Genomic DNA, 114,988 nt, shown 5'->3' with positions numbered 1-114,988 from the left:
TGCCTCACATGAGCACGATCTTCGTGGGGCGACGGCACGTCCGTGCGGTCCGCCAGACAGTCATCGTCGACTGAAGGGAGCGAGGACGGTGAACGCATACGCGCCCATCCTCGTACTGGGAGCCCTCGGGGCAGGTTTTGCGATCTTCTCGGTTTTCATGGCCGCGATCATCGGCCCCAAGCGCTACAACCGGGCCAGGCTCGAGGCCTACGAATGCGGTATCGAGCCGACTCCGCATCCGGCCGGCGGTGGGCGCTTCCCCATCAAGTACTACCTGACGGCGATGCTCTTCATCGTCTTCGACATCGAGATCGTCTTCCTCTACCCCTGGGCCGTTTCCTTCGACGCCCTGGGGCTGTTCGGGCTCGTGGAGATGCTCCTCTTCGTGCTCACCGTCTTCGTCGCCTACGCCTATGTGTGGCGGCGCGGCGGACTGGAGTGGGACTGAAGGGGCCAAGAGGAGATAGGGGAAACAGCGCATGGGTATCGAAGAGAAACTCCCGAGCGGCTTCCTGCTCACCACCGTGGAACAGGCCGCCGGACTGGCCCGCAAGTCCTCCGTGTTCCCGGCCACCTTCGGCCTGGCCTGCTGTGCCATCGAGATGATGACCACCGGTGCCGGCCGCTACGACCTCGCCCGCTTCGGCATGGAGGTCTTCCGGGGCTCGCCCCGCCAGGCCGACCTCATGATCGTCGCCGGTCGGGTCAGCCAGAAGATGGCGCCGGTGCTGCGGCAGGTCTATGACCAGATGCCGAACCCCAAGTGGGTCATCTCCATGGGCGTCTGCGCCTCCTCCGGAGGCATGTTCAACAACTACGCGATCGTGCAGGGCGTCGATCACATCGTCCCGGTCGACATCTATCTGCCCGGCTGTCCGCCGCGCCCCGAGATGCTCCTGGACGCGATCCTCAAGCTGCACCAGAAGATCCGCGAGGAGAAGCTCGGCGTGAACCGCGAGCGCGCGGCCCGGGAGGCGGAGGAAGCGGCGCTCAAGGCGCTCCCGACGATCGAGATGAAGGGGCTGCTCAGGTGAAGGCGAACGGGGTCAATCCCGACCAGGACCTCAACGCGGAGAACCTCCCCGGCAGGCGCGGTGACCACGGCGAGGCGATCCGGGTCCAGCACGGCATGTTCGGCGCCGACAACGGCGGTGACACCACCGGGTACGGCGGCCTGGTGCGCCCGGTGCGGCTGCCCGGCCAGGCCAGCCGCCCGTACGGGGGCTGGTTCGACGAGGTCGCCGATGAACTCGAGGGCGCGCTGGAGGAGCAGTCGCTGCTCCCTGAGAACGCGATCGAGAAGACCGTCGTGGACCGCGACGAGCTGACCTTCCACATCGCGCGCGAGCACCTGCCGCGGGTGGCCCGGACGCTGCGCGACGACCCGGCGCTCCGCTTCGAGCTGTGCACCGGGGTCAGCGGGGTGCACTTCCCCGGTGACAAGGGCCGGGAGCTGCACGCCGTCTACCACCTGCGCTCGATCACCCACAACCGGATGATCCGGCTGGAGGTGGGCGCTCCCGACGACGATCCGCACATCCCGTCGATCGTCGATGTGTACCCGACCAACGACTGGCACGAGCGCGAGACCTACGACTTCTTCGGCCTGGTCTTCGACGGCCATCCCGCGCTGACGCGGATCATGATGCCGGACGACTGGCAGGGCTTCCCGCAGCGCAAGGACTACCCCCTGGGCGGTATCCCCGTCGAGTACAAGGGCGCCCAGATCCCGGCTCCGGACCAGCGGAGGTCGTACAGCTGATGTCTGCCACCCCTGCCACTCCCTCCGCCTCCGCGCGCGAGACGACCGAGGGCACCGTCTACACCGTCACCGGCGGCGACTGGGACGAGGTCGTGGCCGCCGCGGCCAAGGCCGACGACGAGCGGATCATCGTCAACATGGGTCCGCAGCACCCCTCCACGCACGGGGTGCTCCGGCTGATCCTGGAGATCGACGGCGAGACGGTCACCGAGGCCCGCTGCGGAATCGGTTATCTGCACACCGGAATCGAGAAGAACCTCGAATTCCGGAACTGGACGCAGGGCACCACCTTCGTGACCCGCATGGATTACCTGACGCCCTTCTACAACGAGGCGGCGTACTGTCTGGGCGTCGAGAAGCTGCTGGGCATCGAGGACCAGGTGCCGGACCGGGCCACGGTCATCCGGGTGCTGCTGATGGAGCTCAACCGGCTCTCCTCCCATCTGGTGGCCATCGCCACCGGCGGTATGGAGCTGGGCGCGACCACCGTGATGATCTACGGCTTCCGCGACCGTGAGCTGATCCTCGACATCTTCGAGCTGATCACCGGGCTGCGGATGAACCACGCCTACATCCGGCCCGGCGGGCTGGCCCAGGATCTGCCGCCGGGAGCGGTCGACCAGATCCGCGCCTTCCTCATCCAGATGCGCAAGAACCTGCCCGAGTACGACAAGCTGGCGACCGGGAACCCCATCTTCAAGGCCCGGCTCCAGGACGTCGGCTACCTCGACCTGGCGGGCTGTATGGCCCTCGGCGCGACCGGCCCGATCCTGCGCGCCACCGGACTCCCGCACGACCTGCGCAAGTCCAACCCCTACTGCGGCTACGAGAACTACGACTTCGAGGTGCCGACCGCCGACACCTGCGATGCCTACGGCCGCTTCCTGATCCGGCTGGAGGAGATGCGCCAGTCGCTGCGGATCGTGGAGCAGTGCCTGGAGCGGCTGCAGCCCGGCCCGGTGATGGTCGAGGACAAGAAGATCGCCTGGCCCGCGCAGCTGGCGCTCGGCCCGGACGGTCTCGGCAACTCCCTGGACCACATCAAGAAGATCATGGGCACCTCGATGGAGGCCCTGATCCACCACTTCAAGCTGGTGACCGAGGGATTCCGGGTCCCGCCCGGACAGGCGTACATCGCGGTGGAGTCGCCCAAGGGCGAACTGGGCGCGCACATGGTCAGCGACGGCGGCACCCGTCCGTTCCGCGTCCACTTCCGGGATCCGTCGTTCACCAATCTGCAGGCCGTGGCGGCGATGTGCGAAGGCGGCCAGGTCGCCGACGTGATCGTCGCCGTGGCGTCCATCGACCCCGTGATGGGAGGCGTCGACAGGTGACTGACGCACGCGCGGCCGCCGGGCCGCAGTTGACGACGATGGGCGCGCCTCTGCGCCGCGTGGGCGGAGAAAGGAACGGTGGAGCACAGTGACCGATGTGTCTCTGGGGATGCCGCAGCTTCCCGCCCCCGACTATCCGGCCGAGGTGCGTGCCCGGCTGGAGGCGGACGCCCGGGAGGTGATCGCCCGCTACCCGGACAGCCGCAGCGCGCTGCTGCCGCTGCTGCACCTGGTGCAGTCCGAGGAGGGCCATGTCACCCGCACCGGGGTGCGGTTCTGCGCCGAGGTGCTGGACCTCACCACCGCCGAGGTCACCGCGGTCGTCACCTTCTACACCATGTACCGGCGCAAGCCCTCCGGTGACTACCAGGTGGGCGTGTGCACCAACACCCTGTGCGCGGTGATGGGCGGCGACGCGATCTTCGAGGAGCTCCAGCACCATCTGGAGGTGGGCAACGGGGAGACCACCGAGGACGGCAAGGTCACCCTGGAGCACATCGAGTGCAACGCGGCCTGCGACTTCGCCCCCGTGGTGATGGTCAACTGGGAGTTCTTCGACAACCAGACGGTGGAGTCCGCGAAGCGGCTGGTCGACGACCTCCGGGCGGGCCGGACCGTCGAGCCCACCCGCGGCGCCCCGCTGTGCACCTACAAGGAGACCGCGCGGATCCTCGCCGGCTTCCCCGACCCGCGGCCGGGCGCCGTCGAGGCCGGCGGCGCCGCCGGACCCGCCTCGCTGGTCGGACTGCGGCTGGCCAAGGGCGAGAGCGCACCTGGCCGGGTCGTCTCACCGAGGTCCTCCGGCGCTCCGTCGGACGAGCCGCCCGCGTCCCACCCGAGCTCGCACGACGCGCCGCAGCGGACCTCGGCCTCCGATCCGCAGCACCCGTCCGGTCCGGTCACCGAGGAGGGGGAGTGATGACTATGACGACCGAGCTCAACGAGCACAGCCCGGAGAAGCTGCTGGCTCCGGTGCTCTCCGCGTTCTGGGACCAGCCCAACGCGTGGACGCTGCGCACCTATCTGCGCCACGAGGGCTACGACGGTATGCGCAAGGCGCTCGCCATGGCTCCGGACGACGTGATCGCGCTGGTGAAGGACGCCGGGCTGCGCGGCCGCGGCGGCGCGGGCTTCCCCACCGGGATGAAGTGGCAGTTCATTCCGCAGGGCGACGGCAAACCGCACTACCTCGTGGTCAACGCCGATGAGTCGGAGCCGGGCACCTGCAAGGACATCCCCCTTCTCTACGCCAATCCGCACTCCCTCATCGAGGGCATGGTCATCGCCTGCCACGCCATCCGCTCCGAGCACGCCTTCATCTATCTGCGCGGTGAGGTCGTCCCCGTGCTGCGGCGGCTGCACGAGGCGGTGCGCGAGGCGTACGAGGCGGGCTACCTCGGCACGGCCGAGCGCCGCAGCCAGAAGCTGGGAGTGGCGGGACTGCCCGGTCTCGACATCACGGTGCACGCGGGCGCCGGCGCGTACATCTGCGGTGAGGAGACCGCGCTGCTGGACTCGCTGGAGGGGCGGCGCGGTCAGCCCCGGCTCCGGCCGCCATTCCCGGCGGTCGCGGGTCTGTACGCGTGCCCCACTGTGGTGAACAACGTCGAGTCCATCGCCTCGGTTCCCGCGATCCTCAACAAGGGCAAGGAATGGTTCCGTTCGATGGGCAGCGAGAAGTCCCCGGGCTTCACGCTCTACTCGCTGTCCGGCCATGTGGCCAACCCCGGGCAGTACGAGGGCCCGCTCGGCATCACCCTGCGCCAACTGCTCGATATGAGCGGCGGGATGCGCCCCGGCCACCGGCTGAAGTTCTGGACCCCGGGCGGGTCCTCCACCCCGCTGCTCACCGAGGAGCACCTCGACGTCCCGCTGGACTACGAGGGCGTGGGCGCGGCCGGGTCGATGCTGGGCACCAAGGCGCTCCAGTGCTTCGACGAGACCACCTGCGTGGTGCGGGCGGTCACCCGCTGGACCGAGTTCTACGCCCATGAGTCCTGCGGCAAGTGCACGCCCTGCCGCGAGGGCACGTACTGGCTGGTTCAGCTGCTGCGCGACCTGGAGGCCGGCAAGGGGCGGATGGACGACCTCGACAAGCTGGCGGACATCGCCGACAACATCAACGGCAAGTCCTTCTGCGCACTGGGCGACGGCGCGGCCAGCCCGATCTTCTCCTCCCTCAAGTACTTCCGCGAGGAGTACGAGCAGCACATCACCGGCGGCGGCTGTCCCTTCGATCCGGCGAGGTCCACGGTGTGGGCCGATGAGCCGCGCTCCACTCACCTGGGGGTGAACGCATGACCGTGACCACCAACGCACCCTCGGGAGGCGGGGAGGCGGCGGTGCCGCGAGAGGATCTGGTGTCCGTCACCATCGACGGGATCGAGATCTCCGTCCCCAAGGGGACCCTGGTCATCCGCGCCGCCGAGCTGCTCGGCATCGAGATCCCCCGGTTCTGCGACCATCCGCTGCTGGACCCCGCGGGTGCCTGCCGCCAGTGCATCGTCGAGGTCGAGGGCCAGCGCAAGCCGATGGCCTCGTGCACCATCACCTGCACCGACGGCATGGTCGTGAAGACCCAGCTCACCTCGCCGGTCGCCAAGAAGGCGCAGCGCGGGGTGATGGAGCTGCTGCTGATCAACCACCCGCTGGACTGCCCGGTCTGCGACAAGGGCGGGGAGTGCCCGCTGCAGAACCAGGCGATGTCCACCGGCTCGGCCGACAGCCGCTTCGAGGGCAGGAAGCGGACGTTCGAGAAGCCGGTGCCGATCTCCACGCAGGTGCTGCTGGACCGCGAGCGCTGTGTGCTGTGCGCGCGCTGCACCCGCTTCTCCAACCAGATCGCGGGGGACCCGATGATCGAGCTGCTGGAGCGGGGCGCGCTCCAGCAGGTGGGGACCGGTGAGGGCGACCCCTTCGAGTCGTACTTCTCCGGCAACACCATCCAGATCTGCCCGGTGGGAGCGCTCACTTCGGCGGCGTACCGCTTCCGTTCCCGCCCCTTCGACCTGGTCTCCTCGCCGAGCGTGTGCGAGCACTGCGCGGGTGGCTGCGCGACCCGCACCGACCACCGGCGCGGCAAGGTGCTGCGGCGGCTCGCCGCGGACGACCCCGAGGTCAACGAGGAGTGGATCTGCGACAAGGGCCGCTTCGGCTTCCGCTACGCCCAGCTCCCCGACCGGCTCACCACCCCCCTGGTGCGCAACCGGGAGACCGGTGAGCTGGAGACGGCGAGCTGGCCGGAGGCGCTGGAGGCGGCCGCGGCGGGGCTGGCCGCGGCGCGCGGCCGGACCGGGGTGCTGACCGGCGGCCGGCTCACGGTCGAGGACGCCTACGCCTACGCGAAGTTCGCGCGGCTGGCCCTGGAGACCAACGACATCGACTTCCGTGCCCGGGTGCACAGCCAGGAGGAAGCCGACTTCCTGGCCGCGCACGTCGCGGGCCGCGGCCGTGACCTGGACGGCACCGGGCTCACCTACACCACGCTGGAGAAGGCCCCGGCGGTGCTGCTGGTCGGCTTCGAGGCGGAGGAGGAGGCCCCCGGGGTCTTCCTGCGGCTGCGCAAGGCCCACCGCAAGCACGGCCAGCGCACCTTCTCGCTCGCCACCCATGTCACCCGGGGGCTGGAGAAGGCGGGCGGCACGCTGCTGCCCGCCGCCCCCGGCACCGAGACCGAGTGGCTGGACGCCATCGCGGGCCGCACCGGTCTGGATGAGACCGGGGAGTCCGCGGCCCAGGCGCTGCGCGCCGAGGGCGCGGTGATCCTGGTGGGCGAGCGGCTGGCGTCCGTGGCGGGCGCGCTGACCGCCGCGGTGCGGGCCGCCGCCGCCACCGGGGCCACGCTCGCGTGGATCCCGCGCCGGGCGGGGGAGCGGGGCGCGATCGAGGCGGGAGCCCTGCCCGGGCTGCTGCCCGGCGGCCGTCCCGCCACCGAGCCGCGCGCCCGCGAGGAGACCGCGGCCGTATGGGGCGTGTCCGGGCTGCCGCACCAGGAGGGCCGGGACACCGGCCGGATCATCGAGGCCGCGGCCACCGGGGCGCTCGGCGCGCTGCTGGTCGCCGGGGTCGAGGTGGGCGATCTGCCCGATCCGGCACGGGCGTTGGCCGCCCTGGAAGCGGTCGGCTTCACCGTCAGCCTGGAGCAGCGGCCCTCGGAGGTCACGGAGCGGGCGGATGTGGTGCTGCCGGTCGCGGCGGTGCCGGAGAAGCAGGGCACCTTCCTCACCTGGGAGGGGCGGGCCCGGCCGTTCGAGGCGGCGCTCAAACCCGACCAGATGACCCGCCGTCACACCCTCCCGGACACCCGGGTGCTGCACATGCTGGCCGACGCGCTGGACACCCCGCTGGACCTTCCGGACGTGGACGCGGCCCGTGCCGAGCTGTCCCGGCTGGGCGCCTGGCAGGGTCCGCACGCCACCGTTCCGCTGGTGACCGGGGGCCCGCTGCCGCGGCCCGCCGAGGGCGAGGCGGTCCTCGCCGGTCACCGGCTGCTGCTGGACCACGGACGGCTCCAGGAGGGCGATCCGGCGCTGGCGGGCACCCGCCACGCCGCCGTGGCCAGGCTCTCCGAGGCCACGGCCGAGGAGGCCGGGGTGGCGGACGGCCTGCCGCTGCGGATCACCGGCCCCGCCGGATCCGTCCAGCTGACCCTGGCCGTCACCGATATGCCCGACCGGGTCGTCTGGCTGCCGATGGCCTCCACCGGCGGCGGTATCCACCGCGATCTCGGGGCCCGCCCCGGTGATGTGGTCCGGATCGCCGCTCCCGCGACCGAGCCGGAGGTGACCGCATGAACGTCGCCGCTGAGGACCTGTCGATGTTCGGCCGCGACCCGTGGTGGCTGATCCTGATCAAGGTCGTCTTCTGCTTCGCCTTCCTGATGCTGACCGTGCTGATCTCCATCGTCATGGAGCGCAAGGTCGTCGGCTGGATGCAGCTGCGCGTCGGGCCCAACCGGCACGGCCCCTGGGGCATGCTGCAGTCCCTCGCGGACGGCGTGAAGCTCATGCTCAAGGAGGACGTGACGGTCAAGGGCGCGGACAAGGTGGTCTACGTCCTGGCGCCGATCGTCGCGGCCATCCCCGCCTTCATGGCGGTCGCGGTGATCCCGTTCGGTCCGGCCGGGAACGAGATCTCGGTCTTCGGCCACCGCACCACGATGCAGCTGACCGATCTGCCGATCGCCGTCCTCTACATCCTGGCCACCGCCTCGGTGGGCATCTACGGGATCGTGCTGGCGGGCTGGTCGTCGGGTTCGACCTATCCGCTGCTCGGCGGACTGCGCTCGTGCGCCCAGATGATCAGCTACGAGATCGCGATGGGGCTGTCGTTCGCGGCGGTGTTCCTCTACTCCGGGTCGATGTCGACCTCGCAGATCGTCGCCTCCCAGCAGGACCGCTGGTACGCGGTGCTGCTGCCGGTCTCGTTCCTGATCTACATCATCGCGATGATCGGTGAGACCAACCGGGCGCCGTTCGATATGCCGGAGTCCGAGGGCGACCTGGTCGGCGGCTTCAACACCGAGTACTCCTCGATCAAGTTCGCGCTCTTCATGCTCGCCGAGTACATCAACATGGTCACCGTCTCGATGGTGGCGGTCACCCTCTTCCTCGGCGGCTGGCGCGCGCCCTGGCCGATCAGCACTTTCTGGGAAGGCGCCAACCACGGCTGGTGGCCCCTGCTGTGGTTCCTCGGCAAGGTCGTGTCCTCGCTGTTCCTCTTCATCTGGATCCGCGCCTCGCTTCCGCGCGTGCGCTACGACCAGTTCATGAAGCTGGGCTGGAAGGTGCTCATCCCGATCTCGATGGTCTGGCTGATGCTGGTCGCCACCGTGCGCGCGCTGCGCAACGAGAACTACGACTACCAGGACATCGTGCTCTACGTCGGCGGCGGAGTGATCGCGCTGCTGCTGCTCTCCTTCGTCGTGGACATCTTCCGCGACCGCGAGACGGCCAAGGCCGCGGCCGCGGCGGCGGAGGCCCCCGAGCCCGCCTTCGACCCGATGGCGGGCGGCTTCCCGGTGCCGCCGCTGCCCGGACAGTCCCTGCCACCCGTACCCCGCCGACAGTCCCGCCAGGAACGCGAGTTGATTGTCAGTGGCGGCCCCGACACTGTCAGTGACGGAAAGGAGGCCGACGGTGTCTGACTTCCAGAACCCGGTGGCCGGCTTCGGCGTGACCTTCAAGGCCATGTTCAAGAAGCGGCTCACCGAGCAGTACCCCGAGGAGAAGAAGCCCACCGCGCCCCGCTTCCACGGACGCCACCAGCTCAACCGCCATCCGGACGGGCTGGAGAAGTGCATCGGCTGCGAGCTGTGCGCCTGGGCCTGCCCGGCGGACGCGATCTACGTCGAGGGCGCGGACAACACCGAGGAGGAGCGGTACTCCCCGGGGGAGCGCTACGGCCGCGTCTACCAGATCAACTACCTGCGCTGCATCCTGTGCGGCCTGTGCGTCGAGGCGTGCCCCACCCGGGCGCTGACCATGACGAACGAGTACGAACTGGCCGACCGCAGCCGTGAGTCGCTCATCTACACCAAGGAGGAGCTGCTCGCCGGTCTCGAGGAGGGCATGGTCGACAGCCCGCACGCCATCTACCCCGGGATGGACGAGCAGGACTACTACCGGGGCCTGGTCACCGAGGCGGCGCCCGGGGCCCGGCGCCAGGTGGCGGTCAGCAAGGGCGAGACCCCCTCCGACGGGCCCGCGGGGAACGAGGAGGTCCAGGCATGACCGGCGCGCTGGCCGCGGCGGCCTCCACCACCTCCACCGGTGAGGCCGTCCAGTTCTGGGTGCTCGGCACCGTCGCCGTGATCGGCGCGCTGTGCACCATCCTGATGCGCAAGGCCGTGCACAGTGCGCTGTGCCTGGCCGGGACCATGATCATCCTGGCGGTCTTCTACCTCGCCAACGGCGCGTACTTCCTGGGCGTCGTCCAGATCGTCGTCTACACCGGCGCGATCATGATGCTCTTCCTCTTCGTGGTGATGCTGGTCGGTGTCACCGCCGCCGATTCGCTCAAGGAGACCCTCAAGGGGCAGCGCTGGCTCGCCGTCCTGTGCGGGCTGGGCTTCGGCATCCTGCTCTGCGCCGGGATCGGCAACGCCTCGCTCACCAGCTGGAACGGCCTGGGCCAGGCCAACTCCGGCGGCAATGTCGAGGGGCTGGCGGCGCTGGTCTTCACCAAGTACGTCTTCGCCTTCGAGATCACCGGCGCGCTGCTGATCACCGCGGCCGTCGGCGCGATGGTCCTGACCCACCGCGAGCGGATCGAGCGGGCGCGCACCCAGCGCGAGCAGTCCGAGGCCCGGGTGCGCACCGGCCGGAACGTCCCGCCGCTGCCCGCCCCCGGTGTCTACGCCCGGCACAACGCGGTGGACATCCCCGGTCTGCTGCCCGACGGCACCACCTCCGAGCTCACGGTCAACGCCACGCTGCGCGGCCGTGGTCAGATCCGGGACGTCTCCGGGGAGGCGCTGGCCGAGCTGGCCGCCCTGGAGCAGCGCTCCGAGCGCTGGCTGGGCCGCGGCACCAAGGGCGGCGGGGCAGGCGGCAAGGGCGCGAACGGCACCTCGGCCAACGGTGCCGTCAACGGCGCCAACGGCAACGACGCGAACGGCAAGGGTGTCGACGAGCGGTCCCAGGACGCCGGCAGCCACAAGGGAGCCGCCAAGTGAATCCGGTCTACTACCTGTACCTGGCCGCCCTGTTGTTCACCATCGGTGCGGCCGGGGTGCTGATCAGGCGGAACGCCATCATCCTCTTCATGTGCGTCGAGCTGATGCTGAACGCGTGCAACCTCGCGTTCGTCGCTTTCTCCCGGCTGCACGGCAATCTCGACGGCCAGATCATCGCCTTCTTCACGATGGTGGTCGCCGCGGCCGAGGTCGTGGTCGGTCTCGCGATCATCGTGACCGTCTTCCGCTCCCGCCATTCGGCCTCGGTCGACGACGCCAGCCTGATGAAGCTCTAGAAGGGGTCGCGTTCAAGTGGAGAACCTCATCGGATTGCTTGTCGCGGTGCCGCTGTTGGGCGCGGCCCTGCTGCTGTGCGGAGGGCGGCGGCTGGACGGCAAGGGCCACTACATCGGCACGGTGCTCGCGGCGTCCTCCTTCGCGATCGGCGCGGTGCTCTTCGCCGACATGCTCGGCCGCGGTGAACACGACCGGGCCCTGCACAGCCACGTGTTCAGCTGGATCCCGGTGGGCGGCTTCCGCGCGGACGTCGCCTTCCAGCTCGACCAGCTGTCGATGACCTTCGTCCTGCTGATCACGGGTGTGGGCACGCTGATCCACGTCTATTCGATCGGCTACATGGAGCAAGACGAGCGGCGCCGCCGCTTCTTCGGCTACCTCAACCTCTTCCTCGCGGCGATGCTGCTGCTGGTCCTCGCCGACAACTACCTGCTGCTGTACGTCGGCTGGGAGGGCGTGGGCCTCGCCTCGTACCTGCTGATCGGCTTCTGGCAGCACAAGCCGAGCGCGGCCACGGCGGCGAAGAAGGCGTTCATCGTCAACCGCGTCGGCGATGTCGGCCTGTCCATCGCGATCATGCTGATGTTCACGACCTTCGGGTCGTTCGCCTTCGCCCCGGTGCTGGCCGAGGCGGACCGGGCGGGCGAGGGCAAGCTGACCGCCATCGGGCTGATGCTGCTGCTCGCCGCCTGCGGCAAATCGGCCCAGGTGCCGCTGCAGTCCTGGCTCGGGGACGCGATGGAGGGCCCGACCCCGGTCTCGGCCCTGATCCACGCGGCCACCATGGTGACCGCGGGCGTCTATCTGATCACCCGCTCCGGCGCGATCTTCAACGCGGCGCCGGACGCCCAGACCGCGGTGGTCACCGTCGGCGCCGTCACCCTCCTCTTCGGTGCGATCGTCGGTTGTGCCAAGGACGACATCAAGAAGGCCCTCGCCGGGTCCACCATGTCGCAGATCGGGTACATGATCCTGGCGGCCGGGCTCGGCCCGATCGGCTATGTCTTCGCGATCATGCACCTGGTGACCCACGGCTTCTTCAAGGCCGGGCTCTTCCTCGGCGCCGGATCGGTCATGCACTCCATGAACGACGAGGTCGACATGCGCAAGTACGGCGGCCTGCGGAAGTACATGCCGATCACCTTCATCACCTTCGGTCTCGGCTACCTCGCCATCATCGGCTTCCCCGGACTCTCCGGCTTCTGGTCCAAGGACAAGATCATCGAGGCCGCCTTCGCCAAGGGCGGCACCGAGGGCTGGATCCTCGGCGGGGCTGCCCTGCTGGGCGCGGCCATCACCGCGTACTACATGACCCGCGTGATGCTGATGACCTTCTTCGGCGAGAAGCGCTGGGTCGCGGATGAGAACGGCGATGAACCGCATCCGCACGAGTCGCCCGGTTCGATGACCTTCCCCATGATCGTCCTGGCCTTCGGATCGGTCTTCGCGGGCGGGCTGTTCAGCCTGAACGACGCGTTCGTGAAGTGGCTGGAGCCGGTCACCGGCCACAGCCACGGCGACTCACCGCTCAGTGCCGCCGCCGTCACCGGCGGCACCATGGTGGTGCTGGTGATCGGTGTCGCCCTCGCCTGGGCGCAGTACGGACGCCGCCCGGTGCCCCGCACCGCCCCGCGCGGCAGTCTGCTCACCCGGGCCGCCCGCCGGGACCTGCTCCAGGACGACTTCAACCACGTCGCCCTCGTCCAGCCCGGCCAGTACCTCACCCGCGGACTGGTCTACGTCGACCACAAGCTGGTCGACGGAGTGGTCAACGGCACCGCGGCCTCCGTCGGCGGGCTGTCCGGCCGGCTGCGCAAGCTCCAGAACGGCTACGCCCGCACGTACGCGGTCTCGATGTTCGGCGGTACGGCGGTGCTCATCGCCGCGACCCTGCTGATGAGGGCGGTCTGAGTCATGTCCTTTCCCCTGTTGACGGTCACGGCCGCGGTGCCCGCGCTCGGCGCGGTCGCCACCGCCGCCGTGCCCGCCGCCAAGCGCGCCGCCGCCAAGTGGGTTGCGCTGGCCTTCTCCCTGGCCACGCTCGTCCTCGCGGCGGTCGCCCTGGTCCGCTTCGACCCGGGGGGCACCCGCTTCCAGCTCACCGAGTCCCACGCCTGGATCGCGGACTTCGGCGTCCGCTACGAACTGGGCGTGGACGGGATCGCGGTGGTCCTGATCGCCCTCACCGCGGTGCTCATCCCCTTCGTCATCCTGGCGGGCTGGCATGACGCCGATCCGCTGGAGGGGGAGCGCCCCAACCGCCGGTGGCGGCCGACCCAGGGCTTCTTCGCGCTGATCCTGATGGTCGAGGCGATGGTGGTGATCTCCTTCGAGGCCACCGACGTCTTCCTCTTCTACATCTTCTTCGAGGCCATGCTCATCCCGATGTACTTCCTCATCGGCGGCTTCGGGGACCGGGCCGGGGAGCGGTCCGAGGAGGAGACGGCCACCCAGCGTTCCTACGCCGCGGTGAAGTTCCTGCTCTACAACCTCGCCGGCGGTCTGATCATGCTGGCCGCGGTGGTCGGTCTGTACGCGGTCACCGCGGACGACCTGGGCACCGGCACCTTCTCGCTCCAGCAGATCGTCCAGGCGCGGGCCAGCGGTGACCTCTCCATGGCGACCAGCACCGAACGGTGGCTGTTCCTCGGCTTCTTCTTCGCCTTCGCCGTGAAGGCGCCGCTGTGGCCGCTGCACACCTGGCTGCCCAACGCGATGGGGGAGTCCACCGCCCCGGTGGCCGTGCTGATCACCGCGGTCGTCGACAAGGTCGGCACCTTCGCGATGCTCCGCTTCTGCCTCCAGCTCTTCCCCGAGGCCAGCAAGTGGGCCACCCCGGTGATCCTGGTGCTGGCGCTGATCAGCATCATCTACGGCGCGCTGCTCGCGGTGGGCCAGCGGGACATCAAGCGGCTGATCGCCTATGCCTCGATCTCCCACTTCGGCTTCATCATCCTCGGCATCTTCGCCATGACCACGCAGGGCCAGGGCGGCGCCACCCTCTACATGGTCAACCACGGGATCTCGACCGCCGCGCTGATGCTGGTGGCCGGGTTCCTGATCACCCGGCGCGGTTCGCGGCTCATCGCCGACTACGGCGGGGTGCAGAAGGTCGCCCCGGTGCTCGCGGGCACCTTCCTGATCGGCGGTCTGGCCACCCTGTCGCTGCCCGGTCTCGCCCCGTTCATCAGCGAGTTCCTGGTCCTGGTCGGCACGTTCAGCCGCTATCCGGTGCTCGGGATCATCGCCACCGTCGGCATCGTGCTCGCCGCGCTCTACGTCCTGGTGCTCTACCAGCGCACCATGACCGGCCCGGTGAAGGACGAGGTGCGCGGGATGCCCGACCTCAAGGCGCGCGAGCTGCTGGTGGTCGGCCCGCTCATCGCGCTGCTGATCTTCCTCGGTGTCTATCCCAAACCGCTGGCCGACATCGTCAACCCGGCGGTGGACCACACGCTGTCGGTGGTGGACGAGAAGGACCCCAAGCCCGACCACCCCGTCGACGCGGGCTGGTTCAGCTACAGCCCGATGCACGACGGTGCTTCCGGAGGTGCCAAGTGACCCACGCGGTCCCTGTCCACAGCCTGTGGACAACAGCGGCGGCGGCGCCCGACAAGATCCCGGCGCCGCATATCGAGTACGGCCAGCTGTCCCCGACGCTGATCGTGCTCGGCGGGGCGATCCTCGGCGTCCTGGTCGAGGCGTTCCTGCCGCGCCGCCAGCGCTACGGCGCCCAGCTGTTCGTCTCCGTCCTCGCCCTGGCCGCCGCGTTCGCCGCGGTCGTCGGGTTGGCCGCCGGGGACTACGGCACCGGCAAGGCGCATGTCGCGGCCATGGGCGCCATCGCGGTGGACGGTCCGGCGCTCTTCCTCCAGGGCACCATCCTGCTGGTGGCGCTGGTCGCGGTGTTCACCTTCGCCGAGCGGCGGCTCGATCCGGTGGCCCACGGCAACCAGGTCGACTCCTTCGCCGCACAGGCGGCCGCCATCCCCGGCGGTGAGGCCGAGAAGGCCGCGGTGAAGGCCGGGTTCACCACCACCGAGGTCTTCCCGCTGGTGCTCTTCGCGGTCGGCGGGATGCTGGTCTTCCCGGCCGCCAATGACCTGCTGACGCTGTTCGTGGCGCTGGAGGTCTTCTCCCTGCCGCTGTACGTGCTGTGCGCGCTCGCCCGGCGCCACCGCATGCTCTCGCAGGAAGCGGCCGTGAAGTACTTCCTGCTGGGCGCCTTCTCCTCCGCCTTCCTGCTGTTCGGCATCGCCCTGCTCTACGGGTACGCGGGCACCGTCGGCTACGCGGGCATCGCGGACGTCGTCGACGGCCGGGTCCGGAACGTCACCCCGGCGCTCGCCGGGACCATGGGCAATGACGCGCTGCTGCTCATCGGCGGTGCCATGGTGCTGATGGGGCTGCTGTTCAAGATCGGCGCCGTACCGTTCCATATGTGGACCCCGGACGTCTACCAGGGCGCCCCGACCCCGGTCACCGGCTTCATGGCGGCGGCCACCAAGGTCGCGGCGTTCGGCGCGCTGCTGCGGCTGCTCTACGTGGTGCTGCCCGGACTGCGCTGGGACTGGCGGCCGGTGATGTGGGGCGTCGCGATCGTGACCATGCTGGGCGGCGCCATCGTCGCGGTCACCCAGACCGATGTGAAGCGGCTGCTGGCGTACTCCTCGATCGCGCACGCGGGGTTCATCCTCGCCGGTGTCATCGCCACCACGCCCGACGGCATCTCCTCCGTCCTCTTCTACCTCGCCGCGTACTCCTTCGTGACCCTGGGCGCCTTCGCGGTGGTCACCCTGGTGCGTGACGCGGGCGGCGAGGCCACCCATCTGTCCAAGTGGGCCGGGCTCGGGCGCCGTTCGCCGCTGGTGGCCGCGGTCTTCGCGGTCTTTCTGCTGGCCTTCGCCGGTATCCCGCTGACCAGCGGTTTCGCCGGGAAGTTCGCCGTCTTCAAGGCGGCGGCCGACGGCGGCGCGGGTGCGCTGGTGGTGGTCGGTGTGATCTCGTCGGCGATCGCGGCGTTCTTCTACATCCGGGTGATCGTGCTGATGTTCTTCAGCGAGCCGCGCACGGACGGCCCCTCGGTCGCCGTGCCGAGCGTGCTGACCTCCTCGGCGATCGCGATCGGGGTCGCGGTCACGCTGGTGCTCGGTGTCGCGCCGCAGTACTTCCTCGATCTGGCGGGCCAGGCCGGGGTGTTCGTGCGCTAGGCCGTGTCGTTCGGATCTCCGCGGGCCCGCGACGACGGCTACGGCACCTCGCTGCGTTGTCGCCGGACCCGAGTACGCCCAGTACGCGGGTCAGGTTCCGCCTTGCGATGTTCCCCCAGCTAACGCTGGGAGGTGCCCCTGCATCCGACGCCGCGGCCTGATCCACGAAGATCCGAACGACACGACCTAGTGGCCAGGGATCCGGACGCGCGGGGTGGACTCTCCCATCGTGGGAGGGTCCATCCTTCTGGTGTGCGAAACGATCTCCTCACCATCGGGCGGTTCGCCCGCCTCTGCCGGCTGAGCGTCAAACAGCTGCGGCACTACGACGAACTGGGCCTGCTGGCCGCCGTCCAGGTGGACGCCGCCTCGGGCTACCGCTACTACGCCCCCGACCAGGCACGCGACGCCCTGACCATCGGTCTGCTGCGCGAGATGGACCTCCCGCTGACCGTGATCGCCGAGATCCTGGCCGCCCCGCCCCCGTCCAGGGCGCGCATCCTGCGAGCCGAGCGGGACCGGCTGGCCGAGCGGGTCCGCCGGGACCGCACGCGGATGGACATGCTGGAGCGGCTGGCCGAGGGTGGACTGCCCGGCTACGAGGTGACCTGGGGCAGTGAACCCCCGCTGGAGCTGGCCGTGTCCCGGACGGTCTGCGCCCCCGCCGAGATCGGGCAGCGGGCCGGGGAGCGGGTGGGCCTGGTGCTGGCGGCGCTGCAGGCCGCGGACGTCGTCTGGGAGCCGCCCCTGTGGGGGCTGTACCCCGTGGAACTGGAGGACCGCGCGGAGATCGCCGTAGGAGCCCGGGTGCCGGAGGGGACGGAGCCGCCCGGTCTGGTCCGTACGGCGCTGCCCGGTGGGCCGGTGGCCGAGACGCTGCACACCGGCCCGTACGCCCAGCTGCCCCTCGCCTACAACGCGCTGTTCGCCGCCGTCCACGAGCGCGGGCTGCGTCCGAAGGCGCCGGTGCGCGAGGCGTATCTCGTGGGGCCGGGAGAGGCTCCCGAGGAAGAGCTGCTGACCCGGCTCGTCATCCCCGTCGAGGAGGACCCGGCATGACCATCGTGCGGGACGTCGACACCCGGGGGATGCGGCACTGCGAGACGACGGCGCTGGGGGTGCTGCTGCGGCACGAGGGCGTCACCTGGTCCGAGCCCATGCTGTTCGGTCTCGGTGCCGGACTGTCGTTCATCTACTGGGACAGCAAGGCGATGGGCTTCCCCTTCCTCGGGGGCCGCGTCAAACCGTTCGAACTGACCCGGAATCTGGCCGCCGGGCCGGGGCTCGAACTGCTGGTCCAGGAGACCACGTCCGCGCGTACGGCGTGGCGGCAGGTGGTGGCGTCCCTCGACGCCGGGCGTCCGGTCGGGTTGCAGCTGGACAGCTACCACCTGGAGTACTTCACCACCAAGGTGCACTTCGGCGCCCATGTCGTGGCCATGTACGGCTACGACGAGGAGAAGGCGTACCTGGTCGACACCGAACAGCAGGGCGGCGCGGTGTCCACCAGTCTGGAGAGCCTGGCCAGGGCGAGGGCCGAACGCGGCCCGATGACCGCCCGGCACCGCTCCTTCACCCTCTCCGTGCCCGGTGACCTTCCGCCGCCGCGCGAGCGGATCACCGCCGCGGTCACGGCGTGCGCGGCCGCCTTCCTCGACCCGCCGATCGCCAACCTGGGCCACCGGGGCATCGAGAAGGCGGCCGGCCGGGTGCCCAGGTGGCTGGAGCGCACCAGCGACCCGCGGCAGGACCTGACGCGGGCCGCCCGCCTCATGGAGCAGGCGGGCACCGGCGGGGCGCTCTTCCGGAACCTCTACCGCGACTTCCTCGGGGAGTGCGCCGATCTGCTCGGCGACGGCCGCCTGCGGACCGGCCACACCCTGTACGCCGAGGCCGCCGCCCTGTGGACCGAGGTGGCCGCCCTCATCGCGCGGGCGGGCGAGTCCGGTGAGTCGGCCCACCTCGAACGGGCCGGTGCCGCGCTCCACGACCTCGCGCGGATCGAGCGGAGCGCGATGGAGGAACTGCGCCTGCTGGAGCCGTGAGCCCGGCTGGACCGCGCCGGGGTGCGCCGGCCGATGACGAGCGGCCCCCGCCCAGCAGGGCGGGGGCCGCTCGCCGGTGGCCACGCGTCAGTTGGTGGGGAGGTCGGGCATCCCGGTCGGCAGCCCGGAGGGCAGCGAGGTGGGGATGTCGGACGGGAGGTCCTTCGGGGAGGCCGCCTTGGTGAAGGTGTCGTTCTCCGAGAGCGCCTCCCAGTCGACGGTGAGTGTCTTGCCGTCCTTGCTGGGGGCCACCTTGCCCATGGTGCGGTCGTTGTTGCCGTCGGCGCACTTGAGCATCAGGCTCTTCTCGCCGGTGTCGGTGTACTCGCCGGAGCAGGTGTGCTTGCCCGCGACCAGGGCCGCCTTCTCCCCGCTGATGGACAGCATCAGCGTCTCGTTGCCGCTCCTGGCCACGTAGGCGCCGGTCAGCTCGGCATCCGCGCCACCCTCGGCCGGGGCGCTCGACTGCGAGGCCGACGGGGTGTCCTTGGACGTGTCCTTCTTGCCGTCGTCGCTGTCGCTGCCACAGGCCGTCAGCAGAAGGGCGGCCGCGGCCACCGTTCCGGCAACGCTCGCTGCCTTGATCACGCACATCTCCTCGGTTGTCAGGGACAGGGGCACGACAACGTAGCAGCCGATCAGGGGGCGGCCGGAACGACGTGGCCGGTCACCTCACCCAGACCGATGCGGGCGCCGTGCGGGCCCGGTGCCCAGGCCGTGAGGGTCACCTCGTCGCCGTCCTCGAGGAAGGTGCGGGTGTCGTCGCCGAGGCGCACCTGATCCCGTCCGCCCCAGCTGAGTTCGAGCAGACAGCCGCGCTCGGTGGGGCGCGGACCGCTGACCGTGCCGGAGGCGAAGACGTCGCCGGTGCGCAGCGAGGCGCCGTTCACGGTCATATGGGCCAGCTGCTGGGCGGCGGTCCAGTACATGGCGGAGAACGGCGGGCGGGAGATGGTGTGGCCGTTGACGGCGACCTCGATGCGCAGATCGAAGCCGAAGGGTTCGGCGGCGGAGTCGTCGAGGTAGGGCAGCAGCGGGACATCACGGGCGGGCGGGGCGGTGCGGGCCGGGGCGAGGGCCTCCAGCGGAGTGATCCAGGCGGCCAGGGAGGTGGCGAAGGACTTGCCCAGGAAGGGGCCGAGCGGACGGTACTCCCAGCTCTGGATGTCGCGGGCGGACCAGTCGTTGAGCAGGCAGAGCCCGAAGACGTGATCGTGGAACCCGGAGAGCGGCACCGGTGTATTCAAAGGGGAAGGGGCACCGACGACGAAGGCCACCTCCGCTTCGAAGTCGAGGCGCAGGGAGGGGCCGAAGACCGGAGCGGGGGAGGACGTATGGGCCGGGGACGAGGAAGCGGCCGAGGGGCCGGGCGCGGGCGGCAGATGCTGGCCCTGGGGGCGCACGATCGGGGTGCCGGAGACCAGGACCGTACCGGCCCGGCCGTGGTAGCCGATCGGAAGGTGCTTCCAGTTGGGGGTGAGCGCGTCGCCGTCCGGGCGGAACATCCGCCCCACATTGGCGGCGTGGTGCTCGCTCGCATAGAAGTCGACGTAGTCGGCCACCTCGATCGGGAGGTGCAGGGCGAGGGTGGTGAGGGGGTGCATCAGGGGCTCGATGGTCGTCCGGTGCGCCGGGTTGGTCAGCCAGTCGAGCACCTCGGCACGGACGGCCTGCCAGGCCGGGCGGCCCGCGGCCATCAGCGGGTTGAGCGTGGCGGCGCCCAGCAGCTCGGCGTACGGCGAGGCGGTGGCGGCCGCCGCGGCTCCCGCGTCCAGCACATGACTCCCGTAGCGCACGCCGATCCTGCGCAGATGCGGCGCGTGCGGCGTGGTGAAGACGCCATAGGGGAGATTGTGCGGCCCGAAGGGGTCTCCTTCGGGCAGATCGAGCGGGCTTCGCTGCGGCATGGATGCTGCCTCGCCTTCTCCTCGTCACCGTGGTGGCCAGGCCACACCCTACGGCTCGTGGGGTGCGAGAGGAGGGGGTGTCGGGTGCTGCCTAAAGAGCTGGCAATGTCCGGATAGTTCTTGCTGGAGGCGGTAATTCCGAAGTAGCGTCCTTCATCGGGTCACACACAGTGGGGGGGCCACTGCGCTGAGGTGACCGAGGGGGACTCGTGGCGAGCAGTGCCATGCCGTGTGCGCTGGACCGTTCCGTACCCGGACTGATCGTGAAGATCGGTGACTATCCCCTGCACCATGGGGGTGTCGGCGCCATCCGGTCCCTGGGCCGTCTGGGTGTCCCCATGTACGCGGTCACCGAGGACCGTTGGACCCCGGCCGCCCTCTCGCGCTATCTCACCCGGGCCTTCGTCTGGCCGACCACCGGCAGCGAGCGGCCGGAGCGGCTGGTGGAGGGGCTGCTGCGGATCGGACGGACGATCGGCCGTCCGACGGTGCTGCTGCCCACGGACGAGGAAGCGGCGGTGCTGATCGCCGAGCACGCGGATGTGCTCGCCGCCGACGGCCGGTTCCTCTTCCCGCGGGCCGATCCGGAGCTGCCCCGGCGGCTGGCCAGCAAGCAGGGGCTGCATGAGCTCTGTGCCGAGCACGGGGTGCCCACCCCGGAGGCCGCGTTCCCCGCGACGTTCGCCGACGTCAAGGCGTTCGCGGTGAGCGGCCGGTTCCCCGTGGTCGCCAAGAACCGGGAGGCGTTCGAGCGGCGGGAGAAGCCCGCGGTGGGCGGCACCACCCGGATCGAGGGGCCTCGGGAGCTGCTGGCGCTGGCGCCGTCCTGGGGGCCGCGGCCGGGGGTGGTACTCCAGGAGTACCTGCCGCGCGAGCACGCCGAGGACTGGATCGTGCACGCCTATGTGGACTCCCGGAGCACACCGCTGGCGCTGTTCACCGGGGTCAAGGTGCGGTCCTGGCCGCCGCACGCGGGGATGACGGCGTGCGCGTACGCGGTGGAGAACAAGGAGCTGGCCCAGATGGCGGCCCAGTTCATCAAGCGGATCGGGTTCAGCGGCATCGTCGATCTGGACTGGCGCTTCGACCGGCGCGACGGCCGGTACAAGCTGCTGGACTTCAATCCGCGGATGGGAGCGCAGTTCCGGCTCTTCGAGAACCGGGCGGGGGTCGATGTCGTCCGGGCCCAGCACCTGGACCTGACCGGGCGTGAGGTCCCCGAGGCCGAGCAGATCGCCGACCGGCGCTTCCTGGTGGAGAACATCGATCCGCCCGCGCTGCTCGCCTACCGCCGGGGCGGTTACACCACACCGCACGCACCCGCCGGACCCAGCGGTACCGAGCTGGCCTGGGCCGCCCGCGACGACATGCGGCCGTTCTTCACCATGCTGGCCCGCTGTGTACGGCCCGGCACGGCACATCTGTACCAGCTGTGGCGCGCCAGAAAGAGGTAATGCCTTGGGGAGGGGTTCTGTGAACGATCCGGTAGCAGTCATCGGGGCCGGTCCATACGGCCTGTCGACCGCCGCCCACCTGCGCGCCCGCGGTCTGCCGGTCCGCGTCTTCGGGGAGCCGATGGTGAGCTGGCGCGCGCAGATGCCCGCGGGCATGCTGCTCAAGTCCACACCGGTGGCGTCCACCATCGACGCACCGCAGCCGGGGCACACCCTGCTCGACTACTGCCAGGCGTCGGGCGGTCCGCGCTATGAGTCCGACTGGGACATCATCCCGGTCGAGACCTTCTCGGAGTACGGACTGTGGTTCCAGCGGCGGCTGGTGCCGGAGCTGGAGCAGGTGCGGGTGGTCTCCATCGACCGGCGGGGCGGCCGGTTCGAGCTCAAGCTGGACTCGGGGGAGCAGTTCACCGCCCGCGCCGTCGTGGTCGCCAGCGGGCTGAGCGGACTGGCCCATCTGCCCCGGCCGCTCGCCGCGGCCGTCCCCGGCGGACCGTCCCCCGCCGGACCGGTCTCGCACAGCTCCCAGCACCATGACCTCGGGCGGTTCGCGGGGCAGCGGGTGGTGGTCGTCGGCGCCGGACAGTCCGCCCTGGAGAGCGCGGTGCTGCTGGCCGAGGCGGGCGCCGCCTCGGTGCGGGTGGTGGCGCGCGGTCCTCGCGCGGTCGGCTTCGGTGCCCCGCCGGACCGCCAGCCCCGGCTGCGGCCCGAGTCGCCCTTCGGCCGCGCCTGGTCGCTGTACGCGCTGTCGTACCACGCGGTGGGCTTCCGGAATCTGCCCGCGTCCACCCGGGAGTATCTGGTCCGCAGGGTGCTGGGCCCCAAGGGCGCCTGGTGGCTGCGGGACCGGTTCGCCGGGCGGGTGCAGGTCACCCAGGGCCAGCGGATCCACCGGGTCTCCGTGGAGGGTGACGGCCGGCCGGTGCTCTCGCTGCGCGGTGCGGGCGGCCGCGTCGGCGAGCTGGCCGCGGACCACATCATGGCCGCCACCGGCTACCGGATGGATCTGGCCGCGCTGGGCTTCCTCGGTCCCGAGCTGCGCGCCGAGGTGGTCACCTCCGCCGGTGGGCCCTGGCTGGACACGGGCTATCGCTCCTCGGTGCCGGGGCTGTACTTCACCGGGCTGCCCGCGGCGGCGAGTTTCGGCCCGGTGATGCGGTTCGTCTGCGGCACCGAATACGCCTCACCACGGCTGGCGAAGGCGGTGGCGGCCGCTCACGGATAGGGCGCGCGGGGGCCGTTCCCCGGCCGTTCGGCGAACGGCCGGGGCGCGGAAGGAATGATCTGCTGGTGATCGCGGTACGCGAGGGGATACCGGTCGCTCCGGGGCACGGACGCTGTGCGGCGCACAAGGCGGGAAGCCGCCCACAGTGATCGATACCCGACCGGATACGCTGCCTGTTGGTGAAGACAGCGACACATCGACATTCCGCGTGATCGTAGGCAGACAGGAGTACCCCGTGAGCGTCATCGGGCCCCTTGGGCTGAGCGTGCGGGACCAGACTCTGGAAGCCGACACCCAAGCCGGGCTGACGGCTGTCGAAGAGGGCCTGTTGGAGGCCACCAAGAGTGATGTGCCCTTCATCACCGAGGCCGCCCAGCATCTGGTGCGGGCGGGCGGGAAGCGGTTCCGCCCCCTGGTGGTGCTGCTCGCCGCGCAGTTCGGCGATCCGCACGCCCCCGGTGTGGTGCCCTCCGCCGTGGTCGTCGAGCTGACCCATCTGGCGACGCTCTACCACGACGACGTGATGGACGAGGCCGAGGTGCGGCGCGGGGTGTCCAGCGCCAACGCCCGCTGGGGGAACTCGGTGGCGGTGCTCACCGGCGACTTCCTCTTCGCCCGTGCCTCGCACATCCTGGCCGACCTCGGCCCGGAGGCGGTCCGGATCCAGGCCGAGGCGTTCGAGCGGCTGGTGACCGGCCAGATCCTGGAGACCGCGGGACCGCGCGACGGCCAGGACCCGATCGAGCACTATCTGGAGGTGCTGGCGGGCAAGACCGGATCGCTGATCGCCGTCTCCGGACGGTTCGGCGCGATGATGTCCGGTGCCGACGAGTCGGTCGTCAACATCCTGACCCAGTACGGCGAGCGGCTGGGCATGGCCTTCCAGCTGGCCGACGACGTCCTGGACATCGCCAGCGACAGCCATGAGTCAGGCAAGACCCCCGGCACCGACCTGCGCGAGGGCATCGCCACCCTCCCGGTGCTGCGGCTGCGGGCGCGGGCGGAGGCCAGCGGCTCGGCCGAGGACCGCGCGCTGTGCGAGCTGCTCGCCGGGGACCTCACCGACGACACCCGTCACGCCGAGGCGCTGCGGCTGCTGCGCGCCCACCCGGCGCTGGAGGAGGCCCGCCGGGACACCCTCCGCTACGCGGCGGAGGCCCGGGCCATGCTGGCGCCGCTGCCCGAGGGCCCGGCGAAGGCCGCCCTCGAAGGGCTGTGCGACGCGGTGGTGCACCGCGCGGGCTGACCCCCGCCCCGTACCCCCGTGCCCCGTACCCCTAGGGGGCGCCAGGACCCCGGGGTCTCCTGAGGACGTACGAGCTCACCCGTGCGGTGCCGGTTGTCATCCCCGAGCATGAGAGTGCACTTGATCCTGCGGGCTGACGCCCCGGGCCGGCGGATTTGGTGGGATGGACACACCACCACAGGGCGGGAACGGGCGACAATGGGCCCGAGAGGTGGACGAGTGCAGGCTGACAACCGCCGCCCACGACGGAGGTAGAGCACATATGGCACGGATCCGACCGACACAGGCCGAGGACGACGGCTTCTGGGACGAGGAGCGCCCGGCACGCCGGACCAAGGCCGCCCGGTACGCCGTCCCCGTCGCGGTCGCGGGAATAGCGGCGGCGACGATAGGGCTGGTCCCGGCGCTGGCCAGCAGCGGTGACCCCGATCTGCCGAAGATCTCGGCGGAGCGGCTGATCAGCAAGATGGCCGCCTCGGACACCGAGCGGCTCTCCGGTTCGGTGAAGATCACCACCGATCTGGGGCTGCCCTCGCTGCCCGGCGGCGGTTCGTTCTCCGACTTCGGCGGCGGTGCGGGCGGCGAAGGCGGCGACGGCTCCTCGGCCGCGCCCGAGAGCAAGCTGATGGAGCTGGCCTCCGGTTCGCACACCCTGCGGGTGGCCGCGGACGGCCCGGAGCGCCAGCGCGTATCGATCATCGAGAACGCCGCCGAGTACAGCCTGATCCACAACGGCGACGACACCTGGGCGTACGACAGCAAGTCCAACGCCGTCGTCCACTCCACCGCCCCCGAGGGCGCCGGGGCCAAGGACGGCCATCCGCGCGAGCTGCCCGAGGACCTGAAGGACATCACCCCGCAGCAGTTCGCCAAGCAGGTGCTCGCCTCCGTGGACGACACCACGGACGTCTCGGTCGACGGCACCACCCGGGTCGCCGGGCGGGACGCCTATGAGCTGCTGATCGAACCGAAGTCCGACGACACCACGGTCGGCTCGGTCCGGATCGCGGTGGACGCGGACAACGGCACCCCGCTGAAGTTCACCCTCACTCCCAAGAGCGGCGGCAAGGCCGTGGTCGATGTGGCCTTCACCAAGGTCGACTTCGGCAAGCCCGCGGCCGGCACCTTCGACTTCACCCCGCCCAAGGGCGCCAAGGTCACCGAGGAGGGCGACCACCGGCGCGGCGGCGAGGACGGGATGAAGGACAAGGACGCGCAGGAGGCCCTGTCCGGTCTGAACGTGATCGGCGAGGGCTGGGACAGCGTCGCCACGCTCGACGGCCCCGGCGGCGCGCCGGCCTCGCCCGGCAAGGGCGACGGCGGTCCCGGCCAGGACGCCGGAGGATTCCTGGACAGCCTCGGCAAGAAGGTCACGGGCGACTTCGGCTCCGGCCACGTCTTCAGCACCCGTCTGGTGAACGCGCTGCTCACCGATGACGGCAAGGTCTACGTCGGCGCGGTCGACAAGGACGCCCTGGTCGCGGCGGCCAACAAGGCCAAGTAGGCCGACACGGCCGACACGGCCGACCAGCACTCCGGCCGGAAGGCCGGAGTGCACCACGGCGGCAGGCACCAGAGCGGTACGGCGAAGGGGAGCCCGTGGAGGACACCGGGGCCGCGGTCGAGACCCGCGGGCTCACCAAGCGCTACCGCGGCGGTCAGCTCGCCGTCGCCGGACTCGATCTGACGGTGCCGCGGGGCAGTGTCTTCGGCTTCCTCGGACCCAACGGCTCGGGGAAGACGACGACCATCCGCATGCTCATGGGGCTGATCGAGCCGACCTCCGGAGCCGCCCGGCTGCTGGGCGAGCCCATGCCCCGCGCGGCCCGGAGCGTGCTGCCCAGGGTCGGGGCCCTCATCGAGGGCCCCGCGCTTTACTCCCATCTGACCGGCCGGGACAATCTGCTGCGCTACGACGCGGCCGATCCCACCGCCGATCCGCGCACCCGCCCCGCCCGTGTCGCCTCCGCCCTGGACCGGGTGGGCCTCGGCGCCGCGGCCGGGAAGAAGGCCCGCGCCTACTCGCTCGGGATGAAGCAGCGCCTCGGCCTGGCCGCCGCCCTGCTCCAGCCGCGTGAGCTGCTGGTCCTCGATGAGCCGACCAACGGTCTGGACCCCCAGGGCATGCGGGAGATCCGCGCTCTGGTGCGGGAACTGGCGGGGGAGGGCACCACCGTTTTCCTCTCCTCCCATCTCCTCGACGAGATCGAGCAGATCTGCACCCACGCGGCCGTGATGGCCCAGGGGAAGCTGATCACCCAGGGCACGGTGGCCGAACTGGCCGCGAGCAGCCGCGGCCGGCTCTCGGTCACCACCCCGGATCCGGTGGACGCGGTCCGGGTCCTGAAGGAGCACGGAGTGACGGATCTGGTGACGCTCGACGAGCGTGTCGTCGGCGAGCTGCCCCAGACGCCCCTGGAGCTGGCCGACCTCAACGCCGCGCTGGTGCGCGAAGGGGTGCGGGTCCGGGCCTTCGGCACCGAGCGCGCCTCATTGGAGGATGCCTTCGTGGCACTGACCGGGGAGGGCTTCGATGTCGCGGGCTGAGACCGGAGCGCCGGCGGCACCGGTCGCGGCCGTGCGGCCGTCCCGTCCGCTGTGGACACTGGCGCTCTTTCGCAGTGAGCTGACCACCACCTTCCGGCGCTGGCGGACCCTGGCCCTGCTCGGGGTGCTCGCGGCCGTCCCGGTCCTCATCGGCATCGCGGTGAAGATCGAGACCAGTGACGGCGGCACGGTCGGACAGGGCGGCGGCGGTGGCGAGGGCGAGGCCCCCGCGTTCTTCTCCCAGATCACCAACAACGGGATCTTCCTGGTCTTCGCCGCGCTGGCGGCCACCCTGCCGGTCTTCCTGCCGATGGCGATCGGTGTGATCGCCGGTGACTCGATCGCGGGCGAGGCGAGCTCGGGCACACTGCGCTATCTGCTGGTGGCGCCGGCGGGCCGGATCCGGCTGCTGCTGGCCAAGTTCACCGCCGTCATGGCCTTCTGCCTGGTGGCCACCCTGGCGGTGGCCGTCAGCGGACTGGCGACCGGGGCACTGCTCTTCCCGCTCGGGGACGTCACCCTGATCTCCGGCACCACCGTCTCCTTCGGTGACGGGCTGGTGCGGGCGCTGGGGGTGGCGGCCGTCGTGGCGCTGTCCCTGGTGGGCATCGCGACGCTGGGCGTGTTCATCTCGACCCTCACCAACAGCGGTATCGCGGCGATGGCCACCACGGTGGGGCTGGTGATCACCGCACAGATCCTGGACACCATCCCGCAGCTGCACGCGATCCACCCGTATCTCTTCCCGCACCACTGGCTGAGCTTCGCGGATCTGCTGCGGGCGCCGGTCTACTGGGACGACCTGGTCAAGAACCTGGAGTTGCAGGGGCTGTACGCGGCCGTGTTCGGCTCGGCGGCCTGGGCCCGGTTCACCGCGAAGGACATCACGGCCTGAGCCGACCGGGCCGAACACGGCGCGGTACGAACGAACGGTGGAACCGGTGGTCAGGCGCCGCTCAGGGTCCAGACCGCGTAGGCGATGGCGTCGCTGTTGCGGTCCAGTGCGGTGTCGTTGATGTTGCTCGTGGTGTCACAGGAGCGGTGGTAGCAGCGGTCGAACGCCTGCCCGGAAGTGCCGCCCCACTTCTGGGCCTGGGCCGCCGTCTTGCGGTAGTCGGCACCGCTGAACAGCCCGCCCACCGGGATGCCCACGTTCTTGAACGAGGCGTGGTCCGAGCGGCCGTCGCCCTCGGTCTCCGGCTCGGTGGCGATGTTCTGGCCGCTGAAGTACTGCTTGAACACCGACTCGATCGTCGGGTCGTCGTCGTAGACGAAGTAGCCCGGGTTGGGCGAGCCGATCATGTCGAAGTTGAGATAGGCGTCGATCCTGCCGCGGTCCGCGGAGGACAGCCGGTTGACGTAGTTCCGGGAGCCGACCATCCCCATCTCCTCGGCGCCCCACCAGCCGAACCGCAGGTGCTTGGTGGGCTGGGCCCCGGTACGGGCGACGGTCAGCGCGGTCTCCAGGATCGCGGCGGAGCCCGAGCCGTTGTCGTTGATACCGGGCCCTGCGGAGACGGAGTCCAGATGGGCTCCGCTGAACACCACGTTGTCGGTGTCACCACCGGGCCAGTCGGCGATGAGGTTGTAACCGGTGGTGCCGAAGTAGCTGAACTGCTGCACGGTGGTGGTGAATCCGGCGGCGTCCAGCTTGGCCTTGATGTAGTCGATGGACGCCTTGTAGCCGGGGCGGCCGTGGGCGCGGTTGCCGCCGTTGGCGGTGGCGATGGACTGGAGCTGGCTGAGGTGGGCCTTCACATTGGCCACCGGGACGTCCGGTGCGGCCAGGGTGCCGGGCGCCGCGCGGTGGGAGGCCGCGGCGGCGGTGCCGCCCGGTGCGGCGGCGGGCGCGGCCCCGACCAGGGCGGCGACCGCGGTGCCGACGGCCGCCGCGGTGGTGGCGCGGCGCAGCCAGGATCTTCGGGACGTGAGGGGGTGCCGATCTGCCGATGTCGACATGGGGGGCTCCGAATTCCGAACGAGGACAGGACGGAATGACGTGACGCTGTGGTGACACACGTGCCCGTGGGGGGCGATGGAGCGGTGAACCGGCGATGCGGTGGTGATGCGGCTGATGGTCCGGGTGGCCATGACTCCGCGTCAAGAGCGGAAACCGGACATCAGCCGCCGGATATCGAGCCGCCGTGCTTCCCGGGAGTGCCGGGGGTGATGTCCGTGGTGAGGTCGGCTACGGCGTCGGAGGCGGACTCGGGACCGGCGCCCGGGATGACATCGGGCACCACCCCGGCGGCGGCTTCCGCCAGGGCCACCGGGACCTCGTCCGCGGAACCGGAGCCGGCAGCGGAGCCAGCGCCGGAGCCGGAAACCGAGCCGGAAACCGAGCCGGAAACCGAGCCGGAAACCGAGCCGGAAGCGGAACCGGAAGTGGGAGCGGACGCGGAGCCGGCACCGGAGGCGGCGAGGGACCGCTCCGCCCGTGCGGCAGCCCGGGCGAGCTCCCGCCGCGCCCGATGTGCGGTGTGCAGCGCGTCCCAGGTCAGCAGGGCGAGGGCCAGCCAGACCAGTCCGAAGCCCGCCCACCGCTCGGGCGGCATCGACTCATGGAAGACCACCAGGCCCAGGGTGAACTGCAAGATGGGCGCGATGTACTGGAGCATCCCGATCGTCGACAGCGGCAGCCGCACCGCGGCCGCCCCGAAGCAGATCATCGGCAGCGCGGTGATCACACCGCAGCTCGCCAGCAGCGCCGAGTGGCCCGCACCCCCGCTGCCGAAGGTGGACTCACCGCGCGACCCGAGGAACAGCAGGAAGCCGAGCGCGGGCAGGAACTGCACGGCGGTCTCCGCGGCCAGCGACTCCAGTCCGCCCAGCCCGACCCGCTTCTTCACCAGCCCGTAGGTGGCGAAGGAGAACGCCAGGGTGAGCGCGATCCAGGGCAGTTTGCCGTAGCCGATGGAGAGCACCACCACGGCCAGCGCGCCGACGCCGACCGCCGCCCACTGCGCGGGCCGCAGCCGCTCCCGCAGCAGCAGCACCCCGAAGGCGATGCTGACCAGCGGGTTGATGAAGTAGCCGAGGGCGGTCTCGACGACGTGTCCGCTGTTCACGCCCCAGATGTACAGACCCCAGTTGACCGAGATCACACTCGCGGCGATCGCGATCAGGCCCAGCCGCCGGGGCTGCCGCAGCAGCGGCCGGATCCAGGCCCAGCGGCGCAGCGCGAGCAGGATCAGCCCGACGGCCGCCAGCGACCACACCATCCGGTGGGCGAGGATCTCCACCGCGTCCGCCGGCTCCAGCAGCGGCCAGAAGAGTGGTACCAGCCCCCACATGCCGTACGCGGCGAAGCCGTAGAGGAGCCCCGCGCGGTCCTGTTGCTGCGGCTGCACAACCCCTCCTCGACCTGGTGGATGTCCCTGGTGACGTCACGAAGGTAGCGCCCGGGAGGCCGCCTGTCATTCCCGTTCCATGGATACGGTGATGACAGGGGCGGGGGTGGCCGATGACACCCGTGGCGTCCGTGACGTCCGGCGGGCGGCTCGTCCGCGGCGGTCCTCAGCGCGACCGGTTCCGTGACCGGTTCCGCGTCCCCTTCCGGCGCCGCCCCATCGTCCGCACCGCCCGCCCCACATCGAACGGCAGGATCGTCACCGCCACCCCCGGCAGATGCTCCAGCGCCTTCGCCAGCGCCTCCGCCGTCCCCCGGTGCAGCAGTTTGCCCAGCGGTGAGGAGTAGGTGCGGCGCGGCACCAGCAGGGTCAGCGCGGTCCGGCCGTCCTCGGTGGTGCGGGCCGCCAGCTCCATGACCGTATGGCGCAGTCGCCGGTCCGGGCACTCCACGACCTCCAGCGCCACGGTCACCCCGGCGGTCCGCTCCCAGCGGGCCATCAGTCTGCGGGCATGGGTCTCGTCGACCATGACGTGCAGCGCCCGCACCTCGTCGGGCCGCAGCTCATGGGCGTAGCGCAGTGCCTCGACCGTCGCGAGGTCGATGCTGTCCGCCAGCACGTACACCACGTGCCGGCGCCAGCGCGAGGTGTCGTCGCCGAGGGTCGGGACCTCCTCCAGGGCCGCCGCCTCCGCCCGGTACTCGCGGTTGATCCGGATCAGCGCCCAGACCCCGAGCGGGAAGACCACCACGACCAGCCAGGCGCCCTCGGTGAACTTGGTGACCGCGAAGATCAGCACCACCGCCGCGGAGACGACCGCGGTGGTCAGGTTGACCGCGATCTTCCAGCGGCGGCCCCGCTCCCTGCGCCGCAGGTGATACACGGTCAGCCCGGTCCCGGCCATGGTGAACGCGGTGAACACCCCGATCGCGTACAGCGCCACCAGACGGTCCACATTGGCGTCCGTGACCACCAGCAGGGCGAGCGCCACCACCGCCAGCGAGATGATCCCGTTGGAGAACGCCAGCCGGTGACCGCGCCGGGTGAGCTGCCGGGGCAGGAAGCGGTCCTCGGCGACGAAACTGGCCAGGAAGGGGAAGCCGGTGAACGGGGTGTTGGCGCCGGTGTAGAGGATGAGCGCGGTCGAGAGCTGGACGAACGCCAGTCCCAGCGCGCCCAGCACCCCGTCGCCGAAGACCAGATGGGCCTCCTGGGCGAGCACGGTCGGGGTGCCGTCCCGATAGGGGATGGCATGGGTGAAGTGGGCCATCGCGGAGACGCCCAGCACCAGGGTGCCCAGGACACAGCTCATCACGACCAGCGTGCGGCGGGCGTTGATCCCTTGCGGCTCCCGGAAGACGGACACCCCGTTGGAGATCGCCTCCAGACCGGTGAGCGAGGAGCCGCCGTTGGCGAAGGAGCGCAGCACGATGAAGAGCGAGGCGCCGTAGAGCAGTCCGTCGCCCGGGTCCCCGAGCGGCACCGCGCCCGCGGCGTGCACATCGGCGTGCGGCAGCCGTCCGGTGAGGCCGCGGACCACCCCGACCACCAGCATCAGCCCGACGGCGAGCATGAACAGATAGGCGGGGACCGCGAAAACCCGTCCCGCCTCGCGCAGTCCGCGCAGATTGCCGTAGGCCAGGACCACGATCACCAGGACGCTCAGGGGCAGTTGGAGGTGGTCGAGACCGGTCCAGGAGCCGCCCAGCAGATGGGCGAAGGAGATGATCGCGTTGGTTCCGGCGGAGACCTGCACGGCGACGGTGACGATGTAGTCGACGAGCAGCGCGACCGAGGCGATCTGCGCGATGTCGGGGCCGAGGTTCTCCCGGGCCACGATGTACGAACCGCCCGCGCGGGTGTAGATCGTCACCACATCGCTGTAGCAGAGCGTCAGCAGGAGCAGCACCAGCAGGATCGACCCGGTGACCGGCAGGATCAGGGTGAACGCCGCGACCCCGATGACGGGCACCAGTACCCGCAGCATCTCCTCGCTGCCGTAGGCCGTGGAGGAGATGCAGTCCGAGGCGAGCACGCCCAGGGCGACGGGGTTGCGCAGCTTCTCCCGCCGGATGCGCTCGGTGACCAGGGGCGGGCCGAGCAGACGCCGTTTGACGCGGTAGCCGAGGCGGTCGGGCGGCTGGAGCGGGGCGGCGGTGTCGGACATGGGCTTATGAGAGCGGCTGCCCGGCCGGGCCGCGGGCCGACGCTCCGGCCGGGCGGTCGCCTGCGCCCGGACGTACGAACGCCCCCGCGGACGCCGGAGCGGCCGCGGGGGCGGAGGGAGCGAGGGGACCGGCTCAGCCGACGACGGTCCAGGTGTCGTTCCCGGCGAGCAGCGCGCCGAGATCGCCCTTGCCCTTCTGCTCGACGGCGGCGTCGAGTTGGGTGGCCATATCGGTGTCGTAGACCGGCCGCCCGACGGAGCGCAGCACCCCGATGGGGGTGTGGTGCAGGGTGTCGGGGTGGGCCAGCCGTGACAGCGCGAAGGCGGTGGTGGGGGAGTCGGCGTGGGCGTCGTGGACCAGGATCCGGTGCTCGTTCTCCGGGGTGACCGTGACCACCTCCAGATCGCCCGTGGCCTGGTCGCGCACCACGCCCTTGTCCTGGTCGGCGCCGAAGCGGATGGGCCGGCCGTGCTCCAGCCGGATGACCGCCTCCTCGGCCTGCTGCTTGTCCTTGAGCACCTCGAAGGCGCCGTCGTTGAAGATGTTGCAGTTCTGGTAGATCTCCACCAGCGCGGTGCCCGGGTGGGCGGCGGCCTGCCGCAGCACCTCGGTGAGGTGCTTGCGGTCGGAGTCCACCGTGCGGGCGACGAAACTCGCCTCGGCCCCCAGCGCCAGCGACACCGGGTTGAAGGGCGCGTCGAGCGAGCCCATCGGCGTGGACTTGGTGATCTTGCCGACCTCGGAGGTCGGGCTGTACTGCCCCTTGGTCAGCCCGTAGATGCGGTTGTTGAACAGCAGGATCTTCAGGTTGACGTTGCGCCGCAGGGCGTGGATCAGGTGGTTGCCGCCGATGGACAGCGCATCGCCGTCACCGGTGACCACCCACACCGACAGATCGCGGCGGGAGGCGGCGAGACCGGTGGCGATGGCGGGCGCACGGCCGTGGATCGAGTGCATCCCGTAGGTGTTCATGTAGTACGGGAAACGGGAGGAGCAGCCGATGCCGGAGACGAAGACGATGTTCTCCTTGGCCAGGCCCAGCTCCGGCATGAAGCCCTGCACGGCGGCCAGGATCGCGTAGTCGCCGCAGCCGGGGCACCAGCGCACTTCCTGGTCGGACTTGAAGTCCTTCATGGACTGCTTGGCCTCGGCCTTGGGGACCAGCGAGAGCGCTTCGATGCCGGGCATCCCATGGGCGACGGTCTCAGTCATCGATGGCCTCCTTGAGGGCCGCGGCGAGCTGCTCGGCCTTGAACGGCATGCCGTTGACCTGGGTGTAGGAGCGGGCGTCGACCAGATAGCGGGCGCGGATCAGGGTGGCGAGCTGGCCCAGGTTCATCTCGGGCACCACCACCTTGTCGTAATCCCCCAGCACCTTCCCGAGGTTGGCCGGGAAGGGGTTGAGATGGCGCAGATGGGCCTGGGCGATCCGGTCGCCCGCGCCCCGCACCCGGCGGACCGCCGCGGTGATGGGCCCGTAGGTCGAACCCCAGCCCAGCACCAGGGTGCGGGCGTCACCGGTGGGGTCGTCCACCTCGAGGTCGGGCACCCGGACGCCGTCCACCTTGGCCTGGCGGGTGCGGACCATATGGTCGTGGTTGGCCGGGTCGTACGAGATGTTGCCGGTGCCGTCCTGCTTCTCGATCCCGCCGATGCGGTGCGCCAGACCGGGCGTACCGGGTACGGCCCAGGGGCGGGCGAGGGTCTCGGGGTCGCGCTTGTACGGCCAGAACACCTCGGTGCCGTCGGCCTGTACGTGGTTGGGCCCGGTGGCGAACTGCACCCGCAGATCGGGCAGATCGTCGATCTCCGGGATCCGCCACGGCTCCGAGCCGTTGGCCAGGTAGCCGTCGGAGAGCAGGAAGACCGGGGTGCGGTAGGCGAGCGCGATCCGGGCCGCGTCCAGGGCGGCGTCGAAGCAGTCGGCCGGGGTGCGCGGGGCCACGATCGGCACCGGTGCCTCGCCGTTCCGCCCGTACATGGCCTGGAGCAGATCGGCCTGTTCGGTCTTGGTGGGCAGTCCGGTGGACGGCCCGCCGCGCTGGATGTCGACGATCAGCAGCGGGAGTTCCAGCGACACCGCGAGCCCGATGGTCTCGGACTTCAGCGCCACTCCGGGACCGGAGGTGGTGGTCACGGCCAGCGCCCCGCCGAAGGCGGCGCCCAGCGCGGCCCCGATGCCCGCGATCTCGTCCTCGGCCTGGAAGGTGCGCACCCCGAAGTTCTTGTGGCGCGACAGCTCGTGAAGGATGTCGGAGGCCGGGGTGATCGGGTACGAGCCCAGGAACAGCGGCAGATCGGCCTGGCGGGAGGCCGCGACCAGCCCGTAGGACAGCGCCAGGTTCCCGGAGATGTTCCGGTAGGTGCCCGCCGGGAAGGCGGTGGTCGCCGGGGCCACCTCGTAGGAGACGGCGAAGTCCTCGGTGGTCTCGCCGAAGTTCCAGCCCGCCCGGAACGCGGCGACGTTGGCCTCCGCGATCTCCGGCTTCTTGGCGAACTTCTGGCGCAGGAACGTCTCGGTGCCCTCGGTGGGCCGGTGGTACATCCACGACAGCAGGCCGAGCGCGAACATGTTCTTGCTGCGCTCCGCCTCCTTCCGGGACAGCCCGAAGTCCTTCAGGGCCTCGATGGTCAGGGTGGTCAGCGGTACCGGGTGGACGCTGTACCCGTCGAGCGACCCGTCCTCCAGCGGACTGGTCTCATAGCCCACCTTCGCCATCGGGCGCTTGGTGAACTCATCGGTGTTCACGATGATTTCGGCGCCGCGCGGCACATCGCCCAGATTGGCCTTGAGCGCGGCCGGATTCATGGCGACCAGCACATTGGGGGCGTCGCCGGGGGTGAGGATGTCGTGATCGGCGAAGTGGAGCTGGAAGCTGGAGACTCCCGGCAGCGTGCCGGCGGGGGCACGGATCTCCGCCGGGAAGTTCGGAAGGGTGGACAGGTCGTTGCCGAACGACGCCGTCTCGGAGGTGAACCGGTCGCCGGTGAGCTGCATACCGTCGCCCGAGTCACCCGCGAACCGGATGATCACACGGTCCAGACGGCGGATCTGCTTACCGCCGTCCGGTGTTCGCCGCTCCCCGGCGGACCCGGGCCCGCCCTGCTGATCGGCTGGTTCGGCCTGCTCGGCCGGGCTACTGACCTGGCTGGTCACTGCTTCGGACCTCCTTCGAGGCGGCGCTCCTGGACAGTCGGTGCCGACCGGTTGTCCCATGACCATCGTACGTCGGTAAGGGTCGCCTTCCTTGGCCGGATCACATGGTGGACGTCGCTATATGAACCCTTTATGTCATGGTTTGACATAACGTGCCCCCTCCCCCGTGTTGTCATTTCCGCTGATCCCCCGTTCAGCCTTTGGCCTCGCTTCAGCGCCGGGCCCCCGGTGCACACCCCCACCGGGCCCAGGGGTCTGACGGCAGGTCACAGCGGTGCTCACCGGTTCTGATCGGCCGGTCAGGACCTGAGATACGTGAGCACCGCGAGCACTCGACGGTGATCCCCGTCACTCGGGGACAGCCCCAGCTTCAGGAAGATGTTGCTGACGTGCTTCTCGACCGCCCCGTCGCTCACCACCAGCTGCCGGGCGATCGCCGAGTTCGTCCGGCCCTCGGCCATCAGCCCCAGCACCTCCCGCTCTCGCGGGGTGAGCCCGGCCAGCACGTCCTGTTTGCGGCTGCGGCCCAGCAGCTGGGCGACCACCTCCGGGTCGAGCGCGGTGCCGCCCCGGGCGACCCGCACCACGGCGTCCACGAACTCGCGGACCTCGGCCACCCGGTCCTTCAGCAGATAGCCCACCCCATGGCTGCTGCCCGCCAGCAGCTCCGTGGCGTACTGCTCCTCCACGTACTGTGACAGCACCAGCACACCCAGTCCCGGATGGTCGCGGCGCAGCCGGACGGCGGCCCGCACCCCCTCGTCGGTGTGGGTGGGCGGCATCCGCACATCGGCGACCACCACATCCGGCAGCGCGCCCTCGTCCGCCAGCTCGCGGATCGATTTGATCAGCGCGTCGGCGTCGCCCACCCCCGCGACGACCTCATGCCCACGGTCGGTCAGCAGCCGGGTCAGTCCCTCCCTCAGCAGCACCGAATCCTCGGCGATGACCACCCGCACTCTGTCCTCCACGATGCACGTCCCCCGTTCGCTCGGTTCGTCGGGACCAGCATCCCAGGATTCGGACGCCCGCGTCGCGGGGACCCGGCGGGACGGGAGGTGGGCAGGGGCGCCGGTGCTCAGCGCCAGGGCAGCTCGGCGGTGACCGCGGTCGGGCCGCCGGCGGGGGAGTGGACGACGAGGATGCCGTCCACCGCGTCGAGCCGTTCGGCCAGCCCCGCCAGGCCGGAATCCGCGGAGGTGTGGGCTCCGCCCCGGCCGTCATCGGTGACCTGGAGCATCACCCGGTCCGCGGCCCGCCAGACATCCACCTCGGCGGACCGGGCGCCGCTGTGTTTGCTGATGTTCTGGAGGAGTTCGGAGACGGTGAAGTAGGCGATGCCCTCGATGGCGGGTGCGGGCCGCTGGGGGAGGTCGACGGTGACGGTGACCGGCACGGTGCAGCGGGCGGCGAGCGCGGAGAGTGCCGGGCCGAGTCCCCGGTCGGTGAGGATGGCGGGGTGGATACCGCGGGCGAGGTCGCGGAGTTCCTGGAGGGCGAGTTTCACCTCGCCGTGGGCCTCGTCGACCATCCTGGCCGCGGCCTCCGGGTCCTCCTCCAGCTTCTCCTTCGCCAGGCCGAGGTCCATGGCCAGCGCCACCAGACGGGCCTGGGCCCCGTCGTGCAGATCGCGTTCGATACGGCGCAGATCGGCCGCGGCGGTGTCCACCACCGTGCCCCGGTCCTCCTCCAGCTCCCAGACCCGGCTGGCCAGCCGGGAAGGGCCCAGCAGCCCGGACACCATCAGCCGGTCGACCGAGGTGAGCCCGTGGACCGTCGGCGGGGTCAGCAGCAGCACCACCGCCCCGATCACACAGGTCGCGGCGATCTCCAGCGGGGTGTCCAGATAGAAGGCGTTCCCGTCGTGGTCGCCCCACAGCTGGAGGCCGGGCTTGTCACCGAAGGTGGGGAAGACCCAGCGCCACAGCGGATAGGTGACGAAACCCCAGCCGTAGGCGAAGAGGACGGTGCCGACGACGAACGCGAAGATCGCCCACGGCAGATGGAGCACCGCGTACAGCGCGTGGCGCCAGGAGGTGCCGCTCTTGAGGACCGCCCCCACCCAGGCCAGCGGGCCGGTCCCACGGCGGCCGTCCTTGCGCTTAGGGAGGCGCGCCGGTCCGGGATCGGCCACCACGAGGCCGAGCAGCCCCCGGGCCCGCGCCCGCTCCACATGGCCCAGGACACGGCAGCCGGCGAGGGCGAGACCGAGCACCGGGATACCGAGGAAGGTGATCAGGAGTCCGACGCCGAGCGACATCATCGTGACCGTGTAGGCGAAGGAGACGATGGCCATCGGCAGGCTGATCAGCAGATAGAGGAGTTCCCGCCAGACGCGGCCCTGGAACGGCGCCCGCAGCGCCGCGCCGAGGCTGCCGTGGGGCGCGGCCCCGGGCCCGTACGGTCCGTATGCGGTGGCCATCGTGGTGTCCGTCCGTCCTCCCGGCGCCGGGGGTCCCGGCGCACCGGCTGAAGTGGGTGCGTCGTCCGTGTGCGTCCAGGCTTCCGGAGCGCGCCGGGCCGGGCCATCGGGGAGGTGGGCGTCTTCACCCGGGGGTTAGCCCCACCTCCCGCGCCGCGCGGCATCCTCGGCGGGCCCGTCGGCGGCCCTCGGCGGCGGACCGCCCTCGTCGGGCCGTCCTCAGTGCGGCGCCGGAACGCGGTCCCGCCACGGCAGCTCGGCGGTGATCGTCGTCGGCCCGCCGGGCGGCGACTCCACCGTGAACAGTCCGTCGACCGAGCCCAGCCGCTCGGCCAGCCCCGCGAGTCCGCTGCCCCCGGCCGGGCTCGCCCCGCCGCGTCCGTCGTCCCGCACCTGGAACAGCAGTCTGCGGTCCGCGTGCCACATCTCCACCGTCGCCGTCCGGGCGCCGCTGTGTTTGCTGATGTTCTGGAGGAGTTCGGAGACGGTGAAGTAGGCGATGCCCTCGATGGCGGGTGCGGGCCGCTGGGGGAGGTCGACGGTGACGGTGACCGGCACGGTGCAGCGGGCGGCGAGCGCGGAGAGTGCCGGGCCGAGTCCCCGGTCGGTGAGGATGGCGGGGTGGATACCGCGGGCGAGGTCGCGGAGTTCCTGGAGGGCGAGTTTCACCTCGCCGTGGGCCTCGTCGACCATCCTGGCCGCGGCCTCCGGGTCCTCCTCCAGCTTCTCCTTCGCCAGGCCGAGGTCCATGGCCAGCGCCACCAGACGGGCCTGGGCCCCGTCGTGCAGATCGCGTTCGATACGGCGCAGATCGGCCGCGGCGGTGTCCACCACCGTGCCCCGGTCCTCCTCCAGCTCCGCGATCCGCCGCTCCAGCTCGTCCGACGGCGACAGCAGGCCGCGCACCAGCGCCCGGTCCACGTTGGTGAGTGCGCGGGCGACCCAGGGCAGCACCGGCCAGGCGACGAACAGCGAGGTCAGCGCGATGGCGAAGGTGACCACGTCCCAGGGCAGCCGGATCAGGGCGTACAGCCCGCTGCGCCAGCCCACCGGGTCCCGCAGACTTGTCCACAGCCAGCCGAAGAAGCTCTGGCCCCGTACGTGCGGCAGCGGGCTGGGCTCGTCCACCCGCAGGGAGAGCAGCGCCCTGGCCCGCGCCCGCTCGAACCGGCCGAACAGCCGACCGCCGATCAGCCCGAAGGCCAGCAGCGGCAGTCCCACCACCGTGACCGAGAGACCCACGCCCACGGACATCCAGACGACGGCGTAGACGAAGCCGACGATGCCCACCGGCAGATTCAGCAGCAGATGGGCGATCTCCTTCCACGTCTGCGCGGGATAGGCGACGGCGGGCGGCCGGGGCAGGCGCTCATCGGCGCCGCTCGCGGCGCCGTCCACGGTGGCGCCGACGGCTGCGCCGGAGGAACCGGAAGAACCGGAGGAACGGGAGGTCATAGCAGCCAAGAGTGCCCGGCCCGGAGGTCCCGCGCCATGGGGTCCGTCGCCGGACGGACGTAGGGCTAACCCCACCGGATGCGGGACGTATCCCCCCGGCCCCGCCACCCGCGGCACCACCGTGCGCCGGGTCCGCCCCCGCCGCATGCCGGACGGGCGGATCAGCCGGGGACCGTCAGGGCCTAGACTCCCGTCCGTACGGATCGTCGAACACACGAGGTCGACGAGGAGCAGGCCAGACAGCCAGGATCAGGGAGCGAGGGGCGGACGTGCCGGAGGCGACGACCGTGCGCACCACCACCAGCGTCCAGCTCGCGGCCGACTACCTCCACGGATACGCGGTGGTCGGTCTGCTCGGAGCAGTCGGGGTGATCTTCGTCGCCGTGGCCTTCGGGGCCGGGCGGCTGCTGCGCCCCGTGGTGCCGACGCCCGAGAAACTGCTGACGTACGAATGCGGTGTGGACCCCGTGGGCGAGGGCTGGGCCCACACCCAGGTCCGCTATTACGTCTACGCTTTTCTGTACGTGATTTTCGCGGTGGACTCGATTTTCCTGTTCCCGTGGGCGACGGTCTTCGCCGCGCCCGGCTTCGGTGCCGCCACGCTGGTGGAGATGTTCATCTTCCTCGGGTTCCTCGCCGTAGGTCTGCTGTACGCATGGAAGAAGGGCGTCCTGGAATGGACGTGACACCGACCCCGACGCCGACCCCGGTCGACCTGCCGGAGCCCCGCCGCCTCGGCGCGCTCGCCCGGCTGGCCCCCGAGCCGATGAAGGTGGTCCTGAACTGGGGCCGCCGCTACAGCCTGTGGGTCTTCAACTTCGGGCTGGCCTGCTGCGCCATCGAGTTCATCGCGGCCTCCATGGCGCGCCATGACTTCATCCGGCTCGGCGTGATCCCCTTCGCGCCGGGGCCGCGCCAGGCCGACCTGATGGTCGTGTCCGGCACGGTCACGGACAAGATGGCGCCCGCGGTGAAGCGGCTGTACGAGCAGATGCCGGAACCGAAGTACGTGATCTCCTTCGGGGCCTGCTCCAACTGCGGCGGCCCGTACTGGGACTCGTACTCGGTGACCAAGGGCGTCGACCAGATCATCCCTGTCGACGTGTACGTCCCCGGCTGCCCGCCCCGGCCGGAGGCCCTGCTGCAGGGCATCCTCAAGCTCCAGGAGAAGATCGCCCGGGAGTCGCTGGGCGAGCGCTACGGAGCGGACGCCGCCGCGGGCCGTCCCTCCACGGCCGCCCTCCGCAGCGGCCTGGTCACGCCCCCGCAGCAGGCTCCGCAGCAGCCTCCGGCGCAGGAAGACACCCGATGACCGAGCAGCGACCCGAACCGACCGAGCCCCCGGAGGAGACGGCGCCGGCCGACCAGGCCCCGGCCGCCGCGCCGCCCGTGGGCTGGCTGCCGCGGTCCGCCGCCGAACTGTTCGGCGAGGGCGCCACGGCCGAGGAGGCGTACGGCCTGCTCACCGTGGACGTCCCCGCCGCCTCCTGGACCGCGGCGCTGGAGACGGCCCGCGACACCCTCGGCTGCTCCTACTTCGACTGGCTGAGCGCGGTCGACGAACCGGGTACGGGGTTCCGTGTCTCCGCGTACGTCGTCGCGCTCGGTGCCCCGGGGGCCCCGGGCCCCGCGGTGCGCACCCTGCTGGTCCGCACCACCGTGCCGCACGACGCGCCCGCGCTGCCCACCGCCACCGGTGTCTACGCCGGTGCGGCCTGGCACGAGCGGGAGACCCACGAGATGTTCGGGATCGGCTTCACCGGCCACCCCCATCTGGCACCGCTGCTGCTCCCCGACGGTTTCGAGGGCCATCCGCTGCGCAAGGACTTCGTCCTGGCGGCCCGGGTCGCCAAGGCGTGGCCGGGTGCGAAGGAGCCGGGGGAGTCCGACCACGGCGGTCCCAAGCGGCGGCAGATGCTGCCGCCCGGCGTTCCCGACCCCAACGAATGGGGCCCGCTCAAGGGCCAGCTGCCGCCCGCCCCGGCCCGTCCGGCCCGTGGCGCCCGCGCGGCAGGTGGCGCCCGTGCGGCGGGCGAGCGCCCGGCGCGGCGCACCCGTACGGCGAGCGCGGGCTCGGCGAGCCAGCAGACGGCGGCCCCGGCGGCCGAGTCGGCGGCGGAGACGCCTGCCCCCGCGGCCCCGGCCGAACGCCCGGCCCGCCGCGCGCGCAGCGCCGGTGAGGGCTCGGCCGGCCGGCGCGAGACGAAGGCCCCCGCGCCGGACGAGACGACCCCGGCCCCGGACGCCGCCGCCCCGGCCGCGCCGGAGGCCCCGGCGGCGGAAGCCGCTCCGGCCGAGCGGCCCGCGCCCCGTACGCGGTCCTCCGACGCCCCCTGGCACCACGCCCGCCCGGCCCATGACGACGCGTCCGCGGGCGATACCGCCTCCGCGAAACGGGAAGCCGACGCGGCGGAAGCCGAGCGGCCCGAAGCGGCGGAACCGGAGGCCGCGGAACCGGCGGCCGAGGAGCAACCCCGCCCGTCCGGCGAGGACCCCCGCCCCGACGAGAACACCACCGACGACCAGCCAGGAGGCACCGGGTGAACGACGTCCTCGACGTCGCGCTGCGACTGCTCGCCCTGCTGCTCGCCTTCCTGGTCCTCCCGCTGCTCGTCGGACAGACCGAGCACAAGGTGATGGCCCATATGCAGGGCCGTCTCGGACCGATGTACGCGGGCGGCTTCCACGGCTGGGCCCAGCTCGTCGCGGACGGCGTGAAGTTCGCGCAGAAGGAGGACATCGTCCCGAACGGGGCGGACCGGCGGATCTTCCAGCTCGCCCCGGCCGTCGCGCTGCTCCCGTACCTCCTGGTGCTCGTGGCGATCCCGATCGGTCCCGCCGAGGGCGCGGTCGGCCAGTTCGTGGACGCCGGGATCTTCTTCGTGCTCGCCGTGATGGGCGTCGGCGTGCTGGGCTCGCTGATGGCGGGCTGGGCCTCGGCCAACAAGTTCTCGCTGCTCGGTGGATTGCGGACGGCCGCCCAGCTGATGGCCTACGAGCTGCCGATGCTGCTCACCGCCGCGTCCGTGGCGATGGCCGCGGGTACCGTCTCGCTGCCCGGCATCCTCGACGCCTTCGAGTGGTGGTGGGTGCCCTGGCAGATCGTCGGCGGGGTGGTGTTCTTCACCGCGGGCCTGGCCGAGCTGCAACGTCCGCCGTTCGATGCCCCGGTGGCCGACTCCGAGATCATCTTCGGTGCGTACACCGAGTACACCGGACTGCGCTTCGCGCTCTTCCTGCTCGCCGAGTACGCGGGCATCGTGATCCTCTGCGCACTCACCACCGTGCTCTTCCTCGGCGGCTGGCACGGCCCGTTCGCCGACGGCCTCGGCTGGCTGTGGACCCTGCTGAAGACGGCCGTCCTCGCCTTCGTGGTGATCTGGCTGCGGGTGACCTACCCCCGGCTGCGCGAGGACCAGATCCAGCGGTTCGCCTGGACCTGCCTCATCCCGCTCTCGCTGGCCCAGATCGCCCTCACCGGCGTCGTCAAGGTGGTGATCTCCTGATGGGCATCCCCGGTTCCGGTCTGGCCAAGGGCCTGGCCGTCACTCTGCGCACGATGACCCGGAAGTCGCACACCGCGCAGTATCCGGACGCACAGCCCGAACTGCCGCCCCGTACCCGCGGGGTGATCGGGCTGTTCGAGGAGAACTGCACGGTCTGCATGCTCTGCGCCCGGGAGTGCCCGGACTGGTGCATCTACATCGACTCCCACAAGGAGACGGTGCCCCCGGCCGCCCCCGGCGGACGGGAGCGCAGCCGGAACGTGCTGGACAGGTTCGCCATCGACTTCGCGCTGTGCATGTACTGCGGTATCTGCATCGAGGTGTGCCCGTTCGACGCGCTCTTCTGGTCGCCGGAGTTCGAGTACGCCGAGACCGACATCCGCGAGCTCACCCATGAGCGGGACAAGCTCCGCGACTGGATGTGGACGGTGCCCGCGCCGCCCGCGCTCGACCCGGCCGCGGAGGAGCCCAAGGAGATCGCCGCCGCCCGCAAGGCCGCCGACAAGCTGGCCGCCGCGGAAGCGGCCGCGGCCGCCGAGGCCGCCGGTGCGGACGGCGACACCCCCGGCGACACCCCCGGCGACACCCCGCGCGGGAACGGAGCCGCCTCGTGAGTTCCGCAGTCCAGCTCGCGGCGGCCACCGGCCACGGGCTCGCCGCCCCGGGCCATGGCTTCCTGTCGCCCACCGGTGTGGAGATCGCGTTCCTCCTCGTCGGCCTGGTCACCCTCGGCGCGGCCGTCGTCACCGTCACCACCCGGCAGCTGGTGCACGCCGCCCTCTGGCTGGTGGTCACGCTCGGCGGACTCGCCGTGGAGTACCTGCTGCTGACGGCGGAGTTCATCGCCTGGGTGCAGGTGCTGATCTACGTCGGCTCCGTCGTGGTCCTCCTCCTCTTCGGGCTGATGCTCACCAAGGCGCCCATCGGCCGCTCGCCGGACGCCGATTCGGGCAACCGCCCGGCCGCGCTCGCGGTGGCCCTCGCCGCCGCGGCCGCCCTGGTCTGGGTGGTCGTGGACGCCTTCCGGGCCACCTGGATCGACCTCGACAAGGGCGTACAGGGCTCCACCGCCGTCTCCGGCGAGAGTCTCTTCCGGCACTGGGTGCTGCCGTTCGAGGCGCTGTCCGTGCTGCTGCTGGCCGCGCTCGTCGGCGCGATCGTCCTGTCCCGCAGGAACGGCGACACCGGCGGCGACAAGGGCGCCCCCACCCGCGGCAAGGAGAAGCGCTGATGCACCTCGCCTACCCCGCCGTCCTCGCCGTCCTCCTCTTCTGCACCGGTCTCTACGGCGTGCTCGCCCGCCGCAACGCGATCCTGGTGCTGATGTCGGTCGAGCTGATGCTCAACGCCGTCAACCTCAACCTCGTCGCCTTCGACGTCTGGCTCCGCGACACCCTGCACGCGGGCCAGGCGCTCACCCTGTTCACCATCGCCATCGCCGCCGCCGAGATCGGCATCGGTCTCGCCATCGTCCTCCTCGTCCACCGCAACCGCGGCACCGCCGACGTCGACCGGCTCCGGGACCTCGCCGACCCCCCTCCGGCCGGTACCCCCGCCGCTGACGACAGCGTGACAGCCCCCACCGACAACGGCGCCGACGAGGCAACTCCCGTCCGGAGGCAGACCGCGTGACGACCACGACCGCCGCCGTTCTCGTCCCCCTGCTGCCCTTCCTCGGCGCCCTCGCGGGCCTCGGGGCGGGCCGCCGCGCCCCCGGTTTCGTCCGCCCGCTGGCCGTGCTGCCCACCCTGGCCGCGACCGCGTTCGCCGTCCTCGTCGCCGTGCGCCAGGGCGGGGGAGAGGGCTCCGGAACAGCGCCCCTGCACGCCTCGACCCGGCTAGCCGACACCGGCTCGGTCCCCGTCGACCTCGCCCTGAACGTCGACGGTTTCGCCGCCCTGGTCGCGGTCCTCGTCGGGGTGGTGGCCTGCTGCGTCCAGATCTACTCGACCGGCTATCTGCGCGACGACCCGCGCTACCCCTCCTACGCCGCGCTGGTCTCCCTGTTCACCGCCGCGATGATGCTCGTCGTCTACTCGGACGACCTCATCGTGCTGCTGGTCGGCTGGGAGATCATGGGCATCTGCTCGTACTTCCTGGTCGGCCACTACTGGGAGACCGCGGCCGCCCGGTCCGCTTCCCTCAAGGCGTTCCTGGTCACCAAGCTGGGCGACGTCCCGTTCCTGATCGGTCTCTTCGTCCTCGCGGGCGACACCGGCACCTTCAGCATCAGCGGTATCGTCACCCGGCTCACCTCGGACTCCGGCGCCCCGCTGGACCACCCCACCCTGATCGCACTGCTGCTGCTCGCCGGGGTCGCGGGCAAGTCCGCGCAGTTCCCGCTGCACACCTGGCTGCCCGACGCGATGGCCGGTCCCACCCCGGTCTCCGCGCTCATCCACGCCGCGACCATGGTGGCCGCCGGTGTCTACTTCATCGCCCGGCTGCTGCCCGTCTTCCTCTCCTCCGCGGCCGCGCTCGCCGTGCTCGCCGTCATGGCGGCCGTCACCATGGTCGGCTCCGCGCTCGCCGCGCTCGCCCAGGACGACATCAAACGCGTCCTCGCCTACTCGACGGTCGGCCAGCTCGGCTACATGACCGGGGCGCTGGCCGTCGGGGACCGCGGCGCCGCCGTCTTCCACCTGATCGCGCACGGTGCGTTCAAGGCGCTGCTCTTCCTCGGCGCGGGCGTCATCATCCACGCCGCCGGGACCAACTCGCTGGCCGCCATGTCCCGGATGAGCGGCCTCACCAAGCGGATCCCGGACGCGTTCTGGACGGTGACGGTCGCGCTGCTCGCGCTCGCCGCCATCCCGCCCTTCGCGGGCTTCTTCTCCAAGGAGGCCGTGCTCGGCGCCGCGGAGCACGCCGCCACCGGCCACACCGCCGACGTCCCCGAGGGCGTCGGCTGGACCGTCCTCCTCGCCGGACTGCTCACCGCCCTGCTCACCGCCGGGTACGCCGCCCGGCTGTGGCTGATGGCCTTCCACGGCAAGGGCGAGCCCGTCCCGGACCACGGGAAGCAGCCGGTCGCCATGAACGCCGTGCTGTGGGTGCTGTTCGTGCCCACCGCCGCGTTCGGCCTGGGCTACGGTGCCCTGCCCGACTGGTTCGACGGCGAGAGCCTCACCCCGACCCTCACCACCTCCGTCCTGGGCACCGGCATGGCGCTCGCCGGAGCCCTGGTGATGTACGGCGCCTGGCGGCACACCTCCGCCCTCGCCGCCCGCGTCCCGCTCGGCGCGGTGGCCGCCCACCCCGACGCCGCCGACGCCGTCTCCGAGGCCGAGGCCATCGCCACCCACGAGGCCGCCTACGGTTCCGTCGCGGCGGCGCCCGACCCGGCCGACCCCGGCCGCCTCCTGCTCGGCCCGCTGCACCGCCACGCCGCCACCGGCTTCCACCTCGACGCCGTCTACGGCGCGCTGTTCGTCCGCCCGGTGCGCGCCGCCGCCGGTCTGGTCCGCTTCCTCGACCGCGAGGTCATCGAGACCTACGTACGCGGCGCGGCCGCCGCGCCCGGCCTGTTCGGCGCCGCCGTCCGCCGGGCGCAGACCGGCAATGTGCAGACCTACCTCGGCGCACTGCTCGCGGGCTCCCTCGTCCTGGCCGTCGCCGCCGTCCTCGTCGCAGCGGGAGCCTGACCCGTGAACCACACCGCCCTGCAAGTCCTCCTCCTGGCCCTGGTCGCGCTGCCGCTGCTCGGCTCCGTCGCCGCGCTGCTCCCGGCCCCGCCCGGGCTGCGCGGCCGCGGCCCCGAGCAGGCCGTACTCCGGCACGGGGTGACCGTCACCGGTGCGGTGCTCGCCGTCGCCATCGCCCTGACCGCCGGGTTCGACCACGACCGCCCGGCCCGGATGCAGGCGCAGACCGACGTCAGCTGGATCCCGGCGCTGGACATCCGCATCCACCTCGGGGTGGACGGCGTCTCCCTGCCGCTGCTGGTGCTGACCGCGCTGCTGACCTTCCTCTGCGCGCTCTACGGCTACTTCAACCCGCCCGCCGGGGGGTCGCCGAAGGCGTTCGTCTCGCTGCTGCTGCTCCTGGAGGGCGGCACCCTCGCCAGCTTCGCGGTCCTCGACCTGATGCTGTTCTTCCTGGCGTTCGAGATGGTGCTCATCCCGATGTACTTCCTCATCAACCGATGGGGAGGCGCCGAACGCGAGCGCGCCGCCTGGCGGTTCATCCTCTACACCCTGCTCGGCTCCGTCGTGATGCTGCTCGGCCTGCTGCTCGTCGGGCTCAAGGGCGGCACCTTCGACATGGTGGCACTCGCCTCGGCAGGCGGCTCCGGGCTCAGCCACACCACCCAGCTGATCGCCGCCCTGGCCATCATCACCGGACTGGCCGTCAAGGCCCCGATGTGGCCGCTGCACAGCTGGCTGCCCGACGCCCACACCGCCGCCCCCACCGTCGGCTCCGTCCTCCTGGCAGGCGTTCTGCTCAAGATGGGCACCTACGGGCTGGTCCGCATCGTGCTGCCGATGACCCCCGACGGCGCCCACACCTACGCGCCCTACCTCGCCGCGTTCGCCGTCGTCGGCATCCTCTACGGATCGCTGGCCTGTCTGGCGCTCGCCCGCACCGGGGCCAAGGGCGACCTCAAGCGGCTGATCGCCTATTCCTCCGTCGGCCACATGGGCTTCGTGCTGCTGGGCGTCGCGACCCTCACCCCCACCGGGGTCAACGGCGCGCTGTTCGCCAACATCGCCCACGGCCTGATCACCGGCCTGCTGTTCTTCCTCGTCGGCGCGCTCAAGGACCGCACCGGCACCACCGACCTCGACCAGCTCTCCGGCAGCAGCGGCGCTGCCCTCTACGGACGGGCGCCGCGCCTCGGCGGACTGCTCGCCTTCGGCGCCGTGGCCTCCCTGGGGCTGCCCGGACTCGCCGGGTTCTGGGGCGAGATGCTCGCCATGTTCGGCGCGTTCGAACCCGCCGAGGGGCTCAGCCGCCCGGCGTTCCTCACCTTCATGGCGCTCGCCGGGTTCGGCACCCTGCTGACCGCCGCCTACATGCTCATCGTGGTGCGGCGCGTCTGTATGGGCGACCACCCGGCCGAGCCCGGTCAGCACCCCGCCGAACCCGGGGCGCGGCCCGCCCTGGCCGACGTCCGCGGCTTCGAGGCCGCCGCATGGAGCCCCCTGGTGGCCCTCACCGTCCTCACCGGGCTCTGGCCCGCGGCCCTCCTCGGCCTCAGCGACCCGGCCGTGCAGCAGCTCCTCGCGGGAGGCAAGTGATGACCCCGATCGCCCCGGGCACCTCCGGGCTCGCCGCGGACGCCCCCGCGCTGGCCGGGAGCCTGGTCCAGTCGGTCGACTGGCTCGCCATCGCCCCGCCCACCATCGCCGCCGTGGCCGCCCTGGTCTGCCTCGTCGCCGACCTGTTCCTGCCCGAGCACCGCAAACCGCTGCTGGGCCGGCTGGCCATCGGGGGCCTGGCCCTTGCCGCGCTCAGCCTGCTGCCGCTGCTCGACGGCGACCGCTCCACGTTCTGCCTGACCTCCGACGCCGGGGTGTGCAGCTACACCGCCGACAGCTTCGCGCTCGTCATCCAGTTCCTGGTGCTCGGCGGGGCGCTGCTGACCGCGCTGTTGTCCATCAGCAACATCGCGGATCTCAAACTCCCCGCGGGCGAGTTCTGGTTCCTGCTGCTCTCCTCCGCCTCCGGCGCCGCCCTGCTGCCCGCCTCCCGTGATCTGGCGACCCTCGTCATCGCCCTGGAGGTGGCCTCCCTCCCGGCCTTCGCCCTGGTCGGGCTGCGCCGCGGCGACCGCCTCTCCTCCGAGGCCGCGCTGAAGTTCTTCCTCTCCTCGGTCACCGCGACCGCCGTGATGCTGCTCGGCGTCAGCTTCGTCTACGCCGCCACCGGCAGCCTCCACCTCTCCCGGATCGCCGAGGGCCTCGGCCACGTCGACCCCCGGCTCGACACGCTCGCCCAGGCGGGCGTCGTGCTCACCCTGGTCGGCTTCGCGTTCAAGACCGCGGCCGTCCCCTTCCACTTCTGGGTCCCGGACACCTATGTGGGCGCGCCCGTCCCGGTCGCCGCCTACCTCTCCGTCATCGGAAAGGCCGTCGGCTTCTCCGGTCTGATCCTGGTGACCGTCCTCGCCTTCCCGTCCTACGCCGACGTGTGGGGCCCGGTGGTCGCCGTCCTCGCCGCGCTGACCATGACCGCGGGCAACGCCGCCGCGCTGCGCCAGCGCCCCGAGCGCTCCTTCAGCGCCATCCGGCTGCTCGCCTGGTCCTCCGTCGCACAGGCGGGCTACCTGCTGGTGCCGATCGCCGCCGCCGGGTACGGGGACAGCGACCGGGAGATCTCCCACGCCGTGGGTTCCACCGTCGCCTACGCCCTGATGTACGCGGCCGTGAACCTCGGCGCCTTCGCCGTGGCCGCCCTGGTCGCCCGCTCCCGTCCGGGCAACCGGCTCACCGACTACCGCGGTCTGTACGCCACCCGCCCGGCCGCCGCCCTCGCTCTCGGCTTCTTCCTGCTCTGCCTGGCCGGACTGCCCCCGGGCATCATCGGCCTCTTCGCCAAGGTGGCCGTCTTCTCCGCGGCCGTCGACGCCGGGCTGGGCTGGCTGGCCGTGGTGATGGCCGTGAACGTGGTGATCGCGCTCTACTACTACCTCCAGTGGACCGCCGCGCTCTTCCGCGCCCCCGCCGACGCCGCCGCCCCTTCGGGGGAGACGGCCCTCCCCCGGACGGCGGGTGCCCCGCTCACCGCCGCCATCGGCCTGGCCGCCGTCCTCGGTATCGCCCTGTCCGGCGCCCCCCAGCTCGTGCTCCGCTTCGCCTCGGGCACCCTGCTGTGATCTGATCCTCACCGGTCGGCGGCCCCGGCGGTGTGCACAAGGGAACTAGTGGTCCTCACCTGGCGTTGACCAGTTCGGGAGGGTCCACTGGAAGGTGGAGAGACCGACCGAAGGTTCCCCCGCGGCACTACTTGGGAGGGCGTACCGTGCACCGCCGGCACAACGGGCTGAAGACCGCCGTACTCCTCGGGGGACTGTCCGCGCTCATCATCGTGATCGGCAGTCTCTTCGGGCGTACGGGACTGATCATCGCGGTCTTCGTCGCCCTCGCGACCAACGCCTACGCCTACTGGAACAGCGACAAGCTGGCCCTGCGCGCCATGCGCGCCCGCCCGGTGAGCGAGTTCGAGGCGCCCCAGCTCTACCGCATGGTCCGCGAGCTCTCCACGGCCGCCCGCCAGCCCATGCCCCGCCTCTACATCTCCCCGACCGAGGCGCCCAACGCCTTCGCCACCGGGCGCAACCCGCGGAACGCGGCGGTGTGCTGCACCGACGGCATCCTGCGGCTGCTCGACGAGCGTGAGCTGCGCGGGGTGATCGGCCATGAGCTGAGCCATGTCTACAACCGCGACATCCTCATCTCCTCCATCGCCGGTGCCCTCGCCACCGTGGTGATGTTCCTGGTCAACTTCGCCTGGCTGATCCCCTTCGGCCGGTCCGACGACGACGGGGGCCCCGGCTTCCTCGGCATGCTGCTGATCATGATCCTGGGCCCGCTGGCGGCCTCCCTGATCCAGCTCGCCGTCAGCCGCTCCCGCGAGTACGAGGCGGACGCCTCCGGAGCCCAGCTCACCGGCGACCCCCTCGCCCTCGCCAGCGCCCTCCGCAAACTGGACGCCGGCACCAAGCAGCTCCCGCTGCCCCCCGAGCCCCGGCTGGAGACCGCCAGCCACATGATGATCGCCAACCCCTTCGGCGCCGGTGGCGGCATGTCCAAGCTCTTCTCCACCCACCCGCCCATGGCGGAGCGCATCACCCGCCTCGAGAAGATGGCAGGCAACCAGCGATGAAGACGCTCCTGAACATCATCTGGCTGGTCCTGGCCGGCCTCTGGATGGCCCTCGGCTATGTCCTGGCCGGTGTACTGCTGTGCATCACCATCATCGGCATCCCCTTCGGGATCGCCTCCTTCCGCATCGCGGGCTTCGCCCTCTGGCCCTTCGGCCGCATGGCCGTCCCCCGCCGCGACGCGGGCGCCCCCTCCTGCGTGGGCAATGTCCTCTGGCTCGTCCTCGCGGGCTGGTGGCTGGCGCTCGGCCATATCGTCACGGGCGTCGTGATGTGCCTGACGATCATCGGCATCCCGCTGGGCCTGGCCAACTTCAAACTCATCCCGATCTCCCTCACCCCCCTGGGCCACGAGATCGTCCCCACGGACCAGCCCTTCGCGGGCCGCTGAGCCGGACTCCGGCCCCTGCCGGAAACACGAACGCCGGGGCCCGGGGCCCCGGCGTTCCGCTCTCGGCTCAGTCGCTCACCGGTAGTTCACGAACTGGAGCGCGAAGTCGAAGTCCTTGCCCTTGAGCAGCGCGATCACCGTCTGGAGATCGTCGCGGCTCTTGGACGACACCCGCAGCTCCTCGCCCTGCACCTGCGCCTTGACGCCCTTCGGGCCCTCATCGCGGATGATCTTGGCGACCTTCTTCGCGTTGTCCTGGGTGATCCCCTCCTGCAGCGAGGCGAAGATCTTGTACTCCTTGCCCGACGCCTGCGGCTCGCCCGCGTCCAGCGACTTCAGTGAGATCCCGCGCTTCACCAGCTTGGACTGGAAGACATCGAGGATCGCCTTCACCCGCTCCTCGGAGTTGGCGCGCATCTCGATCTTCTCGCCCGACCACTCGATCGAGGCACCGACGTTCTTGAAGTCGTAGCGCTGGGAGATCTCGCGGCTCGCCTGGTTGAGAGCGTTGTCGACCTCCTGCCGCTCGACCTTCGAGACGATGTCGAAACTGGAGTCGGCCATCTTGAGTTGGCTCCTCGTACGTAGATCCGTCAGTGGTACGGCCCCACGGACCGCACCAGCCAGCCTAGCGATCTCGGCCATGATCCAGAGGCGATCAACCAGGTGGCGAACCACCCCTCCGCATCAGGTATTGTTTACGTCGTTGCCAGGAAGCAGCGACGCGCGAGCGGAGCACCTGGCCACATCCCAGGCGGTGTGCCCGAGTGGCCAATGGGAGCGGACTGTAAATCCGTCGGCTTAGCCTACCCAGGTTCGAATCCTGGCGCCGCCACACTGGGAAGACGGTCCCCGAGCTGCGGAAACGCGGCCGGGGGCCGTTGTCGTGGGCAAGCGCGAATGGTGCCCGGAATGGACGATCCATCCCACGGTGTCTCACTCGATCTCACGTGCTGACCACCGCGTGCGGGGCATGTGTGAGGCACGTTCGGGCAGCATCCCCAGCGCTTCAGTGCCTCATCGATCCGGGCGTTCGCCATGGCTGTGGCGCCGTCCAGGCACTTCGCGGACCTGCTCGACGGATCTCCCCACCCCTTCCGGGCCTGTCCTGGTACGGGACACCCATGGCGAGGGACCACCCGATGGCCCATCCGGACCCGGGTGGTGTGTAGTTGCGTATGCCGTAGCGGCATGTGGTGTCGTCGAGCGCACCACAGCACGAAAGGCCCTGTCTGCGATGTACCCCTCCGTCATGCCTCCTCGCGAGGTCAAGATCGGTGATGCCGCCGCCTTCGCCGGGACCACCCCTCGTGCCATCCGCCACTACCACCAGATCGGTCTGCTGCCGGAGCCCGGGCGAGGCGGAGACGGACGCCGCCGCTACGGCTACGACGACATGATCCGCCTGCTGTGGATCCGCAAGATGTCCGAGGCCGGCATCAGCCTGGACGACATGCGGGCCGCCTTCGACGAAGCCCGGGACATGGAGGACGTTCTGGGCCGGCTGGAGGAGACCCTGGCCGCCCAGGAGGCCGACATCAAGCGTCAGCGCGCGGCCGTCCAGCGTCTGCGGGTCGTGGGCAGCCCGCTGGGCTTGCTCTCCCCCTTGGTCACGGACCGGCTCCGCCACCTGCCTTCCGGCGCGGTGCGCCCCTCCGACCTGGATGCCCTGCTGGTCACGGAACGGATCTTCGGGCCACTGGGAGCCGCAATTCAGGCCAGCGTGTTCATCATCCTGGCCACCCACCCCGACCTACGGGCCGAGGCGGACAGCCTCGACGCGGCCGACGCCGCCCTCGATGACGCCGTCGACCCCCACGACCCGCGGGTCGAGGAACTCGCCGCGCAGCACTGCGCCCACCACAAGGCCCTGCTCCAGGCCATTGAAGCGGCCGGACTGGAGGCGGCCGAGGAGAAGCTCTTCGAAATCTATGACGCCGAGGCGAGCGGCGAGGAGGACGCCCGGATGAGCGCCTTCGAAGCGGTCGGCAAGATGCCCTACGGCTTCTCCGCGGCCCGGGCGCGGTGCATGGAGCTCACGGCACGGCTCCTTGCCGGGGACCTCTCCGCAGGCAGCTGATCCGGCGAACGGATCCACGATCTCCACTCGCCGGCCGTGTGCCGCTTTCTTCGGACCACGGCTTCAACTTCGATGTGGCCAACCGTTCTGCGGCGCTTGCTGGTTGGGCCGCCATCTCCTGCTCCGACCGACACCGTCGGGCTCGGCTCGCGGCCGCGGGAGGCGGCTGACATCGACGCGGCTCGCCCCGCTTCCCGCATCGCCCCGCGTCTCCGTCCTGCCAGAGGCGCCGGGCCCACCGTTCGGGTGATTGCTCCGGCGGCGGACATGAGCGGATATCCGGTCGGCCAAAACAAGCGGACATACTGTGTGAATGACCGCAGAAAAGACAATTCCACCCTTGATTCACCAGACATGGAAAGACGCCGACCTCCCTCCGGTATGGCAGAAGTGGTCCGAGTCCTGGCGGCTGCACCACCCCGGCTGGGGCTACCGGTTGTGGACGGACGCGGACAATCGCGCCTTTCTCCAGGAGCACTATCCGTGGTTCCTGCCGGTCTACGACGGCTATCCCGAACCGATCATGCGGGCCGACGCGATCCGCTATTTCCTGCTCGACCATTTCGGCGGCCTCTACGTGGATCTGGATTTCGAGTGCCTGAAGCCGGTCTCCGGCCTTCTCGACGGGCGTGAACTCGTCCTCGGCTGTGAACCCGAGGCGCACACCCGGTTGTTGCTGGCCCGGCGGCGCGGATTCACCCGCATCATCGGCAACGCGTTCATGGCGTCACGGCCGGGCCACCCCTTCTGGGCCGCCCATGTGCACCGTCGGCTGGTCGGTGCCCACAAGCTGCCGGGCACGCTCGACACGACCGGCCCGTTCTTCCTCACCAGGGCGGTCGACAGCGCCCCGGAGCCGGACTCGATCACGGTGGTCGGCGCGGAGGCGCTGTATCCGGAGGTGAGCCCGTACGTGACGGAGCTGTTCGGCCCGCAGGAGGCCGATTACGACCGCGCTTACGCCGTGCACCACTGGTCGGACAGCTGGGCCTGCGACACCGTGACCGCGCCGAGGGTCTCGGCGGGCAGAAGACTCCCGTTCTGGGCGAGCCAGGAGCGGCAACCGGTCGCCGACGGGTTGCTCAACCTGGAGGCCCAGCGCCGCCGTTGGGCCTCGGGCGCGCCGGCGCCGACCGTGTCCTGTCTGATGGTGACCAAGGACCGCTCGGCGACGGCACGCCGCGCGATCAGGTGCTTCACCGCTCAGACCTACCCGAATCTGGAGCTGGTCGTACTGGAGGACGGCACGGACGACACGCTCGAGCGGCACATCCGTGACCTGGACGACGCGCGGATCCGCCATCACCGGCTCCCCCCGGAGCGACGCACCCTGGGGGAGCTGCGCAATGAGGCGGTGGACCGGGCCACCGGACCGTATGTGTGCCAGTGGGACGACGACGACCTGTACGACCCGGAGCGGGTGGAGACCCAGATGGCGGCGATCCTCGCGCTCGGTGCCGACGCGTGCTTCCTCGCACGTGAGCGGCTGTGGTGGCCCGCCCGCCACAAGCTCGCCATCTCCTGCGCCCGGGTCTGGGAAGGGTCGATGGTGTGCGCGAAGGACCGGCTCCCGCGCTATCCGGCCGAGCGCCGCGGCGAGGACACCCCGGTGGCCGAAGAGGTGGTCCGACGCCGCCGGGTCGTCTCGGTGGACGCGCCCGACCTGTACACCTACGTATGCCACGGGAACAACACCTTCGACGAGTCGCACTTCGCCGAGCACTTCGAGGTGGCGACCCAGCTGTGGGCCGAACCCGTTGCCTACGCCGAGCAGTTGCTCGCCATGGCGGCCCGGCTGCCGCTCGAGCCGGGGGACATCGCGCACGCCGAGACCGCCGGGACCGCCGGGACCGCCGCGGGCGCCGCGCGCACGGACGAGCGGAAGCCGCGGCCGGTCCCCGAGCCCGCTCCGGCACCGGCGAGCGAGCGGCCCACGGTGCTGGTGCTCACCCCCCTCAAGGACGCGGCCGCGTTCCTGCCCGGTTATCTGGACCGCCTGCGCATGCTGGACTACCCGCGCGAGGCGATCTCGCTGGGCCTGCTGGAGGGCGACAGCACGGACTCGACCCGGGAACTCCTCCAGCAGGTCCTGCCCGGTGTCGAGTCGGAGTTCCGGCGGGTGACCCTCGTCCACCGTGACTTCGGACTCCAGCTGGCCGGACCCCGCTGGGAGCCGGGTGTCCAGCGCCGGCGCCGGTCGGTGCTGGCCAAGGTGCGCAACCACCTCCTCGCCCGGGCCCTGGCCGATGAGGAGTGGGTGCTGTGGCTCGACGCCGATGTCACCGGCTACCCGGCGGACCTCGTCCAGCGCCTGCTCGGCGCGCGTAAGGACATCGTGGTCCCGCACTGCGCCACCGCACCCGGCGGGCCGACGTACGACCTCAACACCTTCGTCCTCAAGAGCGGGGCCGGCCGGCTCAACTGGGACCAGTGGCTGCGTGACGGCATCCTCCAGCCGCCCAGGGGGTTCGGCCGGACGTACCTCGACGCGTTGCGCGGACGCGGACTCGTCCGTGTCGACTCGGTCGGCGGAGCCGCGTTGCTGGTCCGTGCGGAGCTGCACCGCAATGGCCTCACCTTCCCGTCCTTCCCCTACCGGCAGCTCATCGAGACCGAGGGGCTGGCCGCGATGGCCCTGGACATGGGAATCGCCTGCTGGGCGCTGCCCGATCTGGAAGTGGTGCATCCGCACCACGGCGCACGGCAGCCGGAGCCCGCGCCTCTGGCTTTCACGCACTGTGAGTAGTCATTTTGACACATTGGGTGACAAAATTTACGGTGGCTTTGCTGCCCGCGCCGCGAAGTACACCGGCATTCCGGGGCAGCTCTCCCGCATCCAAAGGAAAGGCGCCGCCGTGAAATCCCGTGTCATGACCTCATTGGCCCTCCCTGCCGCGCTGGCCACGGCCGGGCTGCTCAGCAGCGCGGAGGCGGCCTACGCCGCCGTCGCCCCGGACGCGCAGACGAGGACGGCGACGTACGGCTACCCGGGACAGCCGATGGGCGACGACGTCACCCTCACGTCCGGGACCAGCCACCCCTGCGAGCCGATCGGCAACGTCACGATCACGGATTACGGACCCTGCTGTCCGCCCGTGAACAACGTGACCATCACGGACTACGGGCACTGCTGTCCGCCCGTGAACAACATGACCATCACCGACTACGGGTGGGTCTGCGAGGCCGATGACGACTTCGGACGCGAGAACCCGTTCGGCCACTACCGCGAGTACACGGACGACGCCTACGACCCCCGTCGTGAGCAGCCCGCGCGCGGCTAGCCCGGGATCCGTCGCCGAAGTCCGGCCGTGGGTCCGCGGAAGCAGGCCCCGGGGGGACGGCCGGCGCCCGGAACACCGGCTGCCGGCCCGCCCGATGCCCACTCCTCTTCCCCTTCCCGGCCCGAACCGAAAGACGGCGCATGCCCCACAACCCCGACCCTGTGGTCTCGGTGGTCATCCCCTGTCATGACTACGCCCGCTATCTGCCCGAGGCCGTGTCCAGCATCCTTGCCCAGACCTTCCAGGACTGGGAGCTCCTCATCGTCGACGACGGCAGCACCGACGACACCGCCGAGGTGGCCCGGTCCCTGATCGCCCGCCACCCCGACCGTCGCATCAGGCTCGTCCAGCGGGCGAACGGCGGCGTCTCGGCCGCCCGCAACACCGGGATCGAGGCGGCCGCCGGCCGCTACGTCCTTCCGCTGGACGCCGACGACGTGATCGCCCCCACGATGCTCGAGAAGACCGTCGCGGTCCTGGACGACAACCCCGGCATCGCGATCGCCTCCACCGACGTGTTCACCTTCACCGACGACGATCTGCCCCCGCAGGCGATGTCTCTTCCCGCCTACAGCCGGGAACTGATGCTCCAACGCCTGATCATGTTCTACTGCTCGCTGTACCGCCGGGAGGCGTGGCAGACCGTGGGCGGCTACGACGAGAGCATGCGGGCCGGAGAGGACTGGGACTTCTGGGTCGGCTGCGTCGAGCACGGCTTCGACGCCCACCACATTCATGAGCCGCTGTTCGGGGCGCGCAACAAGGACACGGGACTGCATGTGGAGGCCGCCGAGAACGACCTGGCCATCCGGGCGCGGATCGTGGCCAACCACCCGAGCCTGTTCAAGCCGGTCAGTCGCGGCTGGGCGCGGGCCGTGCTCAGTCAGGACGCGGAAGCCTGGCTGCGGGACGACCACGTGCCCGACGACATCCTCACCCGGGCCGCCGAGATGGATCACTTCCTCACCGCGGTGATGGCCCTGCAGCGCACGGCACGGGTTCAGCACTACCACATCCAGCGACTGCAACAGGAGTTGGCGGCTCACCGCCGCGCGGACGGCTCTCCCGCCCGGGAGAAGGAGCCGGCCCCGGCGGCGGTCTCCACGGTCTAGCGCGGCCCGGCTCTGGAAGGGGTGACTCCCGTAGTGACGTCTCGTGCTCCATCAAGAGCATGAGGCGTACTCCTCCAGGATGATTCATCCAACGATATGCACAAATGCGTGATTCGAGTGGAATATGGCTTCCCGCCATGGTTCTGTACGGCGTTCTGGATGGATGCGCGCAATGCGAACGTGATCAGAGGCCTTCCGCTCGGCCGCCGGTGAACCTTGAATTCACGGCCAGAAAGGCAGGAATATGAAGAAGTTCGCTTGGGCGGCCAGGGGGCTCGCGGCGGCGTCGGGGGTTCTCCTCGTCGGGTCCGTCGTGGCCGTGCCCGCGGTCGCTGACGACGCCCCGTCGGCTGCTGCCACAGTCTCCACTCCCTCGGGTGGAGGAAAGTGCTCGTCGCGGGAGCGCGACGTCAGCTCCGCCGTCGTGGACTACTCGGGCAGCGGTCTGTTCGAGACGGTGTTCCGTTCGACGACGGACCGCTGGGGGCACGCCTTCCTCAATGACAGCCGGGGTCCGGGAGTCTGGATCAATCTCAACCTCGTCACCGGGGCTCCGAACTGTACGGAGGACACGGCCGTCTCGGTGACCGAGGAGGACCCCGGCACCCTCTACATCACCCTGCTGGGCGGGAACGGCGTCGTGTACGAGGCCCAGTGCGAGACCTCCAGCACGGCTCCCCTCACCCCGGCGACCATCGCGACGGCTTGTGCTCCCGGCTTCACGGCCCTCCCGGGTACCCCGGTCTGACACACAGGGACGTCCGAGCGGAGCAGCGGCGGTTTGTGCGGCGGGTCGTACACACCGCCACACCGAGGAAACGGCCCCCGAGTCGCGGAAACGCGGCCGGGGGCCGTCGGCGTGTCGGGCGAGCGTGGAACGAGCCCCCAACGGCCGCGCGTGGACGCATTGCCAACCAGGTGTCCACTCGGTGCTCACGACGTACCGGCCTTACTACGGGATCCTGGGCGAGGCAATCGCGCAGTTGGGAGCCGTAGCGATGGATCACGAGCAGACGGAATTGCTGAGACGACTCTCCGGTGCTCTCGGTCCGGTGCCACGCGAAGTGTTGGAGAATGCGCAGGCTGTCTTCGGAGAAGGCGTGGCTCGTCGTGATGAGGACGAGAATGCGGACGACGAGCCGGATGACCGGAACGACGAGACCTGCCAGAGCCGTCCGGTTCCGGATCCACGGGCCGAGGAACTGAGTGAGATGACAGCGAACAAACCCTTCAGATACTTACTGTCCACCGTCGTGGCCCTTGTGGCACTGGCCTTTCTGGTTCCCGGACCCGCCACCGCGGCCGGCGGGGACGCCGCGGACGGGCCGCTGAAGCCGCTGAGCGAGGACGTGTACTCGAACTTCCGCCTGCTCATCGACCGGAAAGCGGATTACGACGCCAACGGTGCCGCGATACGCGGCATGGAGAAGTCCGGCGCCGTCACCAAGGTGACGCCCACGGACGTCGCGCTGTCCCGGCAGCACACCGGGCGCCCGCTGTGCCACACCACCGGGCTCAACGGAACGTTCCAGTACAACGGCTTTTGCTGGGACGAGCAGGACTCGAACACCAACTCCTATTCCGACAAGGGCGGTTGGCGTCCGCAGGGACTGACCGCCTCACATGACGCCCAGCCCGGTGGCACCGTCGACGGCCGCCATCTCTATCTGGCGAGCTGGCTGTACGGCGACAGCAAGGCGCAGAACCAGTTCGGCCGCGTCTCCATCCTCGATTCGACCGGAAGCGAGCGGACGTACGGCCATGTGCTGCTGGTGAAGCCGACGGGTGACGAGTCGCACGCCAACTTCGAAGCGGTCACGAATGTCCACACCGACGGCATGGTCTGGTACGGCAACAAGCTCTTCGTCGCCAACGGGGGCGAATTGCAGGTCTACGACTTCCAGCACCTGTGGAAGATGAAGACCAGCTCGGAGCGGGTCGGCACCAAGGACGGTGTCTCCTCGGCCCGCTGGCACAACTGGGCCCTGCCCATGGTGGGCCGCTACAGCATCGAACCCGGCAAGGACCCGCGGTACTGCCCCGCCGATCCCAGTACGAAGCGTTCGTGCCTCGGTTCTCTGAGCCTGGACCGCAGCGGCCCGGTGGACCACCTCGTGTCCGGCGAGTACTACAGCCCGGAGAACGATCCGGTCGCCCGGGTGGTGCGATGGCCGCTGAACCCGTCGACCGCCCTTCCCCGCGCGGACAACGGCGACACGATCGGTTCGTCCAGCGCGACCGGGGCCTTCCATGCGCCCGTCCGCCAATTGCAGGGCGTCGCCACGGACGGCAACTACTACTATCTGTCCGCCCAGTGCCCCCATGGCTACATGGGCGATGCCGATCCCACGGACAAGCACTCCTACTCCTGCATCTACCAGGCGAAGCCCGGTGACGTGCCGACCGTGCTGACCCGCTCGCCCAGCCTGACGCAGAACCTCTCGTACGCGCCGTCCTCCGGCCGGCTGTGGGGCATCAACGAGGACATCGGGAACAACGTCGTCTTCTCGCTCAAGCCCAGGGCCGCCGATCACAGCGTCTATCTGCGCAACTCCTACAGCGCCCTGTGCGCGGGCGGCGGCAGTAAAACGGGGAACGGCGCTCCCGTCATCCAGTGGGGCTGCACCAACGCGCGTGACGAACGCTGGGTGTTCGAGAAGACCGAGGACTCCGACGGAAAGACCGCGTACTTCCTGCGGAACGAATACTCGGGCAAGTGCATGGGGGTCGGGTCCACGCTCGACAACAGCGCCAAGGTGATCCAGTACACCTGCAACGGCGCGGTCGACGAGAAATGGTGGTACGACACCGCCGGCAAGACCCTGCGCAACGTCTACTCCGGGAAATGCCTCGCCCTCGGCGCCACCGCCACGAAGGGCACGCAATTGATCCAGTACACCTGCAACGGCGCATCCGATGAGGGCTGGCAGCAAGTGCCCCGCTGAACCGCTCACGGGCGGAGTTCCACGAGTGGGGGAATTCCGCCCCCGGCGGCGCCTCGCCTGCCCGTGAAGTCTTCCAGCACCTGATACGAAATGTCTCACTTGACGCACCTCTGCCGAGGGAGACCCATGGGCTGGAGACTCACACGCCGTACGGCGGTGTCGGCGGTGATCGCCGGGGCGATCGCCGTCGTCACCGCGGGGCTGCCGCCGGTCGGCGCCGGAACGCGGGCGGAGGCGGCCCCGTCCCTCGGGACCGTGGCCGCGCCCGCGCCCCCGCCCGTGCCCGTGGCCGCGGTCACCGAGCGGCACGGGACGGGCACCCCGCCGCCGCCCCGGCTGCCGCGGAACTTCCGCGGCACCGGCAAGTGGATCGTCCGGGACCTGGGCATCACCGTGCCGTTCACCTGGGAGGGGAGGGACGGCGAGAGCCAGATGACCGCGGGAGGGCCGCAGTACCCGATCTGGTTCACCAACCTGATCTACCGCGACACCCTCTACACCCTCACCTACAAGTGGCCGGGCGTGACCGAGCATCCGTGCTCGCGGCTCCCCGGGTTCAACCTGGAGCAGCTGAACGAGGGGCTCGAGGGCGCGCGGTTCGTCGGCCGGGAGGTCCTCCAGGGGAACCCGGACCGGCGGGTGAACCACTGGCGGGTCGGTGTCGTCCGGCCGCAGCTCCCTCCGGGGGCGTATCCGCGGCTGCCGCTCGCCCTCGGTGACATCTACGTCGACCAGCGCGACCGGGGGACGTTCTGGCAGGTGCTCCAGTTCGGTATCCAGAACCTCTACGACCCCGAGCTGGACGAGTGGGCCGTGATGGACACCTTCGAGCGCACACCCGGTACGGTCACGCTTCCCCCGCGGTGTGCGTCACCGGCGTGACCCTGTCGTCCGGTCCCCGGCCCCTCCACTCCGGGGCCGCCGGGGACCGGACGTGTTACCGTGCGGATGGAGCAGTGACACCAGGTCGACTGCCGGAGCGGAAATGGGAGGTGAGTTGATGACTGCCGTAGAGGCCACTGCCGTGTGCAGTGCCCGGACCATCCTCACGTCCCGGGCCCCGGTCTGACCTGACGTTCCCCCTGCCGCGAGCGCGGCGGGTCATCGGCGCTTGGCGCATATCGGGGCCCCTTCCCAAGGGTCTCTACGTTGTCTCAACCTTTTTCGAACACACCTTCCTCCGGCCTGCCGCCACACGGCGCTGACCGCCCGAACGGCCCGGACGGCCCGGATCCGGTGACCACGGCGCTCTTCGCGCTGCACCGGGGCCTGCCCCGGCAGGGCCCCGGATCGGACACCACCACCTCACGGCTGCTGCGGCTGGCCGGTCCGCTGCCCCCGCGGCCGCGGATCCTGGACCTGGGCTGCGGCCCCGGCCGCTCCGCGCTGGTGCTGGCCGCCGAGACCGGGGGCCACGTCACCGGCGTCGACCTCCACCAGCCCTTCCTCGACGAGCTGTCGGGCGCGGCCGCGCAGCGGGGACTGAGCCACCGGATCGCGGTGCTCAACCACTCCATGGACGAACCGCCCTTCGCCGACGGGAGCTTCGACCTCATCTGGGCCGAGGGCTCGGTCTACAACATCGGCTTCGGAACGGCGCTGCGCGCGTGGCGCCGTCTGCTCGCGCCCCGCGGTGTGCTGGTCGTCACCGAGGCCGAATGGGCCACGTCCCGTCCCGCCCCGCGGGCGCGCGCGTTCTGGGACGCCGCCTACCCGCTGCGGTCCCGGGCCGACAACGTCCGTACGGCGGAGGAGGCCGGTTACCGGGTCGGGGCCCACCATCCGCTGCCCGACGGCGACTGGTGGACCGAGTACTACACACCGCTGACCCGCGGTCTCGCCACCGCCGACCCGGACCGGCCGGGGATGGCGCAGGCCGCCGCCGCGGTGCGGGAGGAGATCGACCTGCGCCGGGACCACGGTGCGGACTACCGCTACGCGGGCTACGTCCTGCACCCGGTCACCCCCGGCGCCGATCCCGGCCCCGCGCACCCGGCTGCCGACCCCCGGCGTGGGGCCGACGACCCCGCGCGCCCCCGTACCGCACCGCTTCCCCCGGGCACCGCCGAGCCCCCGTACGAACGGAACGCCATGACCGTCTGGACCACCCGCCCCGAGACCCCGGACGACGCCGAAGCCATCCGCGCCGTCAACGTCGCCGCCTTCCCCACCGCCGGGGAGGCGGACCTCATCGAGGCCCTGCGCGCCGACTCCGGCGCATGGATCGACGGACTGTCCGTCGTGGCCGAGCACGAGGACGGAACGCCGGCCGGGCACGCGCTGCTCACCCGCTGCCACGTCGGCGGCCGGCCCGCGCTGGCCCTGGCCCCGTGCGCGGTGCTCCCCGCCCACCAGGGCCGGGGTGCCGGATCCGCCGCCATCCGCGCCGCGCTGGAGGCCGCGCGGTCCATGGGGGAGAACCTCGTCGTCGTCCTCGGACACGCCGACTACTACCCCAGGTTCGGGTTCGCCCCGGCGTCCCGCCTCGGCATCCGGGCCTCCTTCGAGGTGCCGGACGAGGCACTGATGGCCCTCGCGCTGGACCCGTCGCGCCCGGTGCCGTCGGGCGTGATCGAGTACCCGGCCGCCTTCGGCGTCTGACCCATCGGTGGGGTGTCCGCACCCGCGGGCACCCCACCCCACTCCGCCGCCCCGCCGCTCCCGGAGCGGGCCGGGGCGGCTACCGGGTGCGCTCCCGGTCGAAGTCCAGCTCCAGCATCCGGATCGCGTTGCCCCGCAGGATCTTGTAGGTCGTCTCCGCCGACAGCCCCGCCACATGCTCGGCCGCGATCCGCCGGGTGTGCGGCCAGGTCGAGTCGACGTGCGGATAGTCGGTCTCGAAGGTCGCGTTGTCCTCGCCGACCGTCTCCAGTGAGGCGACCCCGTGCTTGTCGCGGAAGAAGCAGCAGTAGATCTGCCGGTAGTAGTACGTGGACGGCGGCTCGGGGATCAGATCACGTACGCCGCCCCAGGCCCGGTGCTCCTCCCAGACGTCGTCCGCACGCTCCAGGGCGTAGGGGATCCATCCCATCTGGCCCTCGGCATAGGCGAGTTTGAGCCGGGGGAACCTCACCAGCACTCCGCTGAACAGGAAGTCCATCATCGACGCCATGGCGTTGTTGAAGCTCAGCGACGCCTGGACGGCGGGCGGCGCGTCCGGGGAGGCCGCGGGCATCTGCGAGGACGAGCCGATGTGCATGCACACCACCGTGCCGGTGGCCTCGCACTCGGCGAAGAACGGGTCCCAGTAGCCGCTGTGGATGCTCGGCAGGCCCAGGTAGGTGGGGATCTCGCTGAAGGTCACCGCCCGCACCCCGCGCGCCGCGTTCCGCCGGATCTCCTGGACGGCCAGCTCCACGTCCCACAGCGGGATCAGGCAGAGCGGGATCAGCCGGCCGCCGCTGTCGCCGCACCACTCCTCGACCATCCAGTCGTTGTACGCGCGCACACAGGCGAGGCCGACCTCCTTGTCGTCCGCCTCGGCGAAGGTCTGGCCGCAGAAGCGGGGGAAGGTCGGGAAGCACAGGGACGCCTCGACGTGGTTCATGTCCATGTCCGCGAGCCGGGCCTTGGGATCCCAGCAGCCGCGGCGCATCTGGTCGCGGGTGATGCCCTCGAGGGTCATCTCGTCCCGGGAGAAGCCGACGGCCGCGATGATCCGCTTGTACGGGAACAGGTCCCCCTCGTACTGCCACCAGTCGGTGGGCGGACCGTCCGGGTCGGTGGTGATCCGGTACTTGCCGCCGATGTACGCCAGCTCCCCGATACCGGCGGTGAGCGGCTTGGGGCCACGGTCCCGGTGCTTGGCCGGAAGCCAGCGTTCGAAGAGGTGCGCGGGCTCGATCACATGGTCGTCCACGCTGATGACCTTGGGGAGCCCGGCCCCGTCGTCCGCCCCGCCCGCCCCGTCTGCCGCACCCGTCGATCCACTCACCGCTGTGCCCGTCATCCCGCCAACTCCCCTTCTCCCGGGGGTCACACCGACCTCCGGGGGTCCGAACCCGACGCGCGAATCTGACGGCCCGTCAGTTATGGGGCAGAGTAGGCGGCACCGCGCCAAGCAACAAGGGACGCGCTCCCCGGTGACCGGAGCCGCTCTCCGCATGCCTTGTTTTCGGCCGCGTGCGCAGGGCAAACGCAGTGCACACGTCAATCGGCCGGGAGGTAGCGGTGAACGCATCGTCGATCGCACGGGGACTCGGCTCGGCAGGGCGCGCAACGCCCGACAGCCCGGGCGAGGCGGGCGACCGGGCCATCGAGGCGGCCGCCCGCTGCGGGCTGATCGCCCGCGGGGTCATCTACCTGCTGGTCGGGGTGCTCGCGGTGCGGATCGCCTTCGGCGACAGCGGCGGCGAACAGGCCGACCGGGGCGGGGCGCTGGAGGTACTGGCCGAGCAGCCCTTCGGCTCGTTCCTGGTCTGGGCGGTCGGCGTGGGGCTCGCCGGGATGGCGCTGTGGCGGCTGTCCGAGGCGGTCTTCGGCGCGGCGGGCGCGGACAGGCGCAAGGCGAAGAAGCGGCTGGCCTCCGCGGCCCGCGCGGTCTTCTACGGCGTCGTCGCCTACTCGGTGCTCTCCTTCGCGGCGGGGGAGAAGGGCAGCGGCTCCAGCGACAAGCAGTCCCAGGACGTCACCGCCCGCGCCCTCGACCTGCCCTACGGCCGGTGGCTGGTCGGGCTGGCCGGGCTCGGAGTGGCCGTGGCCGGTGTCTGGATAGCCGTACGCGCCATCCGGCGCAGCTTCCGCAAGCACCTCCAGATGGCCGGTACGCCGAAGAGGGTGAAGCAGACGGTGGACGCGCTGGGCGTGTGCGGAGGGGCGGCGCGCGGTGTGGTCTTCGCGGTGGCGGGCGGCTTCGCGGTGACCGCCGCCCGGCGCTATGACCCGGACGAGGCCAAGGGGCTCGACGACACCCTGCGCACCTTCGCCGATACGGCGGTGGGCCCCTGGCTGCTCGTCGCGGTCGCGGTGGGCCTGGCCCTGTTCGGTGTCTTCTCCTTCGCGATGGCCCGCTGGCGCCGCGTCTGAGCGGATGCCGGTGCCGGTGCCGGTGCCCGGCGGGCGTCGACGGCGGCGCGCGGATCCCACACGGTGGGGTCCGCGCGCCGCGCCGTGTCCGGCGGTGTGGCGCCGGCGGGGCGGTCTGGCCGGTCGGGTGCCGTGGGCGATGGTCCGAGCGGGCCGCCCGGACGGCCGTGGCGAACGCCGGGACGCCCGGGCGTCCCGGCCGCCGGGACCGGCCCGCCGGGCCCGCGCCACCGTTCGGCGCTCTGACGCGGGGCCAGGGAGCCGCTGCCCCGGCGACGGCCCTGCCCGGCCCTCCGGCTGAGCCGCGGATGAGCCGCGCTCGCCGCTCGGTCGACTCCGCCCGAGGCGGTCTTCCACCCGGCGGTGGGCGGCAGTGAGCATGGCGCGCATGAACCCGCGCACCAGGACCGTCGCCCTCGGCGCGGCGGTCGCGTTCGCCGCCGCCACGCCCGTCGTCGCCCACGCCGCCCTCGACACCGGGCCGGGAACGGCCGTCTCCGCCCCGGCCAGGGGCGCGGCCTACGTCGAGACCCGGCTCTTCTTCGGGACCGGACGGCCCGACGGCGGGCCGTCCGTCACGGACAAGCAGTTCCTCGCCTTCGTGGACCGGTCCGTCACCCCGCGCTTCCCGGCCGGACTGACGATCCGGGACGGGCGCGGGCAGTGGCGGGACCGGTACGGGGTGATCGAGCGCGAGCGCTCCTACGAGGTGGTCCTGCTCTACCCGGTGTCCGAGGCACGCGCCCACGACCCGCAGATCGAACGCATCCGCACGGCCTACGAACGGACGTACGCCCAGGAGTCCGTGGCCCGCGCCGACACCCCGGCCCGCGTGGACTTCTGAACCGCCGACGGGGCGGACTACGCCTGCCCGGCCACCGCCCGCACCGCCTCCGCCACCGGCTCGGAGCCGTTGATCAGCCGCAGGGTGCGGCCCACCGTGCGCGGCTCGTCGAGGAGGGCGACCAGGACCGCGGCCACATCGTCACGGGTGATCGGTCCGCGCTCGGTGCGCTCGGCCAGTTCGACCTGGCCGGTGCCCGGGTCGTTCGTCAGCATGCCGGGGCGCAGCACGGTCCAGTCGAGGCCGTCGCGGGCCCGGACGTCGGCGTCCGCCGCGCCCTTCGCACGCAGGTACGTGGCGAAGACCGGGTCCGTGCCCTCCGGGATCTCGCCCTCCGCGCCCATGGCGGAGACGACGAGGAACCGCCGGACCCCCGCCGCCTCGGACGCGTCGGCGAAGAGCACGGCCGCGGCGTGGTCGACGGTCTCCTTGCGGGCCGCACCGCTGCCGGGACCCGCACCGGCGGCGAACACCGCCGCGTCCGCGCCTTCCAGATACTTCGCCACATCCTCCACGGAGGCCGACTCCAGATCGCAGACGACCGGCTCGGCACCCGCCGCCAGCAGGTCACCGGCCTGTTCCGGCCGGCGGATGATGCCCGCCACCTCGTCGCCGCGCGCGGAGAGCAGCCGCTCCATCCGCAGCGCGATCTGTCCATGTCCACCAGCGATGACAATGCGCATGATCCCGACCGTACGCCCCGCGTCCCCGCCCCGCGCGCCCGGAACCCCCGCCGGGCCCCAAGCCGACGCCCGCACACTTCCCTTGGGCCCGCGGCTCGTGCCCCACGCCGTGCGCGGCGCGAGCGGTGGCGCCCGCCCCAGCGCCCTCCCTACGCCTGGTCGCCGTCCGGCTTCTGCGCCCGTGTCTGCCGCGGCAGGTCCAACGCCACCGCGGCGGCGGAATCGCAGTACTCGCGCACCGCGCTGGTGCGCGCCACCACCCGCCCCTGGTGGACCACCACCCGGCTGTACGCCAGGGAGAGCACACTCGCCAGCCCCTCCCCGCGCACCGCGAGCAGTTCGGCCGGGAACCCGGCCTCCACCCGGACCTCGGGCAGACCGAGCGCGGCCCTGGCCCGTCCGCACACCGCCTCGTACGCCTCCGCCGGGGACAGCCCCTCGCGGGAGGCCAGCAGGAAGGCGGCCTCCAGGGGGTCACCGCGGCCCACCGGGTTGGCGGCGTCCCGGAGCGCGCCGCTGCCCGCCGCGACCCGTACGCCCGCCGCCCGCAGCAGCCGCACCGGCGCACAGCCGGGGGCCGCCGGGGACGCGGGACCGGGCGGGCCGGAGGCACCCCGCGCACCCCGGTCCTCCAGTCCGCCGCAGTCGCCCTGCGGCAGGCAGACCACCGTGACACCGGCCGCGGCCAGCCGGTCGGCGAGCCGCGCGGCGACATCGCCCGGCAGCCGGGCGAGCCCCGCGCACGGGCCGATGGTCACCCCCGGCCGCAGCCCTCCGGCCATGGCCGCGAACCGCGCGAGCCGCGCCGGGTCGTCACCGTCGGTGTGCAGATCGACCGCGCAGCCGTGGCGCGCGGCGAGGTCGAGCACGGCCTCCGCGTGGCCGGTGGGGTCGGGGTCGAGATCCGGACAGCCGCCGATCACGCCCGCGCCTATCTTCACCGCGTCCCGCAGCACCGCGAGCCCGTCCGCCCCGGCCGCTCCGGTCAGCACCCTCGGCACCGCCACCACACCGAGGTCGGTGAGGCCGCGCAGGGTGTGGCCCGACTGGAGGACGGCCTCCAGCACGCGCAACCCGTGCACCCCGCCGACCCGTACATGGGTGCGCAGCGCCGTCGCCCCGTGGCCGAGGTGCAGCAGGGCGGCCTCGGTGGTGCGCCGCCGGACGTCCTCGGGGGTGTACGGGACCGGGCCCGCGAGCTCGGCGGTCAGCGCGGTCTCGCAGTGGGCGTGCGGTTCGGCGGGGGCGGGCAGCAGCAGATAGCCGCGGAGGTCCAGCCGCGGACCGGGGGCGAGACTGCCCGCCGTGCCGACCGCCTCGACGCGCCCGCCGCTGAGCCGGACGTCCACCGTGCGGCCGTCGGCCAGCCGGGCACCGCCGAGCACCAGCGCGCCGCCGGACCCGGCCGCCGCGTCGTTGGGGGGCTGCTGGGGCTGGTGGGGCTGCTGCGGCTGGCTGTCGGGCATCGCACTCCGCGGGGCGTGTGAGGGCGCAAAGAGGGCGCGTGACGGGCGCATGAGCAGCCAAGATCACTCGGCCTGGATCCGAGCCTAGGACGCGGTGGTGACGGCTTCGCGGAGGAGCCGAATAGTCGTACCGGTGTGGTGCCCGAGGACCCTGTGACCGTGCGCCGATACGGATTTCACCTTCGGCGGCCGAGCGTGTAATGTCTTCATCGCTCGCCCCAATAGCTCAGTCGGCAGAGCGTCTCCATGGTAAGGAGAAGGTCTACGGTTCGATTCCGTATTGGGGCTCTGATGCTTCAGGTTTCCCGTTCGACTTCGGTCGGACGGGGTATCTATCGCATCGAAGCGGTGTAGCTCAGTCGGTAGAGCAAGCGGCTCATAATCGCTGTGTCACCGGTTCAAGTCCGGTCACCGCTACTGACGGTAGCCGATTGTGAGGTCGGTCCTCCGATCGGCTACTCTTTCTGCGTTAATCCATCCGTCCGTCAAGGAGCACTCACGTGGCTGCCACCGACGTCCGCCCGAAGATCACGCTGGCCTGCGTGGAGTGCAAGGAGCGGAACTACATCACCAAGAAGAACCGGCGCAACGACCCGGACCGTCTTGAGATCAAGAAGCACTGCCCGCGCTGCAAGGCGCACACTGCGCACCGCGAGACGCGCTGAGCAATAGTCTTTACCGGCGAGGCCGCCCCCACATGCGGGGGGTGGCCTCGTTTCGTTGGTAACCAACCGCAGGAGGTGCGAGCCGATGGCGCTCGACCAGTCCTTCGTCGGACGGAGCTATCCGCCCACCGCCCCGTACGAGGTCGGCCGGGAGAAGATCCGGGAATTCGCCGAGGCCATCGGTGACACCAATCCGGTCTACACCGACCCCGAGGCCGCCCGGGCGCTCGGCCACCCGGATGTGATCGCGCCGCCCACCTTTGTGTTCGCGATCACCTTCAAGGCCGCGGGGGCCCAGGTCGTCCAGGACCCCGCGCTGGGCCTGGACTACAGCCGCGTCGTCCACGGCGACCAGCAGTTCGCGTACACCCGCCCGGTCCGGGCCGGTGACCGGCTGCGGGTCACCTCGACCATCGACTCGATCAAGTCACTCGCGGGCAACGACGTACTGTCCGTGCGCGGTGAGGTCCATGACGAGGCCGGCGAGCACGTCGTGACCTCGTTCACGACGCTGGTGGCCCGCGCCGCCGAGGCGGAGGAGGGCAGATGACGGCCACGGTGCGTTACCAGGACGTGGAGGTCGGCACCGAGGTGCCGGTGCGTGAGTTCCGTGTGGACCGCGCCGGTCTGGTCCGCTACGCGGGAGCCTCCGGCGACTTCAACCCCATCCACTGGAACGAGAAGTTCGCCAAGGACGTCGGCCTGCCCGACGTCATCGCCCACGGGATGTTCACCATGGCCGAGGCGGCGCGCGTGGTGACCGACTGGACCGGCGACCCCGGCGCCCTCGTCGAGTACGGCGTGCGCTTCACCAAGCCCGTCGTGGTCCCCAACGACGACAAGGGCGCGGTCATCGAGATCGGCGCCAAGGTCGCCGCCAAGCTGGACGACGAGGCCCGTACGGTCCGCCTGGACATCACCGCGACCAGCGGCGGACAGAAGGTGCTGGGCCGGGCCCGCGCCGTGGTCCGCCTCGCCTGAGCCGCCGCGCGCCCGCCCCGGCGGGCCACCGGGCCATGGGCCCGCCCCCGGTCTCCGCACCGGGGGCGGCCGCCCCCGGGACCCCGGCGGGCGCCCCCGTACTCTTGAGCGCGTGCAGGAACTCCATGACGCCCCCCTCGCCCCGCTGACCACGTTCCGCCTGGGCGGACCGGCGACCCGGCTGATCACGGCCACCACCGATGACGAGGTGATCGCCGCGGTCCGCGAGGCCGACGCGACCGGTACCCCGCTGCTGCTGATCGGCGGCGGCAGCAACCTGGTCATCTCCGACAAGGGCTTCGACGGCAGCGCCCTGCGCATCGCCACCGGCGGCTTCTTGCTCGACGGCACCCGCCTGGAGCTGGCCGCGGGCGAGAACTGGTCGGACGCGGTCGCCCGCACCGTCGAGGCGGGACTGGCCGGGATCGAATGCCTCGCCGGGATCCCCGGCTCCGCCGGTGCCACCCCGATCCAGAACGTCGGGGCGTACGGCCAGGAGGTCTCCGCCACCATCACCGAGGTGGTCGCCTACGACCGGCGCGCCGACGAGGTGGTGACCCTCCCCAACGCCGAGTGCGCCTTCTCCTACCGCCACAGCCGCTTCAAGGCCGACCCCGACCGCCACGTCGTGCTGCGGGTCCGCTTCGAGCTGGAGGACGCGGACGGGCTGTCCGCGCCGGTCCGCTACGCGGAGACCGCGCGGGTGCTGGGCGTCCAGGTCGGGGACCGGGTCCCCGCCGCCATCGCCCGCGAGACCGTGCTCGGACTGCGCGCGGGCAAGGGCATGGTGCTGGATCCCGAGGACCACGACACCTGGTCGGCCGGGTCCTTCTTCACCAACCCGGTGCTGGACGAGGCCGCGTACGCCGCCTTCCTCGCCCGCGTCGCCGAGCGCCTCGGCCCGGACACCGCGCCCCCCGCCTTTCCGGCGGGCGACGGCCACGTCAAGACCTCGGCCGCCTGGCTGATCGACCGCGCGGGCTTCACCAAGGGCTACGGCTCCGGTCCGGCCCGTATCTCGACCAAGCACACGCTCGCCCTCACCAACCGCGGCGAGGCCACCACCGAGGACCTGCTGGCCCTCGCCCGCGAAGTGGTCACCGGAGTCGAATCGGCGTTCGGCATCCGCCTGGTCAACGAGCCGGTCACGGTGGGCGTCACCCTCTGACCACACGGGCCCTGCCGCCGCCCCCGCCGGCACACGGCACCTGACGCCCCTGAACGGCGGCGGCCGCTTCCGCCGGCGCGCCGACGGCCGCCCTGCCCGCCGCGGGCCACCTGCGCCGCAGGTGCTGGCGGGTGGTGGTGCCGCCCGGGCCGGTCCGGCCGTCACGCGGTCGCCGGGTGTCCGGCGGTGGTCGCCGCTCCGCCCCTCGGATGGTGGGACACCGCCGGCGGCGGCGTTGCGGGCCCCGCCGTTTCACCGCCCCGCGGCGGATCAGTCGGCCAGCCAGGCGTCGATGCCCTTCAGCAGGCGGGCGCGCTCCGCTTCGGGGGCGGCGGAGCCGCGGATGGACTGGCGGGCCAGCTCGGCGAGTTCGGCGTCGGTGAAGCCGTGGCGCTCCCGGACCAGTTCGTACTGCGCGGCCAGGCGGGAGCCGAAGAGAAGCGGGTCGTCGGCGCCCAGCGCCATCGGCACGCCCGCGTCGAAGAGCGTCCGCAGCGGTACGTCCTCCGGCTTCTCGTAGACGCCCAGCGCCACGTTGGACGCCGGGCACACCTCGCAGGTCACCCCGCGCTCCGCCAGCCGGGCCAGCAGCCGCGGGTCCTCCGCGGCGCGCACTCCGTGGCCCACCCGGCCCGCGCCGAGGTCGTCCAGACAGTCGCGGACGCTGCCCGGGCCCGAGAGCTCACCGCCGTGCGGGGCGGCGAGCAGCCCGCCGTCGCGGGCGATGGCGAAGGCACGGTCGAAGTCCCGGGCGAAACCGCGCCGCTCGTCGTTGGAGAGGCCGAAGCCGACGACGCCGCGGTCGGCGTAGCGCACCGCGAGCCGGGCCAGCGTGCGGGCCTCCAGCGGGTGCTTGGTGCGGTTGGCGGCGACCAGCACCCGGATCCCGAGCCCGGTGTCCCGGGAGGCGCTCTCCACCGCGTCCAGGATGATCTCCAACGCCGGGATCAGCCCGCCGAGCCGCGGGGCGTACGACGTGGGGTCGACCTGGATCTCCAGCCAGCCGGCCCCGTCCCGCACATCCTCCTCGGCCGCCTCGCGCACCAGCCGCTGGATGTCCTCCGGGGTCCGCAGACAGGACCGCGCGATGTCGTACAGCCGCTGGAAGCGGAACCAGCCGCGCTCATCGGTGGCGCGCAGCTTCGGCGGCTCGCCGCCGCTCAGCGCCTCGGGCAGGTGGACGCCGTACCTGTCGGCGAGTTCCAGCAGGGTGGAGGGGCGCATGGAGCCGGTGAAGTGGAGATGCAGATGCGCCTTGGGGAGCAGATGTACATCGCGTGCCATCTGGTGATCCTGCCGTACGGCGATGGCCATCGGTACCGCTTTCACCGAACGGGGGCTGTCCGAACAGAGGTGTTCCGGTACACCTCCCGTCCCTGATGGGCCTGGCCGGGGCGGTTCCGTGCCCCCGCCCATGACGACGGCCCCCGTCCCGCCGGGGGTGGCGGGACAGGGGCCGTCGGGGCCGGGCGCGGGGCCGGGAATCAGGCCCGCGCCTCGCCCAGCAGCTTCTGGATGCGCGAGATGCCCTCGACGAGGTCCTCATCGCCCAGGGCGTAGGAAAGCCGCAGGTAGCCCGGGGTGCCGAAGGCCTCACCCGGTACCACCGCGACCTCGACCTCCTCCAGGATCAGCGCGGCCAGCTCCACGGTGTTCTGCGGGCGCTTGCCGCGGATCGCCTTGCCGACCAGCCCCTTCACCGACGGGTAGGCGTAGAACGCGCCCTCCGGCTCCGGGCACTCCACGCCGTCGATCTCGTTCAGCATCCGCACGATGGTGCGGCGGCGCCGGTCGAACGCCTCGCGCATCGCGGCGACGGCGTCGAGGTCGGCCGAGACGGCGGTCAGCGCGGCGACCTGAGCGACATTGCTCACATTCGAGGTGGCGTGCGACTGGAGGTTGGTCGCGGCCTTCACCACGTCCTTGGGACCGATGATCCACCCCACCCGCCAGCCGGTCATCGCGTACGTCTTGGCGACGCCGTTGACCACGATGCACTTGTCGCGCAGCTCGGGCACGACCACCGGCAGCGAGTGGAACTCCGCGTCGCCGTAGACCAGGTGCTCGTAGATCTCGTCGGTGAGCACCCACAGCCCGTGCTCGGCGGCCCAGCGGCCGATCTCCTCGATCTGCTCGCGGCTGTAGACCGCGCCGGTCGGGTTGGAGGGCGAGACGAAGAGCAGCACCTTGGTGTGCTCGGTCCGGGCGGCCTCCAGCTGCTCGACGGAGACGCGGTAGCCGGTCGTCTCGTCCGCGACGACCTCCACCGGGACACCGCCGGCCAGCCGGATCGACTCCGGGTAGGTGGTCCAGTACGGCGCGGGCACGATGACCTCGTCGCCCGGGTCGAGGATCGCGGCGAACGCCTCGTAGATCGCCTGCTTGCCGCCGTTGGTCACCAGGACCTGCGCCGCCTCGACCTCGTAGCCGCTGTCGCGCAGCGTCTTCGCGGCGATCGCGGCCTTGAGCTCGGGCAGGCCGCCGGCCGGGGTGTAGCGGTGGTACTTGGGGTCGCGGCACGCCGCGGCGGCCGCCTCGACGATGTAGTCGGGCGTCGGGAAGTCCGGCTCGCCCGCGCCGAAGCCGATCACCGGGCGCCCGGCGGCCTTGAGGGCCTTCGCCTTGGCGTCCACGGCGAGCGTGGCGGACTCGGAGATGGAGCCGACGCGGGCTGACACCCGCCGGTCGGTCGGGGACTGTACTGGGGGAGTAGCAGCGGTCATACCTGCATCGTCGCAGACCCGCGCCCCGGGCGACACGGGGGTCAACGGGCCGTTCCGCACGGCGCCCGGTTCACGGCTCCCGGGGGTGCGTGGCGGGGCCGCGGACGGGGCGCGCCGCGCGACCCGGACACCCCCTGGACGGCTTCTCGTTCGACGACCGGGCGTCAAGCACGTACACTCAACCGTCGTTGGCCGCTCAACGGCCGTTCCGCTCCGCACACTCCGTGCATCCGGGCGGATGCGGTAGGTTGGGAGTGCCACAAAGGGTCGTAGCTCAATTGGTAGAGCACTGGTCTCCAAAACCAGCGGTTGGGGGTTCAAGTCCCTCCGGCCCTGCTACACGCACTTTCCATCTAGGGTGCGTGCATGCGTACGCAAGGACAATGCACCGCTGTGCGGCCGGGCCGGACGCGGCACGGCCACGACCCGGATTCAGGTGAGGACGAGTGACGGAAGCCCTTGGCTCCACCGCGACGCCTGAGAGCGGTCGTCCCGAGGACGAGGTGGCGGCCAAGAAGGGCCGCCGTGGTGGCAAGCGCGGGAAGAAGGGGCCTCTCGGCCGCCTCGCGCTGTTCTACCGCCAGGTCGTCGCCGAGCTGCGCAAGGTCGTTTGGCCCACCCGCGGTCAGCTGTCGACGTACACCACTGTGGTGATCGTCTTCGTTGTGATCATGATCGGCATCGTGACCGTGATTGACTATGGGTTCAACCACGCCATCAAGTACGTCTTCGGCTGATGACCCGCGGAAGGCGGCCGCCGTTCCGGCGTCGCCTCTTCGCACGTTCCACCCCTTGAAGCCAGGAAGAAGCAGCCACCGTGTCTGACCCGAACCTGAACGACGCCGCCGAGCCCGTCGAGTCCCGTGAGGACGAGCTCGACATCGTCGAGGCGGCGGATTCCGACCAGGCTGAGGCAGCCGACGCAGCAGTCGGCGAGCCGGCCGAGCAGGCAGCGCTCCACGTCGAGGACGAGGCCGACGCCGAGGCCGCCGAGGCGGACGCCGACGAGACCGGTGAGGACGAGACCGCCGAGGCCGCCGAGGGCGAGACCGAGGCAGAGGCGGTCGACCCGGTCGAGGCGCTGCGCGAGGAACTGCGCACCCTCCCCGGTGAGTGGTACGTGATCCACACCTACGCGGGCTACGAGAACCGCGTGAAGACCAACCTCGAGCAGCGTGCCGTCTCGCTGAACGTGGAGGACTACATCTTCCAGGCCGAGGTGCCGCAGGAAGAGGTCGTCCAGATCAAGAACGGCGACCGCCGCACCGTCCGCCAGAACAAGCTGCCCGGCTATGTGCTGGTGCGCATGGACCTGACGAACGAGTCGTGGGGCGTCGTCCGCAACACTCCCGGCGTCACCGGCTTCGTGGGCAACGCCTACGACCCGTACCCGCTGACCCTGGACGAGATCGTCAAGATGCTCGCCCCGGAGGCCGAGGAGAAGGCCGCCAAGGCCGCCGCCGAGGAAGGCGGTCTGCCGACGCCCAGCCGCAAGGTCGAGGTCCAGGTGCTGGACTTCGAGGTGGGCGACTCGGTCACGGTCACCGACGGCCCGTTCGCGACCCTCCAGGCGACGATCAACGAGATCAACGCCGACTCGAAGAAGGTCAAGGGCCTGGTGGAGATCTTCGGCCGGGAGACCCCGGTCGAGCTGAGCTTCGACCAGATCCAGAAGAACTGACACCGGTTTCCCACCGGCGTCCACCCGCTTCCGAACAGGTCAGACCAGCCCTTGCGGCCGGTCTGACCTGCTCGGTTTTAAGGCGCACAGCTATACCCGTTATCGTTGTGCGGTATGCCTCCATCCGGATGATCCGGTTCGGGGGCGAACTACCTCTCACTAAGACCCGGAGAGAGCATGCCTCCCAAGAAGAAGAAGGTCACGGGGCTGATCAAGCTCCAGATCCAGGCCGGTGCCGCGAACCCGGCTCCGCCGGTCGGCCCCGCGCTGGGTCAGCACGGCGTCAACATCATGGAGTTCTGCAAGGCCTACAACGCCGCGACCGAGTCGCAGCGCGGCATGGTCGTGCCGGTGGAGATCACGGTCTACGAGGACCGTTCCTTCACCTTCATCACCAAGACTCCGCCGGCCGCCAAGCTGATCCTCAAGGCCGCGGGTGTGGAGAAGGGCTCCGGCGAGCCGCACAAGACCAAGGTCGCCAAGATCACCCGCGACCAGGTCCGCGACATCGCCACCACCAAGATGCCCGACCTGAACGCCAACGACCTGGACGCCGCCGAGAAGATCATCGCCGGCACCGCCCGTTCCATGGGCATCACGGTCGAGGGCTGACACACCCCGTAGCACCACCGTGGCAGGACCAAGCGCTGGTCCGGACCACGACTCCGAACGCAGACATCAGGAGCAGCAGTGAGCAAGCGCAGCAAGACCTTCCGCGCTTCGGACGCCAAGATCGACCGGGAGCGCGTCTACGCCCCGCTCGAGGCCGTCCGTCTCGCCAAGGACACCTCCGGCAACACCAAGTTCGACGCGACCGTCGAGGTCGCCATGCGCCTGGGTGTCGACCCGCGCAAGGCCGACCAGATGGTCCGCGGCACCGTGAACCTGCCGCACGGCACCGGTAAGACCGCCCGGGTCCTGGTCTTCGCGACCGGTGACCGTGCCGCAGCCGCGGAGGCCGCCGGCGCCGACATCGTCGGCTCCGACGAGCTCATCGACGAGGTGTCCAAGGGGCGTCTGGACTTCGACGCCGTCGTCGCCACCCCGGACCTCATGGGCAAGGTCGGCCGCCTCGGCCGGGTGCTCGGTCCGCGTGGTCTGATGCCGAACCCGAAGACCGGCACCGTCACCCCGGACGTGGCCAAGGCCGTCACGGACATCAAGGGCGGCAAGATCGAGTTCCGCGTCGACAAGCACTCCAACCTGCACTTCATCATCGGCAAGGTGTCGTTCGATGAGACGAAGCTGGTGGAGAACTACGCCGCGGCGCTCGAGGAGATCAACCGTCTCAAGCCGTCCGCCGCGAAGGGCCGCTACATCAAGAAGGCGACCCTGACCACCACCATGGGCCCCGGCATCCCGCTGGACGCCAACCGCACCCGCAACCTGCTGGTCGAGGACGAGACCGTCTGATCCAGCGCGTCCCGTGCAACCGACGGGCCCCCGCACCACGTCCCAGTGGTGCGGGGGCCCGTCGGCGTTCGGCGTCGGTCCCCTGAGTTAAAGTCTCTGCCAGTCATAAGAGTTGGTTAAAGAGGGGGACCCTGTGCGCGGTACTCATTTTGCTACGCGAGCCGTGATAGCGGCCGGGAGCGTCGTTCTGATGGCCGGGCTCACCGCGTGCGGGAGCGACAAGGGCGACAACGACGGCAAGAAGTCCGGCGACACGGCGCAGGAGCAGGTCAACAGCCCGCTGGCGGCGCTGAAGAAGGCCTCGCAGCGCACCGACCAGCAGCACTCGGCCAAGGTCGAGGGCACCACCACGATGGGCGGGTCCAACTCGTCCATGAAGGGTGAGATGGACTGGGCCGACGGTATGCGGGCCGACATGACCATCACGCAGAACGGTGGCGCCGCGGCCTCCTCGCCGCTGGCCGGAAAGCCGATGCCGGCCCGCTACACGCCTGACGCGATGTTCATGAACCTCGGTGACGAGTTCGCCGCCCAGGCGGGCGGCGGCAAGCACTGGGTCAAGTACGACTACGACGTGCTGGCCGAGAAGGCGGGCGCGTCCGGCGCCTTCCTGAAGGACCAGATGCAGAACACCGACCCGGCGCGCTCGGTGCAGCTGCTGATCGCCACCGGCAAGGTCAAGAGCGTCGGCACCGAGACCGTGAAGGGCACCAAGGCCACCCACTACTCGGGCACGGTCAAGGTCTCCGAGCTGGCCAAGATGCAGTCCAAGGACCTCAGCGAGTCCGACCTCGACGCCCTCCAGAAGCAGCTGGAGCAGTCCGGTATGGAGACCGAGACCATCGATCTGTGGATCGACGGTGACGACCTGCTGGTGAAGAAGCGTGAGCAGGCCAAGAGCAACAACGGCCCCTACGACTCCACCGTCTACTACTCGGACTACGGCACCGAGGTCACGGTCGAGGAGCCGGCCTCCTCGGACACGGTGAACTTCGAGGACCTCAGCGGCCAGTAAGCCGCCGCCGAGCGGATTTGCCTGGCCGCGGCCCGTTCGCGTAATCTGCTGCAGAAGCCAAAGACCGCTGGTTGTCGCTGTGCCTCCGCGAGGGGACACGGTGGCTGAAGGATCCGCTAGCTGCGGACGACCTGCGCAGGTGACTGTGGTTGAGCTCCCGAACGGGCCCATCGGGTCCGCGAGGTCGAGTCACGCCCCGAGCGCCTGCGCCGGGGCGTTTTCGTGTTGTTCAGTCTCCTTCCTTCAGACCTTAGCGGTCCTCATCACCCGGAAGGAGGCCGAAGCTCATGGCGAGTCCTGACAAGGTCGATGCCGTTGACGAGATGCGGGAGAAGTTCCGCACCTCCAACGGTGCCGTCGTGACCGCGTACACCGGTCTCACCGTTGCTCAGCTCAAGGAGCTGCGCCGTTCACTCGGTGAGAACGCCCAGTACCGTGTGGTGAAGAACACGCTGACCAAGATCGCGGCCAACGAGGTCGGGATCAACCAGCTCGACGACCTGTTCGTGGGTTCGTCGGCCGTCGCCTTTGTGACCGGGGATCCGGTCGAGGCGGCGAAGGGTCTCCGTGACTTCGCCAAGGAAAACCCCGCTCTCGTCATCAAGGGCGGCGTGCTCGACGGCAAGGCACTGTCTGCCGACGAGATCAAGAAGCTCGCGGACCTCGAGTCCCGCGAGGTGCTGCTCGCCAAGCTGGCGGGTGCGATGAAGGCCAAGCAGTCCCAGGCTGCGGCGCTCTTCCAGGCCCCGCTGTCGAAGTTCGTCCGCACCGCGGAGGCGCTCCGGCAGAAGCAGGCCGAACAGGGCGGTGCCGACACCCCGGCTCCCGCCGAGGCCGAGGCCGCCGAGTAATCAGGCCCCGGTCGCAGCGGGCCCGTAAGCCCGCCGACATGTACATCCGGCACCTGCCGACTTAGTGGAAGGACCGCCATCATGGCGAAGCTCAGCCAGGAAGAGCTGCTCGCGCAGTTCGAGACCCTGACCCTCATCGAGCTCTCCGAGTTCGTGAAGGCGTTCGAGGAGAAGTTCGACGTCACCGCCGCCGCCCCGGCCGCCGCCGTCGCCGTCGCCCCGGGTGCCCCGGGTGCGGGCGCCGAGGCCGCCGAGGAGCAGGACGAGTTCGACGTCATCCTCACCGGCGCCGGCGACAAGAAGATCCAGGTCATCAAGGTCGTGCGTGAGCTGACCTCGCTGGGTCTGAAGGAGGCCAAGGACCTCGTCGACGGCACCCCGAAGCCGGTTCTCGAGAAGGTCAACAAGGAAGCCGCGGAGAAGGCCGCCGAGTCCCTCAAGGGCGCCGGCGCCTCCGTCGAGGTCAAGTGACCTGTCGGCCCACCGCCGAGCGCCCCTGGCGCACGGCGGTGAGGCCGCGTTCCGCAAGGGCGATCACCCGTTCGGGTGGTCGCCCTTCGGCGTACCCGTGACGGCTACGCTGTCTTGTCGGTTGCGACAGGTATGGTGATCTTCGTTGCCCGTCGCCACGCCCTGTGACGATCTCGCCGGAGTGGGGGGCCTTGACGAACGGCACGCAGCGCGCAATTCTCAGGACGCGACGTCACAGCGATCCAAACTCCGAGGCATGGATCGTCGGCGAAGCGGGCAGTATCGATATGCGCTCCCGGCGGGTGGCCGCCGGCAAGGGCTGTGAAGACAACGAGGGGCGCGCCCCTCACCGGAGGGAGAGATTGGCACTGCCGGTCTCACAAACTCGGCGCTGGACATCAGTGTGCCAAGTGGCTACACTGACCCTTTGCGCTGCCTGTTAGCTGCTCCCTGCCCGTCACCAGGGGCATACTCACCTTCGAGCACAGCCGATGAAGACGCCCTGACCAGGGGTTTCATCCATGGGCTCTCGGTGGGACCGGTACGCGCGTAGTGAGTCCGAGCCCTCGGAAGGACCCCCTCTTGGCCGCCTCGCGCAACGCCTCGACTGCCAATACGAACAACGGCGCCAGCACCGCCCCGCTGCGCATCTCCTTTGCGAAGATCAAGGAGCCTCTCGAGGTTCCGAACCTCCTTGCACTGCAGACCGAGAGCTTCGATTGGCTGCTCGGCAATGCCGCCTGGAAGGCTCGCGTCGAGGCTGCGCTGGACAGCGGTCAGGACGTCCCCACCAAGTCCGGTCTGGAAGAGATCTTCGAGGAGATCTCCCCGATCGAGGACTTCTCCGGGTCGATGTCCCTGACTTTCCGTGATCACCGCTTCGAGCCGCCGAAGAACTCGATCGACGAGTGCAAGGAGCGCGACTTCACGTACGCCGCGCCGCTCTTCGTCACCGCTGAATTCACCAATAACGAAACCGGTGAGATCAAGTCCCAGACGGTCTTCATGGGCGACTTCCCGCTCATGACGCCGAAGGGCACCTTCTGCATCAACGGCACCGAGCGTGTCGTCGTCTCGCAGCTGGTCCGTTCTCCCGGTGTCTACTTCGACTCCTCCATCGACAAGACGTCCGACAAGGACATCTTCTCCGCCAAGATCATCCCGTCCCGGGGTGCCTGGCTGGAGATGGAGATCGACAAGCGCGACATGGTCGGTGTCCGTATCGACCGCAAGCGCAAGCAGTCCGTCACCGTCCTGCTCAAGGCGCTCGGCTGGACCACCGAGCAGATCCTCGAGGAGTTCGGCGAGTACGAGTCCATGCGCGCCACCCTGGAGAAGGACCACACCCAGGGCCAGGACGACGCGCTGCTCGACATCTACCGCAAGCTGCGTCCGGGCGAGCCGCCGACCCGTGAGGCCGCGCAGACGCTGCTGGAGAACCTCTACTTCAACCCCAAGCGCTACGACCTGGCCAAGGTCGGACGCTACAAGGTCAACAAGAAGCTCGGCGCGGACGCCCCGCTCGACGCCGGTGTGCTGACCACCGATGACGTCATCGCGACCATCAAGTACCTGGTCAAGCTGCACGCGGGCGAGACCGAGACGGCCGGGGAGAGCGGCACCACGATCGTCGTCGAGACCGACGACATCGACCACTTCGGCAACCGTCGTCTGCGTAACGTCGGCGAGCTCATCCAGAACCAGGTCCGCACCGGTCTGGCCCGGATGGAGCGCGTCGTCCGCGAGCGCATGACCACCCAGGACGTCGAGGCGATCACGCCGCAGACCCTGATCAACATCCGGCCGGTCGTCGCCTCCATCAAGGAGTTCTTCGGCACCAGCCAGCTGTCGCAGTTCATGGACCAGACCAACCCGCTGTCGGGTCTGACCCACAAGCGCCGTCTGTCGGCGCTGGGCCCGGGTGGTCTGAGCCGTGAGCGGGCCGGCTTCGAGGTCCGTGACGTGCACCCCTCGCACTACGGCCGGATGTGCCCGATCGAGACGCCGGAAGGACCGAACATCGGTCTGATCGGCTCGCTGGCCTCCTACGGCCGGGTCAACGCCTTCGGTTTCGTCGAGACCCCGTACCGCAAGGTCACCGACGGTGTCGTCACCGACAAGGTGGACTTCCTCACCGCGGACGAGGAAGACCGCTTCGTCATCGCCCAGGCCAACGCGCCGCTGACCGATGACAACACCTACGCCGAGGCCCGGGTCCTGGTCCGCCGCCGTGGCGGCGAGGTCGACTACGTGCCCGGCTCCGAGGTCGACTACATGGACGTCTCGCCGCGCCAGATGGTGTCGGTCGCGACCGCCATGATCCCCTTCCTGGAGCACGACGACGCCAACCGCGCGCTCATGGGATCGAACATGATGCGCCAGGCCGTGCCGCTGATCAAGGCGGAGTCCCCGCTGGTCGGCACCGGTATGGAGTACCGCTGCGCGGTCGACGCCGGCGATGTCATCAAGGCCGAGAAGGACGGTGTCGTCCAGGAGGTCTCCGCCGACTACGTCACGGTGGCCAACGACGACGGCACCTACACCACCTACCGGGTGGCCAAGTTCTCCCGCTCCAACCAGGGCACCTCCTTCAACCAGAAGGTGGTCGTGGACGAGGGCGCCCGCGTCATCGCCGGTCAGGTGCTGGCCGACGGCCCGTCCACCGAGGACGGCGAGATGGCGCTCGGCAAGAACCTGCTCGTGGCGTTCATGCCGTGGGAGGGCCACAACTACGAGGACGCGATCATCCTCAGCCAGCGTCTGGTGCAGGACGACGTCCTCTCCTCGATCCACATCGAGGAGCACGAGGTCGACGCCCGTGACACCAAGCTGGGCCCCGAGGAGATCACCCGGGACATCCCGAACGTCTCCGAGGAGGTCCTGGCCGACCTCGACGAGCGCGGCATCATCCGCATCGGCGCCGAGGTCGTGGCCGGGGACATCCTGGTCGGCAAGGTCACCCCGAAGGGTGAGACCGAGCTGACCCCGGAGGAGCGCCTGCTGCGCGCGATCTTCGGTGAGAAGGCCCGTGAGGTCCGTGACACCTCGCTGAAGGTGCCGCACGGCGAGATCGGCAAGGTCATCGGCGTCCGCGTCTTCGATCGCGAGGAGGGCGACGAGCTGCCCCCCGGCGTGAACCAGCTGGTCCGCGTCTACGTGGCGCAGAAGCGCAAGATCACCGACGGTGACAAGCTGGCCGGCCGTCACGGCAACAAGGGCGTCATCTCCAAGATCCTGCCGGTCGAGGACATGCCGTTCCTGGAGGACGGCACCCCGGTCGACATCATCCTCAACCCGCTGGGCGTCCCGTCCCGGATGAACCCGGGACAGGTTCTGGAGATCCACCTCGGCTGGCTGGCCTCCCGCGGCTGGAAGGTCGAGGGCTCCGAGGAGTGGATGCAGCGGCTGCAGGCGATCGGCGCGGACGAGGTCAAGCCCGGCACCAACGTCGCGACCCCGGTCTTCGACGGTGCCCGTGAGGACGAGATCGCCGGTCTCTTCGACTCGACGATCCCGAACCGCGACGGCGACCGCCTGGTCCAGTCGTCCGGTAAGGCCCGGCTCTTCGACGGCCGCTCCGGCGAGCCGTTCCCGGACCCGATCTCCGTCGGCTACATGTACATCCTCAAGCTGCACCACCTGGTGGACGACAAGCTGCACGCCCGTTCCACCGGTCCGTACTCGATGATCACCCAGCAGCCGCTGGGCGGTAAGGCTCAGTTCGGTGGCCAGCGCTTCGGTGAGATGGAGGTGTGGGCGCTCGAGGCATACGGCGCCGCGTACGCCCTCCAGGAGCTGCTGACCATCAAGTCCGACGACGTCACCGGCCGCGTGAAGGTCTACGAGGCCATCGTCAAGGGCGAGAACATCCCCGAGCCCGGCATCCCCGAGTCCTTCAAGGTGCTCATCAAGGAGATGCAGTCCCTGTGCCTCAACGTGGAGGTGCTGTCCTCGGACGGTATGTCCATCGAGATGCGCGACACCGACGAGGACGTCTTCCGCGCTGCGGAGGAGCTCGGTATCGACCTGTCCCGGCGCGAGCCGAGCAGCGTCGAAGAGGTCTGACGGGTCTGGCCGGGGCGGCTGTCCCACCTCCGCCCCGGCCTCTCCCCGGACCCCCAGTCAGACCGAAGACACGACCCTGAAAGAGGGATTGACGACAAGTGCTCGACGTCAACTTCTTCGACGAGCTGCGGATCGGCCTCGCCACCGCTGACGACATCCGTCAGTGGTCCCACGGTGAGGTCAAGAAGCCGGAGACCATCAACTACCGCACCCTGAAGCCCGAAAAGGACGGACTCTTCTGCGAGAAGATCTTCGGTCCGACCCGGGACTGGGAGTGCTACTGCGGCAAGTACAAGCGCGTCCGCTTCAAGGGCATCATCTGTGAGCGCTGTGGCGTCGAGGTCACCCGCGCCAAGGTGCGCCGTGAGCGGATGGGCCACATCGAGCTGGCCGCTCCCGTCACCCACATCTGGTACTTCAAGGGCGTGCCCAGCCGTCTGGGCTACCTGCTCGACCTCGCCCCGAAGGACCTCGAGAAGGTCATCTACTTCGCCGCCTACATGATCACGTGGGTGGACGAGGAGCGCCGTACGCGCGACCTGCCCTCGCTGGAGGCCCATGTCTCCGTCGAGCGCCAGCAGGTCGAGCAGCGTCGCGACGCCGACCTGGAGGCCCGCGCCAAGAAGCTCGAGGCGGACCTCGCCGAGCTGGAGGCCGAGGGCGCCAAGGCCGATGTGCGCCGCAAGGTGCGCGAGGGCGCCGAGCGTGAGATGAAGCAGCTGCGCGACCGCGCGCAGCGCGAGATCGACCGCCTCGACGAGGTGTGGAACCGCTTCAAGAACCTCAAGGTCCAGGACCTCGAGGGCGACGAGCTGCTCTACCGCGAGCTGCGTGACCGCTTCGGCACGTACTTCATGGGCGGCATGGGCGCCGCTGCCCTGCAGAAGCGCCTGGAGTCCTTCGACCTCGACGAGGAGGCCGAGAAGCTCCGCGAGATCATCCGGACCGGTAAGGGCCAGAAGAAGACCCGTGCGCTCAAGCGCCTGAAGGTCGTCTCCGCCTTCCTGCAGACCCGCAACAGCCCCAACGGCATGGTGCTGGACTGCATCCCGGTGATCCCGCCGGACCTGCGTCCGATGGTGCAGCTGGACGGTGGCCGCTTCGCGACCTCCGACCTGAACGACCTGTACCGCCGTGTGATCAACCGGAACAACCGCCTCAAGCGTCTGCTCGACCTCGGTGCCCCCGAGATCATCGTGAACAACGAGAAGCGGATGCTCCAGGAGGCCGTCGACGCGCTGTTCGACAACGGCCGCCGCGGTCGCCCGGTCACCGGTCCCGGTAACCGTCCGCTGAAGTCCCTCAGCGACATGCTGAAGGGTAAGCAGGGCCGGTTCCGTCAGAACCTGCTCGGTAAGCGAGTCGACTACTCGGCCCGTTCGGTCATCGTCGTCGGCCCGCAGCTCAAGCTGCACCAGTGCGGTCTGCCCAAGGCCATGGCGCTGGAGCTCTTCAAGCCGTTCGTGATGAAGCGCCTGGTGGACCTGAACCACGCGCAGAACATCAAGTCGGCCAAGCGCATGGTCGAGCGCGGCCGCACGGTCGTGTACGACGTGCTCGAAGAGGTCATCGCCGAGCACCCGGTGCTGCTGAACCGTGCGCCGACCCTGCACCGCCTCGGTATCCAGGCGTTCGAGCCGCAGCTGGTCGAGGGCAAGGCCATTCAGATCCACCCGCTCGTCTGCACCGCGTTCAACGCGGACTTCGACGGTGACCAGATGGCCGTGCACCTGCCGCTGTCCGCGGAGGCGCAGGCCGAGGCCCGGATCCTGATGCTGTCCTCGAACAACATCCTCAAGCCGGCCGACGGCCGTCCGGTGACCATGCCCACCCAGGACATGGTGCTGGGCCTGTTCTTCCTCACCACCGATGAGGAGGAGCGCGAGGTCAAGGGCGAGGGCCGGTCCTTCGGTTCGGTCGCCGAGGCGATCATGGCGTTCGACGCCCGGGAGCTCTCGCTCCAGGCGAAGATCGACATCCGCTTCCCGATCGGCACCGTGCCGCCCCGTGGCTGGACCCCGCCGGTGGCGGAGGAAGGGGACGACGGCGTCGGCGGAGGTGTCTGGCAGCAGGGCGACAGCTTCCGGCTGCGCACCACGCTGGGCCGCGCGCTCTTCAACGAGCTGCTGCCCGAGGACTACCCGTTCGTCGACTACTCGGTGGGCAAGAAGCAGCTCTCCGAGATCGTCAACGACCTCGCCGAGCGCTACCCCAAGGTCATCGTCGCGGCGACCCTGGACAACCTGAAGGCGGCCGGTTTCCACTGGGCCACCCGCTCCGGTGTCACCGTCGCCATCTCCGACGTGGTCGTGCCCGAGGCCAAGAAGGCCATCATCACGGGCTACGAGGCGCAGGACGAGAAGGTCCAGAAGCAGTACGAGCGCGGTCTGATCACCAAGGACGAGCGCACTCAGGAGCTCATCGCGATCTGGACCAAGGCGACCAACGAGGTCGCCGAGGCGATGAACGCGAACTTCCCGAAGACCAACCCGATCTTCATGATGGTCGACTCGGGCGCGCGCGGAAACATGATGCAGATGCGTCAGATCGCCGGTATGCGTGGTCTGGTGTCCAACGCGAAGAACGAGACCATCCCGCGGCCCATCAAGGCGTCGTTCCGTGAGGGTCTCTCCGTGCTGGAGTACTTCATCTCCACCCACGGTGCCCGTAAGGGTCTCGCGGACACCGCGCTGCGTACCGCCGACTCGGGTTACCTGACCCGTCGTCTGGTGGACGTCTCGCAGGACGTGATCATCCGCGAGGAGGACTGCGGCACCGACCGCGGCCTCAAGCTGGGGATCGCCTCCCGTGGCGCCGACGGTGTGCTGCGCAAGGCCGAGGACGTCGAGACCAGCGTGTACGCGCGCTGCCTCGCCGAGGACATCGTCGTGGAGGGCAAGGTCCTGGCCCCGGCCGGTACCGACCTCGGCGACGTGCTCATCGACGAGCTGGTCCGCCACGGCGTGGAGACGGTCAAGACCCGCTCGGTGCTCACCTGCGAGTCCGCCGTCGGCACCTGCGCCATGTGCTACGGCCGCTCGCTGGCGACCGGCAAGCTGGTGGACATCGGCGAGGCGGTCGGCATCATCGCCGCCCAGTCCATCGGTGAGCCCGGCACCCAGCTGACGATGCGTACCTTCCACACCGGTGGTGTGGCCGGTGACGACATCACCCAGGGTCTGCCGCGTGTCGTCGAGCTCTTCGAGGCCCGTACGCCCAAGGGTGTCGCCCCGATCTCGGAGGCGGCCGGCCGTGTCCGGATCGAGGAGACCGAGAAGACCAAGAAGCTCGTCGTCACCCCGGACGACGGCTCCGACGAGACCGCCTTCGGCGTCTCCAAGCGAGCCCGTCTGCTGGTGGGCGAGGGCGACCGCGTCGACGTCGGTCAGCCGCTGACCGTCGGTGCGGTCAACCCGCACGACGTGCTGCGCATCCTCGGCCAGCGCGCCGTCCAGGTGCACCTGGTGGGCGAGGTCCAGAAGGTCTACAACTCGCAGGGTGTGTCGATCCACGACAAGCACATCGAGATCATCATCCGGCAGATGCTGCGCCGCGTGACGATCATCGAGTCCGGCGACGCGGAGCTGCTGCCGGGCGAGCTCGTGGAGCGGTCGCGCTTCGAGGGCGAGAACCGTCGTGTGGTCCAGGAAGGCGGCCACCCGGCCTCCGGCCGTCCGCAGCTGATGGGTATCACCAAGGCCTCGCTGGCGACCGAGTCCTGGCTGTCGGCGGCGTCCTTCCAGGAGACGACCCGGGTGCTCACCGACGCGGCGATCAACGCCAAGTCGGACTCCCTGATCGGCCTCAAGGAGAACGTGATCATCGGTAAGCTCATCCCGGCCGGTACGGGCCTGTCCCGCTACCGCAACATCCGGGTGGAGCCGACCGAGGAGGCGAAGGCCGCGATGTACTCGGCCGTCGGTTACGACGACATCGACTACTCGCCCTTCGGCACGGGCTCCGGCCAGGCGGTTCCGCTGGAGGACTACGACTACGGTCCGTACAACCAGTAGGACCTGCCGGACGGCTGGTCATGCTCACAGGGCGGTCACCCCATGGCGGGGGTGGCCGCCCTGCGGCTATGCTCCGGGTTGGTGTGTCCAGCGCGTGTGCATTTGTTTTGACCGGAGCCGATGCGGTAGGTACGCTCTGACCTTGTGCCTGGGGTGTCCCTGGGCTCCTGTGCGCGCTTCTAGACCGCTCGGGAGCCCGAGGTGTCGACACCAACAATTCGCACTCTCCTGACATTCGCAGGGGTCTGCGGTGCGCGACACACCCGACCGCGTGGGTCGGAGAAATCCCAGGTTAGCTTTACCGAGACGGCACACAGAAACCGGAGAAACGGTGCCTACGATCCAGCAGCTGGTCCGCAAGGGCCGCCAGGACAAGGTCGAGAAGAACAAGACCCCCGCTCTCGCGGGGTCGCCGCAGCGACGTGGTACATGCACCCGCGTGTTCACCACGACGCCGAAGAAGCCGAACTCGGCGCTCCGCAAGGTCGCGCGTGTCCGGCTGAGCAGTGGGATCGAGGTCACCGCCTACGTCCCGGGTGAGGGGCACAACCTGCAGGAGCACTCCATCGTGCTCGTGCGTGGCGGTCGTGTGAAGGACCTGCCGGGTGTTCGTTACAAGATCATCCGCGGCTCCCTCGACACGCAGGGCGTCAAGAACCGCAAGCAGGCTCGCAGCCGCTACGGCGCCAAGAAGGAGAAGTAAGAATGCCTCGTAAGGGTCCCGCCCCGAAGCGCCCGGTCATCATCGACCCGGTTTACAACTCTCCTCTGGTGACGTCCCTCATCAACAAGGTGCTGCTGAACGGCAAGCGCTCCACCGCCGAGCGCATCGTGTACGGCGCCATGGAGGGCCTGCGCGAGAAGTCCGGCAACGACCCGGTCATCACGCTCAAGCGCGCGCTGGAGAACGTGAAGCCGACCCTCGAGGTCCGCTCCCGCCGTGTCGGTGGCGCCACCTACCAGGTTCCGGTCGAGGTCCGCCCCGGCCGTTCCTCCACCCTCGCGCTGCGCTGGCTCGTCGGCTACTCGCGCGCTCGTCGTGAGAAGACCATGACCGAGCGGCTGATGAACGAGCTGCTGGACGCCAGCAATGGTCTCGGCGCCTCTGTGAAGCGCCGCGAGGACACCCACAAGATGGCCGAGTCCAACAAGGCCTTCGCGCACTACCGCTGGTAGTCGCTACCCCATCGAGAACCGAGAGAAGACTGAGCCATATGGCCACCACTTCACTTGACCTGGCCAAGGTCCGCAACATTGGGATCATGGCCCACATCGACGCGGGCAAGACGACCACCACCGAGCGGATCCTGTTCTACACCGGTGTGAGCTACAAGATCGGTGAAGTCCACGATGGCGCTGCCACCATGGACTGGATGGAGCAGGAGCAGGAGCGCGGCATCACCATCACGTCGGCCGCGACGACCTGTCACTGGCCGCTTGAGAACGTCGATCACACCATCAACATCATCGACACCCCGGGCCACGTCGACTTCACGGTCGAGGTGGAGCGCTCGCTGCGCGTCCTCGACGGTGCCGTCACGGTGTTCGACGGTGTCGCCGGTGTGGAGCCGCAGTCCGAGACGGTGTGGCGTCAGGCGGACCGCTACGGCGTTCCGCGTATCTGCTTCGTGAACAAGCTGGACCGCACCGGTGCCGAGTTCCACCGCTGCGTCGACATGATCACGGACCGCCTGGGCGCGGTTCCGCTGGTCATGCAGCTGCCGATCGGCACCGAGGCCGACTTCAAGGGTGTCGTCGACCTCGTCACCATGAAGGCGCTGGTCTGGTCCGCCGAGGCGACCAAGGGCGAGATGTACGACACCGTCGACATCCCGGACACCCACACCGAGGCCGCCGACGAGTGGCGCGGCAAGCTCCTCGAGGGTGTCGCCGAGAACGACGAAGAGATGATGGAGCTGTACCTGGAGGGCCAGGAGCCCACCGTGGAGCAGCTCTACGCGGCGATCCGCCGTATCACCATCGCTTCCGGCAAGGGCGGCGGCACCACCGTCACCCCCGTGTTCTGCGGCACCGCGTTCAAGAACAAGGGTGTGCAGCCCCTGCTCGACGCCGTGGTCCGGTACCTCCCGTCGCCGATCGACATCGAGGCGATCGAGGGTCACTCCGTCAAGGACCCCGACGAGGTGATCAAGCGTCGTCCGTCCGAGGAGGAGCCCCTCTCGGCGCTGGCGTTCAAGATCGCGAGCGACCCGCACCTGGGCAAGCTCACCTTCATCCGTGTGTACTCCGGCCGCATGGACGCCGGCACCCAGGTGCTGAACTCCGTGAAGGGCAAGAAGGAGCGCATCGGCAAGATCTACCGGATGCACGCGAACAAGCGTGAGGAGATCGAGTCGGTGGGTGCCGGTGACATCGTCGCCGTCATGGGTCTGAAGCAGACCACCACCGGTGAGACCCTCTCCGACGCGTCGAACCCGGTGATCCTGGAGTCCATGGACTTCCCGGCCCCGGTCATCGAGGTGGCCATCGAGCCGAAGTCCAAGGGTGACCAGGAGAAGCTGGCCGTCGCCATTCAGCGTCTTGCCGAGGAGGACCCGTCCTTCCGCGTCAAGACCGATGAGGAGACCGGCCAGACGATCATCTCCGGTATGGGCGAGCTGCACCTGGATGTGCTGGTCGACCGTATGCGCCGCGAGTTCAAGGTCGAGGCCAACGTCGGCAAGCCGCAGGTGGCCTACCGCGAGACCCTCCGCAAGGCGGTCGAGCGGTACGACTACACCCACAAGAAGCAGACGGGTGGGTCCGGCCAGTTCGCGAAGGTGCAGATCGCGCTCGCTCCGCTCGAGGGCGATGGCTACGAGTTCGAGAACAAGGTCACCGGTGGCCGTATCCCGCGGGAGTACATCCCGTCCGTGGACGCGGGCTGCCAGGAGGCGATGGAGTTCGGCGTACTCGCCGGCTACCCGCTGACCGGTGTCAAGGTGACCCTCCTCGACGGTGGCTACCACGAGGTCGACTCGTCCGAGATGGCCTTCAAGATCGCCGGTTCGATGGCCTTCAAGGAGGCCGCCCGCAAGGCCAGCCCGGCCCTGCTCGAGCCGATGATGAAGGTCGAGGTCACCACGCCCGAGGACTACATGGGCGATGTGATCGGTGACATCAACTCCCGCCGTGGACAGATCCAGTCCATGGAGGACCGGAGTGGTGCCAAGCTGGTCACCGGCCTGGTCCCGCTGTCGGAGATGTTCGGCTACGTGGGCGACCTGCGCAGCAAGACCTCTGGCCGCGCCAGCTACTCCATGCAGTTCGACTCCTACGCCGAGGTTCCGAAGAACGTCGCCGAGGAGATCATCGCGAAGGCCAAGGGCGAGTAAGTCGGGTTCATCCCGAATCCTCACCCTTTAGGCTGGAGCAAAAGGCATCGGGGTACTCCGCCATAGATCGTCCGTACCGGGCGGTCCATGGCGGGGCCCCGCCCGCCGGCCCCCCATACGAATACGGCGAAGGGCATCCCCCTCGGGGTCCTGGCCGGTTCGGTAAGACCACCTGAACCCATCCGCAAAGTGTGGATGCGTACAGAACCACTCCACAGGAGGACCCCAGTGGCGAAGGCGAAGTTCGAGCGGACTAAGCCGCACGTCAACATCGGCACCATCGGTCACATCGACCACGGTAAGACGACCCTTACCGCGGCGATCACCAAGGTGCTGCACGACGCGTACCCGGACCTGAACGAGGCCTCGGCCTTCGACCAGATCGACAAGGCTCCTGAGGAGCGCCAGCGCGGTATCACCATCTCCATCGCGCACGTCGAGTACCAGACCGAGTCGCGTCACTACGCGCACGTTGACTGCCCCGGTCACGCGGACTACATCAAGAACATGATCACCGGTGCGGCGCAGATGGACGGCGCCATCCTCGTGGTCGCCGCCACCGACGGCCCGATGCCGCAGACCAAGGAGCACGTGCTCCTGGCCCGCCAGGTCGGCGTGCCGTACATCGTTGTCGCCCTGAACAAGGCCGACATGGTGGACGACGAGGAGATCCTGGAGCTCGTCGAGCTCGAGGTCCGTGAGCTGCTCTCCGAGTACGAGTTCCCGGGCGACGACGTTCCGGTCGTCAAGGTCTCGGCGCTCAAGGCGCTCGAGGGCGACGCCGACTGGGGCAAGTCCGTCCTCGACCTGATGAAGGCCGTCGACGAGTCGATCCCGCAGCCGGAGCGCGACGTCGACAAGCCGTTCCTCATGCCGATCGAGGACGTCTTCACCATCACCGGTCGCGGTACGGTCGTCACCGGCCGTATCGAGCGTGGTGTCCTCAAGGTCAACGAGAACGTCGACATCATCGGCATCAAGACCGAGAAGACCTCCACCACGGTCACCGGTATCGAGATGTTCCGCAAGCTGCTCGACGAGGGCCAGGCCGGTGAGAACGTCGGTCTGCTCCTCCGTGGCATCAAGCGCGAGGACGTCGAGCGCGGCCAGGTCATCATCAAGCCGGGTTCGGTCACCCCGCACACCGAGTTCGAGGCCCAGGCGTACATCCTGTCCAAGGACGAGGGTGGCCGTCACACGCCGTTCTTCAACAACTACCGTCCGCAGTTCTACTTCCGTACCACGGACGTGACGGGCGTTGTGACCCTCCCCGAGGGCACCGAGATGGTCATGCCGGGCGACAACACCGAGATGTCCGTCTCGCTGATCCAGCCGGTCGCCATGGAGGAGGGCCTGAAGTTCGCCATCCGTGAGGGTGGCCGGACCGTCGGCGCCGGTCAGGTCACCAAGATCAACAAGTGACCTGACGCTCCCCGGAGCATTCGGAGCCCCATTCGCCGCTGGTCGGCGAATGGGGCTCCGTCGTATGTGGGGCTCGGCCGTATGTGGGTACCCGGCACCCACATCGAAGCTGAGTTCGACCCTCGGGAGCGAACAGATGACGAGCAATGGCAAGATCGCTATAGCGGTTGTGGGGGGCTATGTCCTCGGGCGCACCAAGAAGGCGAAACTGGCCTTCGGGCTCGGGATGATGCTGGCCGGAAAGAAGCTCTCCCTTGATCCACAACAGTTGGCGAAGGCCCTCGCCGACTCCCCGCTGCTCAGCGGGTTGAACGCACAGGCGCGCAAGGAGCTGGTCGACGCCGCGCGGACGGCCGCGACCAAGGCCGTGACCAACCGGGCCAACAACCTCGCCGACTCCCTCCACGACCGGACGCTGAGCCTGCGCGGGGAGGCCACCGGGACGTCCGAGGACGAGGACGCCGACGAGGACGCCGAGGACGGGATCGGGGACGACGGCGAGGAGGAGACCGAGGAGGAACGGGCTCCGAGGGCGCGCCGCCCGGCCTCCGCCGGGAAGACCGCGAAGAAGGCTCCCGCCAAGTCCGCCAAGAAGGCCCCGGCCAAGGCTCCGGCCAAGAAGACCGCCTCCACATCTGCGTCGAAGGCTCCCGCCCGGACCCGGAAGACCGCTGCCTCCTCCGCCGCCAAGGCGAAGAAGACCGCGGGAGGCCGCCGTGGCTGACACGCTGGGCAAGCTGAAGGAAGAGATCACCAAGAACCCGGCCACCGACCGCCTGAAGGACGAGCTCCAGAGCTATCTCAAGGCACGGGCCACCCAGGCGCTCTCCGGGCTGGTCGCCGGCGGAGCGGGCGGCGGTCTGGCCAAGGGCACCCAGGCGCTGGCGGAGGGGAAGTCCCCGGGCCAGGCCGCGCTGAAGGCGGGGACCGCGCAGCTCAAGGACTCCCTCAAGGAGAAGATCTCCGGACTGTTCGGCAAGGGCCGCGGCAAGAGCGGCGGCGGCAAGTCCAAGAGCGTGACGATCGTCGAGGACATCGACGTCGGGGTGCCGGTCCGCGAGGCGTACGACCAGTGGACCCAGTTCCAGGAGTTCAGCACCTTCGCCAAGGGCGTCGTCAGTGTCGAGCAGACCGATGAGCTGAACAGCAACTGGAAGGTCAAGGTCGCCAAGTCCACCCGCAGCTGGCGGGCGAACGTCACCGAGCAGGTGCCGGACGAGCGGATCACCTGGACCACCGAGGGCTCCAAGGGCACCGTCAAGGGTGTGGTCACCTTCCACCCGATCGGTGACAACCTCACCAAGGTGCTGCTGGTCCTGGAGTACTTCCCCAAGGGGCTCTTCGAGAAGACCGGCAACATCTGGCGTGCCCAGGGCCGTCGGGCCCGGCTCGATCTGAAGCTCTACCGCAAGTTCATCATGATGCGCGGCGAGGCCACCGACGGCTGGCGCGGCGAGATCCGGGACGGCGAGGTGGTCATGGACCACGAGACCGCCATGGAGGAGGAAGAGCGCGCGGAGGCCGGGGGAGAGGCCGATGAGCCGGAGGACGGGGCCGGCGACGAGGCCCACGACGAGGCGGACGACACGTACGAGGGAGAGTCCGAGGACGGCGAGGCCGCGGAGGAGTACGAGGACGAGCCGGAGGAGGAGCCCGAGGACGGCTACGAGGAGGAGCTCGAACCCGGCGAGGGGTACGAGGACGAGGAGTACGAGGCCGACGAGGAGCCCTACGACGAGGAGGGCGAGGAGTACGACGAGGCCGAGGCGGAGGCAGAGGAGCGGGAGCCCGCCCGCCGCTGATCACACATCGCTCCCCGGGGCGCCGCGCCGCGCGGGCCCCGGGGAGCGATGTGTGCGGGGCCCTACGCCCGGGACGTGGGGCGCGGACGCCAGATCCACGGGGTGGCGTCCGGAGCCATCCCGACCACGGCCACCCCCTTGCGCCCCTGCGACAGCAGCGACGGTGTCCCCACCGGGACCAGCCGTCCGGGCGCCCGCAGCGGCCGGACGCGCCGCCCGGTGCCGTACTGGATCCGCACCTCGCCGTCGAGGCCGCGGCCGAGCAGTACCGTCGTCCGGGCCTTGCGGCGGCCGTGCCGTGTGGTCACGGTGTGGGCGGCGACCGGTCCGTAGCCCTCGAAATGCGGCACGGTGCGCCCGGCCCCGCCGTCGAGCGGGTGCACCCCGGGCACGGTGGCCGCCGGGGTGCGGTAGACCAGCGAGAGCGAGCCGTCCGCGGCCACCGCGACACCCGGCTGGTTGCCCGGACGCGGCAGTCCGGTCGGCGGCATCAGGGTCACCGGCCCGTCGGTGTGCCGCTGGCCCCAGTGGTGCACGGTGTCCCGGCCCGCGGCCACGACGTGGACGCGCCCCTCGCCGTCCAGGGCGGCGCTCAGCCCGTCCTGGATCTCACCGCCGCCGAGCCGCTGCCAGGGACTCCAGTGCCCCCTGGCGTCCCGTACCCGGGTGGCCAGGCCCTTGTCCGAGGTCCTTACGAACAGGTGGATCCGCCCCTCCGGGGTGGCGACGGCCACCGGGCAGCCGGTGCGGCGGGCCCGCTCGGGGTCGGAGTCCGGGGAGCCGAGTGCGGTCCAGGGGCGGAACGGCCCGTCGGGGCGGCGCTGCTCCAGCACCACGATCTCCCGCAGCCCGGTCGCGCCCTGACCGCCGAGCGACGCGAACCGCAGCGCGATGAGCAGCTGCTTCCCCGCGGCGTCGCGCACCGCGCACAGCGCCGGGGCCAGCGGACCGCCGCCGAGCCCCTTCGGCGCGCCGAACCGTCCGCTGCCGGCCGAGGTCTCGCGCCAGCGCACCGCCTGGGTGCCCAGGACGCCGTAGGCGACGAGCCGGCCCTCGCCGTCGGTGGTGGGGGCGGGCAGGGCGTTCGGGTAGCGGTGGTGGGTGGAGCGGATCCAGCCCTTGCGGTTCTTCATCGGGCGCCGGCCGCCCTGGCCGTAGTCGCCGCACCCCGCCGTGTTGCCGCACTCCCACTCCGGGGAGCCGCCGTAGGACTTGATCGCCCGGGCCTTGCCGGCCAGGACGGCGGGCGGCAGATTGTGCGGCCAGCGCTGGTTGTAGTACCCGCGGAACGCGGTGGTGACGAAGCGCGGGGCGTGCTGGTCGCGGCGGGTGGCGTCGGCGACCCACTGGGTGATCGCCTTCCAGGTGAACAGGGCCACCGGGGTGTGGTCGCGGTGGTCGGAGCAGCCGGGCTGGTCGTTGTCCCGGGGGTTCAGGGCGTCGTGCACCTGGAAGTCGGGGTCCGGGTCGAGGGTGTGGATCAGGGTGGGCCGGTAGCGGTGCATGATCTCGGCGAGCACGTCGACCAGGGTCTGGTGGACGTAGGAGCTGGAGTGCGCCACGGGTGAGCCGGTGGCCAGCAGGGTGCGCATCACGGTGCCCGGGGTGTCCCACAGGGCCGGGATCCGCACCCCGCCCTCCGAGAGCATCGCGATGTTGAGGAAGATCAGCCGGACGCTGCGGCCGCCGTTGGTGAGGACGTTGGTCTCCGCGGTGGCACCGCCGGGCAGCCGCAGCACCGAGCGCTTCCAGTCGGCGAACTGGTCGAGGCCCAGCATCTGCGCGTACGCCTGGCGCAGCCCCTGGTGGCGGGCGGCGGAGTAGTCGGCCTTGTCCGGCGCCGGGACCGGCCGTCCGGCCACGTAGTTGATACCGCGCGCCTCGCCCGCCGTGACGTAGACGCAGACCACGGGCACCCCGGCGGTCAGCACCTGTCCGGCGTCCGGGTTCATGAAGTACAGGTCGTCATCGGGATGGGCCACGACCTGGAGCAGCAGGGCGTCCTTGTCGCCCGACGCCGAGGTGAACGGCTCGGCGGCGCCCGGCTTGCTCGGGTGCGGCGCGGCGGGGCCGGCGGACGCCGAGCCGTTCTGGCCGACGCATCCGGCGGCGCCCGCGGCGGTGGCGGCGGTCAGGGCCGCCAGCGCGGCCAGCGTCCGCCTGCGCGTGGTGCCGGACGAAATCCTTCGACTGTTCAATTCGGTGACCCTGTCACTTGGGCAGCGCGTGATCTCCGGCTGCTCTCACGTAAGAGGGGACGGTGGGGGACCGCCCGGGGTTGACCTTGAAGCGGGCGGCCTTGGTCACAGCTCGGACAACACCCGCGCCCCGGCGTTCAGTTGGCGCCCCGGCCGCCGTCATCTCGCGTTCGCTTTGGCTCATTACGTTCGTGGCGCCTCATACGGGGGGCTCGTCATCGGCACACAGGGGGAGAGATGACGTTCGAGGAGGAGTGGGCGCAGCTCAAGGCGGCCGCCCAGGCACCGGCGGCGGCCACCGGGACAGGGCTGGACTCGGCCGGTGGCGGCAGCGGGCCTGGAGGCCGGCAGAAGCTCCATGTCACGGCGTCCGTGCTGCGCGGACGGGCGGGCAGGGCCGAGACGGTACGGGGGCAGTTCCTCACCGCCGACGACGAGGTCATGACCGAGACCGGCCAGGTCAGCGGCAGCCTGACGGGCTTCGCCACCGACAGGGCCATCGACACCTTCCTGGAGCGCTGGAAGGACCAGATGGCCTATGTGAAGGGGCAGTTCAGCAGCACCGCGTCCGCTCTGCGGACCGCCGCCGACGCCTTCACCCACGAGGACACGAAGCAGGCCCTGGGCTACCGCGTGGACCGGGGGGCGCATCCATGACCGAGCGGCTCGGCTACACCGACGTCAAGAACGCGAACCTCACCCCGCTCCGCGAGGCGGTCACCAAGTGGAGTCAGGCGCCGGGCAAGTTCCAGCAGGTCGACACCAACTTCGGCACGGACGTCACCAAGGGTCTCGCCCACTCCGACTGGCACGGCGAGGCGGCCGACGCGGCCTGGCGCACCCTGCGCGGAGTGCGGCACCAGATCCTGGCGGCGGCCGAGGAGGCCCGCCGGGTGCACACCGTCATGAAGCAGGGGCTGGAGAAGTTCACCTCGGCCAAGGCCACCCTGGACGCCATCGAGAGGGAACTCGAGGGCCATGAATATCTGAAGCTCAATCAGCACGACGGCTCGGTCTACCTCGATCTCCCCGCCGGCGAGGAGAAGAACCGGGCGGCGATGACCAAGTCGTACCAGGACACGTTCGAGGGCTACCGGGAACGCACCCGCAAGGCCCTGGAGCTGGCCGGGGAGGCGGACAGTGCCCTGGTCCAGGCCCTGACCGCGGACGTCAACGGCGAGAAGCGCGGCTTCAACGACCACGCCTACACCAGCCTGGACCAGGCCCGCGAGGCGACCGCGAGGGACCTGAGGAAGGCCGTCGAGCTGGCCGGGACCGGGAACGGCCGGCTGTCCTCCGACCAGCTGGCCCAGCTGGCGGTGCTGATGGCGCGGCACAGCCGGGACCCCGAGTTCGCCGAGCGGTTCACCACCGGGCTGAAGGCGGAGGGCGCCCTCAAGCTCTGGTACAACGCGACCCACCCGTACAACCCGCTGCACCCCGGTACCGACATCGACGACAAGGCGTGGTGGAAGTCGGCCAAGAGCCTCCAGGAGAGCCTGGGCATGACCCTGGCCACTGCCTCCCGCTCGGACAGCCCCGCCATGGCGGCGTGGAAGGACGAGATGATCCGCCTGGGCCCGGCGCGGCTGGAGGACTCCGGCGGGCGCACCCATCCCTACGGCTTCCAGCTGATGAGCAACCTCATGCGCACCGGGACGTACGACAAGGGCTTCCTGAACGCGTACGGCGACAAGCTGGTGGCGTGGGACCGGAAGCACAACACCCGTGACGGCTACGCCTACTGGTCCAACTCCGGCGAGGTGGACACCCTCACCCTGCACGGCCGCCGCGGCGACAGCGGCCAGGACGCGATGACCGGCCTCCTGGAGGGGCTGGGCCACAACCCGGAGGCGTCCACCGAGTTCTTCAGGAAGCCCCGGGACGGCGGGGTCAATCCTCGTTTCGAGTACCTCACCCAGGACCGCAACTGGATCTTCGACGGCAATGTCCGGGGCGGCCCCCGCGACCTCCCGGGCCATGAGGCCCTCGGCCACGCCCTGACCGCGGCGACGACCGGCTACCCCTGGGACGCGGAGGAGGTCACGGGCAGGGACCCGGAGATCTTCCGGCACGGCGGCGACCGGCGCACCGCGGCGACGGCGGATGTGATGGAGCAGGTCGTCGCGGTCTACGGCGGCGAGGACGGCCCCCGGCTGCTCCACGACCAGCCGGCGATGGCGGAGAGCCTGGGACGTATGGGCGGGGCGTATGTGGACGACGTCAACTACCACATGTCCGGAGTGGGCGAGCACAGCAAGAACGTCGATGCCTTCCCGCCGGCGTACCGGGGCCGGGCCGACTTCGGCCGCGACGGCGCGCTCAACTTCCTCAGCGTTCTCGGCCAGCACGAGACCTCGCACGGGCTCATGAACCAGGCCGAGCACCTCTACTCGATCAGCCGGCTCGCGGCGGACCCCCCGGCGGACAGCGCCGGGAACTACGCCATGGGCCGCCGGGCGCTGCTCACCGAGGCCGAGGTGCGCGGTGTCCTCGACCAGTCACGCGCGGCGCAGATCGAGGCGACCTACGCCCATGACAGCGCCGAGGCGCAGAAGGCGTTCCAGAGCTCGTCGAACTGGACGAGGGTCGGGTTCAACGCCGCTACGCCCGTGGTGAGCCAGGGCATCGTCAGCGTGGTGGGCAAGGCGGGACCGTGGGGGCTGGTGGTGCCCGTCGCCGTCAGCGCGGGCCAGGAGTTCGCGAAGGTCTTCCACAACGACGCGATCTTCGGTGGACCGGATCTGCCCGGCGCTCCGCAGGACGCGTCGGAGTTCTACCGGCAGGGGGAGAACCAGTTCGGTGAGGTGGCGGCGCAGTACTTCAAGGGGCACGGGAACGAACTGGACGCCGAGGGGAATCTCGCCGATGACCTCAAGGAGAAGTACCACGGAACCGGGGCGGGGGAGGCCACTCACCTGGGCCGCAAGCCCTATCCGGGCTGAACGCGGGTTCCGGCGCCGCCGGACGGCGCTGCTCGCGCTCGCCCTGGCCATGGTCTGGGCCACGGCCTCCTGCGCGGACGGGACGGAGGAGCCGGAGGCCGAGGGCGTTCCCGCCACCACGCTGTGCGGGTCCTCCCTCGACGCGGACGCCCGGAGGGCGCTGGACCGGCTGAGCGGGAAGTCGGCCCTGCGGGAGCGGAAAGGGGTGCCCTTCGACCGGGCCGTCCCGCGTCTGCGCCGCCGGGCGGACGTGCCGACGACCCGCACCGAGCTGTGCCGGGTGCACCGTCCGGCGGACGACGCGGCCGACGCCCTGTTCACCGTCGAGTTCGTGCACGTCGACGCGCTGATGGACTGGCCGGTCCGGCTGCCCGCGGACGGTGAGTCCTATCACGTGGGCATGTACGGCTCATCGAGCGGACGCGGGGCGGAGATCGTCTTCCCCTGTACCGGGGGACTGCGCCGCAACGGGCCGCCGTTCCTGATGGGCACCCTGTCGCTGCCGGGCTTCCACCGGCCGGAGGGGGCCGCCGGCCGCTCGGACCTGCCCGCGGCCGAGCAGGGCCGCGCCGGGATGACCATCCTCCGGTCGGTGGCCCGGGCCATGGCCGCGAAGCTGGGCTGCGCCGCGGAGGCCGGGATTCCGGCGGACGGTGTGAAGCCGCGGTCGCCGACCGCGTACCGTGAGCCCTCGCACCCCCTGAAGGACTGGCGCTGGTGGTGGCAGCACCGGGCGTGACAGGGGCGCGGAGCGCCGGGTTTGGGCGCTCACGCGCAGGGGGTATGCTCTCCGGCTCCTGATTGGCGTCCGAAGCAGCCGTTATGGCACACTAGCCAGGTTGCTCGGTTGAGTGCCGATGCTGCGCGCCTCCCGCCGGGAGGACTGGAAGCGAGTCCCGCAGTACTCGTCGTCCCTGCTCAGGGGCGGAAGTACGGGAATCTTCCGGGAAGTGTCAGCGGGGCCCCAGCCAGGCGCCCGGTGGGTGACTTTCTCCCCCAGCAAACCCCTTCACCAGGGATCTCTTCTGTGGAGATCTACGAGAAGGGGCGCGACACGCCCGACCGCGTGGGTCGGGAGTGGGAGGGGCGGAAGCCGTGTACTCCACCGGGTCCCAGAGCGTTACGAGAGACAGGACTACGAAGTAGCCATGGCGGGACAGAAGATCCGCATCCGGCTCAAGGCCTACGACCACGAGGTCATCGACTCCTCGGCGAAGAAGATCGTCGAGACGGTGACCCGCACTGGTGCGTCGGTCGCGGGCCCGGTGCCGCTGCCCACAGAGAAGAACGTGTACTGCGTCATCAAGTCGCCGCACAAGTACAAGGACTCGCGCGAGCACTTCGAGATGCGTACGCACAAGCGCCTCATCGACATCCTCGACCCCACGCCGAAGACCGTCGACTCGCTCATGCGTCTCGACCTGCCGGCGGGCGTCGACATCGAGATCAAGCTCTGAGGTGACGCGCGAGATGGCTAAGCAGATCAAGGGCGTCCTGGGCGAGAAGCTCGGCATGACGCAGGTGTGGGACGAGAACAACCGTGTCGTCCCGGTCACCGTCGTCAAGGCCGGTCCCTGCGTCGTGACCCAGGTCCGTACCGACGACGCCGACGGCTACAACGCCGTCCAGATCGCCTTCGGCGAAATCGACCCGCGCAAGGTGAACAAGCCCCTCAAGGGCCACTTCGCCAAGGCCGACGTCACCCCGCGCCGCCACCTGGTGGAGCTGCGTACCGCTGACGCCAGCGAGTACACGCTCGGCCAGGAGGTCACCGCCGAGGTGTTCGAGTCCGGTGTGAAGGTCGACGTGACCGGCACCAGCAAGGGCAAGGGCACCGCCGGTGTCATGAAGCGCCACGGCTTCGCCGGCCTCGGCGCCGGCCACGGCACCCAGCGCAAGCACCGCTCGCCGGGCTCCATCGGTGGCTGCGCCACCCCGGGCCGCGTGTTCAAGGGCCTGCGCATGGCCGGCCGCATGGGCAACGAGCGGGTCACCACCCAGAACCTGACCGTCCACGCCGTTGACGCGGAGAAGGGTCTGCTCCTGATCAAGGGAGCGGTTCCTGGTCCGAACGGCGGCCTCGTCCTGGTCCGTACCGCGGCCAAGGGGGCCTGAGGTAACCGATGAGCACCATTGACATCCTTTCGCCGGCTGGCGACAAGGCCGGGACCGTCGAGCTCCCCGCGGAGATCTTCGACGCGCAGGTCAGCATCCCGCTGATCCACCAGGTCGTCGTCGCACAGCTGGCCGCTGCCCGACAGGGCACGCACAAGACCAAGACCCGCGGCGAGGTCCGTGGCGGTGGCAAGAAGCCGTACCGCCAGAAGGGCACCGGCCGCGCCCGCCAGGGTTCGACCCGTGCGCCGCAGTTCGCCGGCGGTGGCGTCGTGCACGGTCCCGTGCCGCGCGACTACAGCCAGCGCACCCCGAAGAAGATGAAGGCCGCCGCCCTGCGCGGTGCCCTCTCCGACCGGGCGCGCCACAGCCGCATCCACGTGGTGTCCGGCGTGGTCGACGGCGACGTCTCCACGAAGGCCGCGAAGGTCCTGCTGGGCAAGATCAGCGAGCGCAAGAACGTGCTCCTGGTCGCCGAGCGGAGCGACGAGACCGCGTGGCTGTCCGCCCGCAACCTGCCCCAGGTGCACCTCCTGGAGCCGGGCCAGCTGAACACGTACGACGTGCTCGTCTCCGACGACGTGGTCTTCACCAAGGCCGCCTTCGAGTCCTTCGTGGCTGGTCCCAAGGCCGCTGAGAAGACCGAAGGGAGCGCCGCCTGATGAGTGAGGCGACCGCTGTCACCAGCAAGACCTTCACGGACCCCCGCGACGTTCTCGTCAAGCCGGTGGTCTCGGAGAAGAGCTACGCGCTGCTCGACGAGAACAAGTACACGTTCATCGTCGCGCCCGGCGCCAACAAGACCCAGATCAAGCAGGCCGTCGAGTCGGTCTTCTCGGTCAAGGTCACCGGGGTCAACACGATCAACCGGCAGGGTAAGCGCAAGCGGACCAAGACCGGCTACGGCAAGCGCAAGGACACCAAGCGCGCCATCGTGACCCTCGCCGAGGGCGACCGCATCGACATCTTCGGCGGCCCGGTCTCCTAACGGAGATCGGAACGTCCAGAAGTCCGGAATATTCCGAGGACTGAGAAATGGGTATCCGCAAGTACAAGCCGACGACCCCGGGCCGTCGTGGCTCCAGCGTCGCCGACTTCGTCGAGATCACGCGGTCCACGCCGGAGAAGTCGCTGGTCCGCCCGCTGCACAGCAAGGGTGGTCGTAACAACGCCGGCCGCATCACGGTCCGCCACCAGGGTGGCGGTCACAAGCGTGCGTACCGCGTGATCGACTTCCGCCGTCACGACAAGGACGGCGTCCCGGCGAAGGTCGCGCACATCGAGTACGACCCCAACCGCACCGCGCGCATCGCGCTGCTGCACTACGCCGACGGCGAGAAGCGCTACATCATCGCGCCGCGCGGCCTGTCGCAGGGCGACCGGATCGAGAACGGCCCCGGCGCCGACATCAAGCCCGGTAACAACCTGGCGCTGCGCAACATCCCGGTTGGTACCACGATCCACGCCATCGAGCTGCGGCCCGGCGGCGGCGCGAAGTTCGCCCGCTCCGCGGGTGCCTCCGTGCAGCTGCTGGCGAAGGAGGGCTCCATGGCCCACCTTCGTATGCCGTCCGGTGAGATCCGCCTGGTCGACGTCCGCTGCCGCGCCACTGTCGGCGAGGTCGGCAACGCCGAGCAGTCGAACATCAACTGGGGCAAGGCCGGCCGCATGCGCTGGAAGGGCGTCCGCCCGACCGTTCGTGGTGTGGTCATGAACCCTGTCGACCACCCGCACGGTGGTGGTGAGGGCAAGACCTCCGGTGGTCGCCACCCGGTCTCGCCGTGGGGTCAGAAGGAGGGCCGTACGCGCTCGCCGAAGAAGGCCAGCAACAAGTACATCGTCCGCCGCCGCAAGACGAACAAGAAGCGCTAGGAGCGGGTTTAGATGCCGCGCAGTCTCAAGAAGGGGCCCTTCGTCGACGACCACCTGATCAAGAAGGTGGATGTCCAGAACGAAGCCGGCACCAAGAACGTCATCAAGACCTGGTCCCGCCGCTCGATGATCGTCCCGGCCATGCTCGGCCACACGATCGCGGTGCACGACGGCCGCAAGCACGTCCCGGTGTTCGTCTCCGAGTCGATGGTCGGCCACAAGCTCGGCGAGTTCGCGCCGACCCGCACCTTCCGCGGCCACGAGAAGGACGACCGCAAGTCGCGTCGTCGCTGATCGGCGGAGTGCGAAGACTATGACTGACACCGAAGGGACAACCATGGAAGCCAGGGCCCAGGCGCGGTACATCCGCGTCACGCCCATGAAGGCCCGCCGCGTGGTGGACCTCATCCGTGGCATGGGCGCCACGGAGGCCCAGGCGGTCCTGCGCTTTGCCCCGCAGGCCGCGAGCGTGCCCGTTGGCAAGGTGCTGGACAGCGCCATTGCCAATGCCGCGCACAACTACGACCACACCGACGCCGACAGCCTCGTCATCACCGAGGCCTACGTCGACGAGGGCCCGACCCTGAAGCGGTTCCGTCCGCGTGCCCAGGGCCGCGCCTACCGGATCCGCAAGCGGACCAGCCACATCACCGTGGTCGTCAGCAGCAAGGAAGGAACCCGGTAATGGGCCAGAAGGTTAACCCGCACGGGTTCCGGCTCGGCATCACCACGGACTTCAAGTCCCGTTGGTACGCCGACAAGCTGTACAAGGACTACGTCAAGGAAGACGTCGCCATCCGTCGGATGATGACGAAGGGCATGGAGCGCGCCGGTATCTCCAAGGTGGAGATCGAGCGCACCCGTGACCGCGTCCGCGTCGACATCCACACCGCCCGGCCGGGCATCGTCATCGGCCGCCGCGGCGCGGAGGCCGACCGTATCCGCGGCGAGCTGGAGAAGCTCACCGGCAAGCAGGTGCAGCTGAACATCCTCGAGGTCAAGAACCCCGAGACCGATGCTCAGCTGGTCGCGCAGGCCGTCGCCGAGCAGCTGTCCTCCCGTGTCTCCTTCCGTCGTGCCATGCGCAAGAGCATGCAGTCCACGATGAAGGCCGGCGCCAAGGGCATCAAGATCCAGTGTGGTGGTCGTCTCGGCGGCGCCGAGATGTCGCGCTCGGAGTTCTACCGCGAGGGCCGTGTGCCCCTGCACACGCTCCGCGCCAACGTCGACTACGGCTTCTTCGAGGCCAAGACCACCTTCGGCCGCATCGGCGTCAAGGTGTGGATCTACAAGGGCGACGTGAAGAACATCGCCGAGGTCCGCGCCGAGAACGCCGCCGCCCGTGCGGGCAACCGCCCGTCGCGTGGTGGCAGCGACCGCCCGCAGCGCCGTGGTGGCGAGCGCGGTGGCCGCGGCCGTAAGCCGCAGCAGCAGCAGAGCGCCCCCGCCGCCGAGGCCCCCAAGGCCGAGGCCGCTGCCGCTCCGGCTGCTGAGAGCACCGGAACGGAGGCCTGACCGACATGCTGATCCCTCGCAGGGTCAAGCACCGCAAGCAGCACCACCCCAAGCGGTCCGGTATGGCCAAGGGCGGTACGGAGCTGGCGTTCGGCGAGTACGGCATCCAGGCCGTCACCCCGGCGTACGTCACCAACCGTCAGATCGAGGCCGCTCGTATCGCGATGACCCGCCACATCAAGCGTGGCGGCAAGGTCTGGATCAACATCTACCCGGACCGTCCGCTGACGAAGAAGCCTGCCGAGACCCGCATGGGTTCCGGTAAGGGTTCGCCGGAGTGGTGGATCGCGAACGTCAAGCCCGGTCGGGTGATGTTCGAGCTGTCCTACCCGAACGAGAAGACTGCGCGTGAGGCGCTCACCCGCGCTGCTCACAAGCTCCCGATGAAGTGCCGGATCGTGCGGCGCGAGGCAGGTGAGTCGTGATGGCGGCCGGTACCAAGGCGTCCGAGCTGCGTGAGCTGAACAACGAGGACCTCGTTGGCAAGCTGCGTGAGGCCAAGGAAGAGCTGTTCAACCTCCGCTTCCAGGCGGCGACCGGACAGCTCGAGAACCACGGCCGGCTGAAGGCCGTCCGCAAGGACATCGCCCGGATCTACACCCTGATGCGGGAGCGCGAGCTCGGCATCGAGACGGTGGAGAGCGCCTGATGAGCGAGACGAATGTGACTGAGAAGGCAACGCAGAACCGCGGCTTCCGCAAGACCCGTGAGGGTCTGGTCGTCAGCGACAAGATGGACAAGACCGTCGTCGTCGCCGTTGAGGACCGCGTCAAGCACGCGCTGTACGGCAAGGTCATCCGCCGTACCAACAAGCTCAAGGCGCACGACGAGCAGAACGCCGCGGGTGTCGGCGACCGCGTCCTCCTCATGGAGACCCGGCCGCTGTCCGCGACCAAGCGCTGGCGCGTCGTCGAGATCCTCGAGAAGGCCAAGTAATTCCTGAAGGCAACAGCCTTCTGGACAGTTCCGCCAGGCTCGGCAGGGGCTCGAGGCATCGAGCCCCTGCCGGGAACCGGCAGACGATCAGGAGATAGACGTGATCCAGCAGGAGTCGCGACTGCGCGTCGCCGACAACACGGGCGCGAAGGAAATCCTTTGCATCCGTGTTCTCGGCGGCTCCGGTCGCCGCTACGCGGGCATCGGTGACGTCATCGTCGCCACCGTCAAGGACGCGATCCCCGGTGGCAACGTGAAGAAGGGTGACGTCGTCAAGGCGGTCATCGTGCGCACCGTGAAGGAGCGCCGCCGCCCGGACGGTTCGTACATCCGCTTCGACGAGAACGCGGCCGTCATCCTCAAGAACGATGGCGACCCCCGCGGCACCCGTATCTTCGGCCCCGTGGGCCGTGAGCTGCGCGAGAAGAAGTTCATGAAGATCATCTCGCTCGCGCCGGAGGTGCTGTAACCGATGAAGATCAAGAAGGGCGACCTGGTCCAGGTCATCACCGGTAAGGACAAGGGCAAGCAGGGCAAGGTCATCGCGGCCTTCCCCCGCGAGGACCGCGTCCTGGTCGAGGGTGTCAACCGGGTCAAGAAGCACACCAAGGCCGGACAGACCGCTCGTGGGTCGAAGACCGGCGGCATCGTGACGACCGAGGCCCCGATCCACGTGAGCAATGTGCAGCTCGTGGTGGAGAAGGACGGCAACAAGGTCGTCACCCGCGTCGGGTACCGCTTCGACGACGAGGGCAACAAGATCCGCGTTGCCAAGCGGACCGGTGAGGACATCTGATGACTGCCACCACCAGTGCACCGCGTCTGAAGACGCGCTACCGCGAAGAGATCCAGGGCAAGCTGCGTGAGCAGTTCTCCTACGAGAACGTCATGCAGATCCCTGGTCTGACCAAGGTCGTGGTCAACATGGGTGTGGGCGACGCCGCCCGCGACTCCAAGCTGATCGAGGGCGCCATCCGCGACCTCACCACGATCACCGGCCAGAAGCCGGCCGTGACCAAGGCCCGTAAGTCCATCGCGCAGTTCAAGCTGCGTGAGGGCCAGCCGATCGGTGCCCACGTCACCCTCCGGGGTGACCGCATGTGGGAGTTCCTGGACCGCCTGGTCTCGCTCGCGCTTCCGCGCATCCGCGACTTCCGTGGTCTGTCGCCGAAGCAGTTCGACGGCCGGGGCAACTACACCTTCGGTCTCACGGAGCAGGTCATGTTCCACGAGATCGACCAGGACAAGATCGACCGCGTCCGGGGTATGGACATCACCGTGGTCACCACGGCGACCAACGACGAAGAGGGCCGGGCCCTGCTGCGTCACCTCGGCTTCCCGTTCAAGGAGGCGTGAGCCGTGGCGAAGAAGGCTCTTATTGCCAAGGCCGCCCGCAAGCCCAAGTTCGGCGTGCGGGGCTACACCCGCTGCCAGCGCTGCGGTCGTCCGCACTCCGTGTACCGCAAGTTCGGCCTGTGCCGTGTGTGCCTTCGTGAGATGGCTCACCGCGGCGAGCTGCCGGGCGTGACCAAGAGCTCCTGGTAATCAGCCCATACGGGCTGGTACCGGGCTCTCGGTAAGCAAATGGATGGCGGGGCCAACCCTTCCTCTCCCGTAGAGTGGAAGGGTTGGGCGCCCGCCGCCCAGAATCGTCTTACTACGCCGTAGGTCCCCGCGCCGCACCCGTGCCCACCGTGAGTGGGTGAGAGGGATGGCGCAGATAGGAAACCCCGGCGAGAGAGGCCGAAGGCCATCATGACCATGACCGATCCGATCGCAGACATGCTGACGCGTCTGCGAAACGCGAACTCGGCGTACCACGACTCCGTCGTGATGCCCCACAGCAAGATCAAGTCGCACATCGCGGAGATCCTCCAGCAGGAGGGCTACATCACCGGCTGGAAGGTCGAGGACGCCGAGGTCGGCAAGAACCTCACCCTCGAGCTGAAGTTCGGCCCGAACCGTGAGCGCTCGATCGCCGGCATCAAGCGGATTTCGAAGCCGGGCCTGCGGGTCTACGCAAAGTCCACCAACCTGCCGAAGGTGCTCGGCGGCCTGGGCGTGGCGATCATCTCCACGTCGCACGGGCTCCTCACCGACAAGCAGGCCGGCAAGAAGGGCGTGGGTGGGGAAGTCCTCGCCTACGTCTGGTAACAGGGAACGGAGGAACAGGTCAATGTCGCGCATTGGCAAGCTGCCCATCCAGGTTCCCGCTGGTGTGGACGTCACCATCGATGGCCGCACGGTCGCCGTGAAGGGTCCCAAGGGCTCTCTCTCGCACACCGTCGCCGCGCCGATCGAGGTCGCCAAGGGTGAGGACAACAACCTCGTTGTCACCCGCCCGAACGACGAGCGTCAGAACAAGGCCCTGCACGGCCTGTCCCGCACGCTGGTGGCGAACATGATCACCGGCGTGACCCAGGGATACAGCAAGGCGCTCGAGATCAGCGGTGTCGGCTACCGAGTCCAGGCGAAGGGCTCCAACCTGGAGTTCGCGCTGGGCTACAGCCACCCGATCCTGGTGGAGGCCCCGGAGGGCATCACCTTCAAGGTGGAGTCCCCGACCAAGCTGAGCGTCGAGGGCATCGACAAGCAGAAGGTCGGCGAGGTCGCCGCGAACATCCGCAAGCTGCGCAAGCCCGACCCGTACAAGGCCAAGGGCGTCAAGTACGCGGGCGAGGTCATCCGCCGCAAGGTCGGAAAGGCTGGTAAGTAAAGCCATGACATACGGTGTGAAGATCGCCAAGGGCAACGCCCGCAAGGCTGCCGCCGTCAAGCGTCGCCACATCCGCGTGCGGAAGCGGATCTCCGGTACGCCGGTCCGTCCCCGCCTGGTCGTGACGCGTTCCAACCGTCACATCGTGGCTCAGGTCATCGACGACATCGCGGGCCACACCCTGGCCTCGGCGTCGACCCTGGACACCACCATCCGTGGCGGCGAGGGCGACAAGAGCGCGCAGGCGAAGCAGGTCGGCGCGCTGGTGGCCGAGCGGGCGAAGGCCGCGGGTGTCGAGGCCGTCGTGTTCGACCGCGGTGGCAACCAGTACGCCGGGCGGATCGCCGCTCTGGCGGACGCCGCCCGCGAGGCCGGGCTGAAGTTCTAAGCCCCGGTTCCGGAGCTAGCGGACGTAAACGAGAGAGGTAAATCCAATGGCTGGACCCCAGCGCCGCGGTGGCGGCGCCGGTGGCGGCGAGCGGCGGGACCGGAAGGACCGGCGGGACGGCGGCGCAGCTGCCGAGAAGACCGCTTACGTCGAGCGCGTTGTCGCGATCAACCGCGTCGCCAAGGTTGTGAAGGGTGGTCGTCGCTTCAGCTTCACCGCGCTGGTCGTGGTGGGCGACGGTGACGGCACCGTGGGTGTCGGTTACGGCAAGGCCAAGGAGGTGCCGGCCGCCATCGCCAAGGGTGTGGAGGAGGCCAAGAAGCACTTCTTCAAGGTCCCCCGTATCCAGGGCACCATCCCGCACCCCATTCAGGGCGAGAAGGCCGCGGGTGTCGTGCTGCTCAAGCCGGCGTCCCCCGGTACCGGTGTGATCGCCGGTGGCCCGGTGCGCGCCGTGCTGGAGTGCGCGGGCATCCACGACGTGCTCAGCAAGTCGCTCGGTTCGTCGAACCCGATCAACATCGTGCATGCCACGGTGACGGCCCTCCAGGGACTGCAGCGTCCCGAGGAGATCGCCGCCCGTCGTGGCCTGCCGCTCGAGGACGTCGCCCCCGCCGCTCTGCTGCGGGCGCGTGCTGGGGTGGGTGCGTGAGCATGGCCCGCCTGAAGATCACGCAGACGAAGTCCTACATCGGCAGCAAGCAGAACCACCGCGACACCCTGCGTTCGCTCGGGCTGAAGAAGCTCGGCGACGTGGTTGTCAAGGAGGACCGCCCCGAGTTCCGCGGCATGGCGACCACCGTGCGGCACCTCGTGACGGTCGAGGAGGTCGACTGAGATGGCGGAGAACAACCCGCTGAAGGTCCACAACCTCCGGCCCGCCCCGGGCGCCAAGACCGCCAAGACCCGTGTCGGTCGTGGTGAGGCGTCCAAGGGTAAGACCGCAGGTCGTGGCACCAAGGGCACCAAGGCCCGCTACCAGGTTCCGGAGCGCTTCGAGGGTGGGCAGATGCCCCTCCACATGCGTCTCCCGAAGCTCAAGGGCTTCAAGAACCCGTTCCGCACCGAGTACCAGGTCGTGAACCTGGACAAGCTGGCCGCGCTCTACCCGCAGGGTGGCGAGGTCACGGTGGCCGATCTGGTCGCCAAGGGTGCGGTTCGCAAGAACCAGCTCGTCAAGGTGCTGGGCACCGGTGAGCTCTCCGTGGCGCTCCAGGTGACGGTCGACGCCGTCTCCGGTTCCGCCAAGGAGAAGATCGCCGCTGCCGGTGGCACTGTCACCGAACTCGTCTGAGCACGGTGCACAACTGGCCGGGGATGCCCCAGTTCTGGGGCATCCCCGGTTGGTCGTTCCAAGGGGAGCCAGGTCGCCGGTAAGGTGGCGTGCGTTGTTACCGTCCGCGCGGTACGTCTTCGTGCGGGTCCTGGCTGATAAGTATTCGTCGATCCTCAAGACCGTCACCTCTCGCGCATGCACGCGGGGGGCGCAGGAGGCACCGTGCTCACCGCGTTCGCCCGAGCGTTCAAGACGCCCGACCTGCGCAAGAAGCTGCTGTTCACGCTGGGCATCATCGTGCTGTTCCGGCTCGGGCAACATGTCCCGCTGCCGGGCATCGAATACAAGAACGTCCAGACGTGTATGGACCTGGCCAAGGGCCAGCAGGGTCTCTTCGGCCTGGTCAACATGCTCAGCGGCGGCGCGCTGCTTCAGATCACCATCTTCGCACTCGGGATCATGCCGTACATCACGGCGAGCATCATCCTGCAGCTGCTGACCGTGGTGATCCCGCGTCTCGAGGCCCTCAAGAAGGAGGGCCAGGCCGGTCAGGCGAAGATCACGCAGTACACCCGGTACCTGACCGTGGCCCTCGCCGTCCTCCAGGGCACCGGACTGGTCGCCACCGCCCGCAGCGGCCAGCTCTTCCAGAGCTGCCCGGTCGGCAACCAGATCGTCCGGGACGACACGATCTTCACCACGGCCGTGATGGTCATCACGATGACCGCCGGTACCGCGCTGATCATGTGGCTCGGTGAGCTGATCACCGACCGCGGCATCGGCAACGGTATGTCGATCCTGATGTTCATCTCGATCGCCGCGGCCTTCCCCGGCTCCATGTGGGCCATCAAGCAGCAGGGCAAGATCCTCGACGGCTGGCTGGAGTTCAGCCTCGTCATCGCCTGTGGTCTGGCCATGGTCGGCCTGGTGGTCTTCGTCGAGCAGGCCCAGCGCCGGATCCCGGTGCAGTACGCCAAGCGCATGATCGGCCGTCGCTCGTACGGCGGTACGTCCACCTACATCCCGGTGAAGGTCAACCAGGCGGGCGTGGTCCCCGTGATCTTCGCCTCATCGCTGCTCTACATCCCGGCGCTGATCGTCCAGTTCAGCAATTCCAAAGCGGGCTGGGCGACCTGGATCTCGCAGAACTTCGTCAAGGGCAACCACCCCGCTTACATCGCCACGTACTTCCTGCTGATCGTCTTCTTCGCCTTCTTCTACGTCGCCATCAGCTTCAACCCCGAAGAAGTTGCCGACAACATGAAGAAGTATGGTGGGTTCATCCCGGGTATTCGGGCTGGTCGTCCCACTGCGGAGTACCTGAGCTACGTGCTGAATCGCATCACGTGGCCCGGTGCGCTCTATCTGGGGTTGATCGCCCTCGTGCCCACGGTGGCACTGGTGACGCTCGACGCCAATCAGAACTTCCCGTTCGGCGGCACGAGCATCCTGATCATCGTGGGTGTCGGCCTGGAGACCGTGAAGCAGATCGAGAGCCAGCTTCAGCAGCGACACTACGAAGGGTTCCTCCGCTGATGCGAATCGTCCTCGTCGGGCCCCCTGGAGCCGGCAAGGGTACGCAGGCCGCGTACCTCGCCGAGAACCTGTCGATCCCGCACATCTCCACGGGCGACCTCTTCCGCGCCAACATCAGCCAGGGCACACCGCTCGGCAAGCAGGCGCAAGAGTACATGCGGGCCGGGCAGCTGGTCCCCGACGAGGTCACCATCGGCATGGCCGAAGACCGGATGAACCAGGCGGACGCCGCGGGCGGCTTCCTGCTCGACGGTTTCCCCCGGAACCTGGCCCAGGCCGAGGCCCTGGACGGCTTCCTGCGCGAGCACGACCTCTCGGTGGACGCGGTGCTGGACCTGGAGGTCCCCGAGGCCGAGGTGGTCAAGCGCATCGCCGGCCGCCGGACCTGCCGCAACGACAGCGCGCACACCTTCCACGTGGAGTACAAGAAGCCCCAGGCCGAGGGCGTGTGCGATGAGTGCGGCGGTGAGCTGTACCAGCGCGAGGACGACAGCGAGGAGACGGTCCGCAAGCGGTTGGAGGTCTACCACCGCGAGACGGAGCCGATCATCGACTACTACAAGTCCAAGGGCCTGGTCGTGACGATCTCGGCGCTCGGCAAGGTGAACGAGGTCACCCAGCGGGCCATGGACGCCCTGGCCGCCAAGGCGGCCTGAGCAAGCGGTGCCGGTCACGGCCGCGACGCCCCCAGGGCGTCGCGGCCGTACTGTTGCAGAGACGACGGAAACGCGGAAGGCAGGACGATGGTGGAGATCAAGACCCCCGAGCAGATCGCGAAGATGCGTGAGGCGGGGCTGGTCGTCGCCGCCATCCACCGGGCGACGCGGGAGGCCGCCGTCCCCGGTGCCTCCACCAAGGACCTCGACGACGTCGCCCGCAAGGTGATCGCCGACCACGGCGCCAAGTCGAACTTCCTGGGCTACGGCGGGTTCCCCGCCACCATCTGCACCTCGGTGAACGAGGTCGTGGTGCACGGCATCCCGGACCGCGAGACCGTGCTCAAGGACGGTGATCTGCTCTCCATCGACGCGGGCGCGATCATCGACGGCTGGCACGGCGACGCCGCGCTCACCGTCTTCGTCGGCGAGGGCCACGCCCCGGAGCTGCACGAGCTCAGCCGGGTCACCGAGGAGTCGATGTGGGCCGGGATCGCCGCGGTCGCCAAGGGCAACCGGCTGATCGACATCTCCAAGGCGATCGAGGGCTACATCCGGCGCCAGCCGCGTCCCGCCTCCGGTAAGTACGGGATCATCGAGGACTACGGCGGCCACGGCATCGGCAGCCAGATGCACATGGACCCGCATCTGCTGAACTACGTCTCCCGCAAACGCGGCAAGGGACCGAAGCTGGTGCCCGGCTTCTGCATCGCGATCGAGCCCATGGTGAGCCTGGGCACCGCGAAGACCCATGTGCTGGCCGACGACTGGACCGTCAAGACCGACGACGGCACCTGGTCCAGCCACTGGGAGCACTCGGTCGCGCTGACCGAGGAGGGTCCGCTGGTGCTGACCGCCGTGGACGGCGGCAAGGCCAAGCTGGCCGCGCTGGGTGTCGAGACCGCCCCGGACCCGCTGGCCTAGGGCTCCGCGCGCCCGCGCGCCCCTCCCCGTGGGCGTGAACCCCCGCATAAAGATCTCGGGATCCGGGCATGCTGCCCCGGATTCGTGTTTCGGGATGCGCTGACGTAGACTGACACGTCGGCTCACGCATGCCCTCCCGCATGTCGCGAGCCGATCAAGGTAGCCGATCCCGAAAGCAGGACATGGCCAAGAAGCAAGGCGCCATCGAAATCGAGGGCACCGTGATCGAGTCTCTGCCGAACGCGATGTTCAAGGTGGAGCTCCAGAACGGTCACAAGGTCCTCGCGCACATCAGCGGCAAGATGCGCATGCACTACATCCGCATCCTGCCCGATGACCGGGTCGTGGTGGAGCTCTCTCCGTACGACCTGACGCGCGGACGGATCGTCTACCGCTACAAGTAGATCTCACGACCCGGAGAACCTCACATCCCATGAAGGTCAAGCCGAGCGTCAAGAAGATCTGCGACAAGTGCAAGGTGATCCGCCGCCACGGCCGGGTCATGGTCATCTGCGACAACCTGCGCCACAAGCAGCGCCAGGGCTGACGCACGCCGGCCGCAGACCTGCATTTCTCGCAGCAATCTTCGCGCGACGTATAACCGTACGTACATACGCAGTCACCCGTTCCCTTTTCTAGGGGGCGACACCCCCGGTCGGAGGCCGGGGACCCGGCCTGCAGGCCGGGAGCGGTGCTGCGGAAGACCTCCGACAACCATCTGGAGCCAGATTCATGGCACGCCTCGCAGGCGTTGACCTCCCGCGCGAAAAGCGCGTCGAGGTCGCCCTCACCTACGTCTTCGGCATCGGTCGCACCCTTGCCCAGCAGACGCTCGCCAACACCGGTGTGAACCCGGACACCCGCGTTCGCGACCTGGCCGAAGAGGACCTGGTCAAGCTCCGCGAGTACGTGGACAACAACTTCAAGACCGAGGGTGACCTCCGTCGCGAGATCCAGGCCGACATCCGCCGCAAGGTCGAGATCGGCTGCTACCAGGGCCTGCGTCACCGCCGCGGCCTGCCGGTCCACGGTCAGCGCACCAGCACCAACGCCCGCACCCGCAAGGGCCCGCGTCGCGCGATCGCCGGTAAGAAGAAGCCGGGCAAGAAGTAGTCCTCACCGGACGCTGCCAAGCGGTCCGAGCTGTAGGACCGACCACCTCCACGGGAGAATTCAGGAATGCCTCCGAAGAGCAGGACGGCCGGCGCCAAGAAGGTGCGCCGCAAGGAAAAGAAGAACGTCGCCCACGGGCACGCTCACATCAAGAGCACGTTCAACAACACCATCGTCTCGATCACCGACCCCACCGGGAACGTGATCTCCTGGGCCTCGGCCGGCCACGTCGGCTTCAAGGGCTCGCGCAAGTCCACTCCGTTCGCCGCGCAGATGGCCGCCGAGTCGGCCGCCCGCCGCGCCCAGGAGCACGGCATGCGCAAGGTCGATGTGTTCGTCAAGGGTCCCGGCTCCGGCCGTGAGACCGCGATCCGCTCGCTCCAGGCCACCGGCCTGGAGGTGGGCTCGATCCAGGACGTCACCCCGACCCCGCACAACGGCTGCCGTCCGCCGAAGCGCCGGCGCGTCTGAGCTGTGTGCGCCCGCTGACGTAGTCGGGCGGGCGAAACGGGCGGTACGTCGCCGTAAGGCGCGTACCGCCCGTACCATTGAAGGGTTCGGCGTCAAATAGCGGGCGCCGGAGACTGGAGGCAAAACCCATGCTGATCGCTCAGCGTCCCTCGTTGACCGAAGAGGTCGTCGACGAGTTCCGCTCCCGGTTCGTGATCGAGCCGCTGGAGCCGGGCTTCGGCTACACCCTCGGAAACTCCCTGCGTCGTACGCTCCTCTCCTCGATCCCCGGTGCGGCGGTCACGTCCATCCGGATCGACGGGGTCCTGCA

General features: G+C 69.9%; 111 protein-coding genes, 4 tRNA genes and 1 pseudogene. 99 read left to right on the top strand and 17 right to left on the bottom strand.

All coding sequences use genetic code 11. The features are described 5' to 3' along the window. Positions 1-88 precede the first annotated feature (88 nt). From AC07FT_RS25215 to AC07FT_RS25140, 16 genes are all read left to right on the top strand, one after another. Positions 89-448, top strand: coding sequence for an NADH-quinone oxidoreductase subunit A (locus AC07FT_RS25215; RefSeq protein WP_254746416.1), 360 nt, complete (start codon positions 89-91; stop codon positions 446-448). A gap of 31 nt (positions 449-479) precedes the next feature. Further along, entirely contained in the window at positions 480-1,034 is a 555-nt protein-coding gene (locus tag AC07FT_RS25210) for a NuoB/complex I 20 kDa subunit family protein (RefSeq protein WP_254746414.1), read from the top strand. Continuing rightward, the gene (locus AC07FT_RS25205) at positions 1,031-1,762 is read left to right on the top strand and encodes an NADH-quinone oxidoreductase subunit C (protein WP_479178184.1); all 732 of its coding nucleotides are present in this window, start codon (positions 1,031-1,033) and stop codon (positions 1,760-1,762) included. Before AC07FT_RS25210 ends, AC07FT_RS25205 begins: the two co-directional genes overlap by 4 nt. Further along, positions 1,762-3,096: an NADH-quinone oxidoreductase subunit D gene (locus AC07FT_RS25200; RefSeq protein ID WP_479178183.1), complete on the top strand. Its 1,335-nt coding sequence runs from the start codon at positions 1,762-1,764 to the stop codon at positions 3,094-3,096. The genes AC07FT_RS25205 and AC07FT_RS25200 overlap by 1 nt, the downstream gene beginning before the upstream one ends. Positions 3,097-3,205: 109 nt before the next feature. Next, entirely contained in the window at positions 3,206-4,015 is an 810-nt protein-coding gene (gene nuoE / locus AC07FT_RS25195) for an NADH-quinone oxidoreductase subunit NuoE (RefSeq protein ID WP_478772866.1), read from the top strand. After that, the gene (nuoF, locus tag AC07FT_RS25190; RefSeq protein ID WP_479178182.1) at positions 4,015-5,397 is read left to right on the top strand and encodes an NADH-quinone oxidoreductase subunit NuoF; all 1,383 of its coding nucleotides are present in this window, start codon (positions 4,015-4,017) and stop codon (positions 5,395-5,397) included. The genes nuoE and nuoF overlap by 1 nt, the downstream gene beginning before the upstream one ends. After that, positions 5,394-7,889, top strand: coding sequence for an NADH-quinone oxidoreductase subunit G (locus AC07FT_RS25185; RefSeq protein ID WP_479178181.1), 2,496 nt, complete (start codon positions 5,394-5,396; stop codon positions 7,887-7,889). Before nuoF ends, AC07FT_RS25185 begins: the two co-directional genes overlap by 4 nt. Then, positions 7,886-9,241 (top strand): NADH-quinone oxidoreductase subunit NuoH, encoded by a 1,356-nt coding sequence (gene nuoH, locus AC07FT_RS25180; RefSeq protein ID WP_479178180.1) that lies wholly within the window; start codon positions 7,886-7,888, stop codon positions 9,239-9,241. Before AC07FT_RS25185 ends, nuoH begins: the two co-directional genes overlap by 4 nt. Beyond that, positions 9,234-9,827, top strand: coding sequence for an NADH-quinone oxidoreductase subunit NuoI (nuoI, locus tag AC07FT_RS25175; protein WP_254746402.1), 594 nt, complete (start codon positions 9,234-9,236; stop codon positions 9,825-9,827). The genes nuoH and nuoI overlap by 8 nt, the downstream gene beginning before the upstream one ends. Further along, on the top strand, positions 9,824-10,771 hold the full coding sequence (locus AC07FT_RS25170; protein WP_479178179.1) for an NADH-quinone oxidoreductase subunit J: 948 nt from the start codon (positions 9,824-9,826) through the stop codon (positions 10,769-10,771). Before nuoI ends, AC07FT_RS25170 begins: the two co-directional genes overlap by 4 nt. After that, complete coding sequence (gene nuoK / locus AC07FT_RS25165; RefSeq protein WP_254746398.1) at positions 10,768-11,067, top strand: NADH-quinone oxidoreductase subunit NuoK; 300 nt, start codon at positions 10,768-10,770, stop codon at positions 11,065-11,067. Before AC07FT_RS25170 ends, nuoK (AC07FT_RS25165) begins: the two co-directional genes overlap by 4 nt. Before the next feature lie 16 nt (positions 11,068-11,083). Beyond that, on the top strand, positions 11,084-12,979 hold the full coding sequence (gene nuoL, locus AC07FT_RS25160) for an NADH-quinone oxidoreductase subunit L (RefSeq protein ID WP_479178178.1): 1,896 nt from the start codon (positions 11,084-11,086) through the stop codon (positions 12,977-12,979). 3 nt (positions 12,980-12,982) lie between these two features. Beyond that, positions 12,983-14,629: an NADH-quinone oxidoreductase subunit M gene (locus AC07FT_RS25155; protein WP_479178177.1), complete on the top strand. Its 1,647-nt coding sequence runs from the start codon at positions 12,983-12,985 to the stop codon at positions 14,627-14,629. Next, positions 14,626-16,278, top strand: coding sequence for an NADH-quinone oxidoreductase subunit NuoN (gene nuoN, locus AC07FT_RS25150; protein ID WP_479178176.1), 1,653 nt, complete (start codon positions 14,626-14,628; stop codon positions 16,276-16,278). The genes AC07FT_RS25155 and nuoN overlap by 4 nt, the downstream gene beginning before the upstream one ends. Before the next feature lie 252 nt (positions 16,279-16,530). Further along, positions 16,531-17,337: a MerR family transcriptional regulator gene (locus AC07FT_RS25145; protein ID WP_479178175.1), complete on the top strand. Its 807-nt coding sequence runs from the start codon at positions 16,531-16,533 to the stop codon at positions 17,335-17,337. Beyond that, positions 17,334-18,323, top strand: a complete 990-nt coding sequence (locus AC07FT_RS25140) for a BtrH N-terminal domain-containing protein (protein ID WP_479178174.1) — start codon at positions 17,334-17,336, stop codon at positions 18,321-18,323. The genes AC07FT_RS25145 and AC07FT_RS25140 overlap by 4 nt, the downstream gene beginning before the upstream one ends. 87 nt (positions 18,324-18,410) lie before the next feature. Here AC07FT_RS25140 and AC07FT_RS25135 read toward each other — a convergent pair whose 3' ends face one another. Further along, positions 18,411-18,917 carry a hypothetical protein gene (locus tag AC07FT_RS25135; RefSeq protein WP_471202949.1) on the bottom strand — a complete coding sequence of 169 codons (507 nt, stop codon included), beginning with the start codon at positions 18,915-18,917 and terminating at the stop codon, positions 18,411-18,413. Between the two features lie 44 nt (positions 18,918-18,961). Then, complete coding sequence (gene fahA / locus AC07FT_RS25130) at positions 18,962-20,230, bottom strand: fumarylacetoacetase (protein ID WP_479178173.1); 1,269 nt, start codon at positions 20,228-20,230, stop codon at positions 18,962-18,964. A 224-nt stretch (positions 20,231-20,454) separates the two neighbouring features. On the opposite strand from fahA, the gene AC07FT_RS25125 reads away from it, so the two are divergent. From AC07FT_RS25125 to AC07FT_RS25100, 6 genes are all read left to right on the top strand, one after another. Further along, the gene (locus AC07FT_RS25125) at positions 20,455-21,684 is read left to right on the top strand and encodes a carboxylate--amine ligase (protein ID WP_479178215.1); all 1,230 of its coding nucleotides are present in this window, start codon (positions 20,455-20,457) and stop codon (positions 21,682-21,684) included. 19 nt (positions 21,685-21,703) lie between these two features. Further along, entirely contained in the window at positions 21,704-22,909 is a 1,206-nt protein-coding gene (locus tag AC07FT_RS25120; RefSeq protein ID WP_479178172.1) for an FAD-dependent oxidoreductase, read from the top strand. Positions 22,910-23,144: 235 nt separating this feature from the next. Then, the gene (locus AC07FT_RS25115; RefSeq protein ID WP_254746383.1) at positions 23,145-24,155 is read left to right on the top strand and encodes a polyprenyl synthetase family protein; all 1,011 of its coding nucleotides are present in this window, start codon (positions 23,145-23,147) and stop codon (positions 24,153-24,155) included. A gap of 262 nt (positions 24,156-24,417) precedes the next feature. Next, positions 24,418-25,659, top strand: coding sequence for a LolA family protein (locus AC07FT_RS25110; RefSeq protein WP_479178171.1), 1,242 nt, complete (start codon positions 24,418-24,420; stop codon positions 25,657-25,659). Between the two features lie 95 nt (positions 25,660-25,754). Continuing rightward, positions 25,755-26,702, top strand: coding sequence for an ABC transporter ATP-binding protein (locus tag AC07FT_RS25105; protein ID WP_479178170.1), 948 nt, complete (start codon positions 25,755-25,757; stop codon positions 26,700-26,702). Next, entirely contained in the window at positions 26,689-27,597 is a 909-nt protein-coding gene (locus tag AC07FT_RS25100; protein ID WP_471202840.1) for an ABC transporter permease, read from the top strand. The genes AC07FT_RS25105 and AC07FT_RS25100 overlap by 14 nt, the downstream gene beginning before the upstream one ends. 50 nt (positions 27,598-27,647) lie before the next feature. Here the strand turns inward: AC07FT_RS25100 and AC07FT_RS25095 are convergent, their stop codons facing one another. The 8 genes from AC07FT_RS25095 to AC07FT_RS25060 form a co-directional block, all read right to left on the bottom strand. After that, entirely contained in the window at positions 27,648-28,661 is a 1,014-nt protein-coding gene (locus AC07FT_RS25095) for a M28 family metallopeptidase (RefSeq protein ID WP_471202842.1), read from the bottom strand. A 161-nt stretch (positions 28,662-28,822) separates the two neighbouring features. Next, on the bottom strand, positions 28,823-30,052 hold the full coding sequence (gene rarD / locus AC07FT_RS25090) for an EamA family transporter RarD (protein WP_479178169.1): 1,230 nt from the start codon (positions 30,050-30,052) through the stop codon (positions 28,823-28,825). A gap of 166 nt (positions 30,053-30,218) precedes the next feature. After that, positions 30,219-32,219: an APC family permease gene (locus tag AC07FT_RS25085; RefSeq protein WP_479178168.1), complete on the bottom strand. Its 2,001-nt coding sequence runs from the start codon at positions 32,217-32,219 to the stop codon at positions 30,219-30,221. Between the two features lie 133 nt (positions 32,220-32,352). Next, positions 32,353-33,432, bottom strand: a complete 1,080-nt coding sequence (locus AC07FT_RS25080; protein WP_431775417.1) for a 2-oxoacid:ferredoxin oxidoreductase subunit beta — start codon at positions 33,430-33,432, stop codon at positions 32,353-32,355. Then, on the bottom strand, positions 33,425-35,377 hold the full coding sequence (locus AC07FT_RS25075; RefSeq protein ID WP_479178167.1) for a 2-oxoacid:acceptor oxidoreductase subunit alpha: 1,953 nt from the start codon (positions 35,375-35,377) through the stop codon (positions 33,425-33,427). Before AC07FT_RS25075 ends, AC07FT_RS25080 begins: the two co-directional genes overlap by 8 nt. 299 nt (positions 35,378-35,676) lie before the next feature. Further along, positions 35,677-36,336 carry a response regulator transcription factor gene (locus AC07FT_RS25070; RefSeq protein ID WP_308358509.1) on the bottom strand — a complete coding sequence of 220 codons (660 nt, stop codon included), beginning with the start codon at positions 36,334-36,336 and terminating at the stop codon, positions 35,677-35,679. A 119-nt stretch (positions 36,337-36,455) separates the two neighbouring features. Next, positions 36,456-37,799, bottom strand: a complete 1,344-nt coding sequence (locus AC07FT_RS25065; protein ID WP_479178166.1) for a sensor histidine kinase — start codon at positions 37,797-37,799, stop codon at positions 36,456-36,458. A 219-nt stretch (positions 37,800-38,018) separates the two neighbouring features. Beyond that, positions 38,019-39,254: a sensor histidine kinase gene (locus AC07FT_RS25060; protein WP_479178165.1), complete on the bottom strand. Its 1,236-nt coding sequence runs from the start codon at positions 39,252-39,254 to the stop codon at positions 38,019-38,021. Between the two features lie 269 nt (positions 39,255-39,523). Between AC07FT_RS25060 and AC07FT_RS25055 the strand changes: the two genes are divergently transcribed. From AC07FT_RS25055 to AC07FT_RS25000, 12 genes are all read left to right on the top strand, one after another. Next, entirely contained in the window at positions 39,524-39,940 is a 417-nt protein-coding gene (locus tag AC07FT_RS25055) for an NADH-quinone oxidoreductase subunit A (protein ID WP_479178164.1), read from the top strand. Beyond that, positions 39,931-40,566, top strand: a complete 636-nt coding sequence (locus AC07FT_RS25050) for an NADH-quinone oxidoreductase subunit B (RefSeq protein ID WP_471202855.1) — start codon at positions 39,931-39,933, stop codon at positions 40,564-40,566. Before AC07FT_RS25055 ends, AC07FT_RS25050 begins: the two co-directional genes overlap by 10 nt. Next, positions 40,563-41,798, top strand: coding sequence for an NADH-quinone oxidoreductase subunit C (locus AC07FT_RS25045; RefSeq protein WP_479178163.1), 1,236 nt, complete (start codon positions 40,563-40,565; stop codon positions 41,796-41,798). The genes AC07FT_RS25050 and AC07FT_RS25045 overlap by 4 nt, the downstream gene beginning before the upstream one ends. After that, positions 41,795-42,760, top strand: a complete 966-nt coding sequence (locus AC07FT_RS25040) for a complex I subunit 1/NuoH family protein (RefSeq protein ID WP_471202858.1) — start codon at positions 41,795-41,797, stop codon at positions 42,758-42,760. Before AC07FT_RS25045 ends, AC07FT_RS25040 begins: the two co-directional genes overlap by 4 nt. Then, a complete protein-coding gene (locus AC07FT_RS25035) occupies positions 42,760-43,374 on the top strand; it encodes a NuoI/complex I 23 kDa subunit family protein (protein WP_479178162.1) in 615 nt (204 codons plus the stop codon). Before AC07FT_RS25040 ends, AC07FT_RS25035 begins: the two co-directional genes overlap by 1 nt. Next, a complete protein-coding gene (locus AC07FT_RS25030; RefSeq protein ID WP_479178161.1) occupies positions 43,371-43,991 on the top strand; it encodes an NADH-quinone oxidoreductase subunit J family protein in 621 nt (206 codons plus the stop codon). The genes AC07FT_RS25035 and AC07FT_RS25030 overlap by 4 nt, the downstream gene beginning before the upstream one ends. Further along, positions 43,991-44,392: an NADH-quinone oxidoreductase subunit NuoK gene (nuoK, locus tag AC07FT_RS25025; RefSeq protein ID WP_431775409.1), complete on the top strand. Its 402-nt coding sequence runs from the start codon at positions 43,991-43,993 to the stop codon at positions 44,390-44,392. The genes AC07FT_RS25030 and nuoK (AC07FT_RS25025) overlap by 1 nt, the downstream gene beginning before the upstream one ends. After that, complete coding sequence (locus AC07FT_RS25020; RefSeq protein WP_479178160.1) at positions 44,389-46,404, top strand: NADH-quinone oxidoreductase subunit 5 family protein; 2,016 nt, start codon at positions 44,389-44,391, stop codon at positions 46,402-46,404. Before nuoK (AC07FT_RS25025) ends, AC07FT_RS25020 begins: the two co-directional genes overlap by 4 nt. A gap of 3 nt (positions 46,405-46,407) precedes the next feature. Further along, a complete protein-coding gene (locus AC07FT_RS25015; RefSeq protein WP_479178159.1) occupies positions 46,408-48,000 on the top strand; it encodes a complex I subunit 4 family protein in 1,593 nt (530 codons plus the stop codon). Then, positions 48,000-49,577: an NADH-quinone oxidoreductase subunit N gene (locus tag AC07FT_RS25010; RefSeq protein ID WP_479178158.1), complete on the top strand. Its 1,578-nt coding sequence runs from the start codon at positions 48,000-48,002 to the stop codon at positions 49,575-49,577. Before AC07FT_RS25015 ends, AC07FT_RS25010 begins: the two co-directional genes overlap by 1 nt. Before the next feature lie 146 nt (positions 49,578-49,723). Beyond that, the gene (gene htpX, locus AC07FT_RS25005) at positions 49,724-50,587 is read left to right on the top strand and encodes a zinc metalloprotease HtpX (protein WP_479178157.1); all 864 of its coding nucleotides are present in this window, start codon (positions 49,724-49,726) and stop codon (positions 50,585-50,587) included. Further along, entirely contained in the window at positions 50,584-50,976 is a 393-nt protein-coding gene (locus AC07FT_RS25000; RefSeq protein WP_254746342.1) for a YccF domain-containing protein, read from the top strand. The genes htpX and AC07FT_RS25000 overlap by 4 nt, the downstream gene beginning before the upstream one ends. Positions 50,977-51,051: 75 nt before the next feature. Here the strand turns inward: AC07FT_RS25000 and AC07FT_RS24995 are convergent, their stop codons facing one another. Further along, positions 51,052-51,540 carry a YajQ family cyclic di-GMP-binding protein gene (locus AC07FT_RS24995; protein ID WP_471202872.1) on the bottom strand — a complete coding sequence of 163 codons (489 nt, stop codon included), beginning with the start codon at positions 51,538-51,540 and terminating at the stop codon, positions 51,052-51,054. A gap of 189 nt (positions 51,541-51,729) precedes the next feature. Here AC07FT_RS24995 and AC07FT_RS24990 point away from each other — a divergent pair. The 9 genes from AC07FT_RS24990 to AC07FT_RS24950 all read left to right on the top strand — a co-directional run bounded on the left by AC07FT_RS24990 (position 51,730) and on the right by AC07FT_RS24950 (position 62,995). Further along, positions 51,730-51,811: transfer RNA gene (locus AC07FT_RS24990), tRNA-Tyr, on the top strand. 402 nt (positions 51,812-52,213) lie between these two features. Further along, complete coding sequence (locus AC07FT_RS24985; protein WP_479178156.1) at positions 52,214-53,056, top strand: MerR family transcriptional regulator; 843 nt, start codon at positions 52,214-52,216, stop codon at positions 53,054-53,056. A 340-nt stretch (positions 53,057-53,396) separates the two neighbouring features. After that, positions 53,397-55,802, top strand: a complete 2,406-nt coding sequence (locus tag AC07FT_RS24980) for a glycosyltransferase (protein WP_479178155.1) — start codon at positions 53,397-53,399, stop codon at positions 55,800-55,802. Between the two features lie 109 nt (positions 55,803-55,911). Next, positions 55,912-56,337: a hypothetical protein gene (locus AC07FT_RS24975; protein ID WP_479178154.1), complete on the top strand. Its 426-nt coding sequence runs from the start codon at positions 55,912-55,914 to the stop codon at positions 56,335-56,337. 140 nt (positions 56,338-56,477) lie between these two features. After that, positions 56,478-57,449 carry a glycosyltransferase family 2 protein gene (locus tag AC07FT_RS24970; protein WP_479178153.1) on the top strand — a complete coding sequence of 324 codons (972 nt, stop codon included), beginning with the start codon at positions 56,478-56,480 and terminating at the stop codon, positions 57,447-57,449. A 244-nt stretch (positions 57,450-57,693) separates the two neighbouring features. Beyond that, positions 57,694-58,197 (top strand): hypothetical protein, encoded by a 504-nt coding sequence (locus tag AC07FT_RS24965; protein WP_479178152.1) that lies wholly within the window; start codon positions 57,694-57,696, stop codon positions 58,195-58,197. 505 nt (positions 58,198-58,702) lie between these two features. Next, positions 58,703-60,394, top strand: a complete 1,692-nt coding sequence (locus AC07FT_RS24960) for an RICIN domain-containing protein (RefSeq protein ID WP_479178151.1) — start codon at positions 58,703-58,705, stop codon at positions 60,392-60,394. Between the two features lie 126 nt (positions 60,395-60,520). Next, on the top strand, positions 60,521-61,276 hold the full coding sequence (locus AC07FT_RS24955; RefSeq protein ID WP_479178150.1) for a hypothetical protein: 756 nt from the start codon (positions 60,521-60,523) through the stop codon (positions 61,274-61,276). 354 nt (positions 61,277-61,630) lie between these two features. Continuing rightward, entirely contained in the window at positions 61,631-62,995 is a 1,365-nt protein-coding gene (locus tag AC07FT_RS24950) for a GNAT family N-acetyltransferase (protein ID WP_479178149.1), read from the top strand. A 79-nt stretch (positions 62,996-63,074) separates the two neighbouring features. On the opposite strand, the gene AC07FT_RS24945 is transcribed toward AC07FT_RS24950, so the two are convergent. Then, complete coding sequence (locus tag AC07FT_RS24945; protein ID WP_479178148.1) at positions 63,075-64,343, bottom strand: amidohydrolase family protein; 1,269 nt, start codon at positions 64,341-64,343, stop codon at positions 63,075-63,077. 221 nt (positions 64,344-64,564) lie between these two features. Here AC07FT_RS24945 and AC07FT_RS24940 point away from each other — a divergent pair, with 221 nt between their 5' ends. Then, entirely contained in the window at positions 64,565-65,419 is an 855-nt protein-coding gene (locus AC07FT_RS24940) for a DUF1206 domain-containing protein (protein ID WP_479178147.1), read from the top strand. A gap of 388 nt (positions 65,420-65,807) precedes the next feature. Beyond that, entirely contained in the window at positions 65,808-66,263 is a 456-nt protein-coding gene (locus AC07FT_RS24935) for a DUF3574 domain-containing protein (RefSeq protein WP_479178146.1), read from the top strand. Positions 66,264-66,280: 17 nt separating this feature from the next. Here AC07FT_RS24935 and AC07FT_RS24930 read toward each other — a convergent pair whose 3' ends face one another. After that, on the bottom strand, positions 66,281-66,946 hold the full coding sequence (locus tag AC07FT_RS24930) for an NAD(P)H-binding protein (RefSeq protein ID WP_471202894.1): 666 nt from the start codon (positions 66,944-66,946) through the stop codon (positions 66,281-66,283). A gap of 149 nt (positions 66,947-67,095) precedes the next feature. Then, complete coding sequence (locus AC07FT_RS24925; RefSeq protein WP_479178145.1) at positions 67,096-68,412, bottom strand: amidohydrolase family protein; 1,317 nt, start codon at positions 68,410-68,412, stop codon at positions 67,096-67,098. Between the two features lie 215 nt (positions 68,413-68,627). Between AC07FT_RS24925 and AC07FT_RS24920 the strand changes: the two genes are divergently transcribed. The 6 genes from AC07FT_RS24920 (at position 68,628) to AC07FT_RS24895 (ending at position 71,226) form a co-directional block, all read left to right on the top strand. Further along, positions 68,628-68,700: transfer RNA gene (locus AC07FT_RS24920), tRNA-Thr, on the top strand. Between the two features lie 56 nt (positions 68,701-68,756). Then, positions 68,757-68,829: transfer RNA gene (locus AC07FT_RS24915), tRNA-Met, on the top strand. Between the two features lie 83 nt (positions 68,830-68,912). Continuing rightward, complete coding sequence (gene rpmG, locus AC07FT_RS24910) at positions 68,913-69,077, top strand: 50S ribosomal protein L33 (protein WP_471202898.1); 165 nt, start codon at positions 68,913-68,915, stop codon at positions 69,075-69,077. A gap of 85 nt (positions 69,078-69,162) precedes the next feature. Beyond that, positions 69,163-69,627 (top strand): FAS1-like dehydratase domain-containing protein, encoded by a 465-nt coding sequence (locus AC07FT_RS24905; RefSeq protein ID WP_479178144.1) that lies wholly within the window; start codon positions 69,163-69,165, stop codon positions 69,625-69,627. Further along, the gene (locus tag AC07FT_RS24900) at positions 69,624-70,058 is read left to right on the top strand and encodes a MaoC family dehydratase (RefSeq protein ID WP_432011026.1); all 435 of its coding nucleotides are present in this window, start codon (positions 69,624-69,626) and stop codon (positions 70,056-70,058) included. Before AC07FT_RS24905 ends, AC07FT_RS24900 begins: the two co-directional genes overlap by 4 nt. 112 nt (positions 70,059-70,170) lie before the next feature. Further along, on the top strand, positions 70,171-71,226 hold the full coding sequence (locus tag AC07FT_RS24895) for a UDP-N-acetylmuramate dehydrogenase (RefSeq protein WP_479178143.1): 1,056 nt from the start codon (positions 70,171-70,173) through the stop codon (positions 71,224-71,226). Positions 71,227-71,496: 270 nt separating this feature from the next. Here the strand turns inward: AC07FT_RS24895 and AC07FT_RS24890 are convergent, their stop codons facing one another. Both AC07FT_RS24890 and AC07FT_RS24885 read right to left on the bottom strand, forming a co-directional pair. Beyond that, positions 71,497-72,510, bottom strand: coding sequence for an adenosine deaminase (locus tag AC07FT_RS24890; protein ID WP_471202904.1), 1,014 nt, complete (start codon positions 72,508-72,510; stop codon positions 71,497-71,499). Positions 72,511-72,710: 200 nt separating this feature from the next. Next, entirely contained in the window at positions 72,711-73,949 is a 1,239-nt protein-coding gene (locus tag AC07FT_RS24885; protein ID WP_479178142.1) for a pyridoxal phosphate-dependent aminotransferase, read from the bottom strand. Positions 73,950-74,212: 263 nt separating this feature from the next. Here AC07FT_RS24885 and AC07FT_RS24880 point away from each other — a divergent pair. The 16 genes from AC07FT_RS24880 (at position 74,213) to AC07FT_RS24805 (ending at position 94,017) form a co-directional block, all read left to right on the top strand. Then, positions 74,213-74,285, top strand: a tRNA-Trp gene (locus AC07FT_RS24880). Positions 74,286-74,395: 110 nt separating this feature from the next. Beyond that, complete coding sequence (gene secE / locus AC07FT_RS24875) at positions 74,396-74,686, top strand: preprotein translocase subunit SecE (protein WP_431775522.1); 291 nt, start codon at positions 74,396-74,398, stop codon at positions 74,684-74,686. An 80-nt stretch (positions 74,687-74,766) separates the two neighbouring features. Continuing rightward, positions 74,767-75,630 (top strand): transcription termination/antitermination protein NusG, encoded by an 864-nt coding sequence (gene nusG / locus AC07FT_RS24870; protein WP_479178141.1) that lies wholly within the window; start codon positions 74,767-74,769, stop codon positions 75,628-75,630. Between the two features lie 177 nt (positions 75,631-75,807). Beyond that, positions 75,808-76,242 carry a 50S ribosomal protein L11 gene (gene rplK, locus AC07FT_RS24865; protein ID WP_009715899.1) on the top strand — a complete coding sequence of 145 codons (435 nt, stop codon included), beginning with the start codon at positions 75,808-75,810 and terminating at the stop codon, positions 76,240-76,242. Positions 76,243-76,320: 78 nt separating this feature from the next. Beyond that, positions 76,321-77,043 carry a 50S ribosomal protein L1 gene (gene rplA / locus AC07FT_RS24860; RefSeq protein ID WP_431775520.1) on the top strand — a complete coding sequence of 241 codons (723 nt, stop codon included), beginning with the start codon at positions 76,321-76,323 and terminating at the stop codon, positions 77,041-77,043. A 133-nt stretch (positions 77,044-77,176) separates the two neighbouring features. Continuing rightward, on the top strand, positions 77,177-78,058 hold the full coding sequence (locus AC07FT_RS24855; RefSeq protein ID WP_471202910.1) for an SCO4651 family lipoprotein: 882 nt from the start codon (positions 77,177-77,179) through the stop codon (positions 78,056-78,058). 287 nt (positions 78,059-78,345) lie between these two features. Further along, entirely contained in the window at positions 78,346-78,909 is a 564-nt protein-coding gene (rplJ, locus tag AC07FT_RS24850) for a 50S ribosomal protein L10 (protein ID WP_432011022.1), read from the top strand. A 78-nt stretch (positions 78,910-78,987) separates the two neighbouring features. After that, a complete protein-coding gene (gene rplL, locus AC07FT_RS24845) occupies positions 78,988-79,380 on the top strand; it encodes a 50S ribosomal protein L7/L12 (RefSeq protein WP_479178214.1) in 393 nt (130 codons plus the stop codon). Positions 79,381-79,962: 582 nt separating this feature from the next. Continuing rightward, the gene (gene rpoB / locus AC07FT_RS24840; RefSeq protein WP_254746290.1) at positions 79,963-83,445 is read left to right on the top strand and encodes a DNA-directed RNA polymerase subunit beta; all 3,483 of its coding nucleotides are present in this window, start codon (positions 79,963-79,965) and stop codon (positions 83,443-83,445) included. 98 nt (positions 83,446-83,543) lie between these two features. Continuing rightward, positions 83,544-87,458, top strand: coding sequence for a DNA-directed RNA polymerase subunit beta' (locus tag AC07FT_RS24835; protein WP_479178140.1), 3,915 nt, complete (start codon positions 83,544-83,546; stop codon positions 87,456-87,458). Positions 87,459-87,789: 331 nt separating this feature from the next. After that, entirely contained in the window at positions 87,790-88,161 is a 372-nt protein-coding gene (rpsL, locus tag AC07FT_RS24830; RefSeq protein ID WP_014054153.1) for a 30S ribosomal protein S12, read from the top strand. A gap of 2 nt (positions 88,162-88,163) precedes the next feature. After that, the gene (rpsG, locus tag AC07FT_RS24825) at positions 88,164-88,634 is read left to right on the top strand and encodes a 30S ribosomal protein S7 (protein WP_014178748.1); all 471 of its coding nucleotides are present in this window, start codon (positions 88,164-88,166) and stop codon (positions 88,632-88,634) included. A gap of 38 nt (positions 88,635-88,672) precedes the next feature. Beyond that, positions 88,673-90,793 carry an elongation factor G gene (fusA, locus tag AC07FT_RS24820; RefSeq protein WP_471202915.1) on the top strand — a complete coding sequence of 707 codons (2,121 nt, stop codon included), beginning with the start codon at positions 88,673-88,675 and terminating at the stop codon, positions 90,791-90,793. A gap of 228 nt (positions 90,794-91,021) precedes the next feature. Next, the gene (tuf, locus tag AC07FT_RS24815; protein WP_479178139.1) at positions 91,022-92,215 is read left to right on the top strand and encodes an elongation factor Tu; all 1,194 of its coding nucleotides are present in this window, start codon (positions 91,022-91,024) and stop codon (positions 92,213-92,215) included. 136 nt (positions 92,216-92,351) lie between these two features. Then, positions 92,352-92,939, top strand: coding sequence for a hypothetical protein (locus AC07FT_RS24810; RefSeq protein WP_479178138.1), 588 nt, complete (start codon positions 92,352-92,354; stop codon positions 92,937-92,939). Further along, positions 92,932-94,017: an SRPBCC family protein gene (locus tag AC07FT_RS24805; protein WP_479178137.1), complete on the top strand. Its 1,086-nt coding sequence runs from the start codon at positions 92,932-92,934 to the stop codon at positions 94,015-94,017. Before AC07FT_RS24810 ends, AC07FT_RS24805 begins: the two co-directional genes overlap by 8 nt. A gap of 62 nt (positions 94,018-94,079) precedes the next feature. Here AC07FT_RS24805 and AC07FT_RS24800 read toward each other — a convergent pair whose 3' ends face one another. After that, positions 94,080-96,215: a PIG-L family deacetylase gene (locus AC07FT_RS24800; protein WP_479178136.1), complete on the bottom strand. Its 2,136-nt coding sequence runs from the start codon at positions 96,213-96,215 to the stop codon at positions 94,080-94,082. 237 nt (positions 96,216-96,452) lie between these two features. Here AC07FT_RS24800 and AC07FT_RS24795 point away from each other — a divergent pair, with 237 nt between their 5' ends. From AC07FT_RS24795 to AC07FT_RS24640, 32 genes and pseudogenes are all read left to right on the top strand, one after another. Beyond that, the gene (locus AC07FT_RS24795) at positions 96,453-96,872 is read left to right on the top strand and encodes a hypothetical protein (RefSeq protein WP_479178135.1); all 420 of its coding nucleotides are present in this window, start codon (positions 96,453-96,455) and stop codon (positions 96,870-96,872) included. Continuing rightward, positions 96,869-99,160 (top strand): hypothetical protein, encoded by a 2,292-nt coding sequence (locus tag AC07FT_RS24790; protein WP_479178134.1) that lies wholly within the window; start codon positions 96,869-96,871, stop codon positions 99,158-99,160. The genes AC07FT_RS24795 and AC07FT_RS24790 overlap by 4 nt, the downstream gene beginning before the upstream one ends. Before the next feature lie 49 nt (positions 99,161-99,209). Further along, complete coding sequence (locus AC07FT_RS24785) at positions 99,210-99,899, top strand: hypothetical protein (RefSeq protein WP_479178133.1); 690 nt, start codon at positions 99,210-99,212, stop codon at positions 99,897-99,899. Positions 99,900-100,308: 409 nt separating this feature from the next. Beyond that, positions 100,309-100,617: a 30S ribosomal protein S10 gene (gene rpsJ, locus AC07FT_RS24780; RefSeq protein ID WP_003948644.1), complete on the top strand. Its 309-nt coding sequence runs from the start codon at positions 100,309-100,311 to the stop codon at positions 100,615-100,617. A 13-nt stretch (positions 100,618-100,630) separates the two neighbouring features. Further along, complete coding sequence (gene rplC / locus AC07FT_RS24775; protein ID WP_201882616.1) at positions 100,631-101,275, top strand: 50S ribosomal protein L3; 645 nt, start codon at positions 100,631-100,633, stop codon at positions 101,273-101,275. A gap of 8 nt (positions 101,276-101,283) precedes the next feature. Next, complete coding sequence (gene rplD, locus AC07FT_RS24770) at positions 101,284-101,937, top strand: 50S ribosomal protein L4 (protein WP_254746273.1); 654 nt, start codon at positions 101,284-101,286, stop codon at positions 101,935-101,937. Then, complete coding sequence (gene rplW, locus AC07FT_RS24765; RefSeq protein WP_479178132.1) at positions 101,937-102,263, top strand: 50S ribosomal protein L23; 327 nt, start codon at positions 101,937-101,939, stop codon at positions 102,261-102,263. The genes rplD and rplW overlap by 1 nt, the downstream gene beginning before the upstream one ends. A gap of 47 nt (positions 102,264-102,310) precedes the next feature. Further along, entirely contained in the window at positions 102,311-103,147 is an 837-nt protein-coding gene (rplB, locus tag AC07FT_RS24760; RefSeq protein ID WP_254746269.1) for a 50S ribosomal protein L2, read from the top strand. 12 nt (positions 103,148-103,159) lie between these two features. Beyond that, positions 103,160-103,441, top strand: a complete 282-nt coding sequence (gene rpsS / locus AC07FT_RS24755) for a 30S ribosomal protein S19 (protein ID WP_009715878.1) — start codon at positions 103,160-103,162, stop codon at positions 103,439-103,441. A 43-nt stretch (positions 103,442-103,484) separates the two neighbouring features. After that, complete coding sequence (rplV, locus tag AC07FT_RS24750) at positions 103,485-103,832, top strand: 50S ribosomal protein L22 (RefSeq protein ID WP_280878459.1); 348 nt, start codon at positions 103,485-103,487, stop codon at positions 103,830-103,832. Next, entirely contained in the window at positions 103,832-104,662 is an 831-nt protein-coding gene (gene rpsC, locus AC07FT_RS24745; RefSeq protein ID WP_254746267.1) for a 30S ribosomal protein S3, read from the top strand. Before rplV ends, rpsC begins: the two co-directional genes overlap by 1 nt. Positions 104,663-104,667: 5 nt before the next feature. Next, positions 104,668-105,087, top strand: a complete 420-nt coding sequence (gene rplP, locus AC07FT_RS24740) for a 50S ribosomal protein L16 (RefSeq protein ID WP_014178774.1) — start codon at positions 104,668-104,670, stop codon at positions 105,085-105,087. Continuing rightward, positions 105,087-105,311 (top strand): 50S ribosomal protein L29, encoded by a 225-nt coding sequence (gene rpmC / locus AC07FT_RS24735; RefSeq protein WP_009715874.1) that lies wholly within the window; start codon positions 105,087-105,089, stop codon positions 105,309-105,311. The genes rplP and rpmC overlap by 1 nt, the downstream gene beginning before the upstream one ends. Continuing rightward, positions 105,311-105,598, top strand: coding sequence for a 30S ribosomal protein S17 (rpsQ, locus tag AC07FT_RS24730; protein WP_176181323.1), 288 nt, complete (start codon positions 105,311-105,313; stop codon positions 105,596-105,598). The genes rpmC and rpsQ overlap by 1 nt, the downstream gene beginning before the upstream one ends. A gap of 100 nt (positions 105,599-105,698) precedes the next feature. Continuing rightward, a complete protein-coding gene (gene rplN, locus AC07FT_RS24725) occupies positions 105,699-106,067 on the top strand; it encodes a 50S ribosomal protein L14 (RefSeq protein WP_003998823.1) in 369 nt (122 codons plus the stop codon). 3 nt (positions 106,068-106,070) lie between these two features. After that, entirely contained in the window at positions 106,071-106,394 is a 324-nt protein-coding gene (gene rplX / locus AC07FT_RS24720) for a 50S ribosomal protein L24 (RefSeq protein WP_014054173.1), read from the top strand. Further along, the gene (gene rplE / locus AC07FT_RS24715; protein WP_254746263.1) at positions 106,394-106,954 is read left to right on the top strand and encodes a 50S ribosomal protein L5; all 561 of its coding nucleotides are present in this window, start codon (positions 106,394-106,396) and stop codon (positions 106,952-106,954) included. Before rplX ends, rplE begins: the two co-directional genes overlap by 1 nt. Before the next feature lie 3 nt (positions 106,955-106,957). Then, the gene (locus AC07FT_RS24710; protein WP_003948630.1) at positions 106,958-107,143 is read left to right on the top strand and encodes a type Z 30S ribosomal protein S14; all 186 of its coding nucleotides are present in this window, start codon (positions 106,958-106,960) and stop codon (positions 107,141-107,143) included. Positions 107,144-107,353: 210 nt separating this feature from the next. Further along, on the top strand, positions 107,354-107,752 hold the full coding sequence (rpsH, locus tag AC07FT_RS24705) for a 30S ribosomal protein S8 (RefSeq protein ID WP_055556099.1): 399 nt from the start codon (positions 107,354-107,356) through the stop codon (positions 107,750-107,752). A 22-nt stretch (positions 107,753-107,774) separates the two neighbouring features. Next, positions 107,775-108,314, top strand: coding sequence for a 50S ribosomal protein L6 (gene rplF / locus AC07FT_RS24700; RefSeq protein ID WP_201882621.1), 540 nt, complete (start codon positions 107,775-107,777; stop codon positions 108,312-108,314). A gap of 4 nt (positions 108,315-108,318) precedes the next feature. Beyond that, complete coding sequence (gene rplR, locus AC07FT_RS24695) at positions 108,319-108,702, top strand: 50S ribosomal protein L18 (protein ID WP_471202933.1); 384 nt, start codon at positions 108,319-108,321, stop codon at positions 108,700-108,702. Positions 108,703-108,748: 46 nt separating this feature from the next. Then, positions 108,749-109,354 (top strand): 30S ribosomal protein S5, encoded by a 606-nt coding sequence (gene rpsE, locus AC07FT_RS24690; RefSeq protein ID WP_254746255.1) that lies wholly within the window; start codon positions 108,749-108,751, stop codon positions 109,352-109,354. Positions 109,355-109,356: 2 nt separating this feature from the next. Next, positions 109,357-109,539 carry a 50S ribosomal protein L30 gene (gene rpmD, locus AC07FT_RS24685; RefSeq protein WP_009715866.1) on the top strand — a complete coding sequence of 61 codons (183 nt, stop codon included), beginning with the start codon at positions 109,357-109,359 and terminating at the stop codon, positions 109,537-109,539. A gap of 1 nt (position 109,540) precedes the next feature. Continuing rightward, a complete protein-coding gene (rplO, locus tag AC07FT_RS24680; protein WP_254746253.1) occupies positions 109,541-109,996 on the top strand; it encodes a 50S ribosomal protein L15 in 456 nt (151 codons plus the stop codon). Positions 109,997-110,200: 204 nt separating this feature from the next. Beyond that, complete coding sequence (secY, locus tag AC07FT_RS24675; protein WP_471202935.1) at positions 110,201-111,514, top strand: preprotein translocase subunit SecY; 1,314 nt, start codon at positions 110,201-110,203, stop codon at positions 111,512-111,514. Next, positions 111,514-112,170 carry an adenylate kinase gene (locus tag AC07FT_RS24670; RefSeq protein ID WP_471202937.1) on the top strand — a complete coding sequence of 219 codons (657 nt, stop codon included), beginning with the start codon at positions 111,514-111,516 and terminating at the stop codon, positions 112,168-112,170. Before secY ends, AC07FT_RS24670 begins: the two co-directional genes overlap by 1 nt. 87 nt (positions 112,171-112,257) lie before the next feature. Then, on the top strand, positions 112,258-113,094 hold the full coding sequence (gene map / locus AC07FT_RS24665; RefSeq protein WP_471202939.1) for a type I methionyl aminopeptidase: 837 nt from the start codon (positions 112,258-112,260) through the stop codon (positions 113,092-113,094). 182 nt (positions 113,095-113,276) lie between these two features. Then, positions 113,277-113,498, top strand: a complete 222-nt coding sequence (gene infA / locus AC07FT_RS24660; RefSeq protein ID WP_003956442.1) for a translation initiation factor IF-1 — start codon at positions 113,277-113,279, stop codon at positions 113,496-113,498. A gap of 29 nt (positions 113,499-113,527) precedes the next feature. Then, positions 113,528-113,641 carry a 50S ribosomal protein L36 gene (gene rpmJ / locus AC07FT_RS24655; RefSeq protein WP_003956441.1) on the top strand — a complete coding sequence of 38 codons (114 nt, stop codon included), beginning with the start codon at positions 113,528-113,530 and terminating at the stop codon, positions 113,639-113,641. A 185-nt stretch (positions 113,642-113,826) separates the two neighbouring features. After that, the gene (rpsM, locus tag AC07FT_RS24650; RefSeq protein WP_254746245.1) at positions 113,827-114,207 is read left to right on the top strand and encodes a 30S ribosomal protein S13; all 381 of its coding nucleotides are present in this window, start codon (positions 113,827-113,829) and stop codon (positions 114,205-114,207) included. Between the two features lie 66 nt (positions 114,208-114,273). After that, entirely contained in the window at positions 114,274-114,678 is a 405-nt protein-coding gene (gene rpsK / locus AC07FT_RS24645; RefSeq protein ID WP_009715860.1) for a 30S ribosomal protein S11, read from the top strand. A 128-nt stretch (positions 114,679-114,806) separates the two neighbouring features. Next, positions 114,807-114,988, top strand: a pseudogene (locus AC07FT_RS24640) (DNA-directed RNA polymerase subunit alpha); the annotation flags it as partial.

It is taken from the genome of Streptomyces sp. NPDC045899, from assembly GCF_056431485.1.
The sequence above is the reverse complement of the archived record's forward strand: the minus strand, read 5'-3'. Positions and strand labels throughout refer to the sequence as shown.

Coding starts and splice junctions, on each gene's coding strand:
- AC07FT_RS25210 (WP_254746414.1), top strand. CDS start 480: ATGGGTATCGAAGAGAAACTCCCGAGCGGCTTCCTGCTCACCACCGTG.
- AC07FT_RS25200 (WP_479178183.1), top strand. CDS start 1,762: ATGTCTGCCACCCCTGCCACTCCCTCCGCCTCCGCGCGCGAGACGACC.
- nuoE (WP_478772866.1), top strand. CDS start 3,206: ATGCCGCAGCTTCCCGCCCCCGACTATCCGGCCGAGGTGCGTGCCCGG.
- nuoF (WP_479178182.1), top strand. CDS start 4,015: ATGACTATGACGACCGAGCTCAACGAGCACAGCCCGGAGAAGCTGCTG.
- AC07FT_RS25185 (WP_479178181.1), top strand. CDS start 5,394: ATGACCGTGACCACCAACGCACCCTCGGGAGGCGGGGAGGCGGCGGTG.
- nuoH (WP_479178180.1), top strand. CDS start 7,886: ATGAACGTCGCCGCTGAGGACCTGTCGATGTTCGGCCGCGACCCGTGG.
- AC07FT_RS25170 (WP_479178179.1), top strand. CDS start 9,824: ATGACCGGCGCGCTGGCCGCGGCGGCCTCCACCACCTCCACCGGTGAG.
- AC07FT_RS25155 (WP_479178177.1), top strand. CDS start 12,983: ATGTCCTTTCCCCTGTTGACGGTCACGGCCGCGGTGCCCGCGCTCGGC.
- AC07FT_RS25140 (WP_479178174.1), top strand. CDS start 17,334: ATGACCATCGTGCGGGACGTCGACACCCGGGGGATGCGGCACTGCGAG.
- AC07FT_RS25135 (WP_471202949.1), bottom strand. CDS start 18,917: ATGTGCGTGATCAAGGCAGCGAGCGTTGCCGGAACGGTGGCCGCGGCC.
- fahA (WP_479178173.1), bottom strand. CDS start 20,230: ATGCCGCAGCGAAGCCCGCTCGATCTGCCCGAAGGAGACCCCTTCGGG.
- AC07FT_RS25125 (WP_479178215.1), top strand. CDS start 20,455: ATGCCGTGTGCGCTGGACCGTTCCGTACCCGGACTGATCGTGAAGATC.
- AC07FT_RS25110 (WP_479178171.1), top strand. CDS start 24,418: ATGGCACGGATCCGACCGACACAGGCCGAGGACGACGGCTTCTGGGAC.
- AC07FT_RS25100 (WP_471202840.1), top strand. CDS start 26,689: ATGTCGCGGGCTGAGACCGGAGCGCCGGCGGCACCGGTCGCGGCCGTG.
- AC07FT_RS25095 (WP_471202842.1), bottom strand. CDS start 28,661: ATGTCGACATCGGCAGATCGGCACCCCCTCACGTCCCGAAGATCCTGG.
- AC07FT_RS25085 (WP_479178168.1), bottom strand. CDS start 32,219: ATGTCCGACACCGCCGCCCCGCTCCAGCCGCCCGACCGCCTCGGCTAC.
- AC07FT_RS25080 (WP_431775417.1), bottom strand. CDS start 33,432: ATGACTGAGACCGTCGCCCATGGGATGCCCGGCATCGAAGCGCTCTCG.
- AC07FT_RS25065 (WP_479178166.1), bottom strand. CDS start 37,799: ATGGCCACCGCATACGGACCGTACGGGCCCGGGGCCGCGCCCCACGGC.
- AC07FT_RS25060 (WP_479178165.1), bottom strand. CDS start 39,254: ATGACCTCCCGTTCCTCCGGTTCTTCCGGTTCCTCCGGCGCAGCCGTC.
- AC07FT_RS25050 (WP_471202855.1), top strand. CDS start 39,931: ATGGACGTGACACCGACCCCGACGCCGACCCCGGTCGACCTGCCGGAG.
- AC07FT_RS25045 (WP_479178163.1), top strand. CDS start 40,563: ATGACCGAGCAGCGACCCGAACCGACCGAGCCCCCGGAGGAGACGGCG.
- AC07FT_RS25035 (WP_479178162.1), top strand. CDS start 42,760: ATGGGCATCCCCGGTTCCGGTCTGGCCAAGGGCCTGGCCGTCACTCTG.
- nuoK (WP_431775409.1), top strand. CDS start 43,991: ATGCACCTCGCCTACCCCGCCGTCCTCGCCGTCCTCCTCTTCTGCACC.
- AC07FT_RS25010 (WP_479178158.1), top strand. CDS start 48,000: ATGACCCCGATCGCCCCGGGCACCTCCGGGCTCGCCGCGGACGCCCCC.
- AC07FT_RS25000 (WP_254746342.1), top strand. CDS start 50,584: ATGAAGACGCTCCTGAACATCATCTGGCTGGTCCTGGCCGGCCTCTGG.
- AC07FT_RS24995 (WP_471202872.1), bottom strand. CDS start 51,540: ATGGCCGACTCCAGTTTCGACATCGTCTCGAAGGTCGAGCGGCAGGAG.
- AC07FT_RS24985 (WP_479178156.1), top strand. CDS start 52,214: ATGTACCCCTCCGTCATGCCTCCTCGCGAGGTCAAGATCGGTGATGCC.
- AC07FT_RS24970 (WP_479178153.1), top strand. CDS start 56,478: ATGCCCCACAACCCCGACCCTGTGGTCTCGGTGGTCATCCCCTGTCAT.
- AC07FT_RS24965 (WP_479178152.1), top strand. CDS start 57,694: ATGAAGAAGTTCGCTTGGGCGGCCAGGGGGCTCGCGGCGGCGTCGGGG.
- AC07FT_RS24955 (WP_479178150.1), top strand. CDS start 60,521: ATGGGCTGGAGACTCACACGCCGTACGGCGGTGTCGGCGGTGATCGCC.
- AC07FT_RS24945 (WP_479178148.1), bottom strand. CDS start 64,343: ATGACGGGCACAGCGGTGAGTGGATCGACGGGTGCGGCAGACGGGGCG.
- AC07FT_RS24935 (WP_479178146.1), top strand. CDS start 65,808: ATGAACCCGCGCACCAGGACCGTCGCCCTCGGCGCGGCGGTCGCGTTC.
- AC07FT_RS24930 (WP_471202894.1), bottom strand. CDS start 66,946: ATGCGCATTGTCATCGCTGGTGGACATGGACAGATCGCGCTGCGGATG.
- AC07FT_RS24925 (WP_479178145.1), bottom strand. CDS start 68,412: ATGCCCGACAGCCAGCCGCAGCAGCCCCACCAGCCCCAGCAGCCCCCC.
- AC07FT_RS24905 (WP_479178144.1), top strand. CDS start 69,163: ATGGCGCTCGACCAGTCCTTCGTCGGACGGAGCTATCCGCCCACCGCC.
- AC07FT_RS24900 (WP_432011026.1), top strand. CDS start 69,624: ATGACGGCCACGGTGCGTTACCAGGACGTGGAGGTCGGCACCGAGGTG.
- AC07FT_RS24890 (WP_471202904.1), bottom strand. CDS start 72,510: ATGGCACGCGATGTACATCTGCTCCCCAAGGCGCATCTGCATCTCCAC.
- AC07FT_RS24885 (WP_479178142.1), bottom strand. CDS start 73,949: ATGACCGCTGCTACTCCCCCAGTACAGTCCCCGACCGACCGGCGGGTG.
- rplK (WP_009715899.1), top strand. CDS start 75,808: ATGCCTCCCAAGAAGAAGAAGGTCACGGGGCTGATCAAGCTCCAGATC.
- rplJ (WP_432011022.1), top strand. CDS start 78,346: ATGGCGAGTCCTGACAAGGTCGATGCCGTTGACGAGATGCGGGAGAAG.
- rpsG (WP_014178748.1), top strand. CDS start 88,164: ATGCCTCGTAAGGGTCCCGCCCCGAAGCGCCCGGTCATCATCGACCCG.
- fusA (WP_471202915.1), top strand. CDS start 88,673: ATGGCCACCACTTCACTTGACCTGGCCAAGGTCCGCAACATTGGGATC.
- AC07FT_RS24810 (WP_479178138.1), top strand. CDS start 92,352: ATGACGAGCAATGGCAAGATCGCTATAGCGGTTGTGGGGGGCTATGTC.
- AC07FT_RS24795 (WP_479178135.1), top strand. CDS start 96,453: ATGACGTTCGAGGAGGAGTGGGCGCAGCTCAAGGCGGCCGCCCAGGCA.
- AC07FT_RS24790 (WP_479178134.1), top strand. CDS start 96,869: ATGACCGAGCGGCTCGGCTACACCGACGTCAAGAACGCGAACCTCACC.
- AC07FT_RS24785 (WP_479178133.1), top strand. CDS start 99,210: ATGGTCTGGGCCACGGCCTCCTGCGCGGACGGGACGGAGGAGCCGGAG.
- rpsJ (WP_003948644.1), top strand. CDS start 100,309: ATGGCGGGACAGAAGATCCGCATCCGGCTCAAGGCCTACGACCACGAG.
- rplC (WP_201882616.1), top strand. CDS start 100,631: ATGGCTAAGCAGATCAAGGGCGTCCTGGGCGAGAAGCTCGGCATGACG.
- rplD (WP_254746273.1), top strand. CDS start 101,284: ATGAGCACCATTGACATCCTTTCGCCGGCTGGCGACAAGGCCGGGACC.
- rplW (WP_479178132.1), top strand. CDS start 101,937: ATGAGTGAGGCGACCGCTGTCACCAGCAAGACCTTCACGGACCCCCGC.
- rplB (WP_254746269.1), top strand. CDS start 102,311: ATGGGTATCCGCAAGTACAAGCCGACGACCCCGGGCCGTCGTGGCTCC.
- rpsS (WP_009715878.1), top strand. CDS start 103,160: ATGCCGCGCAGTCTCAAGAAGGGGCCCTTCGTCGACGACCACCTGATC.
- rplV (WP_280878459.1), top strand. CDS start 103,485: ATGGAAGCCAGGGCCCAGGCGCGGTACATCCGCGTCACGCCCATGAAG.
- rpsC (WP_254746267.1), top strand. CDS start 103,832: ATGGGCCAGAAGGTTAACCCGCACGGGTTCCGGCTCGGCATCACCACG.
- rplP (WP_014178774.1), top strand. CDS start 104,668: ATGCTGATCCCTCGCAGGGTCAAGCACCGCAAGCAGCACCACCCCAAG.
- rpmC (WP_009715874.1), top strand. CDS start 105,087: ATGGCGGCCGGTACCAAGGCGTCCGAGCTGCGTGAGCTGAACAACGAG.
- rpsQ (WP_176181323.1), top strand. CDS start 105,311: ATGAGCGAGACGAATGTGACTGAGAAGGCAACGCAGAACCGCGGCTTC.
- rplX (WP_014054173.1), top strand. CDS start 106,071: ATGAAGATCAAGAAGGGCGACCTGGTCCAGGTCATCACCGGTAAGGAC.
- rplE (WP_254746263.1), top strand. CDS start 106,394: ATGACTGCCACCACCAGTGCACCGCGTCTGAAGACGCGCTACCGCGAA.
- rpsH (WP_055556099.1), top strand. CDS start 107,354: ATGACCATGACCGATCCGATCGCAGACATGCTGACGCGTCTGCGAAAC.
- rplF (WP_201882621.1), top strand. CDS start 107,775: ATGTCGCGCATTGGCAAGCTGCCCATCCAGGTTCCCGCTGGTGTGGAC.
- rplR (WP_471202933.1), top strand. CDS start 108,319: ATGACATACGGTGTGAAGATCGCCAAGGGCAACGCCCGCAAGGCTGCC.
- rpsE (WP_254746255.1), top strand. CDS start 108,749: ATGGCTGGACCCCAGCGCCGCGGTGGCGGCGCCGGTGGCGGCGAGCGG.
- rpmD (WP_009715866.1), top strand. CDS start 109,357: ATGGCCCGCCTGAAGATCACGCAGACGAAGTCCTACATCGGCAGCAAG.
- rplO (WP_254746253.1), top strand. CDS start 109,541: ATGGCGGAGAACAACCCGCTGAAGGTCCACAACCTCCGGCCCGCCCCG.
- AC07FT_RS24670 (WP_471202937.1), top strand. CDS start 111,514: ATGCGAATCGTCCTCGTCGGGCCCCCTGGAGCCGGCAAGGGTACGCAG.
- map (WP_471202939.1), top strand. CDS start 112,258: ATGGTGGAGATCAAGACCCCCGAGCAGATCGCGAAGATGCGTGAGGCG.
- infA (WP_003956442.1), top strand. CDS start 113,277: ATGGCCAAGAAGCAAGGCGCCATCGAAATCGAGGGCACCGTGATCGAG.
- rpmJ (WP_003956441.1), top strand. CDS start 113,528: ATGAAGGTCAAGCCGAGCGTCAAGAAGATCTGCGACAAGTGCAAGGTG.
- rpsM (WP_254746245.1), top strand. CDS start 113,827: ATGGCACGCCTCGCAGGCGTTGACCTCCCGCGCGAAAAGCGCGTCGAG.
- rpsK (WP_009715860.1), top strand. CDS start 114,274: ATGCCTCCGAAGAGCAGGACGGCCGGCGCCAAGAAGGTGCGCCGCAAG.